Below are 112179 nucleotides of genomic sequence, written 5' to 3'. Positions count from 1 at the left end.
TCGGCGACTCGAACACCACCACCAGCCGCCGGGCCCCGCCACCGTCACCCATGGCACCGACTCTGCCAGATCCGCCCCGGCCGTGCAGACCGGTCGATCGGGCCCTAGCCGGCGCCGCCGGAGGAGGCTGCTGCGGCGGCCTCGGCGTCCCACTTGCTGATGACCACGCCCAGGACGAAGAGCTGCAGGGCCGGGGTCAGGCCGGGGAGCTCGACCTCGACGGTGCCGCCCCAGAAGCTCGTCTTGCGGACGCTGCCGACCCGGGTGTCGCCCAGGACCAGCTCTTCCTCGTTGCCCCAGAACGACTTGCGGCGGAAGTTGTAGGTCTGCCCGCCGGCCGAGACGGTCCAGCGTTTGCGGCCCACCCGCTCGGCCGAGGCGACGACGGTGTCCGCGTCGTCGACCATCCGGTATTTGCTGCCCCAGCCGTTCGACCGGACCCGGAACCGGCGGCCCTCGAGCGTGAACTCGCCGCCGCTCTTCCAGGTCGACTTGTCCCACGTGGCAATCTCGCGGCCACGGTCGGTCACGACGTAGTTGCTCTTCCACACGCTGGTCTTCCGGGCCTCCATGGATTCAGCGTACGGACAAGCGGCAACTACGCTTGGGGGCGTGACTGCACCGCTCATGCTTGGCGACCATGCCGTGAAACCGCCTGTTGTGCTGGCCCCGATGGCGGGCATCACCAACGTGGCGTTCCGACGTCTCTGCCGGGAGCAGGGCGGGGGCGTCTACGTGTGCGAGATGATCACGACTCGGGCGCTGGTGGAGCGGATTCCCAAGACGCTCAAGATGATTGCTTTTGCCGAGGATGAGGACTTTCGCAGTCTTCAGCTCTACGGGGTCGACCCGGACGTGACCGCGGCTGCCGTGCGGATGGTCGGTGAGGACGGGCTGGCCGACCATGTCGACCTCAACTTCGGGTGCCCGGTGCCCAAGGTGACCCGCCGCGGCGGGGGCTCGGCGTTGCCGTGGCGGCGCAAGCTGTTCGGGCGGATCGTCCGGCAGGCGGTCGAGGCGGCCCGGCCGTACGGCATTCCGCTCACGATCAAGATGCGCAAGGGGATCGACGACGAGCATCTGACGTACGTGGAAGCGGGGTTGATCGCCCAGGAGGCGGGCGTGGCCGCGGTGGCGCTGCACGCGCGCACGGCCGAGCAGCGGTATTCGGGCAACGCCGACTGGGATGCGATCGCCACGTTGAAGCAGGCGCTCGACGTTCCGGTGCTCGGGAACGGGGACATCTGGGAAGGCTCGGACGCGCTGCGCATGGTCGAGCACACCGGGGTCGACGGCGTGGTGGTCGGGCGCGGGTGCCTGGGCCGGCCGTGGCTGTTCGCCGACCTGGAGGCCGCGTTCACGCAGGGTGGCGACTACAAGCCGGTGCTGCCGGTGCTGGGCGAGGTCGCGAAGATCATGTCGCGGCACGCCGAGCTGCTGGTCGACGCGCTGGGCGATGAGAAGCACGGTTGTGCCGACTTCCGCAAGCACGTGGCGTGGTATCTGAAGGGCTTCCCGATCGGCGGGGAGCTGCGGCGCCGGCTCGCGATGATCTCGTCGCTGGCCGAGCTGGACGATCTGCTGGGCAAGCTGGACCCGGGGGAGCCGTTCCCGGTCGGCGAGCTGGGCCAGCCGCGCGGGCGGGTGAACTCGCCGGGCAAGGTGTCGCTGCCGTACGGGTGGCTCGACAGCCGTGACGACGACACCGTCCCCGAGGGCGCCGAGATGGAGAACAGCGGCGGCTAACGGCTGCGCCGGGCGATCAGGGCGGTGACCAGCAGCGGCACGGCGCTGAGGGCGAACAGCGTGGCCAGCGGCAGGTCGGCCGCGAAGGCCGCGTAGAGCAGCACGGCGAAGACTTCACCGCCGAAACCGGCCACCGAGAGCACGGTGCTGCGGGCCGGGCCGGTGATCATGTCCTGCAGGCGGGTCTCCGAGCGGATGATCGAGTATTCGAGCAGCCCGAACGCGGCCGAGATGACGATCATGCCGGTGAGGTGGGGGATCAGCGCGCCCGCGGCCACCAGCGCGGCCGCGAGCGTCAGGGCCGCCGTCAAGGGGAAGCTGCGTGCGGCCAGGGCGCTGCCCCCGGCCATGGCCAGCGCGGTCACGGCGTAGAGCAGCGGGACCACGGCCGTCGGGGCGCCCTTGTCGCGGGACAGCAGCGGCAGGTATTCGTCGAGCGCGGTGAACCCGGGCACCAGGGCGGCGACCAGCACGGCCAGGCCGACGCGGCGGCGGCCGAACGACTCGCGGACCCCGGCGCGCAGCAGGGTCCAGTACGAGCGTTCGTCGTCGTCCTCGTCGCCGGCGGGTCCCCGGCTCTCGGGCAGGCGCAGGGACAGGGCGGAGCCGAGCAGCTTGACGCCGACGCTCAGACCGCCGGCCAGGGCATATCCGCCGGCCTGCCAGGCCGGGGCGGCGATCAGCGTGGCGGCCAGCATGGCCAGGATGGCGATCGTGTTGGCGCGGCCGGCGATGCGGGCGTAGTCGCCGGCCCGGCCCGCCGCGGCCAGCTCGTCGTAGATCAGCGCCTCGAGCGAACCCGACGCCAGCGACCCGCCCAGACCCCACAGCACGAAGCCGAGTGCGAACCCCGGATAGGACGGCCACAGGATCCACGTCAGGAAGCCGGCCGCCGTGATCAGCTCGCCCAGCGCGTACAGGCGCTTGCGGGACCAGGCGTCGGCGAGCGCACCGGAGGGCACCTCGGCGGCGAACGCCACCACCGACCAGATCACGAACAGCGACGAAACCTGGGCGTTGGAGAGCCCGGCGTCCGCGAACAGCAAGGCGTACACCGGGTAGAGCGGCACGGCCTCGGCGAAGGCCCGCACCGCATAGAAGGTTCAGCGTCAACGTGGAGGAGACATGCCCTCAGTCTGCCCGGCCCGTCAACCCAATTCGGCCTCGTCGGCGGCGGCCCGGCCCGAGTCCCAGCCCTCCAGGCTGTCGATGCGTCGCCCGCGGGCCCGGACCGTACGGGGGAACACCTTTTGCATTGCCTCGCGGACCTGCATGTCGCGGTTGCGCAGCACCGGCAACAGATCGTCGTGGCCGGCGATCTCGCGGCGGGTGACCTCGGCCAGCCGCTCGCCGATCCGGATCGCGTACGCCACCAGGAAGCTCCGCCGGAACGCCTTGACCCTGGCTTTGCCCTTGGCCGGCTCGTCGCGCGACATCGCCCGGTTGGCCTGCACCAGCAGCGACGTGTAGAGCAGCTCGACGCCGTCCGAGTCGGCGTCGAAGCCGAACACCGTCGAGAAGCCCAGCTCGGGCGACCACACCGTGTGACAGTGATTGGCCCGCGCCACCGCGTCGAGCAGGCTCGCCTTCTCGCTCTCGTACGGGTGGTCCACGCCGATCCGCCGCGCGAACGGCACCACCTCGGTCCGGTTTGCGCTGGTCAGCGCCTCGGCGATGCTGTGCCGGGCGATCAGCTCCTGCGCCTTGGCCGAATACGCCTCCGCCTCGGCCGGGAAGTCCGTCGACTCGGCCTTGGCCAGCAGCGCCCGGACGCGCTCGAGGTTCTTGTTGTCCGATTCGCCGGCCACCGTGCCCGGCGGGGGAATCAGCACCTCGATCACCGGCAGCCGCCGCAGCTCGATCAGCAACCCGAGCGACGAGTCGATCAAGCTGATCCGGTCGGGGCGTCGCCGGGTCGCCCCGTTCAGCCGGGCCACCTGCTCCTGCCAGCGGGAATCAACCTCAGCAAAGCGTTTCCCGTACGCCGCGGCCGCGTCGGCCACCAGCGCCGCCTTCACCGGGTCACCCAGCCGGGCCACCACCCGGTGCAGCTCGGCCGGCTGCCATCCGCCCCGGAAGAGCCGCTCGAACGCGTCCCGCAGGGCCCCGCTCAGGGCGGCGTCGACCTCGGCCGCCGGGGCCACGGTGAGCGCGTCGAGCCCCGCTTCGTACCCGATCGCGCCGCCGGCCACATCGCGCACGATCTCAGGCACTGACACAAGTAAAAACAGTAGAGCGCGTGCGGGGAGGGCCGTTTCCCGGCCCTCCCCGCACGGCGAAACGACGGGAACTAGACGTCCATGTCGTTCTCGATGCGCTTCAGCTGGTGCCGGGCCATGGCCAGGTTCGACCGGTCGCGGCGCAGCGCCACATAGAGGAACAGGCCCTTGCCGGCCCGGCTCGTCAGCGGCCGGATCAGGTGATACTGCGTGTCGAGAGTGATCAGGATGTCCTCGATCTTCTCGGTGATGTTGAGCATCTCCATCGCCCGCAGCTTGGCCCGCACCACGTCGGTGTTGCCGGCCGCGGCGACCGTCAGGTCGAGGTCCTTGCCGCCGCCGACGGTGCCGAGGGCCATGCCGCTCGTGTGGTCGACCAGCGCGACGCCGACGGCGCCGTCGATTTCCATGATCTCTTTGAGTGCGGTGTCCATGTCGGCCATGGAATTTCCTCCAGTGCGGTGGGATGGCGGTCCGCTTCGATGGCGGACCGTTCGAAACTGGGTGGGGCTCAACCGGCGGCCTGGCGACGGCGGGCATTGCTCGCCAGGCCGGCCATCGGGGTGCGCCGGGTCAGCGGGCTCGGCGGTCCCGCCTGTTGCGGGATCTCCGGCCGGGGGCGCGGGTGTTCCAACTTCAAGATCCTTACGAGCCGGCGTACGCATCGGCGTGCCTCGAGGTGCACCATGGCCAGGTTCGCGTCGCCCGAGGTGACCAGGGTCAGCAGGGCGTTGGGGCCGGCCGTGTACGAGGTGATGTAGCCCCGGTCGCACTCGACCACCGACTCGCGCAGGTCGCCGTGGTTGACGGCGTGCGCGAAGCGGCGGGCCAGCGCGAGGTGGGCGGCGGCCAGCGCGGCGATGCTGTCCGGCTCGATGTCGTGCGCATCGTGGGCCACCACCAGCCCGTCGGTGGTGGCCAGCACGCTGCCGGAGAGTTCGTGCAGCCGGCCTCGCAGGCGGTCGAGCTCCTCGAGCACCGCCGGATCCACCGTCATCCTTGGTCTCTCCTCCCTCGGGGGTGCGCGCGTCACCGCAACGCCCTCAATGCGGTGCGGATGCGCTTGAGCAGCACTTCGTCGGTGCCCTGATGCACCGGCGGGGGCTCACCGGCGACCTCCTTGGGCAGCTTGGCGCCGGGTTTGCGGCGGGCCAGGCGAGGCGGCCGGTAGAGAGCCTGGGTGGGTGCGTTGTCGGCGGCCGGGTTCGTCTTGTCCGCGGGCACAGGGGTGGGAGCAGGCACGGAAGCCCGCGCCGCGGTCACCGCCGGCGGCTCCACCACCGGCCGTTTGACGTCCACGGCGGCGCCACCTCCGCGGGGCAGCCGCACGAACTCCGGCCCCGGCGCCGGTGTCTCGGGCAACTCGATCAGCCCCATCGCGGCCATCCGGCGCAGCTCTTCCACGCAGGCGTACCCGGCCCGGCCCAGCAACAGAGCCAGATCGGCCGGCGTACGCTGCCCGTCCGCGTGCACGAGCAGCTCCCACTGCAGGGCGGTGAGCGTGATCCGCTCGCGTGGCGGCCGGGTCGCCGGGGCGATCGCCATGGTGTCGACCCGCGCGTCCGGAAAGATCTCGTCGAGGATCCGGATCCGCCGGCCCACCTCGCGGTTGACCGCCTCCGGGTCGACGTGCACCACCGGACCGAGCCAGTGCGTGGCCCCGGTCAGGAAGTCGACCTGGGCCGAGGCCGGGGAGAGCGCGAAGTAGGCCGCGTCGTAGATCGCCCCCAGCACGCACATCTCGAGCTCGCCCCGGGTCAGGTGACCCTGCTCGACCAGCAGGCGGCCGACCCGCGCGGTCGACGTGCCCAGGTCCAGCGCGTTCTGCCAGGTGCGCCCGGCCAGGCGGCCCGACGCCGTGAGCAGCTCACCGACGCCGGGGGCGGCCGGCGATTCGGCGTAGATGACACGGCCCTCGAGGACGTAGACCGCGCCGCCCGGGTGGCCGCCGACCACCAGCACGCCGGTCTGCCGCTCGCCGGCTACCTGCGTGAGCAGGCGCCCGGGCGAAACGGTCTTCGAGGCTGTCAAAATCACTCCCATCCCCGCTAGGTAGCGACGAGTTCGTCGGCGAGTTTCTGCATGCGGCGGCGGGCCACCGCGAGGTTGCCCTGGACCCGGTCGAGCCAGACGTAGAGCACCAGCCGGCTGTCGAAGTCGGTGTGCACCGGCCGGAGCAGGTGATAGCCGCCGGCGGTCGTGATGATCAGGTCTTCGAGCAGGTCGTGCGGCAGTGCCGAGACGAACAGCGCCCGGCTGTTCGCCGCCTGGACCACGTCGGCCGTGCCGGCCGCCGCGGCCTCGTGATCGGAATTCGGTGCGGTTCCCGTCGTGGCGACCGGGAAGCCGGTGGTGTAGTCGACGAGGCTGGCGCCGACCGCGCCAGGGATCGCCATGGCCTCCTGTAGACAGTGATCGACGCCGGGCACTTCTCTCCTCAGCGCTGTGCTGCTCCCGCCGGCCCGTGCATCGTTGCCGCGGTCGCCGGTGGGTCTCGGGTCGGTTCCGGCGCCGCCCCGCGGGATCACGTGGCCTTGCCGTCACCGTGGGCCATCCTCTGACCGCACCGCCGCCGCTAGTCGCACCCCATGTGCGTCATGGTCGGCGGCCGCGGCGTCCGGGCCTGTGGGCAGGTGTTACGTCCCCGGCCCGCGCGCAACCGGCAGGCTGTGACATGACCCACGGCGCCCAGCTCGCCGCCCTCCACCGGGCCCAGCCAATGCCGCTCGCCGGGCACGAAACGCACCGGCGCCTCGTCCGACTGCAGCAGCTCGTGCGTCGCGTCGGCGATCGCCGCCACCAGGCGCAGGGCCAGCTCGTTCTGCCCGATCAGGCCGTCGCGCAGCAGCAGCCGGCCGACCCGCTGGGCGCCGCGGCCCTCGGCCAGCACCCGGCGCCAGGTCGCGGCGGCGATCCGGCCGGACGCGACGAGGCGGTCGCCGATGCCGGGGCAGGCCGGGGTCTCCGCGTACGAGATCCGGCCGGCCACGAGATAGAGCACACCGCCCGGATGCCCGTCGATGTGCAGCGCGCCGGTGCGCGCGGACTCGCCCAACTCCGTCAGCAGGCGCCGCAGACCCGCGGTGGCCGGTGAACCAGGAATCACGAAGTCATCCTCAGCGGCATCGAGGACGGTCGCCGGACCGGAAGTGCGCCGTTTCCCACAGGATTCAATGGAGGCGGGCGCGTAACATCATCGCCACTTTTCTATGAAGGAGAGATGGATGCCGAGCCAATGGGAGCAGATCGTCGTCGACGCGGAGGACCCCGCGCGGCTCGCTCGCTGGTGGGCCGAGGCGCTCGGCTACGTCATCGTGCACGAGCAGCTCGACGAGGTGGAGATCCGCCGCAGCGCCGACCAGCTGCCCGGCCTGCTCTTCGGCCGCGACGCCGAGGTCAAGAAGGTCAAGAACCGGCTGCACATCGACCTGCGCCCGGACGACCAGGAGGCCGAGGTCGAACGGCTGCTCGACATGGGCGCCCGGCACGCCGACATCGGCCAGGGCGACGACGTTCCCTGGGTGGTGCTGGCCGACCCCGAGGGCAACGAGTTCTGCGTATTGTCGTCAAGAACTCGGTAGCCGGGCGCTGCCGCTTAGGGTGATCCCATGACCGCGTTCGACGCCCAGCGGTGGATCCCCGAACCGGCCAAGGACAGCGGATACGGACGGACGCCCTACCAGCGCGACCGCGCCCGGGTGCTGCACTCGGCCGGGTTCCGCCGGCTCGCCGCCAAGACCCAGGTGCACACCGCGGGCTCGGACGACTTCCTGCGTACGCGTCTGACCCACTCGCTCGAGGTGGCGCAGATCTCCCGAGAGATGGGCGAACGGCTCGGCTGCGACCCGGACGTCGTCGACGTGGCCGGGCTCGCCCACGATCTGGGACACCCGCCGTTCGGGCACAACGGCGAGGCCGCGCTGCACCTGGCCGCCGAGCCGTGCGGCGGGTTCGAGGGCAACGCCCAGACGCTGCGGGTGCTCACCCGGCTCGAGGCCAAGGTGCCCGGGGCCGGGCTCAACCTGACCCGGGCCTCGCTCGACGCCAGCTGCAAATACCCGTGGGAGCGGCAGCCGGGGCGCCGCAAATTCGGGGTGTACGCCGACGACCGGCCGGTCTTCGACTGGATCCGCTCCGGTGACCTCGGCGAGCGGCGCTGCCTCGAGGCGCAGGTCATGGACTGGGCCGACGACGTGGCGTACTCCGTGCACGACGTCGAGGACGGGGTGCACGGCGGCTATCTGGCGCTGCGGCCCCTGCTCGAGGACGCCGACGAGCGCGCCGCCCTGTGCGCCGACGTCGCCGGGGTGTATTCCGACGAGCCGGTCGGCGAGCTCGCCGCCACCCTCGATCAACTGCTGGCCGACCCGGTGGTGACCGAGGTCGCGGGCTACGACGGCGGCTACCGCTCGCAGGTCGGCCTCAAACGGATGACCAGCGTGCTGACCGGCCGTTTCGTGGCTTCGGCGGTCGGCGCCACGCAGAGTCGCTTCGGCACCGATCCGGTACGCCGGTACGCCGCCGACCTGATCGTGCCGCGAACCGTCCGTAACCAGTGCGCGCTGCTCAAGGGCATGGCCTTGCGCTACGTGATGCGCACCAGGGCGGCCGAGGAGTGGTACGAACGGCAGCGGGTGATCCTGGTTGAGCTGGTCCAGGCGCTGTTGCGTACGCCGGAAGGTCTTGACCCGATCTTCGCGCCCCTCTTCAAAGCAGCGGAGAGTGACGCCGAGGCGCTGCGAGTGGTGATCGATCAGGTGGCCTCGCTCACCGACACGGCCGCGGTGAGCTGGCACGGGACCCTGGTGGCAGCGCGCGCCTGACACGAGGCAGGATGTATGCCGTGGCGGGCAGGGTCAAGGACGAAGACATCGCACTGGTCCGTGACCGCACGTCGATCGCCGACATCATCAGCGAGTCGGTGACGCTGCGGCCGGCGGGCGGCGGCAACCTCAAGGGCCTGTGCCCTTTCCACGACGAGAAAACCCCGTCCTTCACGGTGGCCCCGGCCCGCGGCGTCTATTACTGCCACGGCTGCGGGCAGGGCGGCGACGCGATCAAGTTCCTGATGGACGCCGAGCACCTGTCGTTCATGGAGTCGATCGAGCGGCTGGCCGGGCGGGCCGGCATCCAGCTCCGCTACGACGAGACGGGCGCGCCCAGCGGGCCCCGGCCGCAAACCGGGCAGCGGCAGCGCCTGCTGGCCGCGCACGCCGCCGCGACCGACTTCTATCGCGATCAGCTGGGCACGCCGGGCGCCCGCAAGGCCCGCCAGTTCCTGGCCGAACGCGGCTTCGGGCGCGACGCCGCCGAGCGCTACGGGTGCGGCTTCGCCCCCGACTCGTGGGACGCGCTGGCCAAGCACCTGCGGCAGAAGGGCTTCACGGCCGACGAGCTGAACACCGCGGGCCTGACCAAGCCGGCCCGGTCCGGTTCGATGATCGACCGGTTCCGCCGGCGGCTGCTGTGGCCGATCCGCGACCTGTCCGGCGACGTGATCGGCTTCGGCGCGCGCAAGCTGTTCGACGACGACGACGGCCCGAAATACCTGAATACGCCCGAGTCGCCGCTCTACAAGAAGTCGCACGTGCTCTACGGCATCGACCACGCCAAGCGCGAGATCGCCAAGCGGGGCCGGGCGGTGATCGTCGAGGGCTACACCGACGTGATGGCCTGCCACGAGGCGGGCGAGCCGACCGCGGTGGCCACCTGCGGCACGGCGTTCGGCATCGACCACATCGGGGTGCTGCGCCGGCTGCTGATGGACAGCGACAGCTTCACCGGCGAGATCATCTATACGTTCGACGGCGACGCCGCGGGTCAGAAGGCGGCTCTGCGGGCCTTCGAGGAGGATCAGCGCTTCGTCGGCCGCACGTTCATCGCGGTCAGTCCGGACAACATGGATCCGTGCGAGCTCCGGCTGGCCCGGGGCGATCTGGCCGTACGCGACATGATCGCCGGACGCGAGCCGCTGGTCGACTTCGCGTTGCGCCAGACGCTGCGCAAATTCGATCTCGACACCGTCGAGGGCCGGGTCGAGGCGATGCGCCGCGCCGCCCCGCTCGTCGCCAAGCTCAAGGACCGGGAGAAGCGGCCCGAGTACGCCCGTAAGCTCGCCGGCGACCTGGGCATGGATCTCGAACCGGTGCAGCGGGCGGTCGCCTCGGCCATGCGCGGCGACCCGGACGGCCGGGACAGCCGCCCCGCGCAGCCGGTCGCCGAGGCCCCGCAGCGGCTCGTCGAGCGGGAATCGCTCAAGCTGGCCCTGCAGGAACCGGTGCTGGCCGGTCCGATGTTCGACGTGGTCGGCCCCGAGAACTACGCCGACCCGGTCTATCAGTCGGTGCGGACGGCGATCGACGCGGCCGGGGGCGCCTGTTCGGTGGCGGGCGGCGGTGTGGTCTGGATCGAGAAGGTGCGCGACAGCTGCACCGATCTGGGCGCGCAGGGCATGATTTCGCAGCTGGCGGTCGAGCCGCTGCGCGTCGACGGGGCGGTCGACCCCAACTACGTGCAGATCACGCTGGCCCGGTTGCAGATGGGCGCGGTGACGACCCGGATCCGTGACCTGAAGTCCAAGGTGCAACGGCTCAACCCGGTGGCCAACAAGGACGCATATCTCGCCCTGGCCGGCGAGCTCTTCTCGCTCGAACAGCAGGCCCGGGCCCTGCGCGATCAGGCGGCAGGTGGACTGTGAACTTCCTTCGGCGCAAGCCCTCGCTCCCGGCGGCCCTCAAGCCCCAGCTCGGCCCGGACGAGCGGGTCGTGGCCTGGTCGCTGGTCTCCGACGATCAGGCCGTGGTGGCGACGAACCACGGGCTGTGGCTGCCCGGCGGCACCCGGCGTCTGGGCTGGCACGAGATCCACAAGGCGGCCTGGTCGGGTCGCGAGCTGCGGGTCACGCCGGCCGAGCAGGCCGAGGAGCGTGAGGGGTACGCCGTGTTCGTGGACGGGCCGGTCGCCACGGTCCTGCTGCTCGAACCGGGTCAGCTGCCCGATCAGGTGCGCAGCCGGGTGACGAAGTCGGTCGCCTACACGACGCATCACCCGCTGCCGTCGGGCGCGGGCGGGGTGCGGGTGGTCGGCCGCCGGATTCCCGGGCAGAACGGCCTGAGCTGGGCGGTCCGCTACGACGCGGGCACGCCGGTGAGCCTGCCCGCGGTGATCGAGCTGACCGACGAGCTCGTCGCGACGGCCCGCAGCACGATGGCGGCGCCCGAGTAAACCCGTCGTTTCTGTCGTACCCCGGTTCTAGGGTCGTCAGCGTGGACTCCCTGATACACGCGCGCGGTCTGATCAAACGGTTCGGTGACTTCACCGCGGTCGACGGCATCGACGTCGACGTGCGGCGGGGCGAGGCGTTCGGCTTCCTCGGGCCCAACGGCGCGGGCAAGAGCTCGACCATGCGCATGATCGGGTGCGTGTCCCCGCCCAGCGACGGCGTGCTCGAGATCCTCGGCATGGATCCTCGGCGCGACGGTCCGCAGATCCGGGCCCGGCTCGGCGTCTGCCCCCAGCTCGACAACCTCGACATCGAGCTGACTGTGCGGGAAAACCTGACGACGTATGCCCGCTTCTTCGGCATCCCGCGCAAGGAGGCCCGCCGCCGCGCTGACGAGCTGCTCGAGTTCGTGCAGCTGACCGAGCGGGCCGACAGCAAGGTCGAGCCGCTCTCGGGTGGCATGAAACGGCGGCTCACTATCGCCCGCGCGATGGTCAACCAGCCCGAGATGGTGCTGCTCGACGAGCCCACCACCGGCCTCGACCCGCAGGCCCGCCATCTGGTGTGGGAGCGGTTGTTCCGGCTCAAGCAGCAGGGCGTGACGCTGGTGCTGACCACCCATTACATGGACGAGGCGGAGCAGCTCTGCGACCGGCTCGTGGTGATGGACGGCGGTCGCATCGTGGCCGAGGGCTCGCCGCGCGAGCTGATCGAGCGATATTCCACGCGCGAGGTCGTCGAGCTGCGGTTCAACACCGACGATCAGGGGACCTACGCCGGCAAGCTGGCCGGCATCGGCGAGCGGCTCGAGGTGCTGCCCGACCGCATCCTGCTCTACGTGGCCGACGGCGACGACGCGGCCGACGAGGTCAACCGCCGCTCGCTCAGCCCGGCCGGCGTGCTCGTGCGCCGCAGCAGCCTGGAAGACGTGTTCCTGCATCTCACCGGCCGGACGCTGGTCGACTGATGACGCCCGCGGTCTCCGTTCTCGAATACCACCTGGTCAACTATCGCCGCACCTGGCGGTCGAGCGCCCTGTCGACGCTGATCATGCCGCTCCTGACGCTGCTCGGCTTCGGCGTCGGCGTCGGGGCCTACGTGCGTGGCGGCGTCGACGGCGTGCCCTACATCGACTGGATCGTGCCCGGGCTGATCGCGTCGACGGCCATGCAGGCGGCGTTCGGCGAGGCCACGTGGCCGGTGCTGAGCTATTTCGAGTGGCTCAAGGTCTATTTCGCGCAGGCCGCGGCCCCGCTCCGGGTGGCCGACATCATCGGCGGCCATCTCGCCTTCATGCTGTTCCGTGTGCTGCTCACCGCGGCCGCGTTCCTCGTGATTGCGGCCGCGTTCGGCACGCTGCATTCGTGGTGGGCGCCGATGACCCTGGTCGTGGCGCTGCTCGTCGGCATGGCCTCGGCCGCGCCGACCATGGCCTACGCGGCCAGCATCACCAGCGACAGCTATCTGATCATCCTGATGCGGTTCGCCGTGCTGCCGATGTCGCTGTTCTCCGGCGTGTTCTTCCCGGTCGAGTCGCTGCCCGGGCTGCTGCGCTGGGTGGCCTACGTCTTCCCGCTGTGGCACGGCGTCGAGCTCAGCCGGGACGCCATGCTCGGCCGTGACCCCGGTTCGCCCGCTCTCGTGCACGTGGCCGTGCTGCTGGCCTGGTGCGCGGCCGGCTGGTGGCTGGTCAACGCCCGTTTCCGTCGCCGGTTGGTGGTCTGATCATGGTGACTCTGGTGATGCCGCGCCTGCTGTCCTTCGAGGGCACGGGGCGGCGCGCGGCCTCGGTGACCGAACGCAACATCTCCACGCTGCGCTCGGCGTACTGGGTGGTCATGGTGTCCGGCTTCCTCGAGCCGGTGCTCTATCTCTTCTCGATCGGCGTCGGGGTCGGCGCGCTGATCGGCGACATCGCGCTGCCCGGCGGCGAGGTGGTGGGCTACGCCGAGTTCGTGGCCCCGGCCATGCTGGCGGCCTCGGCCATGACCGGCGCGCTGGCCGAGACGACGTTCAACTTCTTCGGCAAGATGAAGTTCGTCCGGCTCTACGAGGGCATCCTGGCCACACCCGTACGCCCGATCGAGATCGCGCTGGGCGAGCTGGCCTAGGCGATGATCCGCGGCGTGATCTATTCGGCCGCCTTCGTGGTCATCATGACGCTGATGGGCCTGACCACGTGGTCGCGGGCGCTGGTCATGATGCCGGCGACGCTGCTGGTCGGCCTGGCCTTCGGCGCCCTGGGCATGGCGGTCGCCACGATCATCCGCAGCTGGCAGGATTTCGACCTCATCGCGTCCGGCCAGTTCGCCCTGTTCCTCTTCTCCGGCACGTTCGTCCCGCCCACCGCCTATCCCACGGCCGTGCGCTGGCTGATCGAGGCCACGCCGCTGTATCGCTCGGTCGACCTGATCCGAGCCCTGAGCACCGGCACCACGGGCTGGCTTCAGTTCCTCGACGTCCTCTACCTCCTGGCCCTGATGGCCCTCGGCCTGACCGTCGCCGGCCGCCGCATGGCCCGCCAGCTCTGCAAGTAACGCAGGCGGCAGGCACCCCCGCCGCCCGCCGCCCGCACCCGCCGGCCGTCGCCTGGTCACGCCCGCCTCCTGCCCCCGATGGCCGCCCGCCGCTGGCCGCCCGCCGCCTGCGCCGCTGCCCGTCGCCCGCCGCCTGCGCCCGCTGCCCGTCGCCCGCCGCCTGCGCCCGCCGCCCGCTGCATGCCGCCCGCTGCCTGCTGCCCGCGGCCTGGGCCCGGCCAACACCCGCCGCTGCCGGTCCGTACGTCTGACGGGTGATCTTCGGGGGGCGGCCTTTCGGTGGGCGGCGGGCTCTTCAGGCGCTGCCGGGCTGCTGGGCCGCGCTGACGTGCGATTTTGAGCCCTGGTCGATTTTTCCTGATGGTGAGCAACGGGGTTAGGGGTGCTTGGTGGCGGGCATCACGGCTACAGGGCGTTGATGCCTGTCGCGGCGGGTGGCCGGCGGCGAGCGGGACGACCGGAGACAAACATGCTGGGCGCCGGAGGAAGACGATGAAGCTGGGTCACAAGCACGACGACGACAAGGCGAACTCCTTGCCCGATGCGGAGCGCGCCCGGTCGAAGGGTGAGAAGGATTTCGACGTGGCCGCGGCCGCGAGCACCCGCACCGGTGAGGACCGGAAGAACGACCTCTCCGCGCCGTCGCCCGGCGCCGGTCCGGACAGCCCGGCCCAGCTCAAGGGCAAGGGCCTGTTCGCCGCGGTCAAGCGGACCTTCAAGCAGTTCTCCGAGGACAACGTCTCGGACTGGGCCGCCGCCCTGACCTACTACGGCGTTCTGTCGATCTTCCCGGGCGCGCTGGTCCTGGTGTCGATCCTGGGCATGCTGAGCGAGGACGGGCAGCAGACCGTACAGAACACGGTGGGCGAGATCGCCAACAACCAGCAGATCGAGGAACTGGTCAACACGGTCCTCAGCCAGGTCAAGGACACCGGCACGGCCGGCTTCGCGGCGATCATCGGTCTGCTGCTGGCGTTCTGGTCGGCGTCCGGCTACGTGGCCGCTTTCATGCGCGCCTCCAACGCCGTCTACGACGTGCCCGAGGGCCGGCCGATCTGGAAGACGCTGCCTATCCGGGTCGGTGTCACCGCGGTCATCGGCATCATGCTGATCCTCTCGGCCGTGATCGTCGTCTTCACCGGTGACCTGGCCAAGGTCGTCGGCGAACAGATCGGCCTCGGCGGCGTCGCCGTCACGGTGTGGAACATCGCCAAGTGGCCGGTGCTGATCCTGCTGGTCAGCCTGATGTTCGCGATCCTCTACTGGGCCTCGCCGAACGCCAAGACCGGCGGGTTCCGCTGGGTCAGCCCGGGCGGCATCTTCGCCGTGGTGCTGTGGCTGGTGGCCTCCGGCGCGTTCGCGATCTACCTGGCCAACTTCGCCAACTACAGCAAGACGTACGGGACCCTGGGTGGTGTCATCGCCTTCCTGGTCTGGCTGTGGATCTCCAACATCGCGATCCTCCTGGGCGCCGAACTGGACGCCGAGCTGGAGCGGGGCCGGGCCATCGCGGCCGGCCACGACCCGTCGGACGAGCCGTTCCTTGAGCTGCGCGACGATCGCAAGATCAAAAAGGGCAGTGAACAAGGGTTGAGCACCAACTAACAGGCACGAATCGAGCCCCTGGCGACCTCCGCGCGCCGGGGGCTCGAGCATGTCCAGAGCCAAAACCACACCTAGGTCAACGGCCGATAACAAACCCAACTTTTGCTCCAATAGACAAAAGTTTGCGATGATCTTCGAGAAGGTATGGACTCCCGAGGCACAACGCGCCTACTGTGACCGTCACAACACCGAGGGGTTACTCCGGTGTTAAGCGTCTCCGGAGGTCTTTGTGCACGTGGCCGATGCTCCCCACCTGCGGGTCTTGCGCCTGCTGCGCGACGAGGGACCGGTGTCGCGCGCTGAACTGGGAGATCGTCTCGAGCTGACCCGCCCGCGCCTGCTGGCCGAGGTCGAGCGACTGGTCGCGGCCGGTCTGATCGCCGAGGCGGGCATGGCGGCCTCGCGCGGCGGGCGCCGGTCGACTCTGGTCGAGCTCGACCCGCGACTCCGGTTCGCCGCGGTCGACCTGGGCGCCAGCTCGATCGACATCGAGGTGACCAACGGGCGGCTCGAGCCGGTCGCGACCTACCGCGAAACCGCCGACATCCGCTCGGGGCCGAGGACCATACTGCAACGGGTCAATGAGCTGCTGCACAAGGCTCGCACCGACGGGGCTTACGAGCGGCTCGACGCGGTCGGCATCGGCGTTCCCGGGCCGGTGAGCTACCGCGACGGCGTCCCGGTGTCGCCGCCGATCATGCCGGGGTGGGACAGATATCCCGTACGGGAACTGCTCGCGCGCGAACACGGGTGCCCGGCCGTCGTCGACAACGACGTGAACATCATGGCGATCGGCGAACGGCACGGCGGTGTCGCGCACTCGGTCGACGACTTCCTGTTCGTCAAGATCGGCACGGGCATCGGCTGCGGCATACACCTGGGCGGCACGGTCTATCGCGGGGTCGACGGCTGCGCGGGCGACATCGGGCACATCCAGGTCGACCCGAACGGACCGGTCTGCTCGTGCGGCAACACCGGTTGTCTCGAGGCCCTGTTCAGCGGCGCGGCCCTGGCCCGCGACGCGATCGCGGCCGCCCGTTCCGGTGAGTCGCCGGCCCTGGCCGAACGTCTCGCGGCCGCGTTCAGCGCCGAGGAGAACCGCGACGACCGGGGCGACGACGAGCGGCCCGAGCCGGTCGTCACGATCACCGCCCGCGACGTCGCCGACGGCGCCGCCGAGGGTGACGTCACCTGTATCCGCCTGATCCGCGAGGGCGGCCGCCGCGTCGGCGGCGTCCTGGCCACCCTGGTGTCCTTCTCCAACCCTTCGATGATCGTTATCGGTGGCGGCCTGGCCCAGCTCGGGCACGTGCTGCTGGCCGAGATCCGCAGTGTGGTCTACCGCCGGTCGCTTCCCTTGGCCACCGGCAACCTTCCCGTTGTCCTTTCGGAGCTGGGCAGCCGGGCCGGCGTCACAGGCGCCGCGGTGCTGGCCAGCGACACGGCATTCGAGCAGGCGTCATGAGCAGTCCATCCCCGCGTGAAGACGCGTCCACCGCCCTCAAAACCGATGACGAAGTGCCGGCCCCGCCGGAGCAGAACGAAGGCGACGGCTCCCGGGAGGTGGTCCTGCGCCTCACCGACGTGGTCAAGACCTTCCCGGGCGTACGGGCTCTCGACGGCGTGCAGCTCGAGGTGCGCGCCGGCGAGGTGCACTGCCTGCTCGGGCAGAACGGCGCCGGCAAGTCCACCCTGATCAAGACGCTGGCCGGTGTGCACCACGCCGACGGCGGCGAGATCACGTGGTTGGGCGAGCCGTTCGCGCCGGCCACCCCGCAGGCCGCGATGCGGGCCGGCATCGCCACCATCTATCAGGAGCTCGACCTCGTCGACGACCTGTCGGTGGCCGAGAACGCGTTCCTCGGTCACGAGGACACCCGTTTCGGATTCACCCGCCGGCGTTCCACGGCGCAGAAGACCCGCGAGATCCTGACCCGCCTCGGCCATCCGGAGATCCCGCCGCGGACGGCGGTGCGCGACCTGCCCGCCGCCGGCAAGCAGATCGTCAGCATGGCCCGTGCGCTCTCGCACGACGCCAAGCTGATCGTCATGGACGAGCCCAGCGCTGTGCTCGCTCATGATGAAGTGGGCAACCTGTTCCGGATCATCCAGGGGCTCACGGCCCAGGGGATCGCGGTCATCTACATCTCCCACCGGCTCGAGGAGATCCGCGAGATCGGCGACCGGGTCACCGTGCTCAAGGACGGCCGCACCACCGCCGCCAACCTGCCGGCCCGCACCACACCGACGCGTGACCTGGTCAGCCGCATGACGGGCCGGTCCATCGAGTACGTCTTCCCGCCCCGCCGCCCCGCCGAGACGCACGAGCCGCTGCTGGTCGTCGACGGGCTGAGCCGCAAGGGCGAGTTCGCCGACGCCAGCCTCACGGTCGCGCCCGGCGAGATCGTCGGCATCGCCGGCCTGGTCGGCTCGGGCCGGTCCGAGCTGCTCGAGACCATCTTCGGCGCCCGCCGCGCGGATGCCGGCACGGTCACGCTGGACGGCAAGCGGATCACCGGTGTCGGCCGGGCCGTGCGCAACGGCATGGGCATGGCGCCCGAGGAGCGCAAGAGCCAGGCGCTGCTGCTCGACGAGCCGATCTACAAGAACATGACGCTCGCGTCGTTCTCGGGCTTCGCCAAGGCCGGGTTCACCGACGTGGGTGGCGAGCGCAAGGCCGCCGCCAAGACGGCCGACCTGCTCGAACTGCGACCGCGCGACGTTTCCCGCCCGGTGCGCACGCTCTCGGGCGGAAACCAGCAGAAGGTGGTGGTCGGGCGCTGGCTGCTCGACGACACCAAGCTGCTGCTGCTCGACGAGCCCACCCGCGGTGTCGACGTCGGCGCCCGGGCCGAGCTCTACCAGGTGATTCAGGACCTGGCCAAACGTGGCGTCGGGGTGCTGCTCGTGTCGAGCGAGGTGCCCGAGGTGCTCGGCCTGTCCGACCGCGTGCTGGTCATGCGGGAGGGCCGGATCATCCGAGAGGCGCCGGCGACCGAGATAGACGAGGACACCGTTCTGGACCTCGTCATGTCGGGTTCGCTCACCACTGAGTCCATTCTGGAAGGGGAGCCAGCATGACTACCCAGACGGCGCCCCCTGAGGCGCCCGCCAAGCAGGAACGCCGCAAGATCGACGAGAACACCCTGCGCAATCTGGGTCTGGTCGGCGTGCTGGTGCTCCTCATCATCGTCGGCATCGTCACGAAGCCCGACCTCTACAGCGACCCGACCTGGGTCAAGAACAACTTCCTGACGATCCTGCAGCAGGCGTCGGCGATCGGCGTGGTCACGGTCGGCATGACCTTCGTGATCATCGGGGGCGGCATCGACCTGTCCGTCGGCGCGATCGTCGCCATCGCCGGGGTCTGGTCCACGACGCTCGCGACCCAGAGCTACGGGGCCGGCGGCATGATCTTCACGGCGATCGTCGTGGGAACCGTCGTCGGGCTCGTCAACGGCGTCCTGATCGCGTACGGGAAACTCGTGTCCTTCATCGCGACGCTGGCGATGATGGTCGCCGCCCGCGGTCTGGCCGCGCAGATCTCCGGCAAGCAGACGCAGATCTCGACGAACTCCACGATCAACGACATCGCCAGCACCCGCCCGCTCGGCATCCCGCTGCTGGTGTGGATCCTGGCCGTCGTCGTCATCGCGGGCTGGGTGCTGCTCAACCGCACCACGTTCGGCCGGCGCACGGTGGCCGTCGGTGGCAACCCCGAGGCGGCCCGGCTCGCCGGCATCAACGTCAAGCGGCACACCATGCTGCTGTTCGCGCTGTCCGGCCTGTGCTGCGGCATCGCCGCGATCATGCTCACGTCCCAGGCGACCAGCGCTCAGGCCGCCATGGCGAACCTCTACGAACTCGACGCGATCGCCGCGGCGATCATCGGCGGCACGCTGCTCAGCGGTGGCCGTGGCACCATCGTCGGTGCGCTCTTCGGCGTGCTGGTGTTCTCCACCATCACCAACCTGTTCGCCATCAACAACCTCTCCACCGAGGTTCAGAACATGGTTAAGGGCGGGATCATCGTGGCCGCCGTCCTGATCCAGCAGTTCCGGTACAAGTCGTTCACTCACCTGTTCAAGCGCTGATCTCTTTTGCCCGGCTTCGCTCGGCCCGGGTACCCCCTTGGAGGAATCATGTCTGCTTTGTCCCGTAGGCGCATTCTGTTCGGCGGCGCGGCCGTCGGAGCCGGCGCCCTTCTCACCGCCTGCACCAGCAACGAACCCGACAACAGCGCGCAGGTGAACGCCAACACCGACGCGAGCGCCAACCCGAACGCCGCCTCCGGCCAGAAGGTCACGATCGGGTTCTCCGCTCCGGCCGCCGACCACGGCTGGCTCGCGGCGATCACCAACAACGCCAAGGCGCAGGCCGCGGCCTACAGCGACGTGGAGTTCAAGGCCGTCGAGGCGGGCGCCGACGCGGCCGCACAGCGGGCCGCCATCTCCACGCTGGTCGCGCAGAAGCCGACCGTGATCGTGATGCTGCCGCACGACGGCAAGGAGCTCGACGCGGCCGGCCTCGAGGCCATGCGGGCCGGCATCCCGGTGATCAACCTGGACCGGGCGTTCCCGTCCCAGGCCGCGTTCCGGGTGCAGATCAAGGGCGACAACTACGGCATGGGCCTGGCCGCCGGTCACTACATCGGCGAGCAGCTCAAGGCCAAGAACGTCGCCAACCCGGTCATCGGCGAGATCCCCGGCATCGACTCGCTCGAACTGACCCAGGAGCGCAGCGCGGGCTTCAAGACCGCCCTGGCCGAGTACGGGTTCAAGGTGGCCAACCGGCGCCCGGCCGAGTTCACCGCCGACTCCGGCCAGGCCGCCGCGACCGCGCTGCTGCAGGCGCTGCCCAAGATGGACGCGCTGTGGAACCACGACGACGACCAGGGCATCGGCGTGCTGGCCGCGATCAAGCAGACCAACCGCAGCGAGTTCTTCATGGTCGGCGGGGCCGGCTCGAAGGCGGCCATCGACCAGATCAAGGCCGACAACTCGGTGCTCAAGGCGACCGTGACGTACAGCCCGTCGATGGCGTCCTCGGCCATCTCCCTGGCCCGGCTCATCGGGCAGGGCAAGGGCCTGAGCGACCTGGTCGAGCTGCAGGTGCCCAAGGAGATCACGCTCGCCTCCGAGACGATCACCAAGGACAACGCGGACAAGTACGCGAAGCTCGGCTTCTGACCGAGCGGCTCTAAAAAGGAGATTCGATGTCGGAACAGCTGCGGGTCGGCATGGTCGGCTACGCGTTCATGGGAGCCGCGCACTCCACGGCGTGGCGCACCGTCAACCATGCGTTCGACCTGCCGCTGTCGGCACGGATGACCGCGGTCAGCGGCCGCTCCCCGGAGGGGGTGGCGGCCGCCGCCGCGAAGCTCGGATGGGACGAGCACACCACGGACTGGCGATCGCTCATCGAACGGGACGACATCGACCTGATCGATATCTGCACCCCGGGCGACACCCACGCCGAGATCGCCCTGGCCGCGCTGGCCGCGGGCAAGCACGTGCTGTGCGAGAAGCCCCTGGCCAACACGGTGGCCGAGGCTCGCGAGATGGCCGCGGCGGCGGCCGTGGCGGCTTCCTCGGGCGTACGGGCAATGTGTGGTTTCAACTACCGCCGGGTGCCCGCCGTGGCTCTCATGCGGAAGTTCGTGCAGGAGGGGCGGATCGGCACCATCCGGCACGTCCGCGCCCAGTACCTCCAGGACTGGATCATCGATCCGCAGTTCCCGCTGGTCTGGCGTCTGCGCAAGGAACTGGCGGGCTCGGGGGCGCTCGGCGACATCGGCGCCCACATCATCGACCTGACCCAGTTCGTCACCGGCCAGTCGATCAACTCGGTGTCGGCGCTGACCGAGACGTTCGTCAAGCAGCGCCCGCTGCCGTCCGGCTCGACCGGGCTGACCGCCTCGGCCGACGGCACCGGGCTCGGCGACGTCACCGTCGACGACGCCGCCTTGTTCCTGGCCCGGCTCGACGGGGGAGCTGTGGCCACGTACGAGGCGACGCGTTTCGCCACCGGCCGCAAGAACGCGCTGCGGGTGGAGCTGAACGGTTCGCTCGGTTCGCTGGCGTTCGACTTCGAGCGGCAGAACGAGCTGGAGTTCTACGACGCCGCGCTGCCCTCGGCCGAGCAGGGCTTCAGCCGCATCCTGGTGACCGAGGCCGACCACCCGTACATCGCGGCGTGGTGGCCGCCGGGTCACGGCATCGGCTACGAGCACACGTTCACCCACGAGATGCGCGACCTGATCGAGGCGATCGCCACCGGTCAGCAGCCCACGCCGTCGTTCGCCGACGCGCTGCAGGTGCAGCTGGTGCTGGACGCGGTGAGCCGCTCGGCCGAGTCGGCCCAGTGGACTTCGGTGGAACCGGCCCTCGAGCCGGTGTAGTCAGTCGTCCGTCGCGGGCCGGCGAGGGACGGCGCGGTTGCGCCCCGCGCCGGTCCGGCCCGCGACGGAGCTTTCCTTCACGGCCGCTGGTAGCCGCACACGTCGAAGAGCCAGTGGTCGTAGTACGCCCGGACGGTCCCGCGGTCGCGATGGTCGAGTTCCAGCCATTCACGGGCCGCGTCGGCCGCCCGGTCGCGCTCCCACTCGATCTCGCCGAGGAACCCCCACAGCAGGTAGAGGCTGGTCGCGAACTCCTCGGTCTCGAGGTGGTCGCGCAACACGGCCATGATCGCCGCGGCGGGGAGCGAGGGATCGCCGGCCGCGAGCACCTCGTGCATCAGCACGCGGATCTCGTCGAGATAGGCCGGCGTCCGGCGCTGATCATTCACACGCTGACGATGACACGACTACATGACGAAGTGACTACCGGCCTCACGCCCACGGGTGACGCTTCAGCCGTTCACCAGGCGGGTCAGGTTGGTCAGGCTGGTGACCAGCGCCGTCGTGTAGCCCAGAATGCGCCCGGCCCACTTCACCACGGCCGACGCGATCTGCGCCGCCACCACCGGAATCGTGACGATCAGCAACGACTCGGCGGCCCAGACGATCACCCGCGCCACCAGGTCGGCGATCAGATCCCGTACGAGATCGCGGGTGAACATGACCAGGTTGCCGGCCGCCTCGGTCGACACCGCCATGGTCGACGCCAGCGACGCGAGCCCGCCCAGCGCGTCGACGTTGTTGGCCATCAGCCCCTGATAGGTCGTCGCCGCCGGCCCCGTCCAGTCGGGCAGGTCGCCGGCCAGCGCGTCCTGCAGCCCGGCCGACATCGCGGCCAGCTCACCGGCCATGTTCTCCCAGGTGGCGGCGTGCGCGGCGACCCGCGCGGGCATGCCCGCCAGCTTGTCGAGGATCTCGCGGAGCGGCTCGAAATATTCCATCGCCCAGCCCAGCCCGTTGGCCAGCAGCGTGCTGAACGGGTCGAGCACCGCCGACGCCGCCTCCAGCGCGAACGCCCCACCGGCCAGTGCCTGATCGACCCAGCTGCCACCCGCGATCGACTGATGCAAGCCTTGAAAGCTGTCGACCAGCGACGCCCCCGACGTGCCCGGCCCGGTCGACGCGACGGCGATCAGATTCGTCATCCGAGCCCACCGGCCCGGCGCAGCCGCTCAGCCGCCGCGTCATCGGAAGCCTCGTAGTCCTGGCTCGTGCGAACCAGCGCCTCCGACGCCAGGCGAAGATTCTCCTCGACGTACGCGTAAAGCTCGTCCTGCTTCGCGTGCCGGGCCTCGAGAATGCCCGCCATCCAGCCACAGAGCAGCCCGTACGCCGCATCGTCCTGAACAATCGCGGTGCTGGCCGCCCGGACCGCCGCGAACCGCTCCTGAATCGACTCCACTTTGGCCGCGTGGGCCCGCACCTGCTGCGCGTCGACCGAAAACCCGTCACTCACCGCCCGCACCCCGCAGCTGCCGCTCCTCGATGAGGCGCCCCGCCATCGAATCGGGCCCCAATGTCTCATCGATGATCTGCCGCGTCAGCCGGGCCGCCTTCCCCCGAGCGCTGCCGAGGGCCCCCATCACGGCCCGCGACACGGCCTCGGGCGGCACCCGCTGAATCTTGTCGGTGAACCGCACATCGACCAGCACACCACTGGAATCGATCGTCACTTCGACCAGCCCGTTGCCGTCGGCGGCGCTGATCCGCGCGTCGGCGAGCCGCTCACTCATGGCCTGGGTGGCGGCCGCGGCCCGATCCACACGCCCCTTCCAGTCCCGCAGATAGTCACGAGAGCTGTCCGGATCCAGGAAAGGCTCGGTCACCCTTTCTTCTTACCCCGCCGCGTCAACGGCGACGGATGCGGCCCGGGGCCCCGCCGTCATCCCGCGGCGTCAATGGCTTCCTGGACCCAGCCGGCCAGTTCGCGCAGAAACACGGCAGCCCCCGCGTCGGTCGGATCATGGTCCAGATCCCAATTCCCGTTGACCGCGACCAGGCGGAACAGCGTCCCGCTGGGAAGATCCGAGTTCAAGAGCGACTCGATCGCTGTCAGCTCCTGCCTCAGGAAGTAGGTGTTGCGCCGCACGGTCCGGGCGAGCCCGTCCCGGATCTCGTCGATGCCGTCGGAGTCTTCGACATAGCTCTGCAGCAACGACCGCACCTTCTCCAGGTCCGAGCGCGCTTCCCGTTCGGCCAGCCGTGCGCGTAGGGGCTCCGGAATTTCCATGAACCTCACCGTAGTAGTCCGACGGGGAATGCGGTGACGATGAACATCTGGGCCGGATCCGAATCGGTGAGGCTGATCTGGATGCGTACCCGGCTGGCCATCATGTACAGCGCCTCACGAGGCCCGCCGCCGTCCAGCCCGCCGTTGAAGAATCCTTCGCCCACACGGTGGCCGGCGTGGTATTCGGCCCGGTGCTCGCCATCGAGTGCCAAGTCGCTGCGGATCGTGTCCCAATTACGATGCACATAGGCGTTCACCTCGTCGCTCATGACTCGTTCGCTGTCCCACTTGAACGACTGCGTCGCGCGCTGACTCCATCCGAAGTCTTTGTAAATGCGGCCCTCAATCGTCCTGCGGTCCGGTTCCCGCCTGAGCGGAACCTGGTTGCCGTGCTTCTCGAGCGTATGAGCGGAATCGTTGTCATGATCGTTCCGGACGAAGTCGACCACCGGCGGAACATCGCTGAGCTGATCGAAGACCCGGAAGGCGTCGGCCAGCGCGACATCATCGTCGGACCGCGCCGATGCTGACGCAGTAAACTCTGCGGCCGGCCGGGCGTCTCGACCCGAGCCCGGCCGGCCCCGGATAGCGACTTTTCCCAGAGCGCGCTGCTGCCCGGCAATGCTCCCGTCGTCGTCGCCCGCCCCCAATGGACGCGGCGGAGTTCCGTCATTGCCGTCGTCCGGTGGGTCGCTGTTGCCGCCAGGGGATGAGGGCGGGTCACTCCCGCCTTCATCGGGCGGCTCCGAGGAGTCCCCGGAGCCGTGGCTTCTCGGTCGCGACGTCACGGATCAGTCCGTTCGTTGCTGGTCGTCCGGCAGCCCCGGAGCCTAACAACAGATGGCAATCGATCCTTGCCGCATTGGCCGGCTCTGAATTGCCGCTCGAATACTCGAGATGCTGATCACGAATGCGTATCCGCGATCTTGATACCAGGGTCCAAGTTCGAGCCGAACCGGACGCTGAGCTGCGACGGAAGGTGCGGCGGTTCGCGGCAATCGGCTGTTCGGCGGGAAAGGATCGCACCTATGACGTGGCGGTTCGGAGATGGTATTCGTAAGCTGTCCCGGGGAGCGCCGTTCGTGCTTGCGAGAGGGTGGAGAACACTGGCCGCGGAATGCGCGAAGGCATGATCGTCGCGGATGTTCCGCTTGACCGGGTTGCCTCGATCGACGGCGTGAGCGTTGATGAGCTCGCGCGTCTGATGGTGAGCGAACGCGACGACCTCGCACCGATCGTGACCCGCGTTCCGGACGGCTCGGTGACGCCCGGCGCCTTCGCCGCGGCCGCGGTCGCCGATCTCGAACGGGTAGCGGTCGAGCTTCTGCCCGCCTGGCTTCCCGGCGCCAGCACGGCCCGGCCCGACGTCGGTGGCCTCGCCGCGGCCCGCCTGCTCGCGGCCGAGATGGCCGGCGAAGGCCGCTTCCCCCGTACGTTCCTGACCGACCTCGCCGTCCTCGCGCTGACCGGCCGTCGCCCGCCATCGACGTCACCTCTGCGCGTCCGGGCCCGGCAGCTGGCCCGCTTGGTCGCCGAGGCGTTCGGCCGCCGCCGCACGGTTCTGCTCGTCAGCCTGATCGGAGACACCGACGGTCCGGCGGTGGTGGCCGGGGCCGAGTGGCTCGTGCACAACGGCGGCCCGGCCGTCTGGTTGCTCGGCGCGACCAGCGATCGCGTTCCGGTCTTCCGCACCTCGATCGCCCGGCCGGCCGGGACATCGGATCGACCGGCCGGGACCGTTCACGGCCGGCCGCACCACGCGAGCGCGGCCGAGGCGGCCCTCGAGGCCGCGCTGGCCGGGGAGCCGTGGGCGGCCGGGCGCCGGTGGAACCAGACTTATCGCACCAACGAGCTCACCCCGCCCGTACGGCTGGATCTGTTCTGGCCGGACGAAAGGTGCGTGGTCGAGATCGACGGGCCCGAGCATTGTCATCCCGTGCGCTTCGAGGCGGACCGTCGCCGCGATGTGCAGCTGCAACTCGACGGCCATGCCGTTCTTCGTTTCACCAACGCCCGCATCACCCATGACCTCGGCGCCGTGGTCCATCAGATCGGCACGTACGTGCGAGCCCGGCGCCGCGACAACGCGGAAGGACATGACCATGGCCGGCGATGACCTGACTCCCTCGGAGGCCGCGATCCTCGTGGTGCTGATGGTCGAGGCGCGCGAGGTGCTCAACACCGAACTGCGGGAGCGGTACGGGCTCGACGTGCGCAAACCGTCTCGCGACAAGCTGGCCCGGCTGCACTACGTCTCGAGCCGCAAGGCCGGCCGCACCACGGCGCTGCAGCTCGACGACAAGGGCTGGGTGCGGATGCAGAGCGACTTCGACTTCAAGGCGCGCGGCGCCACGGCGCTCGGGGCCGCGCTGACCGCCCTGCACACCCACCTGCGTGACCGGATCGTCGAGCGCAGCGGCGCGGCCAACCTCACCGAGTTGTTCGCCCACACCGAAATGCGTGCTCCGGTGGCGGGTCCGGCCGATCTGGGCCCGCGGATCCTCGCCGCGGCCGAGGCGCTCGCGCAGGCGCCCGGCAACTGGGTGAGCCTGCGGCGGCTGCGTCCCTTCTTCGCCGACGTGTCTCGCGAGCGGCTCGACGAGGCGCTGCGGCAGCTCAGCGACCGGGGCGCGGTCACGATCGTCCCGGAGTCGAACCAGAAGGCCCTGACCGCCGCCGACCACGAGGCCGCGCTGCGGCTCGGCGGGCAGGAGAACCATCTGCTGGCGGTCGGGGTGTGATGAACGAGGCGGAACGAGCGGCGCTCAAGGCGCTGCGCTTCAACTGGGCGCCCGTCCCCGACGACATCTGGCGGCCGTTGCCGTTCCACGTCGACGGCCTGCACATGCCGGCGATCCGCGAGATCTCCGACGGCTTCGCCGAGGCCGAGGCCAGCCGGGATGCCAGCCCGGTCGGCCTGGTGGTGCAGGGGCAGCGCGGCTCGGGCAAGACGCATCTGCTCGGCTGGGTCCGTCAGCAGGTGCAGGCTCGCGAGGGCTACTTCTTCCTGGTCAGCCTGCTCGACGCGGGCAGCTTCTGGGACAGCGTGCTGGCCGCGATGCTCGACGGTCTGGCCCGTCCCGTCCCGGGCACCGCTCAGACCCAGCTCACCCAGTTGTTGCGCCGGCTGTCGGCGATGGTCGGGGCGCCACGCAAGTCCCGGCGGGCGGTCATGGGCGAAACCGACCTGACCCGCCCCGACCTCGACGCGTTCATCGAGGGGCTGGGCGCGTTCGACCGGCAGGTCGCCCGGTCGAGCCAGGAGACGGCGCGGGCTCTGGCCCTGGCCGCCTCCGACGACGTCGCCCACCGCGACCTGGCCGAGAACTACTTCATCTCAGGCGAGGAGAACGTGCCGGGGGAACGTCACGTCTGGGGGATGCGCCGGGCGCCGCGTTCCGCGCAGCTCATCGTCCAGGACCTGTCGTGGCTGCTCGCACTGACCGGCCCATCCGTGATCGCCATCGATCAGATCGACACGCTGATCGCCCAGGTCGCCGTGCAAAGCGACCCGGCGCTCGCCGCGGCGTCCATCGTGGATCCCGAGCAGGCGCTGATGCTGGCCCGGATGGCCGACGGCCTGATGACGCTGCGCCAGATCACCCGGCGGACGCTCACCGTGCTGGCCTGCATCCCGAACTCCTGGACGATCATCACGACCGCCGCGGCCGACACGGTGGCCGACCGGTTCCGCCTGACTCCGCCCCTGCAGCGCATCAACGACGACGACCTGGCCTGGGCGATCGTCGAGAAGCGGTTCCTGCCGCGCTATCAGGAGATCGGGTTCGAGCCGCCGTTCGCCACGTGGCCGGTCGCGCCGCAGGCGTTCGCGCACGCCGGGCGTTACACGCCGCGGCAGTTGCTCAAGGAGATCGACCAGCACGTCCGGGCCTGCATCGACGACGACGAGGTACGCCTGCTCGAGCGACTCGGCGAGACGACGTCCGTGGAAAGGCGGGAGCGCAAGACGTCGACCGGCGGGGAGGACTTCGACGCCCGGTTCGCCGAACTGCGCAAGGCGGCCGACGTGCTCACCCCGCTCGCCCGCGAGACCGAGGACAGGGTGATGCCGCCGCTGCTCGCGGCCGGGCTCACCGCGTGGATCCTGGAGCGGGGCGACGCGGGTGACGCGTTCAATGTGGACCCTCCGCCCAGCAACGATCCGCCGCTGCACGCGCGGCTGGTCCTCACCCTGAACGAGCAGACCGAGGACCAGGCGCACTGGAGCTTCCGCGCGATCAGCGACGAGCACCACCACAGCGCGGCCCTGTCCCGCCTCCGCAAGGCGTCCATGGCCGCGGCCGTCGACGCGGGCATGTCCAACCGCCGGCTCTTCCTGCTGCGCAACGGAAAGTGGGCGGCGGGGGAGCGTACGCGGGCCGCCGTTCGAAAGCTGGAACAGCAGGGCAACCTCACGCTGGCGTTGAGCGAGGACGACCTGCGGACGCTCTCGGCGCTGCAGGTGATGCTGACCGAGACGACGATGGACCTGCAGGGCTGGCTGATCGAACGCCGCCCGGCGCACGGCCTCGCTTTCCTGCGTCAGGCCCTTCACGACGTCGCAGCCGAGCCGCCGCAGGTTGAGCCGCCGGAAATTGAGCCGGCCCAGGTCGAGCAAGAGCAGGTCGTGCTCGAAGCGGCCGCCGGGCCGGCTTTTGTCGTCGGCTACGGACATGAGGACGGCGCGCCCGCCGACCTGCCGCTCGAAGCTCTGCGCAAGCACACGACGATCTTCGCCGGCTCCGGGTCGGGCAAGACCGTGCTGATCCGGCGCATCGTCGAGGAGTGCGCGCTGCAGGGCGTCTCGGCGATCGTCCTCGATCCCAACAACGACCTGGCCCGCCTGGGTGAGGCCTGGCCCGAACCGCCCGCCGCCTGGCGGCCCGGCGACGAGACGAAGGCCGCTGACTACCTCGCCCGTACGGACGTGGTTGTCTGGACTCCGAGGCGCGCCGCCGGCCGCCCGCTCAGCTTCCAGCCGCTGCCCGATTTCCGCAGCGTGCGCGATGACCAGGACGAGTTCACCGAGGCCGTCGAGGCGGCCGTGGCCTCGCTCGCCCCGCGCGCCGGGGTCACCGGCCGGACCACGAAGGCCCAGCTCGGACTGGCCGTGCTGCGCAAGGCGGTCGAGCACTACGGCCGGCGCGGCGGCAGCCGGCTGCCGGGGCTCATCGACACGCTGGGCGACCTGCCCGACGGGCTGATCGACATCGACGGCGCCGACAAGATCGCCCTGGGCCTGGCACAGTCGCTGACCGCCGCGATGGTCAACGACCCGCTGTTCGGCGGGGACGGCACGCCCATGGATCCGGGCCTGCTGCTGACCCCCGCGCCCGGCAAGCGGGCCCGCATCTCGGTGATCAGCCTGGTCGGCCTGCCCTCCGACGACGCCCGGCAGAGCTTCGTCAATCAGCTCCAGATGGCGCTCTTCGCGTGGATCAAGAAGAACCCGGCCGGCGACCGCCCGCTGCTGGGGCTGCTGATCATGGATGAGGCGCAGACGTTCGCACCGTCCGGCGCGATGACCGCCTGCACCCAGAGCACGCTCGCGCTGGCCGCGCAGGCCCGCAAGTACGGCCTGGGCCTGATCTTTGCCACCCAGGCGCCGAAGGGCCTGCACAACCGCATCCCCGGCAACGCCGCGACCCAGATGTACGGCCTGATGAACAGCCCCATCCAGATCGAGGCGGCCCGGGACATGGCCAAGGCCAAGGGCGGCGACGTGCCCGACATCTCTCGCCTGACCACCGGCGAGTTCTACCTGGCGGCCGAGGGAGCCGCACCTCGCAAGATCCGTACGCCGCTGTCGCTGACCCATCACCCGCGCAGCCCGTTGACCGTCGAGGAGGTCGTCGCCCGCGCCCGCGGCTGAAGTGATCAGGATTCGAGAAGCCGGTGGCCGGTGGGCTTCGTAGGGTCGGGGCATGAGCGAGAACTTCACCACCGAGGAACGCGCGGCCATGAAGGAGCGGGCGCAAGAGGTTCGGAAGAGCCGGGGCGCCAAGGGGAAGGATCATGAGCCGGCGGTGCTCGAGAAGATCGCTGAGATGGACGGTGACGACCGGGTGCTGGCCGAGCGGGTGCACGCGATCGTCAAGGAAGCCGCGCCCGAGATGGCGCCGCGGCTCTGGTACGGCATGCCGGCGTACGGGAAAGGGGGTAAGGCTACTGTGTTCTTCCAGGCCAAGGCCAAGTTCAAGGCCCGGTACGCGACCCTCGGCTTCAACGAGGAGGCGCAGCTCGACGACGGCGCGATGTGGCCGACCGCCTTTGCTGTCACCAGCCTCACTCCCGAGGTCGAGGCCCGGATTGCCGACCTGGTGAAGCGGGCCGCCGGTTAGCATCGGGGCGATGAGTGATCAGAACGGCTGGCTCGAGCTTCTCCGCGAGAATCCCGGCCACTCCCAGTGGTACATCGACCGGTTCCGCAAGATGGCCGAGTCGGGGGCCGACCTGGCCGGCGAGGCGCGTCTGATCGATGCGATGGTGCCCCGCGGCTCGCGCATCCTGGACGCCGGCTGCGGCACGGGACGGGTCGGCGGTCATCTCGCGGTGGCCGGGCACGACGTGGTCGGCGTCGATCTCGACCCGAAGCTGATCGAGGCCGCGCGCGCCGATCACCCGGGGGCCGAATGGCTGGTCGGGGATCTGAGCGAGCTCGACCTGCCCGGCCGGTTCGACGTGATCGTCTGCGCCGGCAATGTGATGACCTTCGTGGCGCCGGGCACCCGCGTCGAGATTCTCGGCCGGGCGAGGCGTCATCTGGGGGACGGTGGCCGCTTCGTCGTCGGGTTCGGCTCCGGGCGCGGATATGCGTTCGACGACTTCCTGGCCGACGCGGCGAAGGTCGGCCTGACCGCCGATCTTTTGCTGGGAACCTGGGATCTGCGCCCGTTCACGCCGGAATCCGACTTCCTGGTGGCCGTCCTGCGCGCGCAGTAAAAGCCGTCGTTATTGTTATCGGCGGTGTGGCCGGCCGTCTCCTCATCCGGTGATCAAAAACCTGGGTGAGGAGCGACCTGTGTCGAACTCGGCGAACGCGCAGTCCAAGCATCGCCGGCCCCGGCGGACGGCGATCGCTGTGGGTGCGGGCGTCGCGGTCGTGGCCGTGGTCGGCGCGGCGGCGGCCGTGGCCCTGGCCGGTACCGGCGAGAGCGGCGCCCGGTCGAGCGCTTCGGTGGCCGTGGCCGGCACGGTGGCCTCCGACGGTCCGGCGACGGCGACGGCGAAGGCGACGGCCACGACCCCGATTCCGATTCCGACCAGCCCGGCCGCGGGTGTCCCGAAAGCGAGAGCCGCGAAACCGGCCGCCACCCCTGCGCGGGCGGGGTGGATTCCGGTCGATCGGGTGGCCTGGCAGAAACAGGTCGACACCTACAAGGCGCGCAAGGTCGACCCCGTGCCGGCCGGCGTGGGGGATCTGCCGGAGTTCCGGGCCGACTGCAAATACAGTCAACGCCGCGCCGATGACCCGATTGTGTTTCCGGGGCTTCCGGGCGCCTCGCACATGCATTCGTTCGTCGGCAACAAGGCCGTCGACTCGGGGACCACGGCCGGTGACCTGACGAAGTTCACCGCGAGCACCTGCAAGCCCGTTCAGGACCATTCGGCCTACTGGGTGCCAACGCTTTATGAGAACGCCACCAAGAAGCCGGTCGAGACCACCGGCTTCCGCGTCTATTACCGCTCGCTGCGCAAGAACTCCGACGACGTGATGCCGATGCCGAACGGCCTGCGCCTGATCGCCGGCGACGCCAAGAAGAAGGTGCCGACCCCGCGCGGCGCCCAGGGCCAGTTCTATTGCGCCTTCTACGGTCCCGGCGACCTCGACGGCGTTGCCCGCAGCACGAACGGCAACTGGCCGATCTGCGGCGAGCCGGCCACGCTGCATTTCATGTTGCAGTTCCCGGATTGCTGGGACGGCAAGAACCTGGACAGCCCCAACCACAAGGACCACGTCAAGTACGGCGACGACAACGGCTGCCCGTCGAGCCACCCGGTGCGGATCCCGGCCATCACCTTCGACATCCAGTACGGGGCCAAGGGCACTCGAGCCGGCTACTACCTGTCCTCGGATCCGCAGGGCAAGAGCGCGTCCTCGATGCACGGTGACGCCTTTGTGATGTGGGACGCGGACGCCATGAACAAGCGCACCAAGAACTGCATTCTCGAGCGCAAGACCTGCGACAACAACGGCTACTACCGATAGCCGGCCCCGCGGTGGGGCTTGTCGCTCGCCTATAGTCATGAAGCATGGCACACCGGGTCTTGTTCGTGCACGAGACGGGTTTCCGGCTGGACGAGGCGAACCCGGCGCCGGACGCCGTGCACCGCGCCCTGATCGTGGACGACGCGCGGAACGCCCGGATCGTCGGGGACGTCTCGGCGGCCCTGGCGCGCGGCCGCAACTGCCTGGTTCTGACGCGCTGGGTCGCGCACGTGACGATCCTGGCCTCGCTGCTGGCGGCCCGCGGGCATCGGGCTCTGGCCTTGCGCGGAGGCATGAGCGCCGCCGATCGGGTTGTCGCGGCGCGCCGGCTCGCCCGGGGCTCGGCCGGTGAGGGGCTGCTCGCGGTCGGCACCCTGGCGTTCGTCGGTGACGGTTTTGACGCGCCCGCGCTCGACACACTTTTCCTGGCCGGGCCGATCTCGTTCGAGGGGCTGCTGGTCCAGCACGCCGGGCGGGTGATCCGGGTGGCGCCGGGCAAGGATGTCGCCGAGGTCCACGACTATCACGACCCGGCGATCCCGATCCTGGCCGCCGCCCTGCGCAGTCGCATGCCGGGCTATCGAACGCTCGGTTTCCGGCCCGCTCGTTGATAATTCAGTGCGCACAAGCTCTCTACACGCCGACCGGGAGAATGATCGTGCTGGATCTGCTGCGGCCCATCGCGCAAGCCTGTGACCTGACCGTCCCGGCCGAGGTGCGCAAGACGATCGGCGTGGTCGGCGCGGGCGCCATCACCCGGGTCGCGCACCTGCCGGCGTACCGGAAAGCGGGTCTGACTGTCGCCGGCATCAGCGATCTCTCCGAGGCGCGGGCGTCGCAGGTGGGCCGGGAATTCGGGCTGCCGCGCACTTACACGCTCGACGAGATGCTCGCCGACCCGGCCATCGAGATCGTCGACGTGGCCGTGGTGCCGGAGGCGCAGCCCGAGATCGTGCGGCGGGCGCTGAACGCGGGCAAGCACGTGCTCGCGCAGAAGCCGCTGGCCGTGGACTCTCAGCAGGCCGCCTCGCTGGTCGAAGCGGCCCGGACGGCCGGCCGTTCGCTGGTCGTCAACCACCAGATGCGCTACGGCGAGGGCATGGCCGCCGCCCGCGCGATGGCGTCGGCCGGATGGATCGGCGAGGTCACCGTCATGATCATCGACGTCGACATCGAGACCGACTTCACCGCATGGGACTGGCTGGTCACGTCGCCGCGGCTGGACCTGATGTACCACTCGATCCACTACTTCGACACGGTGCGGGCGCTGCTGGGCGATCCGGCCGCGGTCTATTGCGCGGGCGGGCGGCGGCCGGGCCAGGCGGTAGCGGGGGAGACGCGCACGCTGACGACCCTCACGTACGCCGGCGGCCGGCACGCCCTGGTCAAGGTCAACCACGAGAACCACACCGGCGACCAGGCCGCGACGTTCCGCATCGACGGCTCCGAAGGCTCGATCCGGGGCTCGATCGGCATGCTCCTCGACTATCCGCACGGCCGTCCCGACACGGTCGAGGTCAACTCGTCGCGGCTGCCGACCGACGGCTGGCTGCCGTACCCGGTGACCACGCGCTGGATTCCCGACGCGTTCGCCGGCCCGATGCGCGCGCTGATGCTCGAGGTCGCCGGCCGGGGCGCCGCGCCCACCACGGCCGCCGACGGCCTGCGCACGCTGCAGCTGGTCGAAAGCTGCTACGCCTCGCTCGAATCCGGGGCCGCGCAGAGCCTCTGACGCAGGTCGACCTTGAGGACCTTGCCGACCTTCGAGCGCGGCAGGTCGTCCCAGATCTCGATCTGCTTGGGCGTCTTGACGCTGCCGAGGCGCTCCTTCACGAACGCGGCGACCTCGGCCTTGTCGACCGTCACGCCGTCGCGCAGCTGCAGGATCGCGGTCACCCGCTCGCCCCACTTGTCGTCGGGCAGGCCGATCACCGCGCAGTCCTGAACCGCCGGATGCTGCATGAGGGCCTGCTCCACCTCGGTCGAATACACGTTGAAGCCTCCCGTGATGACCATGTCCTTGGCCCGGTCCACGATGAACAGATAGTTGTCGTCGTCGAGATAGCCGATGTCGCCGGTGTGGTGCCAGCCGTGCGCCGACGCGGCTTCGGTGGCGGCCGGATCACGGTGGTAGCCGCGCATCACCAGCGATCCGCGGCAGACGATCTCGCCGGTCCCGCCGCGGGGCAGCAATTCGCCGTCCGCGCCCATGATGGCCACGGTGACCAGCGGCGACGGGCGCCCGGCGGAGGACAGCCGGGACACCGCGACGCTGCCGTCCGGCCGGTAGTGGTCGGCCGGCGCCATCGTCGAGATCATCATCGGCGCCTCGGTCTGGCCGAACAGCTGCGCCATCGGCCCGATCCGGCGCAGCGCCTCCTCCAGCCGCGAAGCGGACATCGGCGCCGCCCCGTACCAGAAACATCGCAGCGACGAGAGATCGGCGTCGTCCAGCGCCGGGTGGGCCAGAACCATGTAGATGAGCGTCGGGGGCAGGAAGGTGTGCGTCACCCGATGCGCGCCGATGAGCGAGACGAACGCGCCGACATCGGGCTTGCGCATGATGACGATCTCTCCGCCCTTGGCCAGGACGGGGAAGCACAGCACCCCGGCGGCGTGGGTGAGCGGGGCCAGCGCCAGATAGACCGGGCGGTCCGGCCACGGATAGCTCATCAGCGTGATCGCGGTCATCGCTTCGAGGTTGGCCCCGGTCAGCTCGACGCCCTTGGGCCGCCCGGTGGTGCCGCCGGTGCCGACGATCATGGCGAGGTCGTCCACCGCGGGCCGATCGACGTCGCCGTCCGCTTCCAGGCCGTCCGTCTCGAGGCAGAGCAGGCCATCGCTGATCTTGGACACCAGCGGCGCGAACGCCTTGTCGTAGATCAGCACCTTGCAGCCGAAAAGATCAAGCAATTCCCGATTCTCGTACGCCTCGTTGCGCGGGTTGATCGGGCACCACACCGCGCCGGCCCGGCTGATACCGAACACGCAGGTGAACGCGGTCGGATCGTTCCCGGAGAGCACCGCCACCCGATCTCCGGGAACGACCCCGTGCGCGGCCAGCGCCGCCGACACCCGCCGGCTGAGCCGTTGCACTTCCCCGTACGTCCGGGTCTGGCCGTCCGTGGTGAAACACGGCGCGTCCGGGTCGAGCGAGGCCCCCTTGTCGAGGTAGTCGGCGAGCCGCATGCCTCAGCGCTCCACCGTGACCGTCGGCTCGCGCACCAGGCCGAAGCTCTCCAGCACCCCGAGCAGCTCGCGGTGCCCGAACGCCTGACAGCCCGAGGCGAAACCGACCCGCCGCGGCGGTTGCTGCAGCAGGTGATAGGCCGCGTACGCCTGCATCAGCCCGGTCTGCTTGTAGTTGGAGTTGCCATAGATGACGCAATGCGCCCGGCCGAGCGGTCCGGAGGCGTGCACCGAGTCGACCGACTTGTTCAGCCGCGGATTCTCCCGCGGCGGCATCTGGTTCATCACCTGCGCGGCGGTGGCGGTCAGGGCCGCGTACCGCTCATCCGGTGCCATGTCCTTGGTCGCTTCGACGGCGGCCGAGACGATCTGCGGTACGCCGTTCATCAGCGCCCGGTTGAACACCCCGCCGAGCACCTTGACGTTGGCGACGCGCGGATCCCGGCGGTACCAGACCGGATGCGAGGTGCCGCCCCACGGCAGCGCCAGGGCGAGTTCGTGCTGGCCCGGCAGGACCAACTGATAGAGGCCGGCCTCGGGATCCCAGGCCTCGTACCGGTTCTGCTCGAGCCGGAACGCGCCCGAGGTGGCCGCGTTGACCAGGATCGTCAGCGTGGAGGCGACGGTCGGGCTGCCGCCCCAGAACACCGCGATGTCCAGTGTGTCCAGACCCGGCTTCTCCAGGCACAACTCGGCCGCGATCTCGCCGGTCGTGTACATCTGCGCGATGCCCGGTGCGAGCAGCAGCCCGGCCGCCGCGAACTCGGCGCCGTACTTCTCGTCGCAGGTGATCATCCAGTCCTGCTCGCCGGTGGTGTCCAGGTAATGCGTGCCCGCGGCCAGGCAGGCCTCGGCCACCTCGGGCCCGTAGACGCTGAACGGCCCGACCGTGTTGCACACCACCGACGACCCGGCGAACAGCTCGGTCAGCGCCTCGACGTCGTGGCCGACCTCGGCGATCTCGTAGTCGGCGGTCTCGATGCCGGCCACGTTCTCCTGCATCGACTGCTTGAGCTTGGCCGCGTCCCGACCGGCGGCGACGAACGGGACGTTGTACTCGCGCAGATATTCGCAGATCAGCCGGCCGGTGTAGCCGGAGGCGCCGTAGACGACGACGGGTTTGGCGGCCATGTCACATCCCCATTCCACCGTCGACCGGCAGACCCGCGCCGTTGATGAAGCGGGCCGCGTCGGACGCCAGGAACACCACGGCGTCGGCCATGTCGGCGACCTCGCCCAGCCGGCCGCTCGGGGTCAGCTCGACCACCGCGCCGACCGCCTCCTCGGGCGAGCCGAACAAGCCGAGCCGCGCCACGTCGCTGGCCAGCCCGGCGCCCATCGCGGTGGGGACCAGACCGGGATAAACACAATTGACCCGTACGCCGTAACCCAGCTTGCCGCTCTCCATGGCGGCCACCCGGGTGAGGCGGTCGACGCCGGACTTGGTGGCCGAATAGACCGAGATGCCGGGGAAGGCGATGGTCGCCGCGACCGAGGCCACGTTGATGACCACGCCGCTCTTCTGCGCGCGCATCGCCCGGAACGCGTGCTTGATGCCGAGCGCGGTGCCGAGCAGGTTGACCTCGAGCTGCTTGCGGACGGCGGCCGGGTCGAGGTCGACGATCAGGCTGGTGATCTCGACGCCGGCGTTGTTGACCACGATGTCGAGACCGCCGAGGATGCCGATCGTCTGCTCGACAGCGGACGCCCAGTTGTCGTCGTCGGTCACGTCGAGGTGCACGAACCCGTGTCCGTCGCCCAGCGACTCGGCGACCTTGGGGCCGAGGTCGTCCTGCAGGTCGGCGACGACGACGGCCGCGCCCGCCGCGGCCATGGCGCGCGCCATACCTTCGCCCAGGCCCTGCGCGCCGCCGGTGACCAGCGCGCGCCGGCCGGTGAGATCAATCTGTGCCATGTGGGCTCCCGGGGGGCTCGTCGTTGAGGAGAGCTACATCACATGCCTGTCCTTGACAGTTGTCAAGAAAACTTTGGACACCCGTCAAGCCGTACGATGGCGTCGTGAGCCCTGTGAAGGCCCGGCCGATCGACAAGTTCGACCGCCGCCGCGACGAGCTGGCCGAGTCCGCGCTGCTGACCCTCGGCGAGATGGGCTACGCCCGGGCCAGCCTGCGCGAGATCGCCGGCAACTCCCCGTTCAGCCACGGCGTGGTCCACTACTACTTCCAGGACAAGCTCGAGCTGGTCATCTACAGCATCCGCCACTACAAGGCCCGCTGCGTGACCCGCTACGACGCCGTGGTCAGCCAGTCGACGACGCCCTCGCAGCTGGTCGACGCGTTCGCGGCCAAGCTGGCGCAGACCATCCGCGAAGAGGCCCCGATGCATCGCCTCTGGTACGACCTGCGCACCCAGAGCATGTTCGAGACCGGCCTGCGCGAGGCCATCACCGAGATCGACGCCACCCTCGAGGCCATGATCTGGCGCGTGATCGACCGCTACGCGACCCTCTCCGGCCACCCGCCCGCGGTCTCTTCCCCGGCCGCGTACGGCATGCTCGACGGCCTCTTCCAGCAGGCGTTGCTCGCCCACACAGCCGGCGGCGAGCCGGTTCTGGAAGCTCTCGCTACGCAGGTCGGCGCCGTCATGCCGCTTTTTGTCGCCCGGTCATAAACTGACTCCAAGTCAACCGATGCGGGCCGGCGAAGGCGGTCGGGCGGATGCCTCCGAAGAGCAGAGGGCACGGCGATCCATCTCCTCGGCGCCGCGGCGACAGCAACGCCCATTCACCGAGAAGCGTCCGCGACGGGCAGGGCGCTGTCGATGAGGTCTCGCGGGCGGGACGCTCGATTATCGACGGCGGCGCCGGGCGCGCCGGCCAACCGCGAGCCCGGACCGACGATTTGCTCACCGCTCGGACAGGTCAGCCCGGTGGCTCTCCGACCGGCCCGCCCAAACGTATCGAGCCAGGTGAGGACGACGAAGTCCGCCGTTCACTGGAGATGGAAAACTCCGGCGCGGTGATACTCGCCGATCGGGGCTTCCAAATCCGGCAGAACCCGACGAAGGCGGAAGTAGCTCAAGCGCGTCACAACACCGGCGATGGGGGAAATCAGAACAAGGACCCGGACTATCTCCTCGAGGGACGCGTGTTCGACTGCTACTCGCCGGTCTTGCCCGGCAAGAACGTGCGTGGCATACATTCGCAGGTCAAGAAGAAAGTCGAGGAGGGCCAGACGCAACGGGTGGTGGTGAACCTCGAAGATTGGCGCGGTGACATGGCGGCGCTGAGAAAGCAGTTCGCCGATTGGCCCGTTCCCGGTTTGAAGGAGGTCAAAGCGATCACGCCGGACGGTGACATCGTGCAGATCGACCTTCCACCTCATCAACCGATGGAAGTGCATCCATGGCAACCGAATACACGCTGACCCTCGCGGGGGAAACCCCTGTCAATCAGGTCGCCGCGCGCGCGTTCCCGGAGGCGGCCGAACGTCCGGTCGGAACAGCTCCCCAGCTCAGTGCCGACCACAAGGAGAAGTACGGCTTCGACGTCACCATTGGGGCCGGCCGGAACGGCTATCTGGACCTGGGAACGGACGAGGGCTCGTGGGAATGGGAGCCTGAATCCTACGTACGGCTCGGATTCCGCTTGGACAATTCGGCCGATGCGCGCTGGGCGGTGACCAACGTGCTCACCGTCGTCCGCCGAGTCCTGGATACCGGCGCGGAGGACGCGACGTTCGACTTCAACGGCGATGTTCTCTTGTTCGCCCGCCTGGCCGGCGATCTGGTCAAACACCGTCGTGACAGTTGGTGGGAGCGTTATTCGTCCGGCAGTCAGCTCATCCCGGGCTGATCGAGCGGCGCGACCGGCCGGGTGCGTCGGGGGTAGCGTGCACGTTCATGCAGCCCGCCTCGAAGCTGGAGCGCCGCGTGGTGACCGCCGCTGAGCAAGCGCTCGCGCGTCAGCGCCATGTGAGCCCGCTCGATGTGCTGACCGGGCTGGGCTGGGTGCCGCCCGGGCTGGTGACGGACTGGCGTCAAGGGCGGGCGCCGCATCTGGAGGCGGTGGCCGCGGTTTCCGGCGATCGGCTGGCCGACGCGCTGGAGATCTTTCACCGGTGGGTGAGCAGCCGGGAGCTGCGGCCCAGCGAGGTTGAATACGTGGCCGCGACCCGTGATCGGCGGCCTCTGCGCTTCACCGCGGCCGGTGCGGAGGCGCTGGAAAAGGCGTACCGCGTCCACTGGATGGCGGCCGACCTGACCGAGAAACAGCAGGAACGGATCACCGCCCGGCAGAGCAAGCCTCCGGACCTGGTCGTGCTGATGGCTTCGCGGCCGTTCACCTGCACCGGCTGCGGCGAGACCGACGCGGACATGCTGATGATGGAGGACGGCCGGCCGATCTGCCTCACCTGCGCCGACCTCGATCACCTGGTGTTCCTGCCGGCCGGTGACGCGGCCCTGACCCGCCGGGCCAAGCAGGCCAGCCGGCTGTCGGCGGTGGTGGTGCGGTTCAACCGTTCCCGCAAACGCAACGAACGTCAGGGACTGCTGGTCGAGCCGGCCGCGATCGACCTGGCCGAGCAGCAGTGCCTGTCCGATGAGGACGCCCGGGCCCGCCGCCGCGAACGGGACAGGGCGCGGCGCGAGGTCGCCGACGAGTCGTTCCAGCACGAACTGGCCGAGCAGATCGTGGGGCTGTTCCCGCGATGTCCGCCGGCCCGCGCGGCCGAGATCAGCTCGCACACCGGCGCCCGGGGGAGCGGCCGGGTGGGTCGCAGCGCCGCCGGCCGGGCGCTCGACCCCGACGCGGTGACCCGCGCGGTGATCGCCTCGATCCGGCACGAGGACACCCCGTACGACGACCTGCTGATGGCGGGCGTGCCCCGGGACCAGGCACGGGAGCAGATCCGTGAGGCCATCGACCGGGTCCTGACCGAGTGGCGACGCCCGGGTGCTTCAACATGACATCACCGGCTCCGGCTTCCTAGGGGCCTTCGCGTTCTGATCACGTACGGGGGAACTGGTTTTGCTGCGAATCAGAGGTTTTGCGCTTCCCGAGGGGGAGCCGATCGACCTGTACGCCGACGGTGACCGCTGGACCACCGACCCGGTGCGCGGCGCCGAACTGGTGGCCGAGGGCTGGCTGGTGCCCGGTCTGGTCGACGCACACACCCATCCCGGCGCGGAAGAGCTGGGCAAGCCGATGGACGATGAAGTGCTGCGTGACGACCTGCGCGCCCATCTCGCCGCCGGGGTGACGCTGATCCGGGCGCCCGGTCTGGCCGGTGAGCCACCCGAGTGGTTCGGCCACGACGACGCCGGCCCGCGCGCCCTGCATGCGGGGGAGTGGATCGCCCAGCCGGGTCAGTTCTTCGAGGGCTGGGGCCGCCGTCCCGACCCGGCCGACCTGCCCGGGATCGCCGCCGCGCAGGCCGCCCGTACGGGATGGGCAAAGGTGGTGATCGACTGGCGGTACGGCGAAGACGTGATCCCGGTGGAGATCCTGCGCGAGGCGGTCACCCGCGTGCACGCGGCTGGTGGACGGCTCGCGGTGCATTCGCAGCACGCGGCGGGCGGAACCGTCGCCGTCGAGGCCGGCGTCGACTCGATCGAGCACGGCATGTGCCTGGACCCCGGACTGCTGTCCCGGATGGCCGCCCAGGGCACCGCGCTGACCCCCACCCTGTCCGTGATCACCGGTGCGATCACCCGCAAACAGGCCGACCCCGACGGCCCGCGCAAGGACTGGTATCTGAACGGCGCCGGTGCCCATCCCGGCCTGACCGCCGCCGCCGTCGAGGCCGGAGTGACCGTGCTGGCCGGCACCGACTCCCGCCCGCACGGCCGCATCACCGACGAGATCCGGGCACTGGTGGCGGCCGGGGTCGCACCGCACGACGCGCTGGCCGCGGCCTCGTGGAAAGCCCGCTCGTACCTGGGTTTCGCGGGCCTGACCGACGGGGCCCCGGCCGACGCGGTGGTCTTCGACGCCGACCCGCGCCTCGATCTCGGCCAGCTTGAGAGGCCACGAGCGGTCATCGTACGAGGGAAGCGGGTGGCCTGAATCCGTAGCGCACCGGACCCCGGGCGCGGCTGATACTGAAGGTATGAACGGATGGCAGGGCTGGTTCTACTCGGACCCCCGGGACCCGCGACTGTTCGTACCCCGTCGTTCCGGTCTGGGACTGACCTTGAATTTCGGTCACCCGGCGGCATGGTGGGTCCTCGGCGGCCTCCTCGCGGCGATGGTGCTGATCGCTGTCCTGGGCACGCTGCTGGAGGCGCGGACCTAGGTCAGAACCACCGGCGTACGCGGGATTGGTAGTCGGTGTAGGACTGGCCGAATCGACGGGTGAGATAGCGCTCTTCGGGACGGATCACCAGCTGACGTACGGCAACAAACACCGGCAGGAAGAGCACCAGGGGCCACCAGGAACCGAAGAGCAGGGCCAGTCCGAGATAGACGACGGCCAGACCGGTATACATCGGATTGCGGGACAGCCGATAGACGCCGCCGGTGAGCAAGGTGGTGACCGGGTGGTGGGGCACGATCGTGGTCCGGTGCCGGAGCACGGCGGCGGCACCGGCGCCGGTCAGCCCCAGCCCGAGCACGGCGATGATCGCCCCGGCGATCGTGGTGGCGGGGCGCCCACCGAGCGAGAGCGGGGCCGCGAGGTTGAGCGCCATGCCGCCGGCCAGGCCGGCGACGTAGTACAGCGGCGGAGGTACGGGGATGACTCGGGCACCTTGCTGCGGTTCCGTGCTGACCGACATGGCCGCTCCTTGAGTAGAGTAAAACTCTAACCAATAGAGCACTACAATCGTCCGGTGGCTGTCAAGAGGCGGTACGAGTCGGCACATCGACAGGCGCAGGCCGAGCAGACCCGCCAGGCCATCCTGGCCGCGGCCGCGACGCTGTTCGTGGAACCCGGATATGCGGCCACCCCGCTGACAGCCGTCGCCGCCGAGGCCGGAGTGGCGATCCAGACGGTCTACAAGGTGTTCGGCAGCAAGAAGGCGCTGCTCTCGGCGCTGGTCGACGTCACGGTGGCCGGCGACGACGAACCCGTCGCGTTGCCCCAGCGTGAGTTCGTTGCCGAGATCCGGGCTCTGCCCGGCGCGCGAGCCAAACTCGATCGCTATGCGCGGCACCTCGCCGAGGTCCATGCCCGGCAGGCCCAGGTGATGCTCGCCCTGGCCAACGCGGCCACCGCCGACCCCGAGGCGGCGGCGATCCGGCGCAAGAACATCGACGATCGGCGCAACGGCATGACCATGTTCGCCGCCGACCTGATGGCGACGGGCGAGGTGCGGGCGGAGCACACCGTCGAAACGGCGGCCGACGTGCTCTGGCTGGCCATGGACGTAGCCAACTACGACTGGCTGGTGCGCCAGCGGAGTTGGCCGGTCGAGCGGTTCCGGCGCTGGTACGTCGACACCGTCGCGGCGGCGCTCCTCACGCCGCCGGGGCCGCCGGTCGGGGCGGCCGGTCAGCCGAGCCGGTAGAGGATGGCGCCGTTGATGTCCTCGCGAGTGATGCCGAGGCCGTCGATCGGGCGGGCGGGCACGGCCTCCCACGGGGTCCCGCCCAGCCATTCGGGCAGGACGATGACCGACCTGATGCCGTCCGCCCGCAGCGCCGCGATGCTGGCCGGATCGGGGAAGGTCATGCTGCTCGTACGGACCCGTTCCTGACCGGTCGGGACGAACGTGACAATGCCGTTGGTGATGCGCGGGAACCCGTTGGTGGACCACAACATGAAGGACATCTCCAGGCTGCCGCCGCTGGGCAGCACCAGGATCGGCTCCTGCGCGGCACTCATCGCGGCCGGATAGCGCAGCAACTCGGGATGCTCGGTCCGGTTGACCCCCTCGGTGACGACCAGCGCCAGCGGGATCAGCAGGGCGAGCCGCACCGCGAGGAACTTGCCGCGGGCCAGGTGCCGTGACCGGTCAGCGCCGGCCTTGGGCCAGGGGGCGAAGACCCGCGCCCGGACGGCGACCGCGCTGACCGCGCCGGCGGCCAGAATCGCCATCAGTAAAGAGATCCACAGCATGAGCCGCCCGGGCGTACGCAGTGCTGACCAGCCCGGCAGGTGTTTCGACAGAGTCAGATAGCCCGGGTCCCCGTGCCAGGGCACGTTCGCGCCGAGCGCCAGCACCACCGCGACGGCGACGCCCAGGGTCAGCAGGACCCGGTGCCGAACCCGGAAGACCGAGAGGAACACGCCCGCCGTGGCCAGGGCGATCAGAGCCACCCCGGGCAGCAAGGCCATCTCCGGCGGCCACATCAGGTCGGCCCGCGCCCCGGCGTGCCGGTCACCCCAGCGCCAGGACCCCTCGGGCGCGATGAAGAAGCCCATCCAGGGTGGTGAATACATCTCGGTCCAGGCCAGGCTCCGGTCGGCCTGCGGGTTCTGCTCCACGACGCGGGAGAAGGCGAGCCCGATGTACACGGTGGCGGCCGCGAATAACACCCCGCCGATCAGGTCGGCCGCCAGCAGCCGCCGTCCGAAGACCGGCCGCCCCCGTCGCCACCAGGCCCAGCCATAGCAAGCGGCCACCACGAAACAGATGGCGATCATGACGTACGCGAAGACGAGCCCGATGGCCAGCCCGAGCGTGATCTGCCAGGCGGCGACCAGCCACCCGGCCAGCGCCCACCACGGGCTGTGCCTTTCCGGGTGATGGCCGCGCCGCAACGACCAGCCGTGGCCCCGGGCGATCATGGCCAGGCTCAGCGCGATGCCACCGATCGAGATGACGTTCAGGTGCCCCGCATGCGCCAGCTTCCACGGCGCGAACGCCCAGGCGACTCCGGCCACCGCCGCGCCGAGCGGATGTGCGCCCAGCTGGCGGGTCAACGCGTACGCCCCCACGAAGGCGAGCGCGTGCAGCAGGACGTACAGGATGTTGTAGCGCAGAACCGCGTCGTCCATGCCCGACCCGAACATGCCGAACGGCATGTAGCCGAGGACGGTGTCGGTGAAGGCCAGCGAGTTCGCGTCCGGGTAGAACGTGTTCGATTGCCACAGCTGCGACGGATTGTGCAGCAACGCATGCCCGCCCCAGGCGATCTGCCAGGCGAACATGGCCGGATCCCCGATGTCGCCCGGCACGGTGTGCCGCGGGTCGCGCATCGTCGGCCAGGTCAGCGCCACGGCGAGCACCAGCCCACCGAGGACCACTAGATACCACTCGCGGCGGGCCCACAGCCGTTTCAGCACACCCACCGCCGCCGCGGACCTGTTGGCGCTTCCCACGGCGGTCTCCTCGCCGCGGTCGGCCGTGATGGCCGGCCCTCCGATTCCGCTCACCCAAGCCCCCGGATTCCCTGGGTCGGTCCTACCGGCCCCGACGCGGCGCACAGCGCAGCATATTGTCACACATCAATGCCACCCCGTCACGGACGGCGACGGGCGCGGCCTGTGGTCGCCGTGGCACAAGATAGTCCACGCCGGGTAGCAGTGGCGGACCCGTCGTCAGGCCTTGATCCACCACGTGACCCACCTCGCAGGTCCTTGCCCCTGACGTCAACGTGAGGTTTTACCGTGGCGGTATGCAGATCAACGGCACAAAAGTTCTCGTAACCGGCGCCAACCGCGGTCTCGGCAAGGCCTTCGCCGAGGCTTTGCTCGCCCGCGGCGCCACCACCGTCTATGCCAGCGCCCGCCGCCTCGACAGCATCAACATCCCCGGCGTCGTCCCGCTCCAACTGGACATCACCGATCCGGCCTCCATCGAAGCCGCGGCGGCCGAGGTGGGTGACCTCGACATCCTGATCAACAACGCCGGCATCTCCACCGAGGCCCCGCTGCTGGGCCCCTCCACGGACAACATCCGCCGCGAGTTCGAGACCAACTTCTGGGGCACCCTCAACGTCACCCGCGCCTTCGCCCCCCGCCTGGCCGGCGGCGCCATCCTCAACGTCATCTCGGCGCTGAGCTGGTACGCGTTCGCCCCCTCCAGCAACGGCTACGCCGCCTCCAAGGCCGCGGAATGGTCCCTCACCAACGGCATCCGGCTCGAGCTGGCCGACCAGAAGACCCAGGTCACGGCCCTGGCGCTGGCGATCGCCGACACCGACATGATGGCGGGTTACGACATCCCCAAACTTCCGCCCCTCGAGGTGGTCACCAAGGCCCTGGACGGGCTGGAGGCGGGCAAGCTCGAAGTAATCGCCGACGCTCCCACGGCCAACGTCAAGGCTTCGCTCTCCGGCGACCCGGCCCTCTTCTACGCCGACATTCCGGCCGCCCTCTTCAGCTAGCGGTTTCCAGCTTCGTACGCCCGGCCCGGACGCGCTCGCCGCCCGGTGTCGTGAGCCGGCAACGCAGGCACGTTGCGCTCACGGCGCTGGAGCCGGCGAGCTTCCGTGTCCCTACCGACTCTCGAAAAAGGGCCTCATACTCGCAACCCCGTCGGGTCGCCCACGCCTTTCCACCACTCGCCGAGATGGGCGCATCAACCCGAAGATCAGCGATGGCCGACTCTTGCATCACGTCAGGGGGACGTGACCTGCACCTGCGCTGCCGGCTCACGGCACCAGAGCTGGACTCAACCCCGTTGCCGCCGGGATCAAGCGCAGGGTGGGTTCACCCTCCGCGGTGAGTTCGGCGAGCACGCTGAACCCCTCGTCATCCGTATCGTCGACGACCGAGCCTTCGATCGGCTCCTTCGTCCAACAGCTGCGGATATTTCTCCAGCAGGAACCGGCGGCGGTAAGCCATCTCGGCGCGTCGACGATGCCCTCCAGAGTGGTCCAGTTGAGGGTGCCGCCGATCAGAATTCCGGCTACTGGCACGACCTTGCCGAGGCCCTTCTTTCCCGGCACCAGGCTCGAGCGAGCCGCGGTTCACGCAATGCCACATTGCAGGCGGCGTCGCCGAGTGTGTTGATCGAGAGTCGTCGTGGTCGTCAACCCGGGACCGGGAGATGCCAGCTCCTCTCCGCCTACTCGCGACGTTCGGTCACTTCGCCATCGCCTCCGTGCCCGGCGAGACGATTTCGACGAGAGGATCGGAGACCGCCGGCGACTTCGCGGCCAGAGTGAGCGTCAGCCGTTGGCCCGGCCTGAACGCCGCTGTCCGTAGTCCCGGTGCTCTTTGCTGTGCCCCACTCACCACCGGTGCACCTCGACCAGCTGGGCATCACTCCTGCCTCCGGGATGTCAAAAACGTGCCACAGGCGCCGCTGCCTCGCCAATGGTGGCAGAACTTTGACATCGCAGGATCAAAAGTTCCGGCGCGTATCCAGGGATATCGCGCCTCGGCCGGGTCGGTGGCTACAGAGTTGGAACAGTTGAGAAATGTCAGAGCAATGACGCAGGGCCAGTCTGCTCTCACTAGCAACAGCCGACGGCACGGGCGGGAAGCTCGGGACGCCGGCGGCTCGCCCAGGACGTCTACCTCCGCACCGTCCGCCGTGCCGCGACCCCGGCGTCACGCACCCTCCACCAGGAACGGAGCTCTCACATATGTCATCCACCAGCAAGCGGATGCGCGCGCTTGTAGCCACGGGCGCCATCGGAACGACCATGGCCCTCGTGCTCGCCGGCTGTGGCGCCCGAGCGGGCGACGACACGGCCGGCGCCGGGTCGTCCGCGGCAGCCAGCTGCGTCGACACCTCCGGCGACACCGTCAAGCTGGGCTTCCTCAACTCCCTGACCGGCGGCATGGCGATCTCCGAGAAGACCGTCTCGAACGTGCTGCACATGGCCGCCGACGAGATCAACGCCGACGGCGGGATCCTCGGCAAGAAGATCGAGTACGTCCAGGAGGACGGCGCTACCGACTGGCCCACCTTCGCGGAGAAGACCGAGAAGCTGCTCACCCAGGACTGCGTCGCCGCGATCTTCGGCGGTTGGACCTCGTCCTCCCGCAAGGCCGTGAAGCCGGTCGTCGAGAAGTTCAACGGCCTCTTCTTCTACCCGGTGCAGTACGAGGGCCTCGAGTCCTCGCCGAACATCTATTACACCGGCGCGACCACGAACCAGCAGATCATCCCGGCGATGGACTTCCTCGCCGCCAAGGGGGTGAAGACGCTGTTCCTCGCGGGCAGCGACTATGTGTTCCCCCGTACCGCGAACGCGATCATCAAGCTCTATGCGGCCAGCCTCGGCATCAAGATCGTCGGCGAGGAGTACGTACCCCTCGACAAGGACGACTGGACCAGCCAGGTGGCGAAAATCGCCGCAGCCAAACCGGACTTCATCTTCAACACCATCAACGGCTCGTCGAACGTCGGCTTCATCAAGGCGTACTACGACGCCGGCCTCACCCCCGCGAAGACGCCGATCATCTCGGTGTCGATCGCCGAGGAGGAGGCGCCGGCCATGGGCCACGAGGTCACCGGCAACTACGCGTCCTGGAACTACTTCCAATCGCTCAAGACCGACACCAATCCGGAGTTCATCAAGAGCTGGAAGGCCTATCCCAGCAGCAGCGGCGTCACGTCCGACCCGATGGAAGCCGCCTACATCTCGCTGTACCTGTACAAGTCCCTCGTCGAGGCGGCCGGGTCCTTCGAGGTCAACGCGGTGAACGCGGCAGCGAAGTCGAAGACCATCACGTTCGACGCACCGGAGGGCAAGGTCACGCTCGACGGCGAGAACCACCACATCTCCAAGCCGGGCCACATCGGACGGATCAACGCCGACAACCAGTTCGACATCGTCTGGTCCTCCGACAAATTCATCGAGCCCGACCCGTACCTCGAGGGCTACGACTGGTTCCCGGCGGACATCCGCAAGCAGCTCACGGACGCGGCGGGCTGATCACCCCGGGTCGCGTGTCAGCGATGGCACGCGACCCGTCCCCCTCCATCGAGACGCTAGAGAGAGCGAACGCACGTGGACGCATTGATCGCACCACTGCTGAACGGCAGCGCCCAAGGCGCGCTGCTCCTGCTCGCCGCGCTGGGCCTCTCGCTCACCTTCGGCCAGATGGGCGTGATCAACATGGCCCACGGCGAGTTCCTCATGATCGGCGCCTTCGCCGCCTACCTCGTCCAGCAGGTCATCACCGCCGGCGGCCTGTCGATCCCGGTCGCCCTGCCGGTCGCGTTCGTCGTCGCCGGACTGTTCGGCCTCCTGCTGGAGGTAACCATCATCCGCCGGATGTACCGCCGGCCCCTGGACACCCTGCTCGTCACGGTCGGCGTCGGCCTGATCCTTCAGCAGGCGGCACTGCAGATCTTCCCGTCCCAGGGCGTCCCGGTGGAGAAACCGCCCTGGCTCGACGGGCAGCTGACCATCCTCGGCTACAACTGGCCGCTGCGGCAGGTGTTCACCATCCTGCTCGCGACCGTCTGCGTCGCCGCGCTGTCGGCCTGGCTCAAGTACACCTCGTTCGGCCGCCGCATCCGGGCGACCGTGCACAACCGGGACCTTGCCGAGACCACGGGGATCTCGACCCGCAGCATCGACCGCCTGACGTTCTTCGTCGGGTCGGGTCTGGCCGGGGTCGCCGGCGTGGCCGCGTCGCTCATCGGCGGCACGAACTCCCAGATGGGCGCGCAGTACGTCATCCCGGCCTTCCTCGTCGTCGCCGCCGGCGGCATCGGCCAGCTCAAGGGCACCGTCATCGCCGCGTGGGCGGTGGGTGTCGCTCTCTCGTTCTTCGCGTACTGGACGACCGGCAGCCTGGCGCAGGTGCTCGCCTTCATCCTCGTGATCGTCTTCCTGCAGCTGCGCCCGCAGGGCCTGTTCACGGTGCGAACCAGGAGTCTGGCATGACCAAGCTGAAGCCATGGATCTCCCTCAGCGGCATCGGGATGTTCGCCGTCCTGCTCCTCGCGGTCGCCCCTCTCGTACTCACCGATCACTGGATCAACAACCTCGGCAAGTACTGCTGCTGGGCCATCGCCGCCGTCGGCATCGGCCTGGCCTGGGGCCGGGGCGGGATGCTGGTGATGGGACAGGGGGTGTTCTTCGCCCTCGGCGCCTATTCAATGGCCATACATCTCACACTCGAGACTGCCGGCGACCGGGTCCCCGGGTTCATGGTGCTCTACGATCCGCTCGCGCCACTCCCGATGTTCTGGGAGCCGTTCCGCAGCGCGGGGTTCACCCTGCTGGCGATCGTGCTGCTCCCGGTGATCGTGGCCGGCGCCCTCGGCTACGCGCTGTTCAAGCGCCGGGTCAAGGGCGCCTACTTCGCGATCCTGACGCAGGCGCTCGCCGTCGCGCTGGCCACCCTGATCAGCTCCACGATCCGCGAGACCGGCGGCGACACCGGGCTCAGCGACTTCAAGTACTTCTTCGGCTTCGTCCTGAACGACCCGGCGAACAAGCTGATGGTGTACCTCATCGCGGCCGCGCTGCTCATCGTGTGCCTGCTCGCGGTGCGGCAGTTCTACCGCAGCCGCTTCGGTGAGCTCCTCGTCGCCACCCGGGACGCGGAGGAGCGGGTGCGTTTCCTCGGCTACGACCCGGCCAACGTCAAGCTCGTCGCCTTCGTCGTCTCCGCGCTGATGGCCAGCATCGGCGGAGCGATGTTCGTGCCCATCGTCGGCATCATCACCCCGGCCGAGATCGGCGCCGCCGCCTCGATCCTCATGATTGCGGGCGTTGCCTTCGGCGGCCGCGCGTCACTCTTCGGCCCCGCGCTCGGCGCGATGGCGGTCGGATGGGGACAGTCGAGCCTCGGCTCGACCTGGCCCGACGGCTGGACGTACATCCTCGGTCTGCTGTTCATCGTCGTCATCCTCTTCCTGCCGAACGGGTTGTCGTCGCTGCCCGCGAAATTTGCTGCGGCACGCCGGAAGCCGGACGTGCCGCCTACTCCGGTAATCCCCGCCGCCGAGCTCGAAGAGGTCAGGTCGTGACCGCCTGCACCGAGCGGCACTTCCGTGAGTTGCACGCCCAGGCTGCAGGCGAGGGCCAGAAGGGCACGACAAAGGAGGTTCAGTCGTGACCGCCTGCACCGAGCGGCACTTCCGTGAGTTGCACGCCCAGGCTGCAGGCGAGGGCCAGAAGGGCACGACAAAAGGGGCTCAGTCATGACCGACGCTGCACTCGTTGTCACGGATCTCCGTGTCGAGTTCTCGGGTTTCGTCGCCGTCGGCGGCGTCTCCTTCGACGCGCACCCCGGCGAGGTCCGGTTCCTCATCGGCCCGAACGGCGCCGGCAAGACGACCTGCATCGACGCCATCACGGGGCTGACCAAGGGCACCGGATCGGCGCGGCTGGGCGACACGGAGCTGCTCGGCCGGCAGGTCCACAAGATCGTCCGCCTCGGGGTCGGCCGCACGTTCCAGACCGCGAGCGTCTTCGACGAGCTCACCGTGCTGCAGAACCTCGACATCGCCGCCGGGCGCCACCGCTCCTCGGCCTCGCTGCTGCGGGCCCGGCGTGGCGTCGACGCGTCGATCAAGCATGCGCTGGAGGAGACCGGCCTCACCGGCGAACTCGCCACGCCGGCCGGCATCCTGTCGCACGGCCAGAAGCAGTGGCTGGAGATCGCGATGCTGCTCGTGCAGGACGCAAAGGTGCTGCTGCTCGACGAGCCCGTCGCGGGCATGAGCCAGGACGAGCGCACCGCGACCGGCGAGCTTCTCCGGCGCATCGCGGCCAAGCGCATCGTGCTCGTGGTCGAGCACGACATGGACTTCATGCGCCGCTTCGCCACCCGGGTGACAGTGCTGCACCAGGGCCAGGTGCTTTCGCAGGGCACGGTGGCCGAGGTTCAGGCCGATCCCAAGGTGCAGGAGGTCTACCTCGGCACCGCGGGCGCCGCCACCACGGCCGCCATGGCCGTCGTGCTCGAACCGGCAGCCGTTACGCAGAGCCCGAAGGAGGACTGACATGCTCGAGCTGACCGACATCGAGGCCGGTTACGGACGTACGCAGGTGCTGCACGGCGTGACAGTGCCGACCGGCAAGGTGGTGGCCGTGCTCGGCCACAACGGCGCCGGCAAGACGACCCTGCTGCGTCTCGCAATCGGCCTCATCAAGCCGTCGAAGGGCCGCGTGCTGTTCGACGGCGAAAACATCGCGTCGCTCGCCCCCAACCAGCGCGTTGCTCGCGGCATGGCGTACGTGCCGCAGGGTCAGCAGGCGTTCAGCCAGCTCACGACGCTGGAGAATCTGCAGCTCGCCGCGGACGGGCGCCGGCGCGGCAAGGCTCTCATCGACGCGCAGATGGCCCGCTTCCCCGCTCTGGAGAAGTTCGCCACCCGGAAGGCGGGCCTGCTCTCAGGCGGGCAGCGCCAGCAGCTCGCGATCGCCCGCGCCCTCATCACCGAGCCGAAGCTGCTCATCCTCGACGAGCCGACCGAGGGCATCCAGCCCACAATCGTCGCCGAGATCGAGCACACCATCATGCAGCTGGCCGACGAGGGCATCAACGTGCTGCTCGTCGAGCAGCACATCGGCTTCGCCCTCGAGGCCGCCGAACGCTATGTCGTGCTCGCCTCGGGCTTCGTCGCACAGACCGGCGAGGGCGGTCTGGCCGCCGCTTCCACCGTGCGAGCAGCCATGGCGATCTGACCCGACATGCCCGGCTTCCACGCCGGAAATGCCGTCGTAACACCGGACAGGGAGGATCCCCCACGCGAAGGTGCCTTAGGGGATGCCACTGTGTCGACGGACAACGCGCGTGCGGCCGCGGAGGACAGCCTCGAGGACTACGCCTTCCGCTATGTGCCACGCACGTTCCGGCGCTGGAGCGCGGCCTCCGTCGGCGCGACCGCCCTCGGGTCCATCGCATTCCTCGCCGACTTCTCGATCGGCGCGAGCATCGGCATCGACCACGGCACGGACAACGCCGTGCTCGGCATCCTGTTCGCGTCGGTCATCATCCTCATCGTGGGCGTGCCCGTCGCCTACTATGCCGCTCGCTACAACCTCGACCTCGACCTGATCGCCCGTGGCTCGGGATTCGGCTACTACGGATCGATGATCACGACCGTGATCTTCGCGGGCTTCACCTGCATCTTCTTCGCCTTGGAGGGCGCCATCATGGCGCAAGGGCTGCAGGTGGCGACGGAGCTGCCGCTGTGGCTCGGCTACCTCATCTCGACCGTCGTCGTGATCCCGATCGTCATCTACGGCATGCGGGCGCTGGAGCGACTGCAGTTCTGGACCACGCCCCTGTGGCTCGCTCTCGCCCTGCTGCCGCTGCTGTGGATCCTCGTCTCCGACCCCGGGTCGGTGCGCGCCTTCACGTCGTTCACCGGCAACTCCGACGGCTCGGTCAGCTTCGGCGCCGTCGTCTCGAGTGCGGCCGTGTGCTTCGCCCTTACTCCGCAGCTGGCCGAACAGATCGACTATCTCCGTGCCATGCCGCCGCGCACGCCGTCGAACGCCCGCTCGTGGTGGACGTCGTTCGTGTTCTCCGGCCCGGGCTGGATCATCTTCAGCGGCACCAAGCAGGTGATCGGGGTGTTCCTCGCCGTCTACCTCCTCGTGAAGGTCGAACCCGATCTCGGGCACCGCGCGGCCGAACCGGTCAAGCAGTTCGTCGGGATGTATCAGACCCTCGTCCCCGACTGGCTCGCGATCATCCTCGCCGTCGTGCTCATCGTGGTCGCGCAGGTGAAGATCAACGTGACGAACGCGTACTCGGGCTCACTCGCGTGGTCGAACGTCTTCACCCGGGTGGCGAAGCACTACCCGGGTCGTACGGTATTCGTGCTCTTCAACCTCGTGATCGCGTACGTGCTCATGATGTTGGATGTCTTCACTCTCATCACCTTCGTGCTGAGCCTGTACGCGAACGTCGTCATGGCGTGGCTCGTGACGATTGCCACCGATATCGCCATCAACAAGTCGTTGCTGCACATCTCGCCGCGCTACCCCGAGTTCCGTCGCGGCATGCTGCACGACTGGAACCCGGTGGGGCTCGTGTCGGTGGGGCTCGCCTCGGTGCTGTCGCTGCTCGCGTTCGCCGGGCTGCTCGGCGCCGCGGTCAAGCCGTTCTCGGTGCTCATCGCGATCGGCGTCGCGGCCGTCGCCACACCGGTCATGGCCGTCGCCACGCGGGGGCGCTACTACCTGCGCCGCCGCTCCGACGGCATCGACTCCCCCCGGTTCGACGACGACGGCAACCCCTCGGGCGAGCGGCTCCGCTGCCATGTCACCGGGTACACCTTCGAGCGGCCGGATATGCTGGCCTCGGCTGAGAGAGGACCCCACGGCCAGGTGCAGTACGTCTCGTCGCTGGCGCTCACACTCGACGATTCCGACCGCTACGTGCTCCCGCCGGAAGTTACCGGGCCCCCGCGCTGGGCGACCGCCCGCAGAGCATCGCAACGACGGGGGGAGACGTGATGGAGGAGTCGGTCGACACCGCGACCGCAATTCTCGCGAGCGCCGCGGTGCTGCTGCGCGAGCGCATGTTCGACGACATCTCGTATCGTGCCCTCGCCGACGAGGTCGGCATCTCGGAACGCACGATCTACCGCCAGTACCCCACACGCGCCCACCTGCTCGCCGCCCTCTCGAACTGGATCGAGCAGACCAGCTTCCCGCTGCCGCCGTTCGTGACCGTGTCCGATTTTCGCGCTGCCGTCCACCAGCGCTTCCGGGCCTTCGACGCGTTGCCCGCGTACGCGTACGTCAGCGCCCGGGCATCCGCGATCTCGCCGACGCTCGACACCGAGCCGGCCTACATCACCCGTGCGATCGAAGCGATGATCGACGTGGCGGCGCCGACGCTCAACCGGCGGGATCGGCGGCGGGTCGCGGCATCCTTGCGCTACTTCTCGTCGGCGATGTTCTGGGCGCGCCTGCGTACGGGCTTCGACCTGGATGCCGGCGACATCTGCGACTCGTTCGATCGCGCCGTCGACACCGTGCTCGCCAAGCTTCCCGACCCGACGTGGGCGGAACCGTGACCGGGTCGATGGCCGTGGAGGAGCTGAGCGGCACGCAAGCGGCCATTCTCGCCGCCTACGCCGAACTGATCGAGGAGGTCGGCAGCGACGACGTGTCGTACCGGGTCATCGCGCGCCGGGCCGGCATCGCCGAGCGCACGGTGTTCCGCAACTACCCCACGCGCGTCGATTTGCTGCTGGCGAGCGCAGCGTGGATCGAGGCGACGCTGTTCGCACGCGAGGAGTCGCATTCGATCTTCGACCTCCCCCTCGCGATCCGCGACGCGATGCAGCGGTACGACGCGCGACCGGAGCTCGCGCACGTCGTCGCGGAGACGGCGATGCGCGGCGGCAGCGGCGCGGCGCCGTCGCCCGGCCGGGCGCAACTCGAGCGGCTGCTGGATGCCGAGGTGCCATCCCTCGACGCGGCACAGCGCAGGTCGGTCATCGCGGCGCTGTCGCACCTCGACTCCGTCGGGACCTGGGTGACGTTCCGCCGCGAGTTCGGTATGGACCGGCGAGACATCGCCGACGCCGCCGCGTGGGCGGCGGAGGCGGTGCTCGACACCATCCGCAACCGCGTCGCCCCGTAGCGGTGCGCATAAGCCCAGCTCGCGGCGGCGCGTTTCGCGGATTCCGCACCTGGACGGACATGCCGCCGCCCCTGGGCCGCGTTCCGGTTGTCCGGTCACTCGCGTAAGTCAGCGACCGAGGAAATCGATGATCGCGGAGCGGAAGTCCGGACTGCTGCCGATGACATCGTGCCCGCCCTCGACCAGGCACAAGCGAGCGCCGGTGATGGCCCCGGCCAGAATGTGTGGGCGTTCGGCCAGAGGGTCGGTGTCGCCGGCGATGACGAGTGTCTCGGCGGTGGCGGCGGCAAGGTCGATGCCGGCGCGATGCACAGCGCGGGCCTGCGCGGCCAGCGACGGCAGGTCGCCACCGAGCATCTCGGCGTGCATCCGCAGGCTGGCGATCTCGGGCGGCAGGTCGCCGGGGTCTTCGGCCAGAAAGGCATGAGCCAGCCGATCACTCGATAGCGCGCGCGTGTCCACGCCTCCGACTTCGACAATGCCCGCACCTACTCCACCGACGACGAGCCGGCGGATGGTGGTCAGCTCGGCCGCGGCGAGCAGGGCGACGACCGCTCCCATCGAGTAGCCGACGAGATCTATGGCGGGCGCATCGAGCAGCGCTACGACGTCGAGAAGGTCGTCGGCCATCCGCCGCTCACCGTAGCGAGTGGCGTCGGGCGACTTACCGGATCGGCCGTGGCCGCGTGCGTCGACCCCCACGACCCGGCGTCCGGCGGCGGTGAGACCGGCGACCGTGCCCGGGATCAGCCAGTCAGCCATCGTGTCGGCGGTGAAACCGTGCTGCAGCACGACGGGTATCGGGTGAGTGCTGACGCCGGCATCGGGCTCCCAGCAGTGATAGGCAATCGTTGTGCCATCGTCGACGACCACGGTGGCGGTACTCGACAGGACAGAGGCCGCCGGCGCGGACTCGATCCGAACATTCGCCGCGGTCAGGTCGTCAGTCACAGCGCCTCCGGGAAAGCCGATGCGATGAAGAATCACAGCCCTCCCGACGGTGCCGGACCTTCCGGAAGTCAGCAAGGAAACCGCGCTGCTGGATCGCCGGCCGGAGGACGCAAGCCCGACGAAGGCGCCACCGGACCACTCGGCGCCACCACCGCACCGTGGGGTCTGGGGTCGCCCCCAGGAAAATACAGTGGGGCGGGCGGGACTCGAACCCGCGACCGAGGGATTATGAGTCCCCTGCTCTAACCCACTGAGCTACCGCCCCTTACCGGCGGCGATCCTAACCCGTGCCGCACAGCCACAGCCAGCGATCTCCCGCGCCGCGAGCAGGGAACACCGACGAATCAGGCGTGTACGTGGGTTCCCAGCCAGGAAAGCACAGCCCCGGCCGTACGCCATCCGCCCGCCAGGGCGCCCTGGATCGAGGGGCTGTCGCGGTGGTCGCCCGCCACGAACAGGCCGTCGCCGAGGTCGACCGGTTTGCGCAGGTTGAGCTGGGGCACCCGGGCCGCCGGCAGCGCGTTGGGGATGCTCACGACCTCGAGCAGTTCCCAGTCGTCGGTCGGCGCACCGTACAGGCGGGAGAGCTCGACCCGGATCACTGTCTCGGAGGCCGGTGACGGCGCCGACACCCCGACGACCGAGGCGGCGATGAGTGACTTGCCGCTGGGTGCGTATTCGGGGGCGGCGTTCGACACGACGAGCGTGTTGGCGATGATTTCGCGCCGGTCGCCGTCGAGGATCAGGGTGGGCTCGTCGATGGGGGCTCGGTCGGCGCCGAAGTAGAACGTTGTCAGCCCGTGCATGTCGGGGCGCGGCAGTTGGGGCAGCAGTTCCGACGCGGAGACCGGGTCGGTGGCGACGATGACGGCCCGGCATCGCAACTCGCCACCCTCGGTGATGACCATGCCGGGGGCGACCTCGAGCGTACGGGCGCCGATGAGCAGTTGCGGGTAGGGCAGGGGACCGGCGATAGCCGCAGGCAGGGCCGCCATTCCGGCCGCCGGCACGCCCAGGCGCCCGCGTGCGAACGACCTCAGGATCATCGCGAACACGTGACTCGACGTGTTCAGCGAGCGGTCGCCGAAGACTCCGGAGAGAAACGGCCGCAGCACCTCTTCGATCATGCGGTGCGACAGGCCGGCCTTGCGCAGCATCTCCTGCGTCGTCATTTCGCGCGCCTCGAGGAGCCGGGACGCGGGCAGCGTGGCGCATTTGGTGGCGAGCGCCGCGAACTTGAGGCGGTCACTGAGCGTGCCGACGCCGGAGGTCAGCGTCTGCGCCGTCGCGAGCGGTTCCCGCACCGGATTTTCGAGCCGGTGCAGCTCACCGCCGCGGCGCACCAGCACGCCGGACGTGAAGTAGCGCATGTCGAGCGCGTCGACGTCGACCAGCGCGGGCAGCCGCGGATACGCCGTGTTGAGGATCTGGAAGCCCCGGTCGAAGTGCCACCCGTCCACGACGTCGGTGGTGACCCGCCCGCCGATCCGGTCGGAGGCCTCCACCAGCAGCCATTCCACCCCCGCCCGATCAAGCCGGCGGGCAGCGGAGAGCCCGGCGAGACCGCCGCCGACGATGACGACGTCCACCTCAACAGGCTGCGACACGGGCACCTCACAAGGGGACGAACAAGGCAGACTCAGAGTAACGGCGGTGGGTGGTCACGGCAGCAGAAAGACGAAGACGTACGCCTGATCACCCGGCCCTGGTTCCCCGAGGGGCTACCCGGGGCCGGTCCTAGGCAACCCCGCTTTCGGCCGTTGCCGTGGTCCGTAGCCGGTCCAGAACGACGACCAAGGCGTCGACGTCCGCCTCGGGGAACAGGTCCTCCGGTCCGCCCGGCGCGATGGTGGTGAACGGTGCGTCGTACAGATCAGCGGTATTGATCAGTCCGCGCCGTGACACCACGTCGGTCAGCAGGTTGAGGAAGTGAAGCTGGTTCGCGCTGAGGTTCCGGCCCGCCTGGAACTCGTCCAGGGCGGCGCCGGCGGCTTCCCGGTCCAGCCCGGTCAGCGAGCGCAGGAAGAGTCCGAAACCCTCGTGGCCGGCGGCCGCGGCGGCGACGTCCTCCTCGGTACCGAACCCGGAGGTGAGGAAGATCTCGCGAAGAGTCTGCAGGTCCGTCCCGGTGATCTGCAGATTGCGGCGCAGTTTCTGCACGGCCAGATTGTCTTCGTGGCTGCGCAAGTAGACCCGCACCTTGGCCTCGAAGCGGTTCTTGTCCGTGCCGACCACGCTGCCCGGCAGGTCAACTTCGCCGAGTTCGCCCAGCTGGTCCTCGAAGTCGGTGTAGACCACGGCGCGGCGGGTCTTCTCGATCAGGCGTACGAGGCCGCGGATCTTCCGGCGCATCGTTTCGAGCATTGGCAGCGTGACGTCGATCCACCACTCGTCGCCGGCCACCTCGGCGAGCAACTGCTGCTGGGCCGCGACGGCGGGAATGGTGGTCTGGCCGAGCAGCGCGTCGGCGATCCGCTGGGCCTGGGTGCGGAGGGCGTCGAAGCCGGGCTCGGCGCCGAGGACGGCGAGTTGCAGCCGCAGGGTCAGTAGGTCGAACCGCTTGGCCTCCTCGCCGTCGTCGTCGGCGCGGAAGGCGGTCGGCAGCGGCGCGAGATGCTCGATCACCTCGTGGTGCCGTTCGGCGGTCAGCGGCCGGTGCCACGCGGTGGGGTCGCCGTACTGTTCGACCTGCCGCCGGTGCGGGCGGACGAGCACGTTCTCCGGGTCCATGCCGCGGACCTCGACGTTGAGCCGGCGCGCGACCTCCCAGCGCATCTCGCTGTCCGACTGCGGCTCGTCCGGCGGCGTCGGCGGCTGGCCGATGTCCTCCAGCATGCGGTCCAGGGCCAGCACCAGGTCGGCGCGGCGGCTGAAGAGCCGCTGGCCCAGGGAGGGCGCGACCTTGCCCTCGGCGCGATCGAGACCCGAGTTGAAGAATTCGACGTTCTGGCACAGGTCGAAGACGAGGAAACCCTGTTTGTCGTGCCCGGGTCCGAACAGATCGGGGCACAGGCGGGTGCCGCGGCCGATCATCTGCCAGAACTTGGTCTTGGACCGTACGAGCTTGAAGAAGACCAGGTTGACCACCTCGGGCACATTGATGCCGGTGTCCAGCATGTCGACCGAGATGGCGATGTGTGGCGCCTTGTCGTGCAGCGTGAAGTTGTCGATCGCACTTTGAGCGAAGTTCGTCGAGTGGGTGATGACTTGCGCGAAGCTGCCCGCGTGCTCGGGGAACGCCGCGTTGAAGCGCCGATAGATGAAATCGGCGTGATCCTGGTTCTTTGCGAAGACGATGGTCTTGCCGAGCCGGTCGCCGCCGGCCACCTTGACGCCGTACGTCATCAGGGTGGCGAGCGCCTTGTCGACCGTGTCGGCGTTGAAGAGAAACTTGTTCAGCTCCTCGGAACTGACCTCGGCGGGCACGGCGCCGTCGTCGTCCCACTCGAGGGCGTCCCACTCGTCCTTCTCCTCGTCGGTGAGGTCGTCGTAGCGGATGCCCTGCCGCTGGAACTTGAGTGGCACGTCGACCGTACGGGGAGCCACCAGATAGCCCTCGGAGACCGCTTCCTCGAGGCTGTAGGAGTCGGTGGGCACGCCCCGCTCGAGGTGGAAGAGCTGGTACGTGTTCCGGTCGATCTCGTCCTTGGGGGTAGCCGTCAGCCCGACGAGGAGCGCGTCGAAGTAGTCGAAGATAGCTCGGTACTTCTGGTAGATCGACCGGTGCGCCTCGTCCACGACGATCAGGTCGAAGTAGCCCGGCCCGAATCGGCGCCGGTCCCCGTCCATCTCGTGGAGCAGGCCCATCATCGTCGGGTAGGTGCTGACCACCACCCGGGCGTCCGAGTTCTTCTCGGTCAGCAGGTTGACCACCGGCATGCCGGGCAGGTGGGCCTTGAAGGCGTTCACGGCCTGCGTGACGAGCGCCTTGCGGTCGGCCAGGAACAGAACCCGTTTCACCCAGCCGGCCCGCGCTAGCTGGTCCACGAGCGCGATCACCGTACGGGTCTTTCCCGACCCCGTCGCCATGACGAGAAGCGCGTGCCGCTGCTTCTTCTCGAACATCTCACCGATCCGCCGGATGGCCCGGGCCTGGTAGTGCCGGTTGGCAATGTCGTCGTTGATCTGCACCCCGGACAGCGCCTGCCGGCCCGCTCGCCGCTGGATGGCCAGGCGCAGCTCGGTCTTGGTGTAGAAGCCCTGAACCGGTCGAGGTGGGTAGGTCAGATCGTCCCAGAACACGGTCTCGTAGCCGTTGGTGTAGAAGATCAGCGGCCGCTGCCCGAACTGCTGCTCCAGCGCGTCGGCGTAACACTTGGCCTGGTGCTGGCCGCTCTGCGGGTCACGGGTGGCGCGCTTGGCCTCGACGACGGCGAGCGGCTTGCCGTCGTCGTCCCACAGCACGTAGTCGACCTTGCCGCTCCCGCTCTTGCTGGCCGACAGCGGCAGGCCGGTGACGGGGAACTCGCGGTCCTGCTTGCTCTGCAGGGTCCACCCAGCTTCGCGCAGAAGCAGATCGATCACGAAGACGCGGGTTTCCGCCTCGTTGTAGTCGTGTTCGTCGGGCCGGGCCTCGTTGGCCGCCCGGGCCGTCTTGATCTCCGCCCGAAGTTTGGCGATCTCCGCGTCGAGGTCCTGGTTGCGCTTGCGTTCCTCGGCCAGCGCGGCTTGCTGCCGTTCGAACTGCTGAGCCTGTTTCTGCAGAGCCGCCAGCTGCTGCTGACGCCGCTCGGCCGGCCGCGGAACGATGCTGCTGTCGAACTGCAGACCGGTGGCCGGCACGTTCTGAGGATCCCGGGCGTATCGGCGAGCGATCCAGTACAGAACCTGGAACAGCTCGCCGACCACCTGGATGGCGTCGCTCTCGGGTACCTTGGCCGGCCGGTGGACCGCCTTGTTGCCCAGCTTCCGGATCAGATCCATCTTGGTGCGGATCGCCGGTCCCGCGAGCGTCAGCATCGACGGTTCCTCGATCATCCCGGACAGATCGTTCCGGTAAGGCACGCGCAGGTTACCCTCGGCCTGATATAGCCAGGTCAGCGCCAGCTCGAGGCACCGGCGAGCGTAGAAGCAGGCGGTTCGCGGGTCGGCCACGGCGGTGTGCTCGGCCCGCGCGGCCTCGTCGAAGAGCTCCGGCCATTCCGCCTCAAGAAACGCAAAGTTCCCCATGTCTGACCACACTCCCCGGCGCCAATGCCCGCTGTCCGGCCACCACTTTATAACTCACCCGTGAAAGCCCTGGTTCGCAATGAGGCGAACAGGGCTTCCGATTCTCCCAGCGATTCGAGGTAATGATGCTTGGTCCCCGTGACTGCCGCCAGGCGGGTAGCGAAGTGTTGCTGCAGCGACAGCGGCGGGACGAGCAGCGGGAAATCCCTCAACTGATTCGCGTTGATGGAGGCGATGCCCGTGGTCTGCTTAGCGGCCCGGAGAAAATAGTTCTTTCCCCGCGGCGACGACATCAGCCAATTCAGGAAGACGGGGTCCATGCGCTGTGCGTCAGTGACCCGAACCCGGAAAATATGATTCTGGTGAATGCATTCCGGCAGTTCGTTCCGCCACAGGGTGCCCCGGCCGAGTTTGTCGGGGTCGCCGCCCTCGGTGAGCAGCAGGTCGCCGTCGGCCAGCCGATAGCGATCGATCTCGTCGGCCGACGCGTCGATCGTCCTGATGTTGGCCAGGCTGAGCTTCTTGTCCTGGACATTGGCCACCGTGACGTACGGCACCGGCCGGAGCGGAACCTGGGGGACCTTCCGACCCTTGGTGATCCCGGAGCTGACCAGAGCGACGTCGGCCAGCTTCAACGCATCGTCGAACCCGCCGCTGTTGGTCAGGGTGTTGCCGAACATCTCTTGAAAGATCGCCACCGCGAGCGCCTCGACTTGCACAATCGCCGCTCGGCGCTGGACTCGTAGCGTCTCCGCGGCCGTCAGTGTCCGGACAATCCGCTGCTGCTCCGGAAGCGACGGAACCGGGATGTCCAGATCGGCCAGGAAGGCTTCCGGGACGCGGCGCTGTCCGCCGCTGCCTGTCATGCGTCTCTCACCGACCATGCGGACGGCCGGCCGGCGCAGGAAGGCGAGCAGGTATTGCGGGTCGACCACCCGCCAGTCCGGCCGGACCACGTGGAACTCGGTCGAGCCCGCCCCGTGCGGATGCTGGAGGCGGGCAATGGCGATCTTCCCGTTCTCGAAACATGGCGTGATCTTGGCGACCAGGATGTCGCCGTCCATGAATTGGGTGTATCCCTTGGCGGTCTCGGCGTATGACCGTTCCAAGCCGGCGACCGTGGTGCCGGATTCCGAGTCCACGCCGGACATCGCGACGAACGACACCGGCGTCTCCGGGCCGGGCCGGAGGCGAAGTCTCGGATTGAGCTCGGCGACCTCGTGTAGTTTGCGGGTGGGCAGACTCAATTCAGCATCCCCTTGAGCACCGACAGGTTCTGCTGAATATCGGCCTCGATCCGATCCAGCTCCTCGAGGATTTCCGCCGGCGCCCGGTGCTCCGTCTCTTCCAGAATCACTTCTTTGTACCGGTTGAGGCTGAGGTCGTAACCGCTCGCTTGAATCTCCTCGAGGGCAACGAAGAAGCTCTGCTCCGTACGTTCGCGATCGCGCTCGCCCATATGTCGGCGCGACCACCGTGCGAGGATGTCGGGCAGGTTGTTCTGCGCGTGCTCCCCGGCCGAGATCGGTACGGCCGGGTTCACGCCGAGCTTCTCCGACGGGAGCAGCGGAGCGCGTTTGTCGTCCAGGCTGTAGCCGTCGGCGGTCATCTCGTAGAACCAGACCTGGTCGGTGCCGCCGCTATCCGTCCGGGTGAAGAACAGGATGGCAGTGGAGACGCTGGCGTAGGGCTTGAATACACCGCTCGGCAGCTTGACGACAGCATCGAGCTTGTGGTCGTCAACCAGGACGCGGCGTAGGTCCCGGTGTGCCTTGCTCGAGCCGAACAGGACACCCTCCGGGACGACCACCGCAGCCCGGCCACTTGGCTTGAGCAGTCGCAAAAACAGGGCCAGGAAGAGCAGTTCCGTCTTCTTGGTCTTGACGATCTGCTGCAGGTCCTTGGCTGTGGTCTCGTAGTCCAGACTGCCGGCGAAGGGCGGATTGGCCAGGATCATCGTGTACTGGCCGGCCTCCGCGGCAGCACTTTCCGCCAGGGAATCCCGATAGCGGATGTCCGGCTGCTCGACCTCGTGCAACAGCATGTTCATCGACGCGATGCGCAGCATGGTCCGGTCGAAGTCGAAGCCGTGGAACATGCTGTTGTTGAAGTGCCGCCGCTGCTCGGCGCCCAGCAGTGCGTCACGGTGTTTACGGCTGACGTATTCGGCGCTGGAAACGAGGAAGCCGGCCGTTCCGCATGCGGGGTCGCAAATTTCGTCGCCCGGTTCCGGCGCCATCATCTCGACGATGAGATCGATGACATGGCGCGGCGTCCGGAACTGGCCGTTCTGCCCCGCTGTCGCGATCTTTCCGAGCATGTACTCGTATAGGTCGCCCTTGGTGTCGGCTTCGCTGATCGGCAGGCTCTCGATCATTTCGACGACCTTGGCCAGCAGGTTCGCCGTGGGAATCGTGAAGCGGGCATCCCGCATGTGGTGCGAGTACGTGGAGTCGTCGCCACCGAGGTCCCGCAGCCACGGAAAGACGCCATCGCGAACAGTGACGAACATGTGCTCCGGCGACTCGTTCGTGAACCTCCGCCAGCGCAGCGATTCGGTCCCGTCCGTGTACAAGGGATCCTGGATCGGCTGCCCCGTGCGGTTGGCCTTGTTCTCCTTGCGGGCCTGCAAGTCATCGAGCCGCTTGATGAACATGAGGTAGGTGATCTGCTCGATCACCTCGAGCGGGTTCGAGATGCCGCCGGACCAGAAAGCATCCCAAACCCGGTCGATCTTGTTCTTGAGGTCACCGGTAATCACCGGCGCAGCCTACTCAAGCGAGATCGGCCGATCGCCGGTTCGGGTGACGCGACCGGCCGATTCCGGTCACGGCAGGTATTTCACCTCGGGGAAAGCGCGCGAAGGCCCGTCCAGCAGGCGCTGTTCGCGCCCGCGCAGGTGTTCGTCGAAGAAGGCCAGCGGATAGGCCTGGTCGATGCGTACCGCGCGGTCCGGGTCGAGGGTGCCGATCCACGAGCGCAGGTCTTCGTCGCTCATGCCGACCACCTTCGACAGCTGGGGCATCAGGATCTGCAGGTCGCTGTACGAGGAGTGCACCGCACCTTCCGCCCGCACGTCGAGGCGCCAGCCGTGCAGCTGGGTCCAGAACTGGGCGACGGCCGGGTCGGTGGCCTTGGGGAACTCGGCGGTCATCAGCATGAACGGTCGCTCGAGGCGTCCGCTCATCGCCGGCAGCATCGGGGCGTCGATGGCCAGCCCGGCCCGGACGCGCCGGTCGGTGAGCAGGACCCGGGCCGTCGCTGTGCCGCCCTTCGACCAGCCGAACATGCCGATCCGGTGTGCGTCGATCGCGCCGGTCAGCCCGTCCGGCAGGCGCCGCCGGTCGACGTCGGGATTGCGGCCGGCCGCCAGCTCCTCGATGCGGCCGACCACGAACCGGGCGTCCTGCGCGTAGTCCTCCGGCGTGAACGATCCCTCGGTCGGCGTCACCAACCGCCCGCCGGGCAGCCGGCTGTAGGCGTCGCCCAGGTGGTCGATCGCCACGACCACATATCCGTTGCTGGCCAGCTGCTGGATCATCGTCGAGTTCTCGTTGCGGTGACCGCCCGAGCCGTGCGAGAAGACCACAACCGGCAACCTTCCCCCCGTACGCCGGACCGGCGCCCCCACGTGCCCGAACGTGAGCGGCGTCGCGATCGTGTCGGCGGCGTACCCGGCGTCCACCAGATAGGTGCGCAGCAGGTCGGGGTCCATCCAGGGCGCCCGGGGATGGCGTGCGGCGTCGCGGGCCGGATACCAGACGCCGGCCATCAGTTCCCGGTGCCCGGCCTGCCCGGTGAACGGGTCGGGCCGGGACCGGTCGAGCAGGTGCAGCGCGACCGTGCCGACCTCGTACGGGCCGGTGGGCGCGGGCAATGTGAGCCGAGGCGGCGCGGCGACGGCCGGGACCGTGGCGCCCCCGATCGAGGCGACGGTGAGCGCGCCGGCGAGCGCGCCCGTGAGCAAGGTGCGACGGCTGATTGACATGGATCCTCCCCGTTCTCTCTACTATTCTCTGAGCGTATACACCGAGAGGATAGATGTCGATGGCAAAAAGGGCCGCCCGGCGCGGAAAGCACCGGGCGGCCCGAAGAGCGGGGGAGATCAGCAGGACAGGTTGCCGCCCGGGTCCACCCCGAGGATCTGGGCGAACCGCTGGTAGGCGTCGATCCGGCTCTGCACCTGGGCCGGGTTGCCGCCGTTGCATTCGAGGGCGCCGTTGATGCTGCGGATCGTCTCGCCGAACCCGGCGCCGCCGACCATCGCGGCGTGCGGGGTCATCGAGCCCGGCCCGGTCTGCGTCATCCAGTACCAGAGGCCGGTCTGCCAGGCCACCGACGCGTCGTTCTTGACCAGGTCCGGGTTGTTCAGCAGGTCGATGCCGAGCGCGTCACCGGCCGCCTTGTAGTTGAAGTTCCAGCTCAGCTGGATGGGCCCGCGCCCGTGGTAGGCGTCCTGACCGGCCGGGCACCCGTACGACTGGGAGGCGTCGCAGTAGTGCGGCCAGTTCGCCTGGTTCAGCTCCTCGACGTAGACCAGCCCGCCCGACTCGTGGTTGATGTTGGCCAGGAACGCCGCGGCTTCCCGCTTCTGCACGTCCTCGCCGCCGGCGCCGGTGAAGTCACCGAACTTGTTCATGGCGTCGAGCAGGCCCGCGTACGAGTAGAAGTCGATCCGGTTCGGGAACATCTGCTGGAACTGGGTCTCGGACACGGGCAGGGTGGCCGCCGAGGCGCTGGTGCCGGGCAGCAGGGCGGTCAGTCCCGCCGTCAGGGCCACGGCCACGGCGCCGGCCGCGGCGAGGAAACGACGCTTCATGCTCAGCCTCCGATGTTGACGTCGACGCAGGCGTAGAACGCCATCGCGGTGTCGGACACGTTCCAGCGGGCCAGCACGGTCTGCCGGCCGGTGAAGCCGTGCATGTCCACCGTGTGCGACTTGGTGGCCCCGGGCTGGGCGCCGCCGTCGTCGAACGAGGCGAGCTGGGTGTCGCCGATGAAGTACTCCCAGGTGGCGGTCGAGTGCCGGGCTGTCAGCACCCAGTTGAACGTCACCGAGTTCCCGACCGGGGCGGCCGGCCAGTTCTTGCTGCTGTCGTTGAGCACGGCGAACCGGCCGTTGCCGCCGTTGCAGTCCTTCGAGCCCTTCGTCGATTCGACGCTCTGCGGCTCGTACTGGACGTCGCCGCAGCCGGTGACCGTGCCGGCGGCGCAGTTGGCCTGGCGGCTGGGCGGGGAGGAGATGTAGCCGTGGGCCGAGGCGGGGGAGATGCCGACGGTGAGAGCGGCCACGGTGGCGCCGACGGTCAGCGCCGGCAGGGCGAATGTGCGCTTGTTCATGGAAGAGAACTCCTTCGTTCTGAAGTCGGCGGGGCGTGCCCGGGCACGCCCCGCCGTGGGGGCTCAGTTGAAGGGCGAGAGGGTGATGCCGATGGAGGCCGGGTCGCCGCTGTGCACCAGCGACTCCTGGTTGGCGACGTCGTCGAAGGCGAACGCGTACGCCTTGCCGTCGGCCATGTTCTCGTGGATCAGCTTGCCGTACAGGTTGGCCGGGGTGTTGCGGTAGAACGTGGCCGCATCCGTGCTGGGCTCGACCGGCTGCGACCCGAGGGTGCCGCGGAACAGCGCCGCGCACAGGCTGCGCGCGATCGGCCCGACGACCAGGTCGTTGGGGGCGCCCAGGTTGCCGTCGCAGCCCCACACGTTCGACGAGGTCGGCTTGGTGAAGCTGGCCACCTGTGCGCCGGTGGGGTCGGTGAAGTTCATGACGTCACCGCTGGTCCGGCCGGTGAAGACCTTGTCGGGCTGCTCGGCGAACGGCTTGACGGTGAGGTCGCTGTTCGCGTACGCGGCCCAGGCCTGATCGATGTAGCGGCCCAGGTAGTCGGGGTCGAAGCCGCCGGCGTCGGCGCCCTTGCCGGGGGCCAGTACCCGCAGCACGGTCCCGTCGGCGCGGGTCTGGATCAGCTTGGCGAACTCGGGGTCGGCCTTGAGCCCGTTGATCACGGCGTTGTGGCCGCCCCGCTTGAGTTCACCGGTCTGGGCGGTCCGCCCGTCCGAGCCGGTCACGCTGACCTTGTGCGGCACGGCGAACATGTCCACCTGCGAGCTGTTCAGCCAGACGCCGGAGTCGTTGTAGGTGAACTCGCTCCAGTCGAACAGCACGTCGCGGCTCGGGTCGCCACCGGCCCACGGAGCGGGCTGCACCAGGCCGCCGTCCTGCGAGATCCGGAAGTCCAGCTTGTCGCCGAACGCCATGTACATGCGCCCGGACAGCCCCTTGGGGACCTGGATGGTCTTGCTGGCCCCGTTGGCCGGCCCGGCGATCGACACGTCCGGCGCGGGCACCGGCGGGCTGCCGCCGGCCGGCCACGCGGTGAACGTGCCGCCCTCGTTGACATAGCCGAGCTTGCCGCCCGACTCGCCGAGCACGTAGAGGTTCACGGCCTCCCCGCGGCCGGAGTCGTTTGTGACGGTCAGGGGAAGCAGGTCGGGCCCGGCCGCGCTGGCGGACGGGACGACCGCGGCGACCCCGGCGACGGCGACGGCCGCCATGCCGAGTCCGAGCAGCGATTTCCGGTTGAGACGCATAGGCACTCCACGGTCCGGCCCCCGGATGGCACAGGCCCGGCACTGCCGGAAGGGATCCCGTACCGGCCGGAACGCTTCGGGGGCGGACACAGAAGGGGGGTGCGTCCCGGCCGTAACGCTCTGTGCATGTAGAGCGCTCTCGAAACACCATTCCCCGGCTCCTGAGCGGTGTCAATCGACACCCGTCGAGCCATAGCACACCGGCCCGCTCCCGCAAATCGACCCTGTTTTACCTGGTCGACGTCGTGCGTTGAACTTTCGGGAAAGAATATTGACGAAAGGGCAACGGCCCCGCGAATCCGCCGTACTCGGACATCAAACTGTCCGTGACCGAGCCGCGGCTCAGGTGGTCAGGAACTCGGTCACGTCGCGGCGCGGGGCGGCCGGGCCGGGATGGCCGTAGCCGATGCGCAGGGCCAGCTGGGGATAGCCGGTGCGGCCCAGGGCTCGGCCCAGTTGTTCGCGGGCGGCGGGGACCTCGATGGGCTGGCTGATCAGCGAGGCGGCCAGGCCGGCGTCCGTGAGGGTCAGCAGGACCCGTTGCAGGGCCTGACCGGCCTGCAGCTGGTCGGCCGGGCGGTCGCCCGCCGAGCCCAGCACCGCGACCAGCGGCTCGGGCTCGTAGTCGCGGCCGGGGGCCCGGCGGCGGTCGGCGAACACCCGCTGGGGCAGCAGGTCCTGGGGCTCGGGGACGGGGGCGCCGGCCGCGACCGGCACGCCGTCGGGGGCGGCGTCGGCGTGGGTCCAGCCCGCCATCTCGGACTGGTAGCGGGTGTCGCGGCGCAGGACCCGGTCGGCGCTGCGGGCGATCTCGGCGAATCCGGCCAGCGGGACCATGCCGACGAGCAGGTCGAGCCAGGCGTTCTCGGCGCGGGCGGCGTCGAGGATGCGGCGGCGGGCGTCGGCCGGCACCGGGTCGGGCCAGAACGGGGCGCGGTGGCTGTGGCGGCGCGGGACGGCGTCGTACAGGGCCTGTTCGGCATAGGTGGGCGGGCGGGAGCGGGCCGGGGTCAGACGGGCCATCAGGTCGGGGTCGGCCCGGTCGGGGCGCAGCGTCACCGTGGCCGGGGCGCCCGAGACGGCCAGGGCCAGGCGGGCGTTGAAGGTCGCGGCGCCCAGCGCGAGCCGCACCGCCCACCCCGATCGGTCGGCCACGGCAAGCCGGCGGGCCGGGTCGGCGAGGATCTCGACGGCGCCGGCGCGCAGCCGGAACTGCCACGGCTGGGAGTTGTGGAGCGAAGGTGCGCGGATGCCCGCGGCCGCCGCGCGCAGCAGGTCCTGCTGGCCATAGCCGGTCATGACTCAACCAGTGACGATCACGTCGGCGGCGTGGCGGCGCGGACGCGGCGGGAGCGGCTCGGCCGAGGCGGTGTAGCCGAGGCGCACCACCACGTACGGCTCGCCCAGGCCGGCCAGCAGCCCGCGCACCAGCAGCCGCGGCCATTCGACCTCGACGGCGTCGCTGAGCGGGGCGGTGGCCAGGCCGTCGGCGGTCGCGGCCAGCAGCAGGGCCGACAGCGCCTCACCGCCGCGCAGCAGGTCGGGCCGGGCGTCGCCGCGGCCGAAGAGGATCACGTAGGCGGCGCCCTGGTCGTGCTCGGCGCCGACGGCGAGCCCGGGGGTGTCGTCCGGCGCGAAGTCCCGTACGGGAACCCTCCGCAGACCGGGCTCCACGGCGGTGTCGGCCGGTACGCCGTCCCCCGCGCCGGCCGGACGGTGGGTCCACTCGCGCAGCTCCTGGCGGTAGTCCGGGTCGCCGAGCTCGGCGTCGCCGGCCAGCTCGGCCGAGATCGCCAGCGCGGTGATCTGGTCGGACGGCACCACGTGCAGGTACGCGCCGTTCGCCTCGACGACCCGACGCAGCCCGGTCAGCTCGGCGTCGGAGACCGCGCGCGGACCGAAGGCCCGGCGGTCGGTGCGGCGCTGCGGGATCGCGGCCGCGAGGCGCCGGTCGGCGTCCGTGGGCGGCGCCGGCGAACCCAGCTTGAGCCGGGCCACCGGACCCGAATCGGGGCGCTCGACCGAGCAGGACCAGCCGGCCGCGGCCAGCGCGGTCCGGGCGTGGTGCAGGGCGGCGCCGAGGCTCAGGATCAGCAGCCGGCCGTCGCGGTCGGTGGTCTCGAGCCGGCGGGACTCGTCGGCGTACAGCTCCATCGTGTCGCCGTCGATCCGCCAGCGCCACGGCTGGGTGTTGAAGACGGACGGGGCGTGCAACGCGGCCTGGGCGGCCAGTTCGAGCGGTGTCATGGGTTCAGCGTGCCGCCGGCGGCCCCGGCCCGATCAGGGCCGAAAGTCCCGACTCAGGGGGAGATCGGCACCCGCCAGGTGAGGACCGTCCCGCCTTCCGGGCCCGGGCCGGCCTCGAACGAGCCGCCCAGGTCGTGGGCCCGCTCGGACATGTTGACCAGGCCTCCGCGGGCGGCCTCGGGCGCGAATCCGACCCCGTCGTCGGTGACTTGCAGGATCACCTCACCGTCGGCGGCCCGGACCGACACCCGTACGCTCGTCGCCCGCGCGTGCCGGGCCACGTTCGACAGGGCCTCCCGCAGGACGGCCAGCAGCTCGGGCACGATGTCGTCGGGGATCGCGCTGTCCACCGGGCCGCTCGTGTCGAGCGTGGGCCGGAACCCGAGCGCCGCCGCCTCGACCGTCTCGCGCAGGGATGCCCGCAGCGACGGGCCGACCGGCGCGCGCAGTTCGAAGATGGAGCGCCGGATGTCGTGGATCGTCTCGTCCAGGTCGTCGACGGTGGCGTTGATGCGCTTGGTCGTCTCGGCCCGCGACGACTGCAGGGCCGCCCCCTGCAACTGCATGCCCGTGGCGAACAGCCGCTGGATGACGACGTCGTGCAGGTCGCGGGCGATCCGCTCGCGGTCGGCCAGCACGGCCAGCAGTTCGCGTTCCTCCTGGGCGCGGGCCCGCTCGAGGGCCAGCGCGGCCTGACCGGCGAACGTCGACAGCAGCACCGCGTCCTCGTCGGTGAGCGGCTGGCCCGGCGGCTGGCTGACGATCAGCAGGCCGTGCGGGGCGTCGGCGCCGGCCAGCGGGGCGACCACGGCCGGTCCGGCGGGCACCGGGCCGGGCCAGTCGGCGGCGGCGCGCAGGTCGTCGACGACCTGGTAGCGGTCCGGCCCGAACTCGTCGGCGGCGATCCGGCCCCCGGTCAGCCGCGCGCAGGCCGGGTCGGCGCCGTCGGCCACCTCGATCGTGTACGAGGAGTCGTCGAACAGCAGCACCAGCACCAGCCCGGCCCCGGACACCTCGCGGGCCCGCCGGGCGATCAGCTGCAGCGCCTCGGTGCGGCGCACGGTGCCCAGCAGCACCCCGGTGATCTCGGCGGTGGCCGCCAGCCAGCGTTCGCGCCGCTGCGCCAAGGTGAACAGCCGGGCGTTGTCGATCGCCACGCCCGCGGCGGCGGCCAGGGCCACCACGATCTCCTCGTCGTCCTCGCTGAACTCGGCCGCGCCCTGCTTCTCGGCCAGATAGAGGTTGCCGAAGACCTGGTCGCGGATCCGGACGGGCACGCCCAGGAAGCTGTGCATCGGGGGATGGTGCGGCGGGAACCCGTACGAGTGCGGGTGGTCGGTGATGTCGGGCAGCCGGACCGGGTGCGGGTCGGTGATGAGCAGCCCGAGCACGCCGCGGCCGTGCGGCAGGTCGCCGATCCGGGCATGCGTCGCCGGGTCGATGCCGTACGTGATGAAGTCCGACAGCTGGGTGCGGTCGGTGCCGATCACCCCGAGCGCGCCGTAGCGGGCGCCGGCCAGCGCGCACGCGGACTCGACGATGCGTTGCAGGGTGCTGCGCAGGTCGAGGTCGGTGCCGATGCCGACGACCGCGTCGAGCAGGGCGCGCAACCGCTCACGGCTGGTCATCACCTCGCCGACCCGGTCGAGCATCTCCTGCAGGAGCTCGTCGAGACGCACCCGGGAGAGCGGTCCCAGGCCGAGTTCGGGCTTCCTCTGCTCCGCCACGCCCCCAGATTACGGTGACGGGACTTTAGACCCTTGGACCAGGCCGTTCGTACGCGATAGGAAGGACCGATGATCCGAGTCTTCCTCCTCGACGACCACGAGGTGGTCCGCCGTGGCCTCATCGACCTGCTGCAGTCCGGCGGTGACATCGAGGTCGTCGGCGAGTCCGGCTCCGCTCAGGAGGCGGCCCGGCGCATCCCCGCCCTGCGGCCCGACGTGGCGATCCTGGACGCCCGGCTGCCCGACGGCAACGGCATCGACGTGTGCCGCGACGTGCGGGCGGTCGACTCGTCGATCCGGGGGCTGATCCTCACCTCGTACGAGGACGACGAGGCGCTGTTCGCCGCGATCATGGCCGGCGCGTCGGGCTACGTGCTCAAGCAGATCCGCGGCACCGACCTGGTCGACGCGGTGCGCCGGGTCGCGCAGGGCCAGTCGCTGCTCGACCCGGCGGTGACCCAGCGGGTGCTCGAGCGCATCCGCAACGGGGTGGAACAGCCGCGTGAGCTGGCCGCGCTGACCGACCAGGAGCGCCGGATCCTCGAGTACGTGGCCGAGGGGCTGACCAACCGCGAGATCGCCTCGCGCATGTTCCTGGCCGAGAAGACGGTGAAGAACTACGTCTCCAGCATGCTGGCCAAGCTGGGCCTGGAACGGCGCACCCAGGCCGCCGTTCTGGCCACCCGTCTGCTCGGGGAACATCCGCACGGATGAAGATCCAGTGCGCTCGCACGAGAGATCGTCTCGTGCGCGCCCGAATTTCCAGATAGTGCACAGAGATTGAGCCGGATGGAACCCTCACGGCTGCTGCCTTGACGGTCCTACTGGCTGGTCACCATGCCCGTATCGATCGATAAGGGCCGATCGAATCGGGCTCCGTCGATCATGTTCCTCCCGGTCATCGCGTCGCACGGCGCGTACGCCACTGATCCCCGGGACGCATGACTCTCGTATCCGAGGGCAGGTGAACCCTCGGAGGGAGGCGACATGGCAACGCGCAAGCCCGCCACGCGCGCGTCGAGCCCAGGCCGCTTCATGGTCCATACTGGATCAGTAAGCACGTGCGAATGCACGTGCAGATGCGCCGGCTCTCTTGCTCGGGGAGGACAACGATGCGGCTGAGACACCCCTCCGGCCGGATCGTGCACCTCTCCTGTGAGCTAGCCGCGCCTCCGACGGAGACGCCGGTCAATCTACCGGTGATCGTCTCGCAGCTCGACATTTACGGCGCTGTCCGCGCCCGGCTCGGCGCCGACGCTCTTGGCGTGAGCCTCTGGCTTCCCCCCTCACTCGCCGCCGCCCTCGCCGTGGAGAGCCGCGCCCGCACCCGGCTTCGTGCCGAACTCGACGCCCGCAGGCTCGAGGTCGTCACGTTGAGCGGCGCGCCCTTCGACGAGGGCGGCGGCGAGACCCCCTTCTGGACCGAGCCGGCCCGGCGCGAATACACCCTCGACCTGGCCCGCATCCTGCTCGACCTGCTCGACGCCGACGCCGTTCGGGGCACGGTCAGCACCGTGGGCCTCGGCCGGCGCGAGGGCTGGGCCGAGGCGGAGGAAAAGGCCGCCCTGGGCATCCTGCGGCGCCTGTCCCACGGGCTGGCCGATCTCGCCTGGCAGAACGGCCGGGCCGTACGGGTCGGCTTCCAGCCTGCCCCCGAGCTCGTGCTCGACAGCCCCGAGCAGACCGTGGCCGCGCTCAGCCGCATCGACAAGGACCGGCTGGGCGTCTGCCTCGACCTCGGTCACGTCGCCCGCACCTGGCCCGACCCGGCCGCCGGCATCGAGACGGTCACCGACGCCGGCCTGGCCATCGTCGAGGTGCGCCTGACCGCCGTCGCCGGTTCGACGACCGGGGCCTGGCGCGACGGGCTGCAGCAGCTGTTCGGCCGGCCGGGCCCGCTCACCGAGAACCTGACGCTGGTGACCCGCGGCCCGGTCGAGCAGATCGCCGGCGACGTGGCCTACCTGCTGGCCGAGCTGGCCGCCCTCGGCCTCGCGCCGGAAAATGAGCCCTGCCCCGCGCGCTGAAATCCGTCTAGAGTCGGTCGTGGCACTGCCGTGACGGGCGGACCGGATGTGGGAGGCGCAAACCCACCCCGGTCGTGACGCCCGCGCCCGGTCGTGTCGCAGGGCGGCTTTCCCTCGCCGCCCGCCCAGTGCTGTTCCGTTCCGAGGGAGAAATCATGGCGCGACCCATCACGCTCTTCACCGGCCAGTGGGCCGACCTACCCTTCGAAGAGGTCTGCCGGCTCACGTCCGAGTGGGGCTACGACGGACTCGAGATCGCCTGCTGGGGTGATCACTTCGAGGTCGACCGGGCGCTTGCCGAGCCCGACTACATCGACCGCAAGCGCGAGCAACTCGCCAAGTACAACCTGAAGGTCTACGCGATCAGCAACCACCTGGTCGGCCAGGCCGTGTGCGATCTGATCGACGAGCGGCACAAGGACATCCTGCCCGCCGACATCTGGGGCGACGGCGAGCCCGAGGGCGTACGTCAGCGGGCCGCCGAACGGATGAAGGACACCGCCCGGGCGGCCGCCCGCCTCGGGGTCAAGACGGTCATCGGCTTCACCGGATCGTCGATCTGGCACACGGTGGCGATGTTCCCGCCGACGCCCGCCTCGATGATCGACCGCGGCTACCAGGACTTCGCCGACCGCTGGAACCCCATCCTCGACGTCTACGACGAGGTCGGCGTGCGTTTCGCCCACGAGGTCCACCCCAGCGAGATCGCGTACGACTACTGGACTACCCGCCGCGCGCTGGAGGCCATCGGCAACCGGCCCGCGTTCGGGCTGAACTGGGACCCGTCACACTTCGTCTGGCAGGACCTCGACCCGGTCAACTTCATCCTCGAGTTCAAGGACCGGATCTACCACGTCGACTGCAAGGACGCCAAGGTCCGCACGGGCGACGGGCGCCGCGGACGGCTCAGCTCGCACCTGCCCTGGGCCGACCTGCGCCGCGGCTGGGACTTCGTCTCGACCGGCCACGGCGACGTGCCGTGGGAGGACTGCTTCCGGGCGCTCAACGCGATCGGCTACGACGGCCCGATCTCGATCGAATGGGAGGACGCCGGCATGGACCGCCTGGTCGGCGCGCCCGAGGCCCTGCAGTTCGTCCGCCGCCTGGCCTTCGACGCTCCCTCGTCGGCGTTCGACGCGGCCTTCTCGTCCTCGTCCTGAGCCCTCGTCCCCGGCCCGGACACAAGGCTGGGCCGCCCTCGACGTTGAGGGCGGCCCAGAGCCTTGTTTATGCGGTTGTGCGGCCGTCTAGTACGTCGTGCCGGTGGACGACGGCGTGCTGTTCGACGTGGCCAGCGGCTCCGTGGTGCTGGAGTCGTCCGACGTCACGTTCAGCTTCTCGCCCAGCTTCGACGACTGGAGCTTGTCCTTGCTCTCCGAGTAGAGCTTGTTGGCCTGCGCCTGGGCGACACCGGCGGCCTCCTGGACCGACGGGTGCTCCCACACCTTCTTGGCGTTCGACCGGATCTCCTCGTACTTCTCCCGGCCGGCACGGCTGCCCAGGACGAAGCCCGCCGCGAGACCGGTGATGAACATCAGCTTTCCGCGCATGATGGCGGCTCCTTCCGTTCGATGACGCGCGTGCGTCGCTTCAACGTCCATACCCATGCTGCCGGTTCCGTATGCCTGCGTTCCGGCTTTCCCTCCCACGACGGCGAGCCGGGGAACCCCTTCGCGTCGCGGCCCCACCGTCATGTACTCTGTTCTCCGGCACCAGGGAGACCTGATGTCAGAGCAATCCCCTGTAGCTCAATTGGCAGAGCAGCCGGCTGTTAACCGGCAGGTTATTGGTTCGAGTCCAATCGGGGGAGCACTTCCGCAGGTCAGGGCCCACTTCGGTGGGCCCTTCGCCATATCGTCCTCCTATAACCCGTGGCCTGGGCGATTCCGACCGGGCGCGTGGCGGTGAGGGCGGCGGCCGCGAGGAGGCAGGCGGCGGCGGTTGCGAGGAACACGCCGGCGTAGCTGTTGGTGGTGGTGTGCAGGAACGCGGCGCCGAGTGGGGCGGTGGCCTTGGCGATGGTCATGGGGACGACGAGCAGGCCGGCGATGGTGGCGTAGCGGCGGGTGTCGTAGCGCTCGGCCAGCAGCACCGGTTTGGCGATGCTGCCGACGCCGAAGCCGAGCCCGAAACCGACGACGGCCGCCACGGCGGGGATCGCGTCGCGGCCGGTCACGGCCAGGGCGGCGGCCGCCACTGCTTGCAGGGCGAAGATGGCGGACACCACGGTGACAGTGCCGAAACGGCGCTGGAGGCCGGTGGTGACCAGGCGGCCGGTGACCGACAGGACGCCGAACAGGCCGGCGGTCGTCGCGGCGAAGGCGGGGGAGTGGCCCCAGGTGAGGAGCGCGGCGACCAGGTGAACCCCGGCGGCGGCTACGGCGGCGGTGTGGGCGGTGAAGCCGAGGGCCAGCAGCCAGAACCCGCGGTCGGTGAGGACGGCCTGGAGACGTACGGGCGCTGATCGGGCTTTTTCGGTGGATCGCGGAGCCGGACGCAGAACGGTGGCGTGCAGCGGAATGGTCAGCAGCCCGTGGACGACGGCCAGGATGAGCAGGGTGTTCCGCCAGCCGTGGTGTTCGACGAGCCAGCCGGTCAGCGGCATGAAGACGGTGCTGGCGAAACCGGCGACCACAGTCAGAGCGAGCAGGGCGGACGAGCGTCGTTGCGCGGTGTGCCAGGCGATGACGACGGCGAAGGCGGCCTCGTACAGGCAGGCGGCCGAGGCGATGCCGATCCCCGCCTGCACCGCGTACAGCTGGCCCAGGCTGGTCACCTGCGACCAGGCCAGAAGCAGAGCGGTGCCGGCGACGGATCCGGCGGTCATCAGCGCCCGGCCGCCGTGCCGGTCGAGCCACCGGCCGACGGGCACGGCGAGGGCGGCCGAGGCGAGCACGGAGACGGTGAAGCTGCCGGTCACCGCGGTGGTGGAGGCGTTCAGATCGGCGGCCAGCGGGACGAGGAGGACGGCGAAGGCGTAGTACAGGATGCCGTAGCCGACGGTCTGGGTGATCGCCAGCGCCGCGACGATCGTCCGGCCGGTCGACACGGCGCGGTCAGCCGCAGCAGCCGCCGCCCTTCTCGCCGGTCCCGGAGGGCACGGTGAGCAGCGCGGTCGCGGGTGTGCCGCAGCAACCGCCGCCCGCGGCGTTGATGCTGTCGGCCTCCAAGGGCACGTTGCTGCTGCACACGCCGGTCTGGGGCAGGTCGAGCCGCACGTCGCGGGCGGCCGCCCAGTCCCCGGCGAGGGCGGCGGCGACCGAGCGGGCCTGCTCGTAGCCGGTGGCCATCAGGAAGGTCGGGGCCCGCCCGTACGACTTGGAACCGATGGCGTAGAAGCCGGGCTCGGGATGGGTGAGCTCGTCGACGCCGTGCGGCGGAACCGTGCCGCAGGAATGCTCGTTGGGGTCGATCAGCGGGGCGAGGGCGCGGGTCGAGCCCATGATCGGGTCGAGGTCGAGGCGCAGCTCGGAAACGATGGTGTGGTCGGGGCGGAAACCGGTGGCCGAGACGATCCGGTCGGCGGTCACGGTGCGGGCGCCGTCGGAGATCTCGACGCCGTCCGGGCCCGGCGTGATGCTCTGCACCCCGAAGCCGGTGAGCACGGTGATGTCGCCGGCTTCGACATGCTCGCGCAGCCGGGTGCCGAGGGCGCCGCGGGCGGGCAGGGCGTCGGCCGACTCGCCGCCGTACGTGCGTGCGGGTGAAGCGGCCCGGATCGCCCAGGTGACCGTGGTGCCGGGCAACTGGGCCAGCAACAGCAGAGTGTTGGCGGCGGAGTGGCCGGCGCCGACCACGAGGACACGGCGTCCGGCGAACCGGTCCCGGTCGCGGCCGAGCACGTCCGGCAAGGCGTTTTCCACGTACGCCCGGGCGGCGAGCTCACCGTGCGCGGGGATGCCCGAGGCGCCGAGCACGTTCGGCGAGTCCCAGGTGCCGGAGGCGTCGATCACCGTACGGGCCAGGATGTCGTCGCCGTTGGCCAGGCGGACCAGGTAGGGAGTGCCGGCCCGGTTCGCGCTGCGGAGGCGGTCGAGGCCGAGCCGGGTGACCGCGGTGACCCGGGCGTCGTAGCGCAGGTGCGGCCCGAGGGCGGGCAGATCGGCCAGCGGCCGCAGGTAGTCGTTCGCGAGCTGGGTGCCGGTGGGCAGCTTGTCGTCGTCGGGGCGTACCCAGCCGGCCTCGGTGAGCAGGCGGGCCGCGGCGGCGTCGATGTTGTACCGCCAGGGCGAGAACAAACGCACATGCCCCCACTGGTGAACGGCCGCGGCGGGTCCGTCACCCGCTTCCAGCACGGTGAAGGCCAGGTCGCGCTCGGCCAGGTGCGCGGCCGCGGCGAGTCCGACGGGCCCGGCGCCGATGACGACGACGGGTAGGTGGTCGAGCTGGGTGCTCACGTGGATTCTCTCCTCGAGACGGCGCGGATTAGATGTTTGTCGAATCCGAGACTTGCACGCGGTTTCGGTATCTGTCAATCTCGACGCATGTCGAAACCAGCGCCACTCGCCGCGACGGCGTGTTGCGCCCCGTTGGCCCAGGACCGCATCCCGGCCGAGGCCGCGGGCACGCTGTCGCAGGCCTTCAAGGCGCTCGGCGACCCGATCCGCCTGCAACTGATGTCGATGATCGCGTCCGCCCCCGGCGGCGAGATCTGCGTCTGCGACCTCACCCCGGCGTTCGAGATCTCCGGGCCGACCATTTCGCACCACCTCAAGGTGCTCAAGGAATCCGGTCTCGTCTCGGCCGAGCGCCGGGCCAGCTGGGTGTATTACCGGGCCCAGCCCGCGCTGATGCGCCAACTGTCGGCGCTGCTCGACATCGACGCCTGATCCATGCACTCCATCGCCATCCGGCGCCGCCTGCTGTCCGAGTTCCTCGGTACGGCCTTGCTGGTCACCGCCGTTGTCGGCTCCGGCATCATGGCCACCACGCTGTCGCCCGGCAACGTCGGACTGCAGCTGCTGGAAAACTCGGTCGCCACCGCGTTCGCCCTCGGCGCCCTGATCCTGACCTTCGGCCCGGTCTCCGGTGCGCATTTCAACCCGGTCGTCTCCGCCGCCGACTGGTTCCTCGGCCGTCGCACCGGCACCGGACTGACCGGCCCCCACCTCGCCGGCTACGTGATCGCCCAGACCGCCGGGGCGCTCGGTGGTTCGGTGCTGGCCAACCTGATGTTCGACCTGGCCCCGGTGACCCTCTCGACCAGGGACCGCTCGGCCGGGCACCTGTGGCTGGGCGAGATCGTCGCCACCGCCGGCCTGCTCCTGCTGATCTTCGCGTTGGCCCGCTCCGGCCGGGCGAGCGTGGCGCCGGCGGCGGTCGGCGCGTACATCGGCGCCGCGTACTGGTTCACCAGCAGCACCAGCTTCGCCAACCCGGCCGTCACCGTCGGCCGCGCCTTCACCGACACGTTCGCCGGCATCGCACCCGCCTCGGTGCCCGGCTTCGTCCTCGCCCAGATCGCCGGCCTGCTCGTCGGAGTCGGTCTGCTGCTCAGCCTCTATCCCGGTGCCGCACAGGTCGCCACCGAGCCCGCCCGTCTCGAAGGAACGAAGCCGTGAACGACAAACCCAGCGTCCTGTTCGTCTGCGTCCACAACGCCGGCCGCTCCCAGATGGCCGCCGGCTGGCTGCGCCACCTTGCCGGTGACACCGTCGAGGTCCGCTCGGCCGGTTCCGCGCCCGCGGAAACGATCAACCCGGCCGCGGTGGAGGCGATGCGCGAGGCCGGCATCGACATCACCGGCCAGACCCCTAAGCTGCTCGAGTTCGAGACCGCCCAGGACTCCGACGTCATCATCACCATGGGCTGCGGTGACGCCTGCCCGGTCTTTCCCGGCCAGCGTTACGAGGACTGGAAACTCGACGACCCCGCGGGCCAGGGCGTCGCGGCGGTCCGCCCGATCCGCGACGAGATCAAGACCCGGGTCGAGGCGCTGCTCGCCGACCTCCTCCCGGCGAGCGGCCGCTGAATCGCCGCTATTGCCCCGTACGGCCGTCGATGCACTCCCGCAGCAGATCGGCGTGACCGCAATGCCGGGCGTACTCCTCGACCATGTGAATCAGCACATCGCGGACGGCAAGGCGTGAGCCCCACGGCGCCTCGACCACGTGACCGAGATCGGGCCCGCCGTCGAGCCACGCGTCAGCCGCGGCGATCTGCTCCCGCCACTGGCCGAAGGCGTCCTCGACCACCGCCGGATCGGCGACCGCCTCGTTGAAGTCGATGTCGTTGTCCTCGGCCGTCCAGAAGATCCGCGGCACGTTGTTGCCCTGCAGGCAGCGGTGGAACCAGTTGTGCTCGACGCGCGCCATGTGCCGGATCAGGCCCAGCAGGCTCATCGTCGACGGCGGCACCGACCGCCGGGCGAGCTGCTCGACGGACAGGCCCTCGCACTTCAGACCCAGGGTGAGCCGGTAGTTCGTCAAGTACTCCCGGATCACCTCCATCTCCTCCACCGGGGTGCCCTGCGTGCGGGGATCCTCGTCGCGGGGCGCCCACATGCCGTCGAACCCGACCACTTGCTGACTAGTCATGGCCTACACCCTGGCCGAGACCGCCGTCCGCGCGCCATCCGTTTCCGGCGCCAGCGAGATCACCTCGTCCACCATGGACGCCACGTCGGTGCGGTGCGTGATCAGCAGGACCGCGCGATCCCCGGCCGCGGCCAGCAGATCCCGGGTCAGCGCGGACGCCGTCTCGTCGTCCAGATGCTCGGTCGGCTCGTCCAGGATCAGGATCGGAAAGCCGGCCAGGAGCGCCCGCGCCAGCGCCAACCGGCGACGTTGCCCACCCGAGATCGCCATCCCGTGCTCGCCGACCAGCGTCTCCAGTCCCTGCGGCAGCGACTCCACCCAATCGAGCAGCCGAGCCCGTACGAGGGCATCGCGCAGTTCTTGGTCTGTCGCCGCCGGACCGGCCAGGCGCAGATTCGCGGCGATCGTGGTGTCGAACAGGTACGCGTCCTCGGGCAGATAGCCGACCAGCTGACGCACCCGCTCCGGCGCGATGTCCCGCAGATCCACGCCGTCCAGGGTTATCTGACCCTCGACCGGGTCGAGAAAGCGCACCAGCAGCGAGGCGATCGTCGTCTTGCCCGACCCGCTCGGCCCGGTCAGCGCCACCCGCGCTCCAGGCCCCAGATCAAAGCTGACATCCCGTACGACGGTTGTCCCGCCTCCCGGCCAGGCCGCACTTACGCCGTCTACGCGTAGGCTGCCCGATTGTGCGGCTTTTGTCGGCGTCCGGCCATCCCTAGCCCCCTCCCACCCGGGGATACCCGGCACCCTACGCCCCCGGGCCGCCTCGGCGGCTCGAGTTATCCACAGGCTGTGGACAACCGGAACGACCTTGGACCCCTCTGTGGTGGAGTTCGTGGCGATCGGGTCGGGGACGGTGAACACCTCGGCCAGACGACGCAGGGCGGCACGCGCCCCGGCGAAGCGCTGAGCAGCAGCCGGCAGAGTGCCGATCGTTTCGAACACGGCCAAGGGAGTCAGCACGATGACAGCCAGCAACTCACCCCGCAGGGACCCCGAGCGCACAGCCACCGCACCCGCGGCCAGACCGGCCACCACGCACAGGCCGCTCGTGACCGCAGTGATCGCCGCCGACACACCCGCCGCCACGGCCGACCGTTCGCCCGCCCGCCGCAGCCGCGCGTCCACATCGGCCAGACGAGCCAGCTGGGCTTCCGCGCCGCCATAGGCCAGCAGGTCGGGCAGGCCGTGCAGCAGATCGACGGTCCCGGCGGCGAGCTCACCGCGCAGCGGAGCCAGACGGCCGTCGCTGCGGCGGGTGGCCGAACGCTGCACCAGCGGCACACCGACGCCCACGACCAGGATCCCGGCAGCCAGCGCCGCGCCGGCGGTCAACGACAACGAGCCGATCAGGAGGACCGAGGCCAGACCGACGATCGCGGCCACGGCGTACGGCAGCAGCACCCGAGTGAGCAGGTCGAGCACGGCGTCGACATCGCCGGCCAGACGCTGGGCCAGGTCGGCCTGACGGAAACGGGCCAGCCCGGCCGGGGCGATCCGCTCCAGCTGGACGAAGAGGCGTACGCGCAGGCGGATGAGCGCCCGCAGCGCCGCGTCGTGGGCGGCCAGCCGCTCGGCGTAACGGAGGACGCCGCGGCCGATGCCGAACGCGCGCACGGCGACGATCGCGACCATCAGATGCAGCACGGGCGGGTGCAGGGCGGCCCGCGAGATCAGCCACGCGGAGGTGGCCATGAGACCGACACCGGCGCCGGCCGCGCCCACCCCGGCCAGCACGGCCAGCAGGATCCGGCCGGACGCGGGACGCAGCAGCGGCCAGATCACGAAACACCTCCGGAGACCAGGGCGGGGGAGAGGTCGATGACGCGATCGGCCAGCGCGATCAGCTCGGGCCGGTGGGCCGCGATCACGACCGTGCGGCCCTCGGCCAGGCGGCGGATGGTGGCCATGACACCGGCGGCGGTGGCCCGGTCGAGGTTGGCGGTGGGCTCGTCGAGGAGGACGACGGGGGTGTCGCGGAGGAAGGCCCGGGCCAGGGCGATTCGCTGGCGCTGGCCCGCGGAAAGGCCGGTGCCGTTGTCGCCCAGCCGGGTGGCGTAGCCGTCGGGAAGGGTCTCGATGAACTCGGCGGCGCCCGCTGAGGAGGCGGCTGCGGCCACGGCGGCTGCGGTCGCGGAGGTGCCGAGCGCGATGTTGTCGTGGATCGTGCCGGCGAAGAGGTTAGGGCGCTGGGGGACCCAGGCGATCTGTGAGCGCCAGGTCGCGGGGTCCAGTGTGGACAGGTTCGCGCCGCCGACGGTGATGTGGCCGGAGGCGGGGCGGGTGAAGCCGAGCAGCAGGTTCAGGGCCGTGGACTTGCCGCAGCCGCTCGGGCCGGTCAGGGCGACGGTTTCGCCTGGGCGGATCACGGCGGTGAGCGCGAGCGACGACGAGCGGAACGGCACGGACACGTCGTCGAACACGATCGTTCCGGCCGGCGAGGAGGAGGAGGAGGAGGAGGAGGAGGAGGAGGAGGAGGAGGTTTCTCCGGCCGGCGAGGAAACGGAGGTGGGGGAGGGGGAGGGGGCCCCGATTGACGGCGCGGCGGGGAGCGGGGTTTCGAGGATCGTGAACGCTTCGGAAGCGGCGGCCAGGCCCTCGGCGCTGGCGTGGTAGTGGGCTCCGACCTGACGCAACGGCAAGTACGCCTCGGGGGCCAGGATCAGCACCAGCAGGGCCGTACGCAGGTCAAGTTCGCCGCCCACCAGCCGCAGCCCGATGCCCACGGCGACCAGCGCAACCGACAGAGTGGCCAGCAATTCCAGCACCAGCGAGGACAGGAAGGCGATCCGCAACGTACGCATGGTGACGCGGCGCTGTTCGTCGCTGATCCGGCGGATGGAGTCGGCGGTGCCGGCGGCCCGGCCGAACAGTTTCAGGGTGGCCAGGCCGGCGATCACGTCGAGGAAGTGGTGGGACAGGCGGGCCAGCAGCCGGAACTGACGGCGGTTCTCGGCCTCGGTCCGAAGTCCGACGAGCGCCATGAAGACGGGGATCAGGGGCAGGGTCAACGCGATCGTCACGGTGGCGATCAGGTCGGCCGGGAGGATGCGGGCCAGCACGACGAACGGCACGAGGGCGGCCAGGATCAGCTGGGGCAGGTAGCGGGCGAAGTACGAGTCGAGGGCGTCCAGGCCGCGGACGATCAGGGCGACCGCGGCGCCGGTGTCGATGGCGGGCGTGAGGGGGCCGAGGGCGGCCAGGTGGGTGAGCAGGCGGCCGCGCAGTTCGCTTTTCACGCCGGCGGCCGAGCGTACGGCCGCCGCCTCCTGCGCCCAGGCGATCAGGCCCCGCCCGGCGATGATCGCGAGCAGGGCGATCAGGGCGGGGCCGAGGTCGGTGAGGGTGGCGCCGTCCAGGAAGACGGCGCTGATCCCGTACGCGAGAAGGGTTGCCATCGCCACGATCAGGGCGGCCTGGGCCACGCCGAGTGCGACGGTGACCGCGAGGTAGGCGCGGGCGCTGCGGGCGTAGCGCAGGAGCCGGGGGTCGAGGGGTTTCACCGGGGGATCCGTTCCACGGTCAGGCGCTTGCGGAAGACCCAGTACGTCCAGCCCTGATAGGCGAGCACGATCGGCGTGAAGGCGACCGCGACCCAGGTCATCACGGTCAGCGTGTACGGGGTGGAGGACGCGTTGCCGACGTTCAAGCTGTTCGCCGGGTCGAGGGCGGGCATCACGTCCGGGAAGAGCGTGACGAACAGCCCGGCCACGGCCAGCACCAGCGTGACCCCGGTGCCCAGGAAGGCCCAGCCTTCGCGGCCGAGCCGGGTGGCGACGGCCGCGCCGATCAGGGTCAGGGCGGCCGCGGCGAAGAGAGGCACGGCGAAGGCGTCGAAGTGGGCGATGGCGGTCCAGAGCAGGAAAGCGGCCGCCACGGCGATCGCCGGCCGGGACAGGCGAGCGGCCAGTTCGCCGGCCCGCGAGCGCATCTCGCCGCCGGTCTTGAGGGCCAGGAACACCGCGCCGTGCAAGGTGAACAGGGTCAGCGTGGTCAGACCCCCGAGCAGCGCGTACGGGTTGAGCAGGTTGACGAGGCCGCCGGTGTATTCGTGGGCGGGGTCGAGCGGCACGCCGCGCACGATGTTGCCGAACGCGACACCCCACAGGAACGCCGGGATCAGGCTGCCGGCGACGATGCACCAGTCCCAGCGGCGGCGCCAGCGGTCGTCGTCGCGTTTGCCGCGGTATTCGAACGCGACCCCGCGGATGATCAGCGCGACCAGGATGAGCAGCAGCGGCAGGAAGAAGCCGGAGAACAGGGTCGCGTACCACTCGGGGAAGGCAGCGAACGTGGCGCCGCCGGCGACGATCAGCCAGACCTCGTTGCCGTCCCAGACCGGGCCGATCGTGTTGATGAGCAGGCGGCGTTCGCGGTTGTCGCGGCCGAGTACCGGCAGCAGGATGCCGACGCCGAAGTCGAAGCCCTCGAGCAGGAAGTATCCGGCCCACAGGACGGCGATGAGGGCGAACCAGACGGTGGTGAGTTCCATGTCGCGTTCCTCGAGAGGTTCAGTAGGCGAAGGCGAGCGGACGGTCTTCGGAGTCGTCGTCCGACGGTTCGATGGGCGGGGCGCCGGCGCGGGCGTACTTGACCAGCAAGCCGACCTCGACCACGGCCAGCACCCCGTACAGCAGGGTCAGCACGATCAGCGAGGTCGCGGCCTCACCGGCGCTCACCGACGGGGACACGCTGTCCGCGGTCTTGAACAGCCCGAACACGGTCCACGGCTGCCGCCCCATCTCGGTGAAGATCCAGCCGAACGAGTTGGCGGCCAGGGGCAGCCCGATCGAGCCGATCGCGGCGAGCCACAACCAGCGGTTCCCGGGCGTACGGCCGCCGCGGGTGAACCAGAGGGCGGCCAGCGCGACCAGCATGGCCAGCCCGCCGAAGCCGATCATGAAGCGGAACGACCAGTAGGTGACCGGGATCGAGGGCTTGTAGTCGCCGGGGCCGTAGGTGGTCTCGTACGAGGACTGCAGGTTGTCGATCCCCTCGACCGCGCCGCCGAAGTCTCCCGTCGCGAGGAACGACAGCAGCGACGGGACGCGGACGCTGTAGAGCTCCTCGCTGCCGTCGAGCGACCCGATCGTGAAGAGCGAGAAGCTGGCCGGTTGGGCGTCGGAGTAGAGCGCCTCGGCCGCGGCCATCTTCATCGGCTGCTGCTCGGTCATGATGCGGGCCTGCTGGTCGCCGGTGATGAGCACGCCGACGCCGGCGATCAGCACCACCCAGGCGCCGAGCTTGAGGCTGGGCCGGAACACGTCGGGCTGGTTGCGCCGCTTGAGGTGCCAGGCGCTGACCGCCACGAGGACCGCGCCGCCGGTGAGGAAGCAGGCGGTGATCGTGTGCGGGAAGGTGACCAGCGTCGTCGAGTTGGTCATCACGGCCCAGATGCTGGTCAGCTCGGCCCGGCCGGTGTCCGGGTTCAGTTCGTAGCCGACCGGGTGCTGCATCCACGAGTTGGCGGCGAGGATGAAGTACGCCGAGAGCAGCGTGCCGATCGCGGCCAGCCAGATCGTCATCAGGTGCAGCTTCTTGGGCAACCGGTCCCAGCCGAAGATCCACAGGCCGAGGAACGTCGACTCGAGGAAGAAGGCGAGCAGGCCCTCGATGGCCAGCGGGGCGCCGAACACGTCGCCGACGAAGCGGGAGTAGTCGCTCCAGTTCATGCCGAACTGGAACTCCTGCACGATTCCGGTGACCACGCCCATCGCGAAGTTGATCAAAAACAGCTTGCCCCAGAACTTGGTGGCTTGGAGGTAGTGCTCCTTGCCGGTGCGCACCCAGGCCGTCTGCAGCACGGCGACCAGCACCGACATCCCGATCGTGATCGGGACGAAGAGGAAGTGGTAGACGGTGGTGATGCCGAACTGCCATCGGGCCAGGTCGAGCGCGTCCACGGGCGGGTCCTTTCCAGTGATCTCGAACCAGAGTCTTGTGATCGGGGGCGGTCCCGATCAGGGCCGAAAGTCCCGTCGTGACATGACGAAGGCCCGGCCGACCGGCCGGGCCTTGCGCACGGGGCTCAGATGAGCCAGCGGTTCTTCTGCACCAGGGGGAGCCTGGCCCACCAGCGGCCGAGACCCCAGGTGTGTCCGGCGTAGGTGAGGGCGAGCGCGATCGCGGTGACCGCGTAGAAGAAGTGGTAGTCGACCAGCGGGTTGCTCGAACCACTGGCCAGGGGCCATTCGGCGGCCCACATGAGCGCCATCATGGCGGTGGTGGCGACGGCGGCGACGCGCAGGCCGATTCCGGCGATCAGGGCGACGCCGATTGCGAGCAGGCCGAGCATGAAGCCCCAGTTGGCCCAGCCGTCACCGGCGATCGAGTGGAAGAAGCCCTGGAACGGCCCGGCCTCGACGTTGCTGAGGAAGCCCTTGGTCGGCGAGCCGCCGTTGATCCAGGCCCGTTCGCCCGGGGTCGAGTAGCCGAGGCCGAACATCTTGTCGAGGAACGCCCACAGGAAGATGAAGCCGAGCGAGATCCGGGTCACGGCCAGTGCCTTGGCGGCGGTCCTGGTGAGCATGGCGCCCGGCGCCTCGACGGTCTCGAGGTTGGCCACGGTCGGGCGGATGGCGGTCATCGCTGCCTCCTTCATCGATTTCTTTTCACCTCTGAGAGTCCTCGTGAAGCAGGCAGCGCACCCGGGCCGTCAAGCCCGACCCGGCAGGACCAAAGTCCTTGTCAGACGGCGAAGCACAGGCTTCCGGGGAGTGACCGGGGTCACGCGCCGACGATCAACCGAGTACCGTACGTAGGCGAACGGAGGCGCCGATGACGGAGCTCTACTCACGACGGTCGTTCCTCGCGGGCGTGCTCACCTCGGGCACCCTGTCGGCCGGCGCGGGTTATGTGCTGACCCGCCGGGAGCCCGTCGAGCTGGTGCTGGCGACCGGAGTGGACGTCACCGGCGGCCGCCAGCTCCTGGTGACGATGTGGAACCAGCTCAATCCGGACGCGCGGATCCGCACCGAGACGGTCCCCAGCTCCACTCGCGACCAGTACGACAAGTTCCTCGGCACCGACGCCGACATCTTCAACCTCGACGTCATCCACATCCCGCGTTTCGGGTACGAGAAGCGGATCGTCCCGATCACCCCGCGCAACGAGATCTCGCTGCTGCCCGCGGTGCGCCGGCTCTCCGAGCAGCCGGGCGGCGGCGATTTCTGGGCCATCCCGTTCAACACCGACGTCGGCATGCTCTATCGGCGGGTCGCCGACAAGGCGCTCGCCGACCCGGAGCCCAAGCTGGCCACCCTGCCGAAAACGGCTCCCGGCGAGTTCGTGGGGCAGCTCGACACGGTCAGCCCGCAGACCGACGAGGCCTTCGTCGTCAACGTCCTCGAGCAGGCCCTGGCCCAGGACGACGCGATCCTGACCGAGGACGGGGTGCTCTCGTTCAGCCTCGGCCAGTGGCGCGAGGCGCTCGGCCCGATCGCCGCCGCGGTCAAGGCGGGCGACGTGCTCGACGAGGCCGGGGAGGGCGACACCACCCGCACGTTCCAGCAGTCCGGGCTGCGCTACATGCGCAACTGGCCGGTGAACTACCCGGCCGTCGACCGGGCCGAGCGCACCAAGCTGTCCACCGCCGAGATCCGCCTCGGGCGGCTGCCCACCGGCATCATCGGCGGGCAGAGCCTGGCCGTCTCGTCCGAGAGCAAGAACCGCGACGTCGCCGAGCAGGCGATCCACTTCCTCACCGACAAGTCGTCGCAGCTGCTGCTGGCCAAGTACGGTTTCGCGCCGACCGGCCTCGACGCGTACATCGACCAGCGGCTGGCCGAGTCGCTGCCGCACCTCAAATACATCCGGTACGCGGTCGAGTCGTCGCGCCCGCGGCCGATGCACCGCAACTACGCCGAGTTCGCGCGGGTCTTCGCCGACCACACCCGCCGCCTGCTGCACGACGGTGAACAACTGACCCAGCGGTTCATCCAGGACATCCAGAAGGAGATCGGATGAGCGGCGTGGAGGTCGACGCCTGGCAGATCCCGATCCTGGTCACCGCGGCCGTCGTGCTGGTCGAGGCCGGCTTCAACCTGGTGCTGCGGGCCCGGGGCGTCGGGCCGCCGTCGCAGCGGGTGCGCACCGTCGGGTTCGGCGTGCTCGTCGTGCTGACCGTGGTGGTGTTCGTGGCCGCGCTCGGGCCGACCCGGGCCGACCAGTTGTCCAGTGTGGCCGCCGCCGTCGCCGCAGTGGTCGCGCTCTGGCTCACCTATCGCTCCTACAACACGGCCGTAGCGGCCAAGCAAGCCAGGGAAGAAGTGTCTCCCGGTAAGGCAGCGCCGGGACCTGACAATCCAGGAGAATCCTGAACTATGGGTGATTTGCGAGTGGTCGTGTGCGGCGGAGGCGCCGCCGGGGGAGTGCTCGAACTGATCAGGGTCGCGGCCGAGCGCGGCTGGACGGTCGACGTCACCGCGACCAGGAACGCGCTCGACTTCCTCGACCCCTCCGAGGTGACCCGGGTCTGCGGCCGGCCGGTCCGCACCACATACAAGTTCGCGGCCGACGGCACCCGGATCTCCCCGCCGGCCGACGCCATGATCGTGGCCCCGGCCACCTTCAACACGATCAACAAGCTGGCCAACGGCATCGCCGACACGTACGCGCTCAGCTCGATGGCCGACGTGATCGGCCGCGGCGTGCCCACCGTCGTGGTGCCCGCGGTCAACGAGCCGCTGGCCGCCCGCCGCCCGTTCCGCCGCTCCCTCGACGAGCTGCGGGCCGAAGGCGTCCGGGTCCTGTTCGGCCCGGTCGACGGCTGGGTTCCCGGCAGCACCGAGCCGTTCCCGTGGATCAAGGCACTCGACCTGGTGGAAGACGTCTTCGGGTTGACAAGGATCGATAGCCGCGCTCCGATGAGGGCGTGAATCGACGCCTGTTCCCGGTAATGGTGCTGACCCTGGCCGCGATCCCGGCGATGGCCGCGACGCGTGACCAGGTCGCCACCATGTCGCTGGCCGAGAAGGTCGGCCAGATGGTCGTCTCGTACGTCTACGGCGAGTCGGCGACCAGCGTCTCGGCCGCCGACGCCGCGGCCAACGAGGCCATGTTCGGCGCGGGCGTCACCACGGGCGCCCAGGCCGTCGCGAAATACCACCTGGGCGGGGTCATCTATTTCACGTGGAGCCGCAACCTCACCGGCCCGCCGCAGATCGCGGCCCTCTCCAACGGCCTGCAGCGCGCGGCGATCGCCGACACCGGGATCCCGCTGCAGATCAGCACCGACCAGGAGGGCGGCACGGTCAACCGGATCGGGGCGCCGCTGGCGATCTCGCCCGGCAACATGGCCATCGGCGCGACGTTCGACCCGCGTACGGCGTATGACGCGGCCCGGGTGAGCGGCACCGAGCTCCGCGCCCTCGGCATCACCGTCACGCACGCGCCGGTCGTCGACGTGAACACCAACCCGCGCAACACGGCCGACGGGGTGCGGGCGTTCAGCGATCGGACGGCCCACGTCGCCACCTTCGGCGTCGCGGCCGAACGGGGCTACCGCGCGGCCGGCATCGGCACCACGGCCAAGCACTTCCCCGGCCTGGGCGACACCACGGTCAACACCGACAACGGGGTCGCGGTGACCTCCGAGAGCCGCGCCCAGATCCTGCGTACGCACGTGCCGCCGTTCCGGGCGATCATCGCGGCCGGCGCCGGCAGCATCATGGCCGCCCACATCGTCGCCCCGTCGCTCGACCCGACCGGCGTCCCGGCCAGCCTGTCCCGCCCGATCATCACCGGGCTGCTGCGCGAGGAGCTCGGCTTCGACGGCGTGGTGGTGACCGACGCGCTCGAGGCCGCCGCGCTCGAGGACTACACCGACGAGCAGGTCATCCTGGGCGCGGTGCGGGCCGGCGTCGACCAGCTGCTGATGCCCCGCAGCGTCCCCGGCGCCATCCGGATCCTGCTCGACGCCGTCGCCTCCGGTCAGATCAGCGAGCGCCGCATCGACCAGTCCGTCCGCCGCATCCTCAAGACCAAGATCAAGCCCGGTTCCCCGTACGTGACCGAGCCGCCCATCGTGGGCACCCCGGCCGCCGTGGACACCATGAACCGCATCGCGGCCCGCTCGATCACCACGCTCCGGTCGGCGGCCCTGCCGCTGCGCGCGGGCCAGAGCGTGCTGGTCACCGGCTGGGACGCGGGCACCACCACCAACCTGGCCACCGCGCTGGGCGCCACCCGCCTCTACACCGGCTCGCCCTCCGACGCGGTGATCGCCCAGGCCGTCGCGGCCGCGCGGACCCACGACGTCACGGTGGTCACGACGTCCAACGCGTGGGGCGACCCCACCCAGGTCAAGCTGGTGCGCGCCCTGCTGGCCACCGGCCGGCCGATCGTCGTCGTCGCGGTCGGCACCCCGTACGACCTGGCCTCCTTCCCCGAGGCCGGCACCTTCGTCGCCGCGTACGGCTACCAGCCTCCGACGATCGCCGCGCTGGCCGCCGTCCTGCGCGGCACCGCCCCCGCCCCGGGCCGCCTCCCGGTCACGATCGACGGCCTCTACCCGTACGGCTTCCGGACCCCCTGACCCTTTACTCGCGTGCATATACTCGTACGCGAATAAGGGGGTCGGGGTTGAAGCGTCGCCGGGTCGGCAATCTCCTGGCGCTCGGGGTGCTCTCGGCCCTGGCGTATCAGCCGATGCACCCGTACGAGATGGCCGGCACCCTGCGCGGCTGGGGCAAAGACCGTGACCTCGGCATCAAGTGGGGCTCGCTCTACACGGTCGTGCGCAACCTGGCCAAGCACGACCTGATCGCCGAGGTGGAGAGCGTGCGCGAGGGCCGTCGCCCGGAACGCACGGTCTATCGCCTCACCGACGAGGGCCGGGCCGAGCTGCTCGACTGGACGCGGGAGCTGCTCACCGACGGCGAGCCCTTCCGCGCCGGGCTGTCCCTGCTGGCTGTCGTGCCTCCGGACGAGGCGGTCGTGCTGCTGCAACAGCACGCCGGCGCGCTGGAGGCCCGGATCGCCGAGCTGCGCGAGCAGCTGGAACGCGAGTCGGTGGCCCGGCTGTTCCTGATCGAACTGGAATACGACCTGGCCATGGCCACCGCCGAGGCGGCCTGGACGCGGGCGCTGCTGGCCGAGATCGACGGCGGCACCTTCGACGGCCTGACCGACTGGAGGCGCCATCACGAGCCCCGGTGACCTGCTGCAACAGGCCACCGGGGCGGAACCCCTCGAGCACGACCGCGGAACGGCCCGGCCCGAAAGGCGGCAACCACAGGATATCCGGGTCCGATCCGCGGCGAACTTTCCACCGACGCGGAAGGAACCACCATGTCTTCAATACGCACGGCCATTGTCATCGGCGGCGGCATCGCCGGACCCGTCGCCGCGCTCGCCCTGCGCCGGGCCGGCATCGAGGCGACCGTCTTCGAGGCGTACGACACCTCGGCCGACGACGTGGGCGGCACGCTCGCCCTGGCCCCCAACGGCCTGGCCGCCCTCGAGATCGTCGGGGCCGCCGACGCCGTCCGAGCCGTGTCCCAGCCCGGCGACCGCCAGGTCATGAGCATCGGCGGCCGCACCGTCGACCTTCCCGGCCTGCGTGATCAGGGTCCGGTGCACGTGGTCCGGCGCGGCGATCTGCACCGCATTCTCCGCGATCTGTCCGGCACGGCCCGGGGCAAGCGGCTGACCTCCGCGGCCGAACACGACGGCGAGGTCACCGCGTCCTTCACCGACGGCAGCACCGCCACCGCCGACGTGCTGATCGGCGCCGACGGGATCCACTCCACCGTGCGCCGGCTGATCGACCCGGACGCGCCCGGTCCCCGCTACACCGGGATGGTCGCCGTGGAGGGCCACTCGACCGCGGACGTCGCGGCCCCGCCGGGCACGATGACGTTCGCCTTCGGCAAGCGGGCGTACTACCTGTACTGGCCCGCGCCCGGCGGCGGCACCGAGTTCGGCGTCAACCTGCCGCGCCCGGCCGGCTTCCGCACCGACGACTGGCCGGCCCTGCTCCGCGACGTCTACGGCGACGACTCGCCCGGCGCCGACCTGATCGCGCACGCGGAACAGCTGCACGTCAACGGCCCGCTGTTCATCATGCCGCCGGTGCCGCACTGGTATCGCGGCCGGCTCGTGCTGACCGGTGACGCCGTGCACGCCCCGTCCAACTCGTCTGGTCAGGGCGCCAGCCTGGCCATCGAGAGCGCGATCGTGCTCGCCCGCTGCCTGCGCGACGAGCCCGCCGCCGGGGAAGCCTTCCGCGCGTACGAGTCCTTGCGGCGCCCGCGCGTCGAGGCGATCGCCGCGCAGGCCGCGAGGATCAATCAGGCGAAGGTCCCCGGACCGGTCGCCCGGGCGCTGCTCCCGTACGTGATGCCGTGGTTCGTCAAGCTGTTCGGCCGGGCCGGCCGGACCCAGCGGTACCGGATCGACTGGGCCGGCGCTGTCCGATAGTCGCTAGCACGGCGCCCGGCGGCTGCCTAGCCTGAGCGCGTGACTCCGCTTCTGGAGCGCACCGCCGAGCTGCGTGCCCTCGACGGTCTGCTCACCGGCTGCGCGGCCGGTGGGCGCGTCGCCGTGGTCAGCGGGGAGGCCGGGTCGGGCAAGTCCACGTTGGCCACCGCGTTCGCCGGCTCGGTGGGACCGCGCGCGCAGATGCTGTGGGGCGCCTGCGATCCGCTTCTCACGCCGCGCGCGCTGGGGCCGCTGCACGACATCGCGCGGCGGCTCGGCGGGCGGCTGCGGGAACGCATCGCCGACGGCTCCCGGGGTGAGGTGTTCGACCTGCTGCTCGAGGCGCTCGACCGGCCGCCGCAGGCCGCGCGGCCGGTGGTCGTCCTGGAAGATCTGCACTGGGCCGACGAGGCGACGCTCGACATGGTGGCGTTTCTCGGGCGGCGCCTCGCGCTGTGCCGGGCCCTGCTGCTGGTCACCTATCGCGAGGACGAGCTCGGCCCCGACCACCGGCTGCACACCGTCCTGGCCGGGTTGCCGCGGGGCCTGGTCCAGCGGATCAGCCTGCCACCGCTCACCGCGGGCGCGGTCGCCGAACTGGCCCGCCGGGCCGGCCGGGAGGCGCCCGGCGTGCACGAGATGACGGGCGGCAACCCGCTGCTGGTCACCGAGGTGCTGGCCGCGCCGGCCGAGGGCGTCCCGCCGACCGTACGGGACCTGGTGCTCAGCCGCCTGGCCACGCTCACGCCGGCCGCCCGGGAGGTCGCGCATCTGGTGTCGGTCGTGCCGTCGCGCGCGGGTCTGGAGCTGCTCGGCGACCGGCTCGCCGAGGTCGACGAGTGCCTGGCGCGCGGCGTCCTGACCGCCCGGGGCGACGGTGTCGCGTTCCGCCACGAGCTGCTGCGCCGTGCGGTCGAGGAGAGCCTTTCCCCCGTACGCCGCCAGGCCCTGCACGCCGAGATCCTGAGCGCCTGCGAGGGGCAGCCCGGCGTCGACCCGGCCTCACTCGTGCACCACGCCCACCACGCGGGCGACCCCGGGGCCGTGCTGCGCTGGGCGCCGGTGGCCGCCCGCCGGGCCGCGTCGCTGGGCGCGTACCGGCAGGCCGCCGCCCATTACGCGCTGGCCCTGCCGCTGGCCGCGGATCATCCCGTACGGGAAAGGGCGGCTCTTCTCCAGGAGTATTCGGTCGCCGCCTATCACGGCGGGCTCAACGAGGCCCTCGACGCCAGCCGGGCCGCGCTGGCACTGCGCACCGAACTCGGCGAGCCCGTGCCGACCGGGGTCGCCCTGCGCTGGGTGTCCCGTCTGAGCTGGTGGAACGGGCGCCCCGACGAGGCCCGCGAGCTGGGCTTCCGCGCCGTCGAGGTGCTCGAGCGGCAGCCGCCCGGGCCCGAGCTGGCCGCCGCGTACAGCAACCTGTCCCAGCTGTTCATGCTGGGCAACGAGAACGACCGGGCCATCGAGTGGGGCACCCGCGCGACCGGGCTGGCCCGGCGTGTCGGCGACTCCGACACCGAGGTGCACGCGCTGATCAACATCGGGTCGGCCCGGCTGCACCTGGGCGACCGGACCGGCGCCGCGGATCTGCGCCGGGCGCACGAGCGGGCGGCCGCGGCCGGGCTCGACGACCACGCCGGGCGTGCCCTGACCAACCTGGCCAGCTCCGCCGTCGACTGGTACGACCTGGACGTGGCCGAGCAGACCTTCGACCGGATCATCCCGTTCCTTCTCGCCCACGACCTCGACGGCTACACCCGTCACCTGCTCGGCCACCGCGCCCGCCTGCACCTCGCCCGCGGCGACTGGGCCTCGGCCACCGACGACGCCGAGCAGGTGCTGGCCGGCCCGGCCATGGGCGGCGGCGGCCTGGTTCCGGCCCTCGTCGCGCGGGCGACGCTGCGGGTGCGCCGCGACGAGCCGGGCGCCCTGGACGACGCGCGGCGGGCCACCGAGCGCGGCTACCCGACGGGCGAGTCCCAGTTCTTCTGCCCGCCCGCCATGGTGCTGGCCGAGGCGTACTGGCTGGCCGGCGACCTGCCCGCGGCCGCCGCCGAGGCCCGCCGGGGCCTGACGGTGGCGCTCGAGGCCGGTCAGCCCTGGTTCACCGGCGAGCTGGCGTTCTGGCTGTGGCGCAGCGGCGACCCGGCGCCCGCCCCGCCGGGCGCGGCCGAGCCGTTCCGCCGGCTGATCGACGGCGACTGGCGCACGGCCGCGTCCACCTGGGAAGAGATGGGCTGCCTCTACCACGCTGCCTGCGCGCTGTCCCACGGCGACGCCCCCGCGACGGCCCGGGCCCTGCGCATCTTCGACCGCCTGGGCGCTGCCGCCCCGGCCCGCCGCCTGCGTTCCTCGTTGCGCGAACGCGGCCTGCCGGTCCCGCGTGGCCCGCGCGCCACCACGGCGGCCGACCCGACCGGTCTGACCGGCCGCCAGCGCGAGGTGTTGCTGCTGCTGGCCGACGGCCTGAGCAACGCCGACATCGCCGCCCGCCTGACCCTCTCGGCCAAGACGGTCGACCACCACGTCTCGGCCGTGCTGACCAAGCTCGGCGTCTCCTCCCGCGGCAAGGCCGCCGCCGAGGCCCGCTCCCGGGGCCTGATCTGAGCCGCCTCAGCCGCCGAGGTGGACGATCATGCGTTTCAGTTGTTCGCGATAGCGATCGAGGAACTCGGGGGAGTCGGCGGGCAGGCCGGTGAAGTCCTCGGCGAAGCTTGCCAGCAGTGTCGGGGCCAGGGCGGCGCCGAACAGCGCCAGTTGCAGGTAGGCCGGGTCGAGGTCGTCCGCGATCTCGCCCGCCTCCTGCCGCCGCCGCAGCTCGCCGACCATGGCCCGGCGATAGTCGGCGTCACCCTCGTGCCGGTCGCCGGCCAGGGCCTGCCAGATCAGCAGCCGCACCCAGTGCCGTTGCGAGGCGCCGACGTGGGTGAAGGCGGCCACCACCTCGTCGAGCGGGGCGTCCGGGCGGCTCAGCCCCGCGCTCAGGGTGCGCCACCGCTCGAGCAGCGCCTGATAGAGCCCGGCCTTGCCGTCGAAGTAGTACGAGATCAGCTGTTGATTGGCGCCGGCCCGCCGGGCGATCGCCCCGATCCGCGCGCCCGCGAAGCCGTGCTCGCCGAACTCGATCAGGGCCGCGTCGAGGATGCGTTCCCTGGTCGCCTCGGGGTCCCGTTGACGGTCGCCGGCGGACGGGGAGCGGCGGGGCTGGGACATGCCGCCAGAATATCAATCAAACGTTTGGTTGACAGATTCATGCGTACGTTTGAGACTCGACGGCATGGACGTCATGGTGATCGGCGGCGGTATCGGCGGGCTCGCGCTCGCACACGGGCTGCGTCAGGCCGGCATTCCCGTGCGAGTGTTCGAGAAGACCCTGGAACGCACCGACTGGCTGCAGGGTTACCGCATCCACCTCAACCCGGCCGGCGCCGCGGCCCTGCGCGCCTGCCTGCCCGCGGCCAACTGGCAGGCCTTTCTGGGCGCGGTGTCGCCCGGCGGCGCGTTCGGGTTCTGCACCGATCAGGGCCGGGATCTGCTCGGGCTCGGCGCCGACGAGATCAGCGAGCCCGGGCGGGAGCATTACGGGATCGGGCGCGTCCCGCTGCGGGAGGTGCTGCTCGACGGGCTCGACATCGAGGCCGGGCGGGCCTTCACCTCGTACGGGCGGGAAGGCGACCGGATCGTGGCCCACTTCGCCGACGGCTCGAGCGCGGAAGGTGACCTGCTCGTGGGGGCCGACGGGGCGAGTTCCCGGGTACGCGCCCAACTGCTCCCGCACGCCGCCGAGCGCATCGACACCGGCGTCCTGACCGTCGCGGGGCGCTGCCTGACCGTGGACGGCTTGCCGCGCATGCTGCGGGAGCGCGCCAACATCGTCATCCCGCGCGGACGGGGTTCGCTGTTCACGGCGGCCATCAAAGACCAGGTGCTGTGGGGGTTCTCGGACGCGACCGCACGGTTCCCGGCCGATGTCGAGCGGCTCGGCGCGGGGGCGCTGGTGCGGCTCGTACGGGAGCGGATGCTCGGCTGGGCCCCCGATTTCCACGCGCTTGTCGACCGCAGCGAGCCCTCCACGGTCAACGCCTTCCGCGTGCGAAGCGCGCCCGCCCAGCCACCCGGACGTCTTCCGGGCGAACGGATCACCCTGCTGGGCGACGCGATCCACAGCATGACGCCGATGGCCGGCGTGGGCGCGAACACCGCCCTGCGCGACGCCGACCTGCTGCGCCGCATGCTCCTCGGGCCGACCGGCGGCCGGGCCGCGATCGAGGGCTACGAACGCGAGATGCTCGAGTACGGTTTCGCCGCCGTACGGCAGTCGCTCCGCAACGCCCGGCAGGCCGGGCACTCCACAGTGCTCGGTCGCGCCTCGTTCCGTACGGGATTGCGGGTGATCTCTGCCGTCCCACCCCTGCGGCGGCGGTTCGCGCGAGCGCTGGGGAACTGACCGGCCCAACATAGGGAGCCTTCCCCATGTGCCGCGAGCTGCGGATTCCTAGCGTCGAAGGCATGACAGAGCTGATCCTCGAAGGACTCAAGGCCAAGCAGCGGAAGACCTGGGCCAGCGGCGACTACGGCGCGGTGGCCGCGCTGATCCATCCGATGGCGGAGGAGACGGTGCAGGCGGCCGACCTCACGCCCGGCGCCGACGTGCTGGACGTCGCGGCCGGCACCGGCAACGCCTCCCTCGCCGCGGCCCGGTGCGGATGCCGGGTGACCGCTTCCGACTACGTGCCGGGCCTGCTCGACCGGGCCCGGGAACGCGCCGGCGCCGAGCGGCTGCCACTGACCACCGAGATCGCCGACGCGGAGAACCTGCCGTACCCCGACGGCCGCTTCGACGCGGTGCTGTCGGTGGTCGGCGCCATGTTCGCCCCCGACCAGGAACGCACGGCGGCCGAACTGACCCGGGTGTGCCGCAGCGGCGGCACGATCGCGATGGCCAACTGGGCGCCCGACGGCTTCATCGGCGAGATGTTCCGGACGGTGGGCCGCCGGGTTCCGCCGCCGCCCGGCATCCGCGGCCCGGTCGAGTGGGGCAGCGAGTCCCGCGTCCGCGAGCTGTTCGGCGAGCGGGTCACCGGCCTGCGCGCCGTCCGCCGCGAGTTCGTGTTCCGCTTCAACTCCCCCGAGCACTTCGCCGAGTACTTCCGCGAGCACTACGGCCCGACCCTCAAGGCGTTCGAGGCGCTCGGCCCCGACGGCGGCAAGCCGCTCTACGACGACCTGGTCGCCCTGGCCGACCGGCACAACACGGCGCGGGACGGCACGGCCCGCCTCCCGTCGGCGTATCTGCAGATCGTCGGCACGCGGGCCTGAGCACTCAGGAGGGGGAGGCCGGGGCCAGGCTGTTGAGGGCCTGGGTCAGCGCCGCCGCGCCCAGGTTTCCCACCTTCTCGAACTCCATCTTGATCAGTCGCGAGGCCAGCTTGGCCAGCCCGTGCACCTCGAGCTCGACCCGATAGGTGACCTCGCAGCCCGACGGGGCCGCCCGCACGACCACCGTGTCGACGCAGGTGGCCCCCTCGTTGCGCCCGTGGAACATCAGCCGCCCCGGTTCGGCCCCGACCAGCGTGTAGGTGAGCTCGGTGGTGATGCCCAGCAGCCGGCACACCTGCCGCCAGCTGACGCCCGGCACGATCGGGCCGGCGCCGTTGCGGATCGACTGGCGCACCACCGGGTCCCACACCGCGGTGTTGCCGAAATCGGTGAGGTAGCCCAGCGCCAGCGGCGGGGCGGCGTTCACGGCGACACTGCGCTCCACGACGATCATGAGTCCCCCCAGGCGTCGACATGCCGCTCCAGACTAATGGCCGCTTCTGATCATCGGAGAGTTTTCTCAGGCCACGAAGGAGCGCACGAACTTCCGCTGCCAGGGCGTCTCGACGGCCCGCGGATGGTAGTGCTCCCGCACGTAGGCCACCGCCTCGTCCGAGGGCACCCCGTCCAGCACGGCCAGGCAGGCCAGCGCGGTGCCGGTCCGCCCGCGTCCGCCGCCGCACGCGATCTCCACCCGTTCACCGTCCGCCCGCTGCCAGGCTTCGATCAAGACCTTTTTCGCGTACGCGGGGTCGGCCGGAAGCCGGAAGTCGGGCCACCGGATCCAGCGGCTGGTCCACCCGAACTCGGGCGGCGCCGAGCCCAGCAGATAGACGCCGAAGGCCGGCGGGTGCCCCGACGGCATCGGATCCCGCAGCCCCCGTCCGCGCACCAGCCGCCCCGACGGCAATCGCATCACTCCGGCCTCGCCGGTCACCCAACTCACGGCTCAATCTTGCTACGGCCACCCGGCCCCCATGAGCTACGGTGTGCCCATGCAGACCTTCAGCGAGCGACGCCGGCGTTCCGACCGCCGCTGAGTCTTGCTCTTTCCCGGCGGGTCGATCCCGCCGGTGCTTCGCCTGAACGACCCGGTCGACCCGCTTCCGCGTATGTCGATGGGTGCGTCATGAATCTCGAAGCTGTTCTCGCCGCTCGGCTGGCGGTCGCGTTCGAAGCGGTCGCCGGCGAGCCGGTCGATCCCGCCGTGCGGGCGTCCCAGCACGCCGACTTCCAGTCCGGGGCCGCCCTCGCCCTGTCCCGCCGGCTGGGCCGCGCGCCGCGGGAACTCGCCGCCGAGGTGGTGGCCCGGGCCGATCTGGCCGGGCTGGCCGAGGTCGAGATTTCCGGCCCCGGCTTTCTCAACCTGACCGTCGCCGACGCGGTGCTCGCCGCCCGGTACCCCCTGGAACCGCCGCCGGACCCGAAGGAGCGGGTGGTCCCCGACTACTCGGGCCCCAACGTGGCCAAGGAGCTGCACGTCGGGCACCTGCGGTCGACGATCATCGGGGACGCGCTGGCCCGGCTGCTCACCTGGGCCGGGCACGACGTCGTGCGGGTGAACCACCTCGGCGACTGGGGCACCCAGTTCGGCATGTTGATCGAGCAGATGTCCGACATCGAGGGCAGCTACTCGCTGAGCGATCTCACCGCCTTCTACCGGGAGTCCCGGGTCCGGTTCGACAGCGACCCCGGCTTCCGGACGCGGGCCCGGCTGCGGGTGGTGGCGCTGCAGAACGGCGACGAGGCGACCCGGGCGATGTGGCGCCGGCTGGTCGAGCAGTCGGAGCGGTCGTTCGTGTCCGACTACGCCCGGCTCGGCATCACGCTGACCATGGACGACTTCACCGGCGAGAGCTCCTATCAGGACCAGCTGGCCTCGGTGGTCGACGAGCTGAGCGCCAAGGGGCTGCTGGTCGAGAGCGAGGGTGCGCTCTGCGCGTTCCCCGCGGGTTTCACCGGCCGCGACGGGCAGCCGCTCCCGCTCATCGTCCGCAAGAGCGACGGCGGTTTCGGGTACGCGGCCACCGACCTCGCCGCCCTGCGCCACCGGACCCGGGACCTGGCCGCGACCCGCCTGCTCTACGTGGTCGGCACCCCGCAGAGCAACCACTTCGCCATGGTGTTCGCGGTGGGCCGGGACGCCGGCTGGCTGACCGGGGACGTCACGGCCGAGCACGTCAACTTCGGCTCGGTGCTGGGACCCGACGGCAAGATGCTCAAGACCCGGTCCGGGGACACCATCAGGCTGGACGGGCTGCTCGACGAGGCGGACGCCCGGGCCACCTCCCCGGCGGTCGGCATCGGCGCGATCAAATACGCCGACCTGGCCAACGACCGGCGCAGCGACTACGTCTTCGACTGGGACCGGATGCTGGCCGCCACCGGCAACACCGGCCCCTACCTGCAGTACGCGTACGCCCGGATCCGGTCTCTGCTGGCCAAGGCCGGGCAGCAGGAGCCGGGCCCGGTCGTGCTGTCCGGCCCGGCCGAGCGGCGGCTGGCGCTCACGCTGCTCGCCTTCGAACCGGCCGTGGCCGCCGCGATCGGGCACCGCGAGCCCCACCGGCTGGCCCTGCACCTGCACGAGCTCGCGGTGGCCTTCTCCACGTTCTACGAGAAGTGCCGCCCGATCCTGGGCGACCCGAGCCGGCTGGCCCTGACCGCCCGCACCGGGGAGACCCTGCGACTGGGCCTCGACCTGCTGGGCATTCCGATCCCCGACGAGATGTGACTCCTCGGGTACGCCGGTCAGGCGTACCCGAGGAAGGTCAGCGTCACGGCCGCACCCGTGAGCACCGTGCCGAAGGCGAGCCAGTACGGGTACCGCTCGTTCCCGCCCCGCCGGGCCTCCGCGCCGCGACGGACCGCCGAGATCGCCCCCGGCAGCCCGAACAGCAGCGTCCAGAACACCACCGGCAGCCACGCCGGCGCCTGCGGCCGGGCGGCGCGGGCCATTTCCTCCGGGTAACGGACGAACAACCGGGGGAGGGCCGCGGCCGGTGGTGCGGGATCCGGGGCGGCCGGTGGGTCCGGCCGCTCCGGGGTGGCCCACGGCGGCGTGGTCGGATACCTGGCGTACGGGATCGGGGTCGTCATGTCCGGGGCCTTTCGGTAGCGGCTCGGTTGCGGTTCCGTGCCGCCCGGCCCCATCGGCCACGCCCGGGCAAACCTGAGGTCAGTGGCCGGTCGTTCTGATCGGCACCTGCATCTCGGTGACCCACTTGTCGAACTCGCCGGGCGGGCAGTCCAGATAAACCTCGACGGCGAAGCCGGGCCCGTCCGTACGGTATCCGTTGTCGTCGATCCAGTTGGCGATCTTCTGCCCGGTGCGGAACGCCTCGGACATCGGGCCGTGGTGCAGCGCGGTCGCCGCCTGCTCGACCGCCGGGATCGTCACCACGTCGAAGCCGGCGCCGGGCGGAACCTCGGCGTCGCCGATCGGGAACGCCGCGTGGACGCTGATCGTCTCGTCGCCCGGCTCGGCCGGCGTGGGCCGGTAGTACGCGATCGGCGCCGCGCACATCGGGACCTTGTGCTTCTCCATCAGCTCCATCAGCCGCGGGTACAGCGGCGACAGGTTCTCGCTGATCGACGTCGGGTGGTCGTAGCTGGTCGCGGTGCCGGACAGCATCGCGACCCGGGTGGCCGGGATCTTCTTGAGGACGACGTCTCCGGTGTCCATGTGCCCCTCACTTTCGATCATGCGGAGACGGGCGTCGACCTGGGCCAGGCGTGCGGTGTCGTGGGCCATCTGCGCCGCCAGCTCGGCCCGACGCAGGCGCAGCATGCCCCACAGCTCGGCCGTGCCGACCTTCTCGTCGATGAGCGTCTGCACCTGCTGCAGGCTGAACCCGAGATCTTTCAGGGCGGTCACCCGGTTGAGCAGGCGCAGCTGCGCGGCGGTGTAGAAGCGGTAGCCGCTGTGCGGGTCGACGTGGGCGGGCCGCAGCAGCCCGATCGCGTCGTAGTGCCGCAGCATGCGCACGGACACGCGTCCCAGACCGGCGAACTCTCCGATGCTGAACATGAGATCACCTTCCGGCCTGACACAGTGTCAGAGTCAAGCCCCCGGTTACGGAGCCTGCCCGGCCGCGGCCCCGCCGCCGTCACCCGGATCGGTCGGTGGCGTGGTCGGCGGGGTGGTGGGCGGCGTGGTCGGCGGCGTGGTGGTGGGCGGGCGCGTCGTCGCCGGCGGGGTCGTCGGCCGGAGGGTTGGCAGCAGCGTCGTCGTCGGCGTGGGGGTCGGTGTCGCGCTGGTGGGCGTCGCGCTCGGGGTCTGCGAGCGGGGAGCCACGTTGCCCCGCGGCGTGGAGCGGGTCGTGGTGACCTGGGTCGGCGTCGTCGCCGGCGTGGTGGTGATGGTGTCGGTGGGCTGGGACGCCGTGCCGCCGGGCCCGGAATTCTCCACCGTGCGTTTGTCGTTGTCGTCCGGCCGCAGCGCGATCGCGAAGGCCAGGCCACCGGCCAGCACGAGCAGGGCGATCACGCCGACGAGCAGCGCGGTCTGGCTGCGCGGCGGGCGTTTCGGCGTCAGGCCGGTCGAGGTGGACGAGACCCCGGCCGTGGTGAGCGGCGGCGGGGTGCGCGGCGGCAGGTCGCGGGGCAGCGGCACGGCCCGGGTCGGCGCGGCCGGGCTGAGCGGGGCCACCATCGAGGTGCCGGTCAGCCTCTTCCAGTCGAGCGGGCCGGCCGCGGCGAACGCGGCCTCGGCGAACTCGGCCGCGGTGGCGAAACGGTCGGCGGGCTGCTTGGCCATCGCCTTCTGGATGAGCTCGCGCACCTCGAGGGGCACTTCCTCGGGGAGCGGCTCGGGCTCGTCCTCCAGGTGCCGCAGGGCAACCTGCAGGGCGTTGTCGCCGTCGAACGGCGGCTCGCCGGCGATGCAGTGGTAGGCCACCGCGCCGAGCGCGTAGATGTCCGTGGCCGCCGAGACGTTGCCCTTGGCGACCTGCTCGGGCGCCATGTAGAGAGCCGTGCCGACGATCGCGTTGACCGCCGTGACGCTGGTGACCGCGGCCGAGCGGGCCACGCCGAAGTCGACCAGCACGACCGTGCCGTTGGGCTTGACGATCAGGTTGCCCGGTTTGACGTCGCGGTGGACCGTGCCGTTCTCGTGGGCGGCGTGCAGGGCGTCGGCCGCCTGCGCCACGATCGACATGACCTCGGCCACCGGCATCGGGCCCTGCTTGACCCGGGTCGAGAGCGGCTCGCCCTCGACGTAGGCCATCACCAGGTAGGCCATGCCGTCTTCGCCGCCCGACTCGGTGGCGCTCGCGTAGTCGTAGACCTCCACCACGCCGGGGTGGCGGAAGGCCGCCATCATCCGGGCCTCGCCGTAGAAACGGGCGGCGAACTCGGGGTCGGCCATCATGTTGGAGCGCAGCACCTTGACGGCGATGACCCGGCCCAGCACGACATCGGTGCCGCGCCAGACGTCACCCATCCCGCCTGTGGCGATGCGCTCGTCCAACCGGTAACGGTTGCCGAGGAGGTGTCCGGCAGTGAGCACCAACGGACCTTATCTAATCGGGTGGCTGTGCCACAGCGGAGAGACGGCGAAACTGTAGCCGGTGAACAGCCCGGGCGCGCCCTCGTCATGCTGCTCGGGGCACGTGCGCAGCTCAGCCGGGGTATCGAGGATCTTGTGCCGCCGAGCCCGGGCACGACAACTCCCCGGGCGGCAGGGGGATACCGCCCGGGGAAAGATCAGCGATCTAGTTGTCGTAGGTCGGGGTGACCACGACCGCCGTCTCGGCCAGTTCGAGCTCTTCCTGCTCGGCCTGGCGCTCGAGGGCGGCCCGGGCCGACTGCGCGACCGCGTAACCGACAGCGACGCCGAGCAGGCCGACGCCGATGATCAGGCCCCACGGCCGGGCCGGCTTGCGCCCGGCCAGAACGGCCGCTGCCGCGTTGGCGCGGTTCCAGGCCAGATCGGCCTTGCCGCTCGCCCGGCCGGCCAGCTGCTGGCTCTTGCCGGCCAGCTTGTAGCCCTGCCCGGCCAGCTTGTGACCCTGGTCACTCGCCTTACCGGCCAGCTTGGCCGCCTTGTCGCCCGTGTCCTTGGCGGTGTCACCCGCGGCCGCCATCGCAGCCGACAGGTAATCCCAGGCCTGCGCGGCCGTCCGTTCCGTCTTGCTCTTGCTGGAGAACATTATTTGTTACCTCCCGCGCTCGGCGTTCCCGCTTAACCCTGCCCATGCGCGCCGTTCAACAAACGTGTCCGGTGTGGACGCCATCACGTTTCGGAAACGACTTGCTCTCGGACGGTACTGTTGACCCGGTTCACACGAGGCACTCAGGTGCCTGACAGGTTCGGGTCATAACCTTTTGGTCAGTTTCACCGAACCTGGTGGGGGTAGTCTCGACCGCCCCCGATGCATGGGGATTCGGCCGGGCGTACTGGGATCGTCCGGACGACCCTGTGCAGGAGGAAAGACGCCCGGAAGTGCCGGGCGGGTGGAGGGAATTGGCGTGACGCTGTCGATAATGACGTCGACGCTTGCCGACGACGTGGTGGAGGTCTCGCCGAGCGGTGAGATCGACGTCGAAAACGCGTACGAGATCCGTGAGGCGGTAGCCGGACAGCTGGCCGCCGGGCGTCTCGCTCGCATCGAGCTCAACCTTCAGAATGTGACTTTCATCGACTCCGTGGGCATCAGCGCGCTCGTCGCCGCTTTTCAGCTTGCGCAGGTCAGCGAGGTCAAGCTGATCGTCACCCGGCCCAGCCGCTTCGCGCACCGCCAGTTGTGGGTGACGGGGTTGCTCGGCCTGTTCGGCAACCCGCAGCCGTTCGGCCAGGCCGACGCGGTACAGCCGGCGGTGTCCGGCATCTGAGCTCCCGACCGGGCCGGTCCTCCGCGAGTGGGAGGGCCGGCCTTTTCGTGCCCCGGCTCTTTCCGGCTTCGGCTACAGCGCCGAGGCGTGCAGCGGGATCGCCTCGAGGTTGATCTTCACCTCGGTCATCTCGTGCGGCGGCCGGATCGGCGTGACCACGGCGAAGTGCTCGGCCAGGGCGGCCAGGTCGGTGTCCGGCTGCAGGGTGTCGTCGGCGGCCTGCACGGCCGTGCGCACGAAGCCCTCGCCGGCCTCGGCGATGCTCACCTGCACCTGCCCGAACTGAGCCAGCGAGGCCCGCCGGAGCCCACGGATGCCGTCCAGATGCAGGTCGGGCACGTTCAGGTTGAAGATCGTGCCGGCCGGCGTGTGCATCAGCGTCGGCACCAGGCGCACGGCCAGCTCGGCCGCGCTGTCCCAGTGCCGCTTCTCGTCCTCCTCGTGGTCGAGCGCCGCGAGGGCGGCGCCCCCGCTGCGCGCCGAGGAGGCCCGGGGCGAGAGCACGTCCAGCGAGACGGCCAGACCGTGCAGACCCGCGTACGAGCCGGTGAGGGTGGCCCCGACCGTGCCCGAGTGGACGACCGCGGCGCCCGCGTTGGCGCCCCGGTTGATGCCCGAGAAGATCAGCTCCGGCACCTCGCCGAACGCCTCCCGCAGCGCGAGCAGCACGATGTACGCCGGTGACGCCGCCACCGCGTACGCCGGAATGTGCTTGGCGTGCGGAAGCTCACGTTTGTGCAGGATGATCCGGCCGTGTTCCTCCACGGCCGTCATCGCCGCGCTGCTGCCGCTGGCCTCGGTGACCGGCGCGGCCACCGTGACGTCGTGTCCCTCGCGGGCCGCCGCCCGCGCCAGCCAGCGCAGGCCGGGCGCGTCGATGCCGTCGTCGTTGGTGACCAGAATTCTCGTCATGTCGTCTTCCTGAGAGGGGTGATCTTGACTCGTTCGGTGAGCACCTGAACGGCGTCCATGTGCCCGGTGCCGAGCCCGTGCCGGGTGACGTTCAGGGCCCCGGCGGCCGCCCCGGTGCGCACCGCCAGAGTCATCTCGCCGCCCTTGGCCAGCACGGCGGCGACCCCGGCGGTCATCGAGTCACCGGCGCCGCGATGGTCGGCGATCGACAGCTTCGGGATGCCGACCCGATAGATCTGCTCGTTGAACAGGGCCAGCGCGCCCGCGTCCGCCCGCGACAGCAGGGCCGCCTCGGCGCCGTCCTCGTGCAGCTTGATCAGCGCCTCGGTGAGCGACTTCTCGGACGCGTCCTTGATCATGCCGTCCCGGAGCAGCTCCTCGTGGCTCACCTTGACCACGTGCAGGCCGGCCTCGAGCACCGCCTTGAGGTGGTCGCCGGACAGGTCGGCGATCACCCGGCACCCGTGCGCCCGCAGGTCGTGGGCGAGGCGGCCGTAGACGTCGGGCCGGATCACCGAGGGGTGGGCCGGGCCGCTGAGGATCGCGTTGCCGGCCCGCAGGCCCTCGGCCAGCGCGAGGTTGTAGAGCTCGTCCAGCTCGTGCCGGGTGAACGGCGCGCCGGGCTGCTCGGCCAGTTCCTGGCGCTTGCCGTTGCGGCGGTCGTGCACGTACCAGCCGCTGCCGCTCTCACGGGGGATCGTCCGCAGCTGGACGCCCTTGAAGTCGAGCAGGGGCTTGAGCACGCGGCCGACCTCACCGCCGACCGCCGTGCACAGCGTCACCTCGGCGCCGAGCGAGGTGACCATGCGTGCCTGCCAGATGCCCTGTCCACCCGGGTGGACGTGGAGCTCCGGCTGATTGTGTTGCTGTTCGATGGTCACCGTGAGTTGCGGTGCCGGCGCAAAGACCATCACCCGAGCGTCGCCCATATAGGGCATTGTTATCGCTAGCCGCCCGGTTGGGGTCGTTTACCGCAAAAGCGGCGAAGGGTCAGAGTTCGAACCCGTTGTTCGTCAGTTCCATCACCGCGTCGGTCAGCTCGGGCCGGGTGCGGATCAGATCCTCCAGCCGTACGCGCCACTTGCCGGCCTCGACGTCGGCCGCGAACCGGTCACCCCCGGTCTCGACCAGGGCGACGAGCAGCCGCTGGCGGGTGTCGGCGAAGTGGCCGTACATCTCGCTGCCCAGCCGGCTCAGCACGCGCGCGGCAAAGGCCTCGGACTGCGGGCTCCCGGCCGCCTGGACGAAAGCGCGGGCACCGTCCCAGGCGACCCGGGGCTGATGGATGACCGTGACCATGATGCTGTCCTCCCGTGATGACATGGTCACCAAGCGTAGAGACGTTGCCGAGGACCGGGCGGAGGTCGGCACATGCGGTGACCGGTGTGAAGATCGTGCACCCTGAGGTGTGATGATCGCCATAGGCGCGGGCCGATTGATCACCAGCCGGCCGGAGAGCACCGCCCGCCCGACGTCACCGGCTCGACCTGCAGCGTGGCGTGGTCGATGTGGAAGTCCTCGTGCAGGGCCTCGCGCGCATGGGTCAGCACGTCACCCAGCTCGGCCGCGGGCTCCAGGCTCAGGTGGGCCGAGGCCACGTCCATGCCCGAGGTGAGCGTCCAGACGTGCAGATCGTGGACGTCGCACACGCCCGGAACGGCGGCCAGCCGGGCCCGCACCTGGGTGATGTCGAGATGCTCGGGCGCGGCCTGCACGAGGATGCGCACCGCCGAGCGGCCGAGCGCGAACGTCCGCGGCAGGATCATGAGCGCGACGATCACGGCGACGATCGGGTCCGCGTACGACCACCCGGTGAGCCCGATGATCGTCGCGGCCACGATCACGCCGACCGAGCCCAGCAGGTCACCGACCACCTCGAGGTACGCGCCGCGCACGTTGATGCTCTCCTGCGCGCCGCTGCGCAACAGGGCGAAGGCGATCAGGTTGACGACCAGGCCGCCCACCGCGACGACCAGCATCGAGCCGGCCGGCACCTCGGGCGGGTCGGTGAAGCGGCGCAGCGCCTGCACCACGACGAAGCCCGCGACCGCGGTCAGCAGCACGGCGTTGGCCAGCGCGGCCAGCACCTCGAGGCGATAGAGGCCGAAGGTGCGCTGCGAGTCGGTGGCCGCCCGCCCGGCCGCGGTGATCGCGGCCAGCGCCATGGCGATGCCGAGCACGTCGGTGAACATGTGGCCGGCGTCGGAGAGCAGGGCCAGCGAGCCGGTCGCGAAGGCGGCCACGGCCTCGACGGCCATGAAGCCGGCGAGCAGGCCGGCCGCCCACCAGAGCCGCTTGCGGTGCTTGGCCCCCGCGCGCAGCGCCTGGCCTCCGTGATCGTGCCCGGCTCCCATGAGTCAACCCTCCGTCGGCGAGATGCGCCGCGACTAAAGTATGCGTACATCGCTATGTTTGCAATTTGAAGATGGCAATCAAAGTCGAACCGCCGGGCCACGATCGGGGTATGCAGTCGATGACAGCAAGTTCCGCCTGGAAAGGGATATCCGTGTCCAGACGTACCCTCGCGATTGTCATCTCCACGGTCCTCGCCGTGGTGGCCGGCGCGGCGCCGGCCGCAGCACACTCCTCGTCGCACTCGCCCCAATGGCCCAGCTCGCTGGCCCTGCCCGACGGGTTCCAGCCCGAAGGCATCGCCATCGGGGACAGGCCGTACGCGTACTTCGGATCCCGGGCCGACGGCGACATCTACCGGGTCAGCCTGCGTACGGGGAAAGGCTCGGTCTTCAGTGAGGGCCCCGGGGCGGGCAACCCGTCGCTCGGCCTCAAGATCGACCGGAACCGGCTCTTTGTGGCCGGAGGCAGCGCCGGCAACGCCCGCGTGGTCGACCTGCGCAACGGCGACGTTCTCAAGTCTTACACGCTCAAGGGCCCGGGCACGACGGCCTGGTTCATCAACGACGTCGTGCTGACCCGCGACGCCGCCTGGTTCACCGACTCGGCCAACCCGGTGCTCTGGAAGGTGCCGCTCAACCTGTCATCGGCGCCGGTGGCCGTCCCGCTGACCGGGGACATCCAGTACACCACCGGCAACAACGCCAACGGCATCTCCCGTACGCCGGACGGCCGCGCCCTGATCGTGGTGCAGTCCAACCTCGGCAAGCTGTTCCGGGTCGGGTACGACGGCCGGAGTACCGAGATCGGGCTGGGCGCCGAGACCGTGGTCAACGGCGACGGCCTGTGGCTGCGCGGGCGCACGCTCTATGTGGTGCAGAACCGGCTCAACGTGATCGCCAAGGTGCAGCTGGACAAGCGGGCCACCACGGGCCGGGTCATCTCGCGTACGGGCAGCGCCTCGTTCGACGTCCCCACCACGATCGCCGAGTACGGCAAGCGGTTCTACCTGCCCAACGCCCGGTTCACCACGCCGGCCGAGCCGGCCACGACGTACAACGCCGTGGCCGTGCCCATCCCGTAACAGCGGCGCGTCAGCCCCGCCACGCCGGATCGGTTCCCACGGTGGTCAGGCGCTGGGTGGCCCGGGACAGCGCGACGTAGAGGGTGCGCATGCCGGCCGGATCCCTCGTGAGGGATCCCGGCTCGACCAGCACCACCGCGTCGTACTCCATGCCCTTGGCCTCCAGCGCCGTCACCACCTGCACCCGTTCCGGCAGGCCGGCGACCCACTGCGCCATCTCGTCGCGGCGCGGCACCGGGGTGATCACGCCAATCGTCCCGTCGACCTCGGCCAGCTGCTTCTCGGTCACCTCACGGACGAGCTCGGGCAGCCGGGCGGCCTCGGTCACCAGGTCGACCGGGTCCACGCCGGTGCTGCGGACGGCGGTCGGCAGCGGCAGATCGGGCATGATCCGGCGGATCACCGACGCGGCCACCGCGAAGATCTCCGCCGAGTTGCGGTAGTTGGTGGTCAGCGCGTAGCTGTTGCGCTTGCGCGAGCCCAGGGCCTTGTCGCGGGAACGGTCGAGCTCGTCCAGGTCGCCCGACCACGCCGTCTGCGCCGGGTCGCCGACGACCGTCCACGACGCGTACGACCCGCGGCGGCCGATCATGCGCCACTGCATCGGCGAGACGTCCTGCGCCTCGTCCACCACCACGTGCGCGTACTCCCGGTAGTCCTCATCGCGCTGTGTCTGCTGGGCGCGGACCGCCGCCTGCCGCTCGTTGGCCGTGCTCAGCTCCTGCACACCATCGCGAATGTGGAACGGGTTCTTGGACTTGCGCTGCGGCTTGCGCGGGCGGCCCATCAGCTCGTCCAGCTCGTCCAGCAGCGCCACGTCGGCGATGGTCGGGCCCTCGGCGTCCAGCGCGTCGAACGAGCCCTGCAGGAGCCCGATCTCGTCCCTCGAGAGCAGACCGTGCGCGTACGAGCGGAGCCGCCCCGGAACGGTCAGCCAGCGCAGCACCCGCATCGGCGTGAACCGCGGCCACCACGCCTTGAGAAACTCGCGGAAGTCCGTACGGTCGGCCAGCTCGGCCTCGAAGTCCCGCTTCTCGGGCAGGCCGCTGACCTTCTGCTGGCGGGCCTGCGCCCACAGCGCGTCGAAGACCCGGTCGAAGCCGGCGCCGCGGACCTCGTTGCGCCGGGCCCCGCGGGGCAGTGCCGAACGGCGGATGCGTTCCAGCTCCCTCGCGTCCAGCCGCAGCAGCGTGCCCCGATAGAGCAGGCGCAGCTCGGTCGGCGCGTCCGGGACGGCGTCGTGCGAGGCCCGCTCGAGCACCCGCCGCATGCGCAACGAGCCCTTGATCGCGGCGACGTCGGTCGAGTCGACCCGGCTGGCGTCGTAGCCCGGCACCAGCGTGCCCAGCGACCTCAGGGTGGCCGTGTCCTCACCCAGCGAGGGCAGCACGGTGGCGATGTAGTCGACGAACACGCCGGACGGGCCGACGACCAGGATGCCGCCGCCGGCGAACCGGTTGCGGTCGGAATAGAGCAGGTAGGCCGCCCGGTGCAGGGCGACCGCGGTCTTGCCCGTGCCGGGGCCGCCGGTCACGATCGTCACGCCCGAGGCGGGGGAGCGGATCGCATCGTCCTGCTCGCGCTGGATGGTGGCGACGATGTCGCGCATGCCCCGCCCGGTCGCCTTGGACAGGCTGGCCAGCAGCGCGCCGTCACCCACCACCCGCATGTCGGCCGGCGCCGCCTCGGGGTCGAGCAGGTCGTCCTCGATGCCGGTGACCCGCTCCCGGCTCGACTGGATCATGCGACGGCGGACGACACCCAGCGGCTCGGCCGGGGTGGCCCGATAGAACGCGGCGGCCGCCGGGGCGCGCCAGTCGACGACCAGCGGTTGCGAGTTGTCGTCGCGGATGCCCATGCGGCCCACGTAGTGGGTGGCGCCGGTGTTGAGGTCGAGGCGGCCGAAGACCAGGCCCTCGTACTCGGTGTCGAGCGCGTGCCGGCGGCGGGCGGCGTGAAACACCATCGCGTCCCGCTCGACCAGCGCGCCGAAGGTGCCCACCCCGGCGAGCTGGTAGCCCTCCCGCTCGGCTCGTGAGGCGTTGTGGCGCAGCTCGGCGAGCCGGGCATAGACGCGGTCGACGTGCTGCTGCTCGACCGCAATCTCCTGCTGAAGAACGGTGGCGTCGCTCAAGGCGGTGAATCTCTCTTTCCGGCACCCCGATGCACGCGTCCGGGCAGCGTGCTCGCATGAGGGAGCACTCGAACTTACTCCGTTGGGGCCTGCCGCGTCTCACCCGGCCTTGACATCGGCGCTCCCACCCCAATACTTAAGCAGGTGCTTAACCATTTGCCTCCGCTCGACTCGATGTTCGCGGCCCTCGCCGACGGCAGCCGCCGCAGCATGATCGCGCGTCTCAGCCGTGGCCCGGCCACCGTGAAACAGCTGGCCGAACCGCTGGTGATGTCCCTGCCCGCGGTCCTGCAGCACCTGCGCGTGCTCGAGGAGAGCGGACTCGTGCGGTCTCAGAAAACCGGACGGGTGCGCACCTGCTATCTCGAGCCGGTCGCGCTGAACGCCGCCGAGCAGTGGATCGCCGAACGCCGGACCGAATGGCTGAGCCGCCTCGACCGCCTCGGCAACTTCCTGGAGGACTCATGACTTCACGCCACGCCCAGCACGACACTTTCCGCCTCGAACGGCACTACCCGGCCGCGCCGACCCGGGTCTTCGCCGCCTTCGCCGACCCGCAGGCCAAGGCCAAATGGTTCGGCGCGCCCGACGACCAGGCCCGGCAGAAGGACAAGTCGTTCGACTTCCGCGAGGGCGGCCGCGAGACGGCGACCACCGTGTTCTCCGACGGGTCGGAATACGGGTACTTCGTCACGTACACCGACATCATCCCGGAGGAGCGCCTGATCTACACGTACGAGATGACCGCGAACGGCACCCGGATCTCGGTCTCGGTCGTCACCGCCGAGTTCAAGGCGGCGGCGGACGGCGGCACCGACTTCGTGATCACCGAGCAGGGCGTCTATCTCGACGGGCTGGACGACGTCAGCAAGCGGCGCGCGGGAACGGAATACTTGCTGGACGCACTGGGCAAGTCCCTGACCGACTAGGGCGTCCGGGCCGCGCTGCGCCCCCCGCAAAACCCGGGGGCCCACCCTACCGGGGGTCCCCCGTCCCACCGCAGATTTTATCGGCCTGGACCGATCTTCGGACCGGCCCGAAGCCGGGCCTGAAGCTCCTGTGAGTCAAGTTGTGGATAACTGTGGTGTGGTGAGTAGTCCGTGTTGTCGTAGTGCGGTGTGGATGTGGGTGAAGATTTCG

At 70.2% G+C, this 112179-nt stretch carries 109 protein-coding genes, 2 tRNA genes and 3 pseudogenes (1 of these 114 only partly in view); 59 read left to right on the top strand and 55 right to left on the bottom strand.

Annotated elements, in window-relative coordinates:
- Window positions 1-52, bottom strand: the beginning of a protein-coding gene (locus ACZ3I4_RS43325) for an XdhC family protein (protein WP_465387975.1). It extends 431 nt beyond the left edge of the window; 52 of the gene's 483 nt are visible here — the first part of the coding sequence; it begins with the start codon at window positions 50-52; its stop codon lies off the left edge, out of view.
- A 52-nt stretch (window positions 53-104) separates the two neighbouring features.
- Entirely contained in the window at window positions 105-572 is a 468-nt protein-coding gene (locus tag ACZ3I4_RS43320; RefSeq protein WP_465387974.1) for a hypothetical protein, read from the bottom strand.
- 55 nt (window positions 573-627) lie between these two features.
- On the opposite strand from ACZ3I4_RS43320, the gene dusB reads away from it, so the two are divergent.
- The gene (dusB, locus tag ACZ3I4_RS43315; RefSeq protein WP_465388048.1) at window positions 628-1746 is read left to right on the top strand and encodes a tRNA dihydrouridine synthase DusB; all 1119 of its coding nucleotides are present in this window, start codon (window positions 628-630) and stop codon (window positions 1744-1746) included.
- On the opposite strand, the gene ACZ3I4_RS43310 is transcribed toward dusB, so the two are convergent.
- The 7 genes from ACZ3I4_RS43310 to ACZ3I4_RS43280 all read right to left on the bottom strand — a co-directional run bounded on the left by ACZ3I4_RS43310 (window position 1743) and on the right by ACZ3I4_RS43280 (window position 7071).
- Window positions 1743-2837, bottom strand: a complete 1095-nt coding sequence (locus ACZ3I4_RS43310; RefSeq protein ID WP_465387973.1) for an MFS transporter — start codon at window positions 2835-2837, stop codon at window positions 1743-1745. The genes dusB and ACZ3I4_RS43310 overlap by 4 nt on opposite strands.
- Window positions 2838-2894: 57 nt before the next feature.
- Window positions 2895-3959, bottom strand: a complete 1065-nt coding sequence (locus ACZ3I4_RS43305) for a DUF2786 domain-containing protein (RefSeq protein WP_465387972.1) — start codon at window positions 3957-3959, stop codon at window positions 2895-2897.
- 77 nt (window positions 3960-4036) lie between these two features.
- On the bottom strand, window positions 4037-4408 hold the full coding sequence (locus ACZ3I4_RS43300; protein WP_202992741.1) for a hypothetical protein: 372 nt from the start codon (window positions 4406-4408) through the stop codon (window positions 4037-4039).
- A 68-nt stretch (window positions 4409-4476) separates the two neighbouring features.
- Window positions 4477-4962 (bottom strand): roadblock/LC7 domain-containing protein, encoded by a 486-nt coding sequence (locus tag ACZ3I4_RS43295; RefSeq protein WP_465387971.1) that lies wholly within the window; start codon window positions 4960-4962, stop codon window positions 4477-4479.
- A gap of 32 nt (window positions 4963-4994) precedes the next feature.
- Entirely contained in the window at window positions 4995-6002 is a 1008-nt protein-coding gene (locus tag ACZ3I4_RS43290) for a DUF4388 domain-containing protein (protein ID WP_465387970.1), read from the bottom strand.
- An 11-nt stretch (window positions 6003-6013) separates the two neighbouring features.
- Complete coding sequence (locus ACZ3I4_RS43285; RefSeq protein WP_465387969.1) at window positions 6014-6361, bottom strand: roadblock/LC7 domain-containing protein; 348 nt, start codon at window positions 6359-6361, stop codon at window positions 6014-6016.
- 179 nt (window positions 6362-6540) lie between these two features.
- Complete coding sequence (locus ACZ3I4_RS43280) at window positions 6541-7071, bottom strand: DUF4388 domain-containing protein (RefSeq protein WP_465387968.1); 531 nt, start codon at window positions 7069-7071, stop codon at window positions 6541-6543.
- A gap of 118 nt (window positions 7072-7189) precedes the next feature.
- On the opposite strand from ACZ3I4_RS43280, the gene ACZ3I4_RS43275 reads away from it, so the two are divergent.
- The 13 genes and pseudogenes from ACZ3I4_RS43275 (at window position 7190) to ACZ3I4_RS43215 (ending at window position 21729) form a co-directional block, all read left to right on the top strand.
- Complete coding sequence (locus ACZ3I4_RS43275) at window positions 7190-7546, top strand: VOC family protein (protein ID WP_465387967.1); 357 nt, start codon at window positions 7190-7192, stop codon at window positions 7544-7546.
- Between the two features lie 27 nt (window positions 7547-7573).
- Window positions 7574-8788 carry a deoxyguanosinetriphosphate triphosphohydrolase gene (locus tag ACZ3I4_RS43270; RefSeq protein WP_465387966.1) on the top strand — a complete coding sequence of 405 codons (1215 nt, stop codon included), beginning with the start codon at window positions 7574-7576 and terminating at the stop codon, window positions 8786-8788.
- An 11-nt stretch (window positions 8789-8799) separates the two neighbouring features.
- The gene (gene dnaG / locus ACZ3I4_RS43265; protein WP_465387965.1) at window positions 8800-10662 is read left to right on the top strand and encodes a DNA primase; all 1863 of its coding nucleotides are present in this window, start codon (window positions 8800-8802) and stop codon (window positions 10660-10662) included.
- On the top strand, window positions 10659-11189 hold the full coding sequence (locus tag ACZ3I4_RS43260; protein ID WP_465387964.1) for a hypothetical protein: 531 nt from the start codon (window positions 10659-10661) through the stop codon (window positions 11187-11189). Before dnaG ends, ACZ3I4_RS43260 begins: the two co-directional genes overlap by 4 nt.
- A 41-nt stretch (window positions 11190-11230) precedes the next feature.
- The gene (locus tag ACZ3I4_RS43255; RefSeq protein ID WP_465387963.1) at window positions 11231-12154 is read left to right on the top strand and encodes an ABC transporter ATP-binding protein; all 924 of its coding nucleotides are present in this window, start codon (window positions 11231-11233) and stop codon (window positions 12152-12154) included.
- Entirely contained in the window at window positions 12154-12912 is a 759-nt protein-coding gene (locus ACZ3I4_RS43250) for an ABC transporter permease (RefSeq protein ID WP_465387962.1), read from the top strand. The genes ACZ3I4_RS43255 and ACZ3I4_RS43250 overlap by 1 nt, the downstream gene beginning before the upstream one ends.
- A gap of 2 nt (window positions 12913-12914) precedes the next feature.
- A pseudogene (locus ACZ3I4_RS43245) lies at window positions 12915-13724 on the top strand (ABC transporter permease).
- Between the two features lie 492 nt (window positions 13725-14216).
- Complete coding sequence (locus ACZ3I4_RS43240; RefSeq protein WP_465387961.1) at window positions 14217-15329, top strand: YihY/virulence factor BrkB family protein; 1113 nt, start codon at window positions 14217-14219, stop codon at window positions 15327-15329.
- Window positions 15330-15558: 229 nt separating this feature from the next.
- Complete coding sequence (locus tag ACZ3I4_RS43235) at window positions 15559-16794, top strand: ROK family transcriptional regulator (protein WP_465387960.1); 1236 nt, start codon at window positions 15559-15561, stop codon at window positions 16792-16794.
- Entirely contained in the window at window positions 16791-18410 is a 1620-nt protein-coding gene (locus ACZ3I4_RS43230; RefSeq protein WP_465387959.1) for a sugar ABC transporter ATP-binding protein, read from the top strand. Before ACZ3I4_RS43235 ends, ACZ3I4_RS43230 begins: the two co-directional genes overlap by 4 nt.
- Window positions 18407-19423 carry an ABC transporter permease gene (locus ACZ3I4_RS43225; RefSeq protein WP_465387958.1) on the top strand — a complete coding sequence of 339 codons (1017 nt, stop codon included), beginning with the start codon at window positions 18407-18409 and terminating at the stop codon, window positions 19421-19423. Before ACZ3I4_RS43230 ends, ACZ3I4_RS43225 begins: the two co-directional genes overlap by 4 nt.
- Before the next feature lie 48 nt (window positions 19424-19471).
- Window positions 19472-20518, top strand: a complete 1047-nt coding sequence (locus ACZ3I4_RS43220; RefSeq protein WP_465387957.1) for a substrate-binding domain-containing protein — start codon at window positions 19472-19474, stop codon at window positions 20516-20518.
- A gap of 26 nt (window positions 20519-20544) precedes the next feature.
- Window positions 20545-21729: a Gfo/Idh/MocA family protein gene (locus ACZ3I4_RS43215; protein WP_465387956.1), complete on the top strand. Its 1185-nt coding sequence runs from the start codon at window positions 20545-20547 to the stop codon at window positions 21727-21729.
- Window positions 21730-21806: 77 nt separating this feature from the next.
- Here ACZ3I4_RS43215 and ACZ3I4_RS43210 read toward each other — a convergent pair whose 3' ends face one another.
- From ACZ3I4_RS43210 to ACZ3I4_RS43185, 6 genes are all read right to left on the bottom strand, one after another.
- Window positions 21807-22118, bottom strand: coding sequence for a hypothetical protein (locus ACZ3I4_RS43210; protein WP_465387955.1), 312 nt, complete (start codon window positions 22116-22118; stop codon window positions 21807-21809).
- 63 nt (window positions 22119-22181) lie between these two features.
- Window positions 22182-22874, bottom strand: coding sequence for a WXG100 family type VII secretion target (locus ACZ3I4_RS43205; protein WP_465387954.1), 693 nt, complete (start codon window positions 22872-22874; stop codon window positions 22182-22184).
- Entirely contained in the window at window positions 22871-23185 is a 315-nt protein-coding gene (locus ACZ3I4_RS43200; RefSeq protein ID WP_465387953.1) for a type VII secretion target, read from the bottom strand. The genes ACZ3I4_RS43205 and ACZ3I4_RS43200 overlap by 4 nt, the downstream gene beginning before the upstream one ends.
- Complete coding sequence (locus ACZ3I4_RS43195) at window positions 23178-23555, bottom strand: YbaB/EbfC family nucleoid-associated protein (RefSeq protein WP_465387952.1); 378 nt, start codon at window positions 23553-23555, stop codon at window positions 23178-23180. Before ACZ3I4_RS43195 ends, ACZ3I4_RS43200 begins: the two co-directional genes overlap by 8 nt.
- Window positions 23556-23611: 56 nt before the next feature.
- A complete protein-coding gene (locus tag ACZ3I4_RS43190) occupies window positions 23612-23959 on the bottom strand; it encodes a hypothetical protein (protein ID WP_465387951.1) in 348 nt (115 codons plus the stop codon).
- A gap of 5 nt (window positions 23960-23964) precedes the next feature.
- Window positions 23965-24747 carry a hypothetical protein gene (locus ACZ3I4_RS43185; protein WP_465387950.1) on the bottom strand — a complete coding sequence of 261 codons (783 nt, stop codon included), beginning with the start codon at window positions 24745-24747 and terminating at the stop codon, window positions 23965-23967.
- 389 nt (window positions 24748-25136) lie between these two features.
- Between ACZ3I4_RS43185 and ACZ3I4_RS43180 the strand changes: the two genes are divergently transcribed.
- The 8 genes from ACZ3I4_RS43180 to ACZ3I4_RS43145 all read left to right on the top strand — a co-directional run bounded on the left by ACZ3I4_RS43180 (window position 25137) and on the right by ACZ3I4_RS43145 (window position 33900).
- Window positions 25137-26075, top strand: coding sequence for an endonuclease domain-containing protein (locus ACZ3I4_RS43180; RefSeq protein ID WP_465387949.1), 939 nt, complete (start codon window positions 25137-25139; stop codon window positions 26073-26075).
- Window positions 26062-26700: a hypothetical protein gene (locus ACZ3I4_RS43175; protein ID WP_465387948.1), complete on the top strand. Its 639-nt coding sequence runs from the start codon at window positions 26062-26064 to the stop codon at window positions 26698-26700. Before ACZ3I4_RS43180 ends, ACZ3I4_RS43175 begins: the two co-directional genes overlap by 14 nt.
- Window positions 26700-29831: a helicase HerA domain-containing protein gene (locus ACZ3I4_RS43170; protein WP_465387947.1), complete on the top strand. Its 3132-nt coding sequence runs from the start codon at window positions 26700-26702 to the stop codon at window positions 29829-29831. Before ACZ3I4_RS43175 ends, ACZ3I4_RS43170 begins: the two co-directional genes overlap by 1 nt.
- Before the next feature lie 52 nt (window positions 29832-29883).
- Complete coding sequence (locus tag ACZ3I4_RS43165) at window positions 29884-30300, top strand: iron chaperone (RefSeq protein ID WP_465387946.1); 417 nt, start codon at window positions 29884-29886, stop codon at window positions 30298-30300.
- A 10-nt stretch (window positions 30301-30310) separates the two neighbouring features.
- Window positions 30311-30901, top strand: coding sequence for a class I SAM-dependent methyltransferase (locus tag ACZ3I4_RS43160; protein ID WP_465387945.1), 591 nt, complete (start codon window positions 30311-30313; stop codon window positions 30899-30901).
- 79 nt (window positions 30902-30980) lie between these two features.
- A complete protein-coding gene (locus ACZ3I4_RS43155) occupies window positions 30981-32168 on the top strand; it encodes a DUF1996 domain-containing protein (protein ID WP_465387944.1) in 1188 nt (395 codons plus the stop codon).
- Between the two features lie 44 nt (window positions 32169-32212).
- Window positions 32213-32779, top strand: coding sequence for a DEAD/DEAH box helicase (locus ACZ3I4_RS43150; RefSeq protein WP_465387943.1), 567 nt, complete (start codon window positions 32213-32215; stop codon window positions 32777-32779).
- A gap of 47 nt (window positions 32780-32826) precedes the next feature.
- Window positions 32827-33900, top strand: a complete 1074-nt coding sequence (locus ACZ3I4_RS43145; protein ID WP_465387942.1) for a Gfo/Idh/MocA family protein — start codon at window positions 32827-32829, stop codon at window positions 33898-33900.
- On the opposite strand, the gene ACZ3I4_RS43140 is transcribed toward ACZ3I4_RS43145, so the two are convergent.
- The 3 genes from ACZ3I4_RS43140 to ACZ3I4_RS43130 are packed head-to-tail and all read right to left on the bottom strand — an operon-like array spanning window position 33861 to window position 37272.
- Complete coding sequence (locus ACZ3I4_RS43140; protein WP_465387941.1) at window positions 33861-35357, bottom strand: acyl-CoA synthetase; 1497 nt, start codon at window positions 35355-35357, stop codon at window positions 33861-33863. The two genes, ACZ3I4_RS43145 and ACZ3I4_RS43140, sit on opposite strands and share 40 nt — an antisense overlap.
- Before the next feature lie 3 nt (window positions 35358-35360).
- A complete protein-coding gene (locus tag ACZ3I4_RS43135; RefSeq protein ID WP_465387940.1) occupies window positions 35361-36488 on the bottom strand; it encodes a DUF5938 domain-containing protein in 1128 nt (375 codons plus the stop codon).
- 1 nt (window position 36489) lies between these two features.
- Window positions 36490-37272, bottom strand: a complete 783-nt coding sequence (locus ACZ3I4_RS43130; RefSeq protein ID WP_465387939.1) for an SDR family NAD(P)-dependent oxidoreductase — start codon at window positions 37270-37272, stop codon at window positions 36490-36492.
- 104 nt (window positions 37273-37376) lie between these two features.
- Between ACZ3I4_RS43130 and ACZ3I4_RS43125 the strand changes: the two genes are divergently transcribed.
- From ACZ3I4_RS43125 to ACZ3I4_RS43100, 6 genes are all read left to right on the top strand, one after another.
- The gene (locus tag ACZ3I4_RS43125; protein WP_465387938.1) at window positions 37377-37988 is read left to right on the top strand and encodes a TetR/AcrR family transcriptional regulator; all 612 of its coding nucleotides are present in this window, start codon (window positions 37377-37379) and stop codon (window positions 37986-37988) included.
- 329 nt (window positions 37989-38317) lie between these two features.
- Window positions 38318-38743 carry a CdiA C-terminal domain-containing protein gene (locus ACZ3I4_RS43120; protein WP_465388047.1) on the top strand — a complete coding sequence of 142 codons (426 nt, stop codon included), beginning with the start codon at window positions 38318-38320 and terminating at the stop codon, window positions 38741-38743.
- Complete coding sequence (locus ACZ3I4_RS43115) at window positions 38722-39171, top strand: SitI3 family protein (RefSeq protein ID WP_465387937.1); 450 nt, start codon at window positions 38722-38724, stop codon at window positions 39169-39171. Before ACZ3I4_RS43120 ends, ACZ3I4_RS43115 begins: the two co-directional genes overlap by 22 nt.
- Window positions 39172-39218: 47 nt before the next feature.
- Entirely contained in the window at window positions 39219-40286 is a 1068-nt protein-coding gene (locus tag ACZ3I4_RS43110; protein WP_465387936.1) for a DUF2293 domain-containing protein, read from the top strand.
- Between the two features lie 61 nt (window positions 40287-40347).
- Entirely contained in the window at window positions 40348-41385 is a 1038-nt protein-coding gene (locus tag ACZ3I4_RS43105; RefSeq protein ID WP_465387935.1) for an amidohydrolase family protein, read from the top strand.
- Window positions 41386-41428: 43 nt separating this feature from the next.
- Window positions 41429-41614, top strand: coding sequence for a DUF5808 domain-containing protein (locus tag ACZ3I4_RS43100; protein ID WP_465387934.1), 186 nt, complete (start codon window positions 41429-41431; stop codon window positions 41612-41614).
- 1 nt (window position 41615) lies between these two features.
- Here the strand turns inward: ACZ3I4_RS43100 and ACZ3I4_RS43095 are convergent, their stop codons facing one another.
- Window positions 41616-42095 carry a methyltransferase family protein gene (locus tag ACZ3I4_RS43095; RefSeq protein ID WP_465387933.1) on the bottom strand — a complete coding sequence of 160 codons (480 nt, stop codon included), beginning with the start codon at window positions 42093-42095 and terminating at the stop codon, window positions 41616-41618.
- A 54-nt stretch (window positions 42096-42149) separates the two neighbouring features.
- On the opposite strand from ACZ3I4_RS43095, the gene ACZ3I4_RS43090 reads away from it, so the two are divergent.
- A complete protein-coding gene (locus tag ACZ3I4_RS43090; protein WP_465387932.1) occupies window positions 42150-42827 on the top strand; it encodes a TetR/AcrR family transcriptional regulator in 678 nt (225 codons plus the stop codon).
- Here ACZ3I4_RS43090 and ACZ3I4_RS43085 read toward each other — a convergent pair.
- Entirely contained in the window at window positions 42812-44614 is a 1803-nt protein-coding gene (locus tag ACZ3I4_RS43085) for a hypothetical protein (RefSeq protein ID WP_465388046.1), read from the bottom strand. The genes ACZ3I4_RS43090 and ACZ3I4_RS43085 overlap by 16 nt on opposite strands.
- 266 nt (window positions 44615-44880) lie before the next feature.
- On the opposite strand from ACZ3I4_RS43085, the gene ACZ3I4_RS43080 reads away from it, so the two are divergent.
- Window positions 44881-45591, top strand: coding sequence for an SDR family oxidoreductase (locus ACZ3I4_RS43080; RefSeq protein WP_465387931.1), 711 nt, complete (start codon window positions 44881-44883; stop codon window positions 45589-45591).
- A gap of 267 nt (window positions 45592-45858) precedes the next feature.
- Here the strand turns inward: ACZ3I4_RS43080 and ACZ3I4_RS43075 are convergent, their stop codons facing one another.
- Window positions 45859-46155, bottom strand: coding sequence for a hypothetical protein (locus tag ACZ3I4_RS43075; RefSeq protein WP_465387930.1), 297 nt, complete (start codon window positions 46153-46155; stop codon window positions 45859-45861).
- Window positions 46156-46797: 642 nt separating this feature from the next.
- On the opposite strand from ACZ3I4_RS43075, the gene urtA reads away from it, so the two are divergent.
- From urtA to ACZ3I4_RS43035, 8 genes are all read left to right on the top strand, one after another.
- Entirely contained in the window at window positions 46798-48096 is a 1299-nt protein-coding gene (gene urtA, locus ACZ3I4_RS43070) for an urea ABC transporter substrate-binding protein (RefSeq protein ID WP_465387929.1), read from the top strand.
- 75 nt (window positions 48097-48171) lie between these two features.
- On the top strand, window positions 48172-49056 hold the full coding sequence (gene urtB / locus ACZ3I4_RS43065; RefSeq protein WP_465387928.1) for an urea ABC transporter permease subunit UrtB: 885 nt from the start codon (window positions 48172-48174) through the stop codon (window positions 49054-49056).
- Window positions 49053-50147, top strand: a complete 1095-nt coding sequence (urtC, locus tag ACZ3I4_RS43060; RefSeq protein ID WP_465387927.1) for an urea ABC transporter permease subunit UrtC — start codon at window positions 49053-49055, stop codon at window positions 50145-50147. The genes urtB and urtC overlap by 4 nt, the downstream gene beginning before the upstream one ends.
- A gap of 174 nt (window positions 50148-50321) precedes the next feature.
- Window positions 50322-51125: an urea ABC transporter ATP-binding protein UrtD gene (urtD, locus tag ACZ3I4_RS43055; RefSeq protein ID WP_465387926.1), complete on the top strand. Its 804-nt coding sequence runs from the start codon at window positions 50322-50324 to the stop codon at window positions 51123-51125.
- Window position 51126: 1 nt separating this feature from the next.
- Window positions 51127-51810, top strand: a complete 684-nt coding sequence (locus ACZ3I4_RS43050; protein ID WP_465387925.1) for an ATP-binding cassette domain-containing protein — start codon at window positions 51127-51129, stop codon at window positions 51808-51810.
- A gap of 90 nt (window positions 51811-51900) precedes the next feature.
- Window positions 51901-53592 carry a purine-cytosine permease family protein gene (locus tag ACZ3I4_RS43045; RefSeq protein ID WP_465387924.1) on the top strand — a complete coding sequence of 564 codons (1692 nt, stop codon included), beginning with the start codon at window positions 51901-51903 and terminating at the stop codon, window positions 53590-53592.
- Window positions 53592-54158 (top strand): TetR/AcrR family transcriptional regulator, encoded by a 567-nt coding sequence (locus ACZ3I4_RS43040; protein ID WP_465387923.1) that lies wholly within the window; start codon window positions 53592-53594, stop codon window positions 54156-54158. Before ACZ3I4_RS43045 ends, ACZ3I4_RS43040 begins: the two co-directional genes overlap by 1 nt.
- A gap of 14 nt (window positions 54159-54172) precedes the next feature.
- A complete protein-coding gene (locus tag ACZ3I4_RS43035; protein ID WP_465387922.1) occupies window positions 54173-54730 on the top strand; it encodes a TetR/AcrR family transcriptional regulator in 558 nt (185 codons plus the stop codon).
- A 108-nt stretch (window positions 54731-54838) separates the two neighbouring features.
- Here the strand turns inward: ACZ3I4_RS43035 and ACZ3I4_RS43030 are convergent, their stop codons facing one another.
- From ACZ3I4_RS43030 to ACZ3I4_RS42970, 13 genes and pseudogenes are all read right to left on the bottom strand, one after another.
- Window positions 54839-55681: an alpha/beta fold hydrolase gene (locus ACZ3I4_RS43030; protein ID WP_465387921.1), complete on the bottom strand. Its 843-nt coding sequence runs from the start codon at window positions 55679-55681 to the stop codon at window positions 54839-54841.
- A gap of 191 nt (window positions 55682-55872) precedes the next feature.
- Window positions 55873-55946, bottom strand: a tRNA-Ile gene (locus ACZ3I4_RS43025).
- Between the two features lie 79 nt (window positions 55947-56025).
- The gene (locus ACZ3I4_RS43020; RefSeq protein WP_465387920.1) at window positions 56026-57288 is read right to left on the bottom strand and encodes an NAD(P)/FAD-dependent oxidoreductase; all 1263 of its coding nucleotides are present in this window, start codon (window positions 57286-57288) and stop codon (window positions 56026-56028) included.
- A gap of 130 nt (window positions 57289-57418) precedes the next feature.
- Window positions 57419-60850 (bottom strand): DEAD/DEAH box helicase family protein, encoded by a 3432-nt coding sequence (locus ACZ3I4_RS43015; protein ID WP_465387919.1) that lies wholly within the window; start codon window positions 60848-60850, stop codon window positions 57419-57421.
- A 47-nt stretch (window positions 60851-60897) separates the two neighbouring features.
- Window positions 60898-62097, bottom strand: a complete 1200-nt coding sequence (locus ACZ3I4_RS43010) for a restriction endonuclease subunit S (RefSeq protein WP_465387918.1) — start codon at window positions 62095-62097, stop codon at window positions 60898-60900.
- Window positions 62094-63611, bottom strand: coding sequence for a type I restriction-modification system subunit M (locus tag ACZ3I4_RS43005; RefSeq protein WP_465387917.1), 1518 nt, complete (start codon window positions 63609-63611; stop codon window positions 62094-62096). The genes ACZ3I4_RS43010 and ACZ3I4_RS43005 overlap by 4 nt, the downstream gene beginning before the upstream one ends.
- 66 nt (window positions 63612-63677) lie before the next feature.
- A complete protein-coding gene (locus ACZ3I4_RS43000) occupies window positions 63678-64838 on the bottom strand; it encodes an alpha/beta hydrolase family protein (protein WP_465387916.1) in 1161 nt (386 codons plus the stop codon).
- A gap of 117 nt (window positions 64839-64955) precedes the next feature.
- Window positions 64956-65564: pseudogene (locus ACZ3I4_RS42995) on the bottom strand (chitinase); the annotation flags it as partial.
- 110 nt (window positions 65565-65674) lie between these two features.
- A pseudogene (locus tag ACZ3I4_RS42990) lies at window positions 65675-66190 on the bottom strand (lytic polysaccharide monooxygenase auxiliary activity family 9 protein); the annotation flags it as partial.
- Window positions 66191-66253: 63 nt separating this feature from the next.
- A complete protein-coding gene (locus ACZ3I4_RS42985) occupies window positions 66254-67441 on the bottom strand; it encodes a beta-1,3-glucanase family protein (RefSeq protein WP_465387915.1) in 1188 nt (395 codons plus the stop codon).
- Window positions 67442-67783: 342 nt separating this feature from the next.
- On the bottom strand, window positions 67784-68740 hold the full coding sequence (locus ACZ3I4_RS42980) for an Acg family FMN-binding oxidoreductase (RefSeq protein WP_465387914.1): 957 nt from the start codon (window positions 68738-68740) through the stop codon (window positions 67784-67786).
- A 3-nt stretch (window positions 68741-68743) separates the two neighbouring features.
- Window positions 68744-69688, bottom strand: a complete 945-nt coding sequence (locus tag ACZ3I4_RS42975; RefSeq protein ID WP_465387913.1) for an Acg family FMN-binding oxidoreductase — start codon at window positions 69686-69688, stop codon at window positions 68744-68746.
- Window positions 69689-69741: 53 nt separating this feature from the next.
- Window positions 69742-71340 (bottom strand): GAF domain-containing sensor histidine kinase, encoded by a 1599-nt coding sequence (locus tag ACZ3I4_RS42970; RefSeq protein WP_465388045.1) that lies wholly within the window; start codon window positions 71338-71340, stop codon window positions 69742-69744.
- 144 nt (window positions 71341-71484) lie between these two features.
- On the opposite strand from ACZ3I4_RS42970, the gene ACZ3I4_RS42965 reads away from it, so the two are divergent.
- The 3 genes from ACZ3I4_RS42965 (at window position 71485) to ACZ3I4_RS42955 (ending at window position 74602) form a co-directional block, all read left to right on the top strand.
- Window positions 71485-72129 carry a response regulator gene (locus ACZ3I4_RS42965; RefSeq protein ID WP_465387912.1) on the top strand — a complete coding sequence of 215 codons (645 nt, stop codon included), beginning with the start codon at window positions 71485-71487 and terminating at the stop codon, window positions 72127-72129.
- Between the two features lie 398 nt (window positions 72130-72527).
- Window positions 72528-73442: a sugar phosphate isomerase/epimerase family protein gene (locus ACZ3I4_RS42960; protein ID WP_465387911.1), complete on the top strand. Its 915-nt coding sequence runs from the start codon at window positions 72528-72530 to the stop codon at window positions 73440-73442.
- Window positions 73443-73597: 155 nt separating this feature from the next.
- The gene (locus ACZ3I4_RS42955; protein ID WP_465387910.1) at window positions 73598-74602 is read left to right on the top strand and encodes a sugar phosphate isomerase/epimerase family protein; all 1005 of its coding nucleotides are present in this window, start codon (window positions 73598-73600) and stop codon (window positions 74600-74602) included.
- A gap of 87 nt (window positions 74603-74689) precedes the next feature.
- Here ACZ3I4_RS42955 and ACZ3I4_RS42950 read toward each other — a convergent pair whose 3' ends face one another.
- Entirely contained in the window at window positions 74690-74992 is a 303-nt protein-coding gene (locus ACZ3I4_RS42950) for a hypothetical protein (protein ID WP_465387909.1), read from the bottom strand.
- A gap of 187 nt (window positions 74993-75179) precedes the next feature.
- Here ACZ3I4_RS42950 and ACZ3I4_RS42945 point away from each other — a divergent pair.
- A tRNA-Asn gene (locus ACZ3I4_RS42945) sits at window positions 75180-75252 on the top strand.
- 12 nt (window positions 75253-75264) lie between these two features.
- Here the strand turns inward: ACZ3I4_RS42945 and ACZ3I4_RS42940 are convergent.
- Complete coding sequence (locus tag ACZ3I4_RS42940) at window positions 75265-76491, bottom strand: MFS transporter (protein ID WP_465387908.1); 1227 nt, start codon at window positions 76489-76491, stop codon at window positions 75265-75267.
- A gap of 7 nt (window positions 76492-76498) precedes the next feature.
- A complete protein-coding gene (locus ACZ3I4_RS42935) occupies window positions 76499-77839 on the bottom strand; it encodes an FAD-dependent oxidoreductase (protein ID WP_465387907.1) in 1341 nt (446 codons plus the stop codon).
- Window positions 77840-77926: 87 nt separating this feature from the next.
- On the opposite strand from ACZ3I4_RS42935, the gene ACZ3I4_RS42930 reads away from it, so the two are divergent.
- The 3 genes from ACZ3I4_RS42930 to ACZ3I4_RS42920 are packed head-to-tail and all read left to right on the top strand — an operon-like array spanning window position 77927 to window position 79413.
- Entirely contained in the window at window positions 77927-78271 is a 345-nt protein-coding gene (locus tag ACZ3I4_RS42930) for an ArsR/SmtB family transcription factor (RefSeq protein WP_465387906.1), read from the top strand.
- A 3-nt stretch (window positions 78272-78274) separates the two neighbouring features.
- Window positions 78275-79003: an aquaporin gene (locus ACZ3I4_RS42925; protein ID WP_465387905.1), complete on the top strand. Its 729-nt coding sequence runs from the start codon at window positions 78275-78277 to the stop codon at window positions 79001-79003.
- On the top strand, window positions 79000-79413 hold the full coding sequence (locus tag ACZ3I4_RS42920; protein ID WP_465387904.1) for an arsenate reductase ArsC: 414 nt from the start codon (window positions 79000-79002) through the stop codon (window positions 79411-79413). The genes ACZ3I4_RS42925 and ACZ3I4_RS42920 overlap by 4 nt, the downstream gene beginning before the upstream one ends.
- A gap of 7 nt (window positions 79414-79420) precedes the next feature.
- On the opposite strand, the gene ACZ3I4_RS42915 is transcribed toward ACZ3I4_RS42920, so the two are convergent.
- The 6 genes from ACZ3I4_RS42915 to ACZ3I4_RS42890 all read right to left on the bottom strand — a co-directional run bounded on the left by ACZ3I4_RS42915 (window position 79421) and on the right by ACZ3I4_RS42890 (window position 86567).
- Entirely contained in the window at window positions 79421-79978 is a 558-nt protein-coding gene (locus tag ACZ3I4_RS42915; RefSeq protein WP_465387903.1) for a DinB family protein, read from the bottom strand.
- 3 nt (window positions 79979-79981) lie between these two features.
- Entirely contained in the window at window positions 79982-81766 is a 1785-nt protein-coding gene (gene cydC, locus ACZ3I4_RS42910; protein ID WP_465387902.1) for a thiol reductant ABC exporter subunit CydC, read from the bottom strand.
- Window positions 81763-83484 (bottom strand): thiol reductant ABC exporter subunit CydD, encoded by a 1722-nt coding sequence (cydD, locus tag ACZ3I4_RS42905; RefSeq protein ID WP_465387901.1) that lies wholly within the window; start codon window positions 83482-83484, stop codon window positions 81763-81765. Before cydD ends, cydC begins: the two co-directional genes overlap by 4 nt.
- A complete protein-coding gene (gene cydB, locus ACZ3I4_RS42900) occupies window positions 83481-84473 on the bottom strand; it encodes a cytochrome d ubiquinol oxidase subunit II (protein WP_465387900.1) in 993 nt (330 codons plus the stop codon). The genes cydD and cydB overlap by 4 nt, the downstream gene beginning before the upstream one ends.
- Before the next feature lie 19 nt (window positions 84474-84492).
- Window positions 84493-85884, bottom strand: a complete 1392-nt coding sequence (locus ACZ3I4_RS42895; RefSeq protein WP_465387899.1) for a cytochrome ubiquinol oxidase subunit I — start codon at window positions 85882-85884, stop codon at window positions 84493-84495.
- A gap of 125 nt (window positions 85885-86009) precedes the next feature.
- Entirely contained in the window at window positions 86010-86567 is a 558-nt protein-coding gene (locus ACZ3I4_RS42890; RefSeq protein WP_465387898.1) for a hypothetical protein, read from the bottom strand.
- 191 nt (window positions 86568-86758) lie between these two features.
- On the opposite strand from ACZ3I4_RS42890, the gene ACZ3I4_RS42885 reads away from it, so the two are divergent.
- The 7 genes from ACZ3I4_RS42885 (at window position 86759) to ACZ3I4_RS42855 (ending at window position 95008) form a co-directional block, all read left to right on the top strand.
- Entirely contained in the window at window positions 86759-87946 is a 1188-nt protein-coding gene (locus ACZ3I4_RS42885) for a type 2 periplasmic-binding domain-containing protein (protein ID WP_465387897.1), read from the top strand.
- A complete protein-coding gene (locus ACZ3I4_RS42880; RefSeq protein ID WP_465387896.1) occupies window positions 87943-88299 on the top strand; it encodes a hypothetical protein in 357 nt (118 codons plus the stop codon). Before ACZ3I4_RS42885 ends, ACZ3I4_RS42880 begins: the two co-directional genes overlap by 4 nt.
- 3 nt (window positions 88300-88302) lie before the next feature.
- The gene (locus tag ACZ3I4_RS42875) at window positions 88303-88857 is read left to right on the top strand and encodes a flavoprotein (RefSeq protein ID WP_465387895.1); all 555 of its coding nucleotides are present in this window, start codon (window positions 88303-88305) and stop codon (window positions 88855-88857) included.
- Window positions 88854-90515, top strand: a complete 1662-nt coding sequence (locus tag ACZ3I4_RS42870; protein ID WP_465387894.1) for a glycoside hydrolase family 3 protein — start codon at window positions 88854-88856, stop codon at window positions 90513-90515. Before ACZ3I4_RS42875 ends, ACZ3I4_RS42870 begins: the two co-directional genes overlap by 4 nt.
- Before the next feature lie 47 nt (window positions 90516-90562).
- A complete protein-coding gene (locus tag ACZ3I4_RS42865; RefSeq protein ID WP_465387893.1) occupies window positions 90563-91138 on the top strand; it encodes a PadR family transcriptional regulator in 576 nt (191 codons plus the stop codon).
- Between the two features lie 132 nt (window positions 91139-91270).
- Window positions 91271-92401, top strand: coding sequence for an FAD-dependent monooxygenase (locus tag ACZ3I4_RS42860; RefSeq protein WP_465387892.1), 1131 nt, complete (start codon window positions 91271-91273; stop codon window positions 92399-92401).
- A 39-nt stretch (window positions 92402-92440) separates the two neighbouring features.
- On the top strand, window positions 92441-95008 hold the full coding sequence (locus ACZ3I4_RS42855) for an ATP-binding protein (protein ID WP_465387891.1): 2568 nt from the start codon (window positions 92441-92443) through the stop codon (window positions 95006-95008).
- A 6-nt stretch (window positions 95009-95014) separates the two neighbouring features.
- On the opposite strand, the gene ACZ3I4_RS42850 is transcribed toward ACZ3I4_RS42855, so the two are convergent.
- Window positions 95015-95614 carry a TetR/AcrR family transcriptional regulator gene (locus ACZ3I4_RS42850; RefSeq protein WP_465387890.1) on the bottom strand — a complete coding sequence of 200 codons (600 nt, stop codon included), beginning with the start codon at window positions 95612-95614 and terminating at the stop codon, window positions 95015-95017.
- A 64-nt stretch (window positions 95615-95678) separates the two neighbouring features.
- On the opposite strand from ACZ3I4_RS42850, the gene ACZ3I4_RS42845 reads away from it, so the two are divergent.
- Window positions 95679-96848: an FAD-dependent oxidoreductase gene (locus ACZ3I4_RS42845; protein ID WP_465387889.1), complete on the top strand. Its 1170-nt coding sequence runs from the start codon at window positions 95679-95681 to the stop codon at window positions 96846-96848.
- A 62-nt stretch (window positions 96849-96910) separates the two neighbouring features.
- The gene (locus tag ACZ3I4_RS42840; RefSeq protein ID WP_465387888.1) at window positions 96911-97720 is read left to right on the top strand and encodes a class I SAM-dependent methyltransferase; all 810 of its coding nucleotides are present in this window, start codon (window positions 96911-96913) and stop codon (window positions 97718-97720) included.
- 4 nt (window positions 97721-97724) lie between these two features.
- Here ACZ3I4_RS42840 and ACZ3I4_RS42835 read toward each other — a convergent pair whose 3' ends face one another.
- Together ACZ3I4_RS42835 and ACZ3I4_RS42830 are read right to left on the bottom strand one after the other, a co-directional pair.
- Window positions 97725-98174 (bottom strand): SRPBCC family protein, encoded by a 450-nt coding sequence (locus ACZ3I4_RS42835; protein WP_465387887.1) that lies wholly within the window; start codon window positions 98172-98174, stop codon window positions 97725-97727.
- A 66-nt stretch (window positions 98175-98240) separates the two neighbouring features.
- The gene (locus tag ACZ3I4_RS42830) at window positions 98241-98636 is read right to left on the bottom strand and encodes a protein-tyrosine phosphatase family protein (RefSeq protein ID WP_465388044.1); all 396 of its coding nucleotides are present in this window, start codon (window positions 98634-98636) and stop codon (window positions 98241-98243) included.
- A 213-nt stretch (window positions 98637-98849) separates the two neighbouring features.
- Here ACZ3I4_RS42830 and argS point away from each other — a divergent pair, with 213 nt between their 5' ends.
- Window positions 98850-100454 (top strand): arginine--tRNA ligase, encoded by a 1605-nt coding sequence (argS, locus tag ACZ3I4_RS42825; RefSeq protein ID WP_465387886.1) that lies wholly within the window; start codon window positions 98850-98852, stop codon window positions 100452-100454.
- Window positions 100455-100471: 17 nt separating this feature from the next.
- Here argS and ACZ3I4_RS42820 read toward each other — a convergent pair whose 3' ends face one another.
- From ACZ3I4_RS42820 to ACZ3I4_RS42805, 4 genes are all read right to left on the bottom strand, one after another.
- The gene (locus tag ACZ3I4_RS42820) at window positions 100472-100819 is read right to left on the bottom strand and encodes a hypothetical protein (protein WP_465387885.1); all 348 of its coding nucleotides are present in this window, start codon (window positions 100817-100819) and stop codon (window positions 100472-100474) included.
- A 79-nt stretch (window positions 100820-100898) separates the two neighbouring features.
- Complete coding sequence (locus tag ACZ3I4_RS42815; RefSeq protein WP_465387884.1) at window positions 100899-101750, bottom strand: MerR family transcriptional regulator; 852 nt, start codon at window positions 101748-101750, stop codon at window positions 100899-100901.
- A 45-nt stretch (window positions 101751-101795) separates the two neighbouring features.
- Window positions 101796-103232 (bottom strand): serine/threonine-protein kinase, encoded by a 1437-nt coding sequence (locus tag ACZ3I4_RS42810; protein WP_465387883.1) that lies wholly within the window; start codon window positions 103230-103232, stop codon window positions 101796-101798.
- A 205-nt stretch (window positions 103233-103437) separates the two neighbouring features.
- Complete coding sequence (locus tag ACZ3I4_RS42805) at window positions 103438-103875, bottom strand: hypothetical protein (RefSeq protein WP_465387882.1); 438 nt, start codon at window positions 103873-103875, stop codon at window positions 103438-103440.
- Window positions 103876-104194: 319 nt separating this feature from the next.
- Between ACZ3I4_RS42805 and ACZ3I4_RS42800 the strand changes: the two genes are divergently transcribed.
- A complete protein-coding gene (locus ACZ3I4_RS42800; RefSeq protein WP_465388043.1) occupies window positions 104195-104557 on the top strand; it encodes an STAS domain-containing protein in 363 nt (120 codons plus the stop codon).
- Between the two features lie 72 nt (window positions 104558-104629).
- On the opposite strand, the gene surE is transcribed toward ACZ3I4_RS42800, so the two are convergent.
- From surE to ACZ3I4_RS42780, 4 genes are all read right to left on the bottom strand, one after another.
- Window positions 104630-105469 carry a 5'/3'-nucleotidase SurE gene (surE, locus tag ACZ3I4_RS42795; RefSeq protein WP_465387881.1) on the bottom strand — a complete coding sequence of 280 codons (840 nt, stop codon included), beginning with the start codon at window positions 105467-105469 and terminating at the stop codon, window positions 104630-104632.
- Window positions 105466-106398, bottom strand: coding sequence for a 1-phosphofructokinase family hexose kinase (locus ACZ3I4_RS42790; RefSeq protein ID WP_465387880.1), 933 nt, complete (start codon window positions 106396-106398; stop codon window positions 105466-105468). The genes surE and ACZ3I4_RS42790 overlap by 4 nt, the downstream gene beginning before the upstream one ends.
- A 61-nt stretch (window positions 106399-106459) precedes the next feature.
- Window positions 106460-106792, bottom strand: coding sequence for a hypothetical protein (locus tag ACZ3I4_RS42785; RefSeq protein WP_465387879.1), 333 nt, complete (start codon window positions 106790-106792; stop codon window positions 106460-106462).
- 116 nt (window positions 106793-106908) lie between these two features.
- On the bottom strand, window positions 106909-107823 hold the full coding sequence (locus ACZ3I4_RS42780; protein ID WP_465387878.1) for a cation diffusion facilitator family transporter: 915 nt from the start codon (window positions 107821-107823) through the stop codon (window positions 106909-106911).
- 152 nt (window positions 107824-107975) lie between these two features.
- On the opposite strand from ACZ3I4_RS42780, the gene ACZ3I4_RS42775 reads away from it, so the two are divergent.
- Window positions 107976-108905, top strand: a complete 930-nt coding sequence (locus tag ACZ3I4_RS42775; protein WP_465387877.1) for an SMP-30/gluconolactonase/LRE family protein — start codon at window positions 107976-107978, stop codon at window positions 108903-108905.
- A 10-nt stretch (window positions 108906-108915) separates the two neighbouring features.
- Here ACZ3I4_RS42775 and ACZ3I4_RS42770 read toward each other — a convergent pair whose 3' ends face one another.
- Entirely contained in the window at window positions 108916-111039 is a 2124-nt protein-coding gene (locus tag ACZ3I4_RS42770) for a HelD family protein (RefSeq protein ID WP_465387876.1), read from the bottom strand.
- 144 nt (window positions 111040-111183) lie between these two features.
- Between ACZ3I4_RS42770 and ACZ3I4_RS42765 the strand changes: the two genes are divergently transcribed.
- Window positions 111184-111507, top strand: a complete 324-nt coding sequence (locus ACZ3I4_RS42765; protein ID WP_465387875.1) for an ArsR/SmtB family transcription factor — start codon at window positions 111184-111186, stop codon at window positions 111505-111507.
- The gene (locus ACZ3I4_RS42760; protein WP_465387874.1) at window positions 111504-111968 is read left to right on the top strand and encodes an SRPBCC domain-containing protein; all 465 of its coding nucleotides are present in this window, start codon (window positions 111504-111506) and stop codon (window positions 111966-111968) included. Before ACZ3I4_RS42765 ends, ACZ3I4_RS42760 begins: the two co-directional genes overlap by 4 nt.
- Window positions 111969-112179: the final 211 nt, after the last annotated feature.

Source organism: Actinoplanes sp. NPDC021490 (genome assembly GCF_055562135.1).
Note: the sequence above shows the minus strand (reverse complement) of the source record. Positions and strands in the feature narration are given on the sequence as shown.

Bases quoted from the DNA above. Each gene is read 5' to 3' on its own strand.
- ACZ3I4_RS43320 (WP_465387974.1), bottom strand. From the start codon at position 572: ATGGAGGCCCGGAAGACCAGCGTGTGGAAGAGCAACTACGTCGTGACC.
- dusB (WP_465388048.1), top strand. From the start codon at position 628: ATGCTTGGCGACCATGCCGTGAAACCGCCTGTTGTGCTGGCCCCGATG.
- ACZ3I4_RS43300 (WP_202992741.1), bottom strand. From the start codon at position 4,408: ATGGCCGACATGGACACCGCACTCAAAGAGATCATGGAAATCGACGGC.
- ACZ3I4_RS43295 (WP_465387971.1), bottom strand. From the start codon at position 4,962: ATGACGGTGGATCCGGCGGTGCTCGAGGAGCTCGACCGCCTGCGAGGC.
- ACZ3I4_RS43285 (WP_465387969.1), bottom strand. From the start codon at position 6,361: ATGGCGATCCCTGGCGCGGTCGGCGCCAGCCTCGTCGACTACACCACC.
- ACZ3I4_RS43275 (WP_465387967.1), top strand. From the start codon at position 7,190: ATGCCGAGCCAATGGGAGCAGATCGTCGTCGACGCGGAGGACCCCGCG.
- ACZ3I4_RS43270 (WP_465387966.1), top strand. From the start codon at position 7,574: ATGACCGCGTTCGACGCCCAGCGGTGGATCCCCGAACCGGCCAAGGAC.
- dnaG (WP_465387965.1), top strand. From the start codon at position 8,800: ATGTATGCCGTGGCGGGCAGGGTCAAGGACGAAGACATCGCACTGGTC.
- ACZ3I4_RS43250 (WP_465387962.1), top strand. From the start codon at position 12,154: ATGACGCCCGCGGTCTCCGTTCTCGAATACCACCTGGTCAACTATCGC.
- ACZ3I4_RS43240 (WP_465387961.1), top strand. From the start codon at position 14,217: ATGAAGCTGGGTCACAAGCACGACGACGACAAGGCGAACTCCTTGCCC.
- ACZ3I4_RS43230 (WP_465387959.1), top strand. From the start codon at position 16,791: ATGAGCAGTCCATCCCCGCGTGAAGACGCGTCCACCGCCCTCAAAACC.
- ACZ3I4_RS43225 (WP_465387958.1), top strand. From the start codon at position 18,407: ATGACTACCCAGACGGCGCCCCCTGAGGCGCCCGCCAAGCAGGAACGC.
- ACZ3I4_RS43220 (WP_465387957.1), top strand. From the start codon at position 19,472: ATGTCTGCTTTGTCCCGTAGGCGCATTCTGTTCGGCGGCGCGGCCGTC.
- ACZ3I4_RS43215 (WP_465387956.1), top strand. From the start codon at position 20,545: ATGTCGGAACAGCTGCGGGTCGGCATGGTCGGCTACGCGTTCATGGGA.
- ACZ3I4_RS43205 (WP_465387954.1), bottom strand. From the start codon at position 22,874: ATGACGAATCTGATCGCCGTCGCGTCGACCGGGCCGGGCACGTCGGGG.
- ACZ3I4_RS43190 (WP_465387951.1), bottom strand. From the start codon at position 23,959: ATGGAAATTCCGGAGCCCCTACGCGCACGGCTGGCCGAACGGGAAGCG.
- ACZ3I4_RS43175 (WP_465387948.1), top strand. From the start codon at position 26,062: ATGGCCGGCGATGACCTGACTCCCTCGGAGGCCGCGATCCTCGTGGTG.
- ACZ3I4_RS43170 (WP_465387947.1), top strand. From the start codon at position 26,700: ATGAACGAGGCGGAACGAGCGGCGCTCAAGGCGCTGCGCTTCAACTGG.
- ACZ3I4_RS43165 (WP_465387946.1), top strand. From the start codon at position 29,884: ATGAGCGAGAACTTCACCACCGAGGAACGCGCGGCCATGAAGGAGCGG.
- ACZ3I4_RS43160 (WP_465387945.1), top strand. From the start codon at position 30,311: ATGAGTGATCAGAACGGCTGGCTCGAGCTTCTCCGCGAGAATCCCGGC.
- ACZ3I4_RS43150 (WP_465387943.1), top strand. From the start codon at position 32,213: ATGGCACACCGGGTCTTGTTCGTGCACGAGACGGGTTTCCGGCTGGAC.
- ACZ3I4_RS43140 (WP_465387941.1), bottom strand. From the start codon at position 35,357: ATGCGGCTCGCCGACTACCTCGACAAGGGGGCCTCGCTCGACCCGGAC.
- ACZ3I4_RS43135 (WP_465387940.1), bottom strand. From the start codon at position 36,488: ATGGCCGCCAAACCCGTCGTCGTCTACGGCGCCTCCGGCTACACCGGC.
- ACZ3I4_RS43130 (WP_465387939.1), bottom strand. From the start codon at position 37,272: ATGGCACAGATTGATCTCACCGGCCGGCGCGCGCTGGTCACCGGCGGC.
- ACZ3I4_RS43120 (WP_465388047.1), top strand. From the start codon at position 38,318: ATGGAAAACTCCGGCGCGGTGATACTCGCCGATCGGGGCTTCCAAATC.
- ACZ3I4_RS43115 (WP_465387937.1), top strand. From the start codon at position 38,722: ATGGCAACCGAATACACGCTGACCCTCGCGGGGGAAACCCCTGTCAAT.
- ACZ3I4_RS43110 (WP_465387936.1), top strand. From the start codon at position 39,219: ATGCAGCCCGCCTCGAAGCTGGAGCGCCGCGTGGTGACCGCCGCTGAG.
- ACZ3I4_RS43100 (WP_465387934.1), top strand. From the start codon at position 41,429: ATGAACGGATGGCAGGGCTGGTTCTACTCGGACCCCCGGGACCCGCGA.
- ACZ3I4_RS43095 (WP_465387933.1), bottom strand. From the start codon at position 42,095: ATGTCGGTCAGCACGGAACCGCAGCAAGGTGCCCGAGTCATCCCCGTA.
- ACZ3I4_RS43080 (WP_465387931.1), top strand. From the start codon at position 44,881: ATGCAGATCAACGGCACAAAAGTTCTCGTAACCGGCGCCAACCGCGGT.
- urtA (WP_465387929.1), top strand. From the start codon at position 46,798: ATGTCATCCACCAGCAAGCGGATGCGCGCGCTTGTAGCCACGGGCGCC.
- urtC (WP_465387927.1), top strand. From the start codon at position 49,053: ATGACCAAGCTGAAGCCATGGATCTCCCTCAGCGGCATCGGGATGTTC.
- urtD (WP_465387926.1), top strand. From the start codon at position 50,322: ATGACCGACGCTGCACTCGTTGTCACGGATCTCCGTGTCGAGTTCTCG.
- ACZ3I4_RS43050 (WP_465387925.1), top strand. From the start codon at position 51,127: ATGCTCGAGCTGACCGACATCGAGGCCGGTTACGGACGTACGCAGGTG.
- ACZ3I4_RS43040 (WP_465387923.1), top strand. From the start codon at position 53,592: ATGGAGGAGTCGGTCGACACCGCGACCGCAATTCTCGCGAGCGCCGCG.
- ACZ3I4_RS43015 (WP_465387919.1), bottom strand. From the start codon at position 60,850: ATGGGGAACTTTGCGTTTCTTGAGGCGGAATGGCCGGAGCTCTTCGAC.
- ACZ3I4_RS43000 (WP_465387916.1), bottom strand. From the start codon at position 64,838: ATGTCAATCAGCCGTCGCACCTTGCTCACGGGCGCGCTCGCCGGCGCG.
- ACZ3I4_RS42985 (WP_465387915.1), bottom strand. From the start codon at position 67,441: ATGCGTCTCAACCGGAAATCGCTGCTCGGACTCGGCATGGCGGCCGTC.
- ACZ3I4_RS42980 (WP_465387914.1), bottom strand. From the start codon at position 68,740: ATGACCGGCTATGGCCAGCAGGACCTGCTGCGCGCGGCGGCCGCGGGC.
- ACZ3I4_RS42975 (WP_465387913.1), bottom strand. From the start codon at position 69,688: ATGACACCGCTCGAACTGGCCGCCCAGGCCGCGTTGCACGCCCCGTCC.
- ACZ3I4_RS42970 (WP_465388045.1), bottom strand. From the start codon at position 71,340: ATGCTCGACCGGGTCGGCGAGGTGATGACCAGCCGTGAGCGGTTGCGC.
- ACZ3I4_RS42965 (WP_465387912.1), top strand. From the start codon at position 71,485: ATGATCCGAGTCTTCCTCCTCGACGACCACGAGGTGGTCCGCCGTGGC.
- ACZ3I4_RS42960 (WP_465387911.1), top strand. From the start codon at position 72,528: ATGCGGCTGAGACACCCCTCCGGCCGGATCGTGCACCTCTCCTGTGAG.
- ACZ3I4_RS42955 (WP_465387910.1), top strand. From the start codon at position 73,598: ATGGCGCGACCCATCACGCTCTTCACCGGCCAGTGGGCCGACCTACCC.
- ACZ3I4_RS42950 (WP_465387909.1), bottom strand. From the start codon at position 74,992: ATGCGCGGAAAGCTGATGTTCATCACCGGTCTCGCGGCGGGCTTCGTC.
- ACZ3I4_RS42930 (WP_465387906.1), top strand. From the start codon at position 77,927: ATGTCGAAACCAGCGCCACTCGCCGCGACGGCGTGTTGCGCCCCGTTG.
- ACZ3I4_RS42925 (WP_465387905.1), top strand. From the start codon at position 78,275: ATGCACTCCATCGCCATCCGGCGCCGCCTGCTGTCCGAGTTCCTCGGT.
- ACZ3I4_RS42915 (WP_465387903.1), bottom strand. From the start codon at position 79,978: ATGACTAGTCAGCAAGTGGTCGGGTTCGACGGCATGTGGGCGCCCCGC.
- cydB (WP_465387900.1), bottom strand. From the start codon at position 84,473: ATGGAACTCACCACCGTCTGGTTCGCCCTCATCGCCGTCCTGTGGGCC.
- ACZ3I4_RS42890 (WP_465387898.1), bottom strand. From the start codon at position 86,567: ATGACCGCCATCCGCCCGACCGTGGCCAACCTCGAGACCGTCGAGGCG.
- ACZ3I4_RS42885 (WP_465387897.1), top strand. From the start codon at position 86,759: ATGACGGAGCTCTACTCACGACGGTCGTTCCTCGCGGGCGTGCTCACC.
- ACZ3I4_RS42880 (WP_465387896.1), top strand. From the start codon at position 87,943: ATGAGCGGCGTGGAGGTCGACGCCTGGCAGATCCCGATCCTGGTCACC.
- ACZ3I4_RS42875 (WP_465387895.1), top strand. From the start codon at position 88,303: ATGGGTGATTTGCGAGTGGTCGTGTGCGGCGGAGGCGCCGCCGGGGGA.
- ACZ3I4_RS42860 (WP_465387892.1), top strand. From the start codon at position 91,271: ATGTCTTCAATACGCACGGCCATTGTCATCGGCGGCGGCATCGCCGGA.
- ACZ3I4_RS42850 (WP_465387890.1), bottom strand. From the start codon at position 95,614: ATGTCCCAGCCCCGCCGCTCCCCGTCCGCCGGCGACCGTCAACGGGAC.
- ACZ3I4_RS42845 (WP_465387889.1), top strand. From the start codon at position 95,679: ATGGACGTCATGGTGATCGGCGGCGGTATCGGCGGGCTCGCGCTCGCA.
- ACZ3I4_RS42840 (WP_465387888.1), top strand. From the start codon at position 96,911: ATGACAGAGCTGATCCTCGAAGGACTCAAGGCCAAGCAGCGGAAGACC.
- ACZ3I4_RS42835 (WP_465387887.1), bottom strand. From the start codon at position 98,174: ATGATCGTCGTGGAGCGCAGTGTCGCCGTGAACGCCGCCCCGCCGCTG.
- ACZ3I4_RS42830 (WP_465388044.1), bottom strand. From the start codon at position 98,636: ATGCGATTGCCGTCGGGGCGGCTGGTGCGCGGACGGGGGCTGCGGGAT.
- argS (WP_465387886.1), top strand. From the start codon at position 98,850: ATGAATCTCGAAGCTGTTCTCGCCGCTCGGCTGGCGGTCGCGTTCGAA.
- ACZ3I4_RS42820 (WP_465387885.1), bottom strand. From the start codon at position 100,819: ATGACGACCCCGATCCCGTACGCCAGGTATCCGACCACGCCGCCGTGG.
- ACZ3I4_RS42815 (WP_465387884.1), bottom strand. From the start codon at position 101,750: ATGTTCAGCATCGGAGAGTTCGCCGGTCTGGGACGCGTGTCCGTGCGC.
- ACZ3I4_RS42805 (WP_465387882.1), bottom strand. From the start codon at position 103,875: ATGTTCTCCAGCAAGAGCAAGACGGAACGGACGGCCGCGCAGGCCTGG.
- surE (WP_465387881.1), bottom strand. From the start codon at position 105,469: ATGACGAGAATTCTGGTCACCAACGACGACGGCATCGACGCGCCCGGC.
- ACZ3I4_RS42790 (WP_465387880.1), bottom strand. From the start codon at position 106,398: ATGGGCGACGCTCGGGTGATGGTCTTTGCGCCGGCACCGCAACTCACG.
- ACZ3I4_RS42785 (WP_465387879.1), bottom strand. From the start codon at position 106,792: ATGTCATCACGGGAGGACAGCATCATGGTCACGGTCATCCATCAGCCC.
- ACZ3I4_RS42780 (WP_465387878.1), bottom strand. From the start codon at position 107,823: ATGGGAGCCGGGCACGATCACGGAGGCCAGGCGCTGCGCGCGGGGGCC.
- ACZ3I4_RS42760 (WP_465387874.1), top strand. From the start codon at position 111,504: ATGACTTCACGCCACGCCCAGCACGACACTTTCCGCCTCGAACGGCAC.